The organism is Pseudomonas sp. AC239 (assembly GCF_979258545.1).
Window position 1 is genome coordinate 5272057 of the sequence record NZ_OZ409864.1, and the last position, 114856, is coordinate 5386912.

Annotated in this window: 97 protein-coding genes and 1 riboswitch (2 of these 98 running past the window's edge); of the genes, 51 read left to right on the top strand and 46 right to left on the bottom strand. The window is 60.7% G+C overall.

Annotation, left to right across the window (positions count from 1 at the left end):
* Window positions 1–626, bottom strand: partial view of a LysR family transcriptional regulator gene (locus ACZ0AZ_RS23895; protein ID WP_463538305.1) — the 5' portion only. The gene continues 304 nt to the left of window position 1, outside the view; only the first 626 of its 930 coding nucleotides appear in the window; the start codon lies at window positions 624–626; its stop codon lies beyond the left edge, outside the window.
* A 113-nt stretch (window positions 627–739) separates the two neighbouring features.
* Between ACZ0AZ_RS23895 and ACZ0AZ_RS23900 the strand changes: the two genes are divergently transcribed.
* The 9 genes from ACZ0AZ_RS23900 to ACZ0AZ_RS23940 all read left to right on the top strand — a co-directional run bounded on the left by ACZ0AZ_RS23900 (window position 740) and on the right by ACZ0AZ_RS23940 (window position 7422).
* The gene (locus ACZ0AZ_RS23900) at window positions 740–1138 is read left to right on the top strand and encodes a RidA family protein (RefSeq protein ID WP_110645435.1); all 399 of its coding nucleotides are present in this window, start codon (window positions 740–742) and stop codon (window positions 1136–1138) included.
* A gap of 157 nt (window positions 1139–1295) precedes the next feature.
* On the top strand, window positions 1296–2159 hold the full coding sequence (locus tag ACZ0AZ_RS23905) for a putative selenate ABC transporter substrate-binding protein (RefSeq protein ID WP_463538306.1): 864 nt from the start codon (window positions 1296–1298) through the stop codon (window positions 2157–2159).
* Window positions 2156–2953 carry a phosphonate ABC transporter ATP-binding protein gene (locus tag ACZ0AZ_RS23910; RefSeq protein ID WP_133336349.1) on the top strand — a complete coding sequence of 266 codons (798 nt, stop codon included), beginning with the start codon at window positions 2156–2158 and terminating at the stop codon, window positions 2951–2953. The genes ACZ0AZ_RS23905 and ACZ0AZ_RS23910 overlap by 4 nt, the downstream gene beginning before the upstream one ends.
* On the top strand, window positions 2947–3774 hold the full coding sequence (locus ACZ0AZ_RS23915) for a PhnE/PtxC family ABC transporter permease (protein WP_463538307.1): 828 nt from the start codon (window positions 2947–2949) through the stop codon (window positions 3772–3774). Before ACZ0AZ_RS23910 ends, ACZ0AZ_RS23915 begins: the two co-directional genes overlap by 7 nt.
* Window positions 3771–4538: a phosphonate ABC transporter, permease protein PhnE gene (phnE, locus tag ACZ0AZ_RS23920; RefSeq protein WP_463538308.1), complete on the top strand. Its 768-nt coding sequence runs from the start codon at window positions 3771–3773 to the stop codon at window positions 4536–4538. The genes ACZ0AZ_RS23915 and phnE overlap by 4 nt, the downstream gene beginning before the upstream one ends.
* Window positions 4539–4716: 178 nt before the next feature.
* Window positions 4717–6396, top strand: coding sequence for an MFS transporter (locus tag ACZ0AZ_RS23925; RefSeq protein ID WP_039763542.1), 1680 nt, complete (start codon window positions 4717–4719; stop codon window positions 6394–6396).
* A gap of 107 nt (window positions 6397–6503) precedes the next feature.
* A complete protein-coding gene (locus tag ACZ0AZ_RS23930; RefSeq protein ID WP_129999464.1) occupies window positions 6504–6722 on the top strand; it encodes a hypothetical protein in 219 nt (72 codons plus the stop codon).
* Window positions 6723–6953: 231 nt separating this feature from the next.
* Window positions 6954–7148 carry a type II toxin-antitoxin system RelB family antitoxin gene (relB, locus tag ACZ0AZ_RS23935; RefSeq protein WP_039763548.1) on the top strand — a complete coding sequence of 65 codons (195 nt, stop codon included), beginning with the start codon at window positions 6954–6956 and terminating at the stop codon, window positions 7146–7148.
* 46 nt (window positions 7149–7194) lie between these two features.
* Window positions 7195–7422, top strand: a complete 228-nt coding sequence (locus ACZ0AZ_RS23940) for a type II toxin-antitoxin system RelE/ParE family toxin (RefSeq protein WP_240997437.1) — start codon at window positions 7195–7197, stop codon at window positions 7420–7422.
* Window positions 7423–7468: 46 nt separating this feature from the next.
* On the opposite strand, the gene ACZ0AZ_RS23945 is transcribed toward ACZ0AZ_RS23940, so the two are convergent.
* The 9 genes from ACZ0AZ_RS23945 to gspG all read right to left on the bottom strand — a co-directional run bounded on the left by ACZ0AZ_RS23945 (window position 7469) and on the right by gspG (window position 31318).
* The gene (locus ACZ0AZ_RS23945; protein ID WP_463538309.1) at window positions 7469–19954 is read right to left on the bottom strand and encodes a filamentous haemagglutinin family protein; all 12486 of its coding nucleotides are present in this window, start codon (window positions 19952–19954) and stop codon (window positions 7469–7471) included.
* Window positions 19955–20128: 174 nt separating this feature from the next.
* Window positions 20129–21232, bottom strand: coding sequence for a substrate-binding domain-containing protein (locus tag ACZ0AZ_RS23950; RefSeq protein WP_463538310.1), 1104 nt, complete (start codon window positions 21230–21232; stop codon window positions 20129–20131).
* Window positions 21233–21669: 437 nt separating this feature from the next.
* Entirely contained in the window at window positions 21670–22881 is a 1212-nt protein-coding gene (gene gspF / locus ACZ0AZ_RS23955; protein WP_041480124.1) for a type II secretion system inner membrane protein GspF, read from the bottom strand.
* The gene (gene gspE / locus ACZ0AZ_RS23960; RefSeq protein WP_463538311.1) at window positions 22881–24287 is read right to left on the bottom strand and encodes a type II secretion system ATPase GspE; all 1407 of its coding nucleotides are present in this window, start codon (window positions 24285–24287) and stop codon (window positions 22881–22883) included. Before gspE ends, gspF begins: the two co-directional genes overlap by 1 nt.
* A gap of 1567 nt (window positions 24288–25854) precedes the next feature.
* Window positions 25855–28236: a type II secretion system secretin GspD gene (gspD, locus tag ACZ0AZ_RS23965; RefSeq protein ID WP_463538312.1), complete on the bottom strand. Its 2382-nt coding sequence runs from the start codon at window positions 28234–28236 to the stop codon at window positions 25855–25857.
* Window positions 28233–28781 (bottom strand): type II secretion system protein GspM, encoded by a 549-nt coding sequence (gspM, locus tag ACZ0AZ_RS23970; RefSeq protein WP_129999470.1) that lies wholly within the window; start codon window positions 28779–28781, stop codon window positions 28233–28235. Before gspM ends, gspD begins: the two co-directional genes overlap by 4 nt.
* Window positions 28774–29895 carry a type II secretion system protein GspL gene (gspL, locus tag ACZ0AZ_RS23975; protein WP_463538313.1) on the bottom strand — a complete coding sequence of 374 codons (1122 nt, stop codon included), beginning with the start codon at window positions 29893–29895 and terminating at the stop codon, window positions 28774–28776. Before gspL ends, gspM begins: the two co-directional genes overlap by 8 nt.
* Window positions 29892–30812 carry a type II secretion system minor pseudopilin GspK gene (gene gspK, locus ACZ0AZ_RS23980; RefSeq protein ID WP_258710070.1) on the bottom strand — a complete coding sequence of 307 codons (921 nt, stop codon included), beginning with the start codon at window positions 30810–30812 and terminating at the stop codon, window positions 29892–29894. The genes gspL and gspK overlap by 4 nt, the downstream gene beginning before the upstream one ends.
* 47 nt (window positions 30813–30859) lie before the next feature.
* Window positions 30860–31318: a type II secretion system major pseudopilin GspG gene (gene gspG / locus ACZ0AZ_RS23985; protein WP_056789534.1), complete on the bottom strand. Its 459-nt coding sequence runs from the start codon at window positions 31316–31318 to the stop codon at window positions 30860–30862.
* A gap of 147 nt (window positions 31319–31465) precedes the next feature.
* On the opposite strand from gspG, the gene gspI reads away from it, so the two are divergent.
* Window positions 31466–31840 carry a type II secretion system minor pseudopilin GspI gene (gene gspI, locus ACZ0AZ_RS23990; RefSeq protein WP_463538314.1) on the top strand — a complete coding sequence of 125 codons (375 nt, stop codon included), beginning with the start codon at window positions 31466–31468 and terminating at the stop codon, window positions 31838–31840.
* Window positions 31841–31979: 139 nt separating this feature from the next.
* On the opposite strand, the gene ACZ0AZ_RS23995 is transcribed toward gspI, so the two are convergent.
* On the bottom strand, window positions 31980–32339 hold the full coding sequence (locus ACZ0AZ_RS23995; RefSeq protein WP_016774969.1) for a DUF6124 family protein: 360 nt from the start codon (window positions 32337–32339) through the stop codon (window positions 31980–31982).
* A 674-nt stretch (window positions 32340–33013) separates the two neighbouring features.
* Here ACZ0AZ_RS23995 and ACZ0AZ_RS24000 point away from each other — a divergent pair.
* From ACZ0AZ_RS24000 to ACZ0AZ_RS24010, 3 genes are read left to right on the top strand one after another with little or no spacing between them, the layout of a single operon-like run.
* Window positions 33014–33511 (top strand): PAAR domain-containing protein, encoded by a 498-nt coding sequence (locus ACZ0AZ_RS24000; RefSeq protein WP_463538315.1) that lies wholly within the window; start codon window positions 33014–33016, stop codon window positions 33509–33511.
* A gap of 3 nt (window positions 33512–33514) precedes the next feature.
* A complete protein-coding gene (locus ACZ0AZ_RS24005; protein ID WP_463538316.1) occupies window positions 33515–34120 on the top strand; it encodes a lysozyme family protein in 606 nt (201 codons plus the stop codon).
* Window positions 34117–34506: a hypothetical protein gene (locus ACZ0AZ_RS24010; protein WP_463538317.1), complete on the top strand. Its 390-nt coding sequence runs from the start codon at window positions 34117–34119 to the stop codon at window positions 34504–34506. Before ACZ0AZ_RS24005 ends, ACZ0AZ_RS24010 begins: the two co-directional genes overlap by 4 nt.
* 157 nt (window positions 34507–34663) lie before the next feature.
* On the opposite strand, the gene ACZ0AZ_RS24015 is transcribed toward ACZ0AZ_RS24010, so the two are convergent.
* From ACZ0AZ_RS24015 to ACZ0AZ_RS24035, 5 genes are all read right to left on the bottom strand, one after another.
* On the bottom strand, window positions 34664–35023 hold the full coding sequence (locus ACZ0AZ_RS24015) for a DUF6124 family protein (protein ID WP_463538318.1): 360 nt from the start codon (window positions 35021–35023) through the stop codon (window positions 34664–34666).
* 635 nt (window positions 35024–35658) lie between these two features.
* Window positions 35659–36849: a DNA cytosine methyltransferase gene (locus tag ACZ0AZ_RS24020; protein ID WP_463538319.1), complete on the bottom strand. Its 1191-nt coding sequence runs from the start codon at window positions 36847–36849 to the stop codon at window positions 35659–35661.
* A gap of 57 nt (window positions 36850–36906) precedes the next feature.
* Window positions 36907–37863 carry an O-methyltransferase gene (locus ACZ0AZ_RS24025; RefSeq protein WP_463538320.1) on the bottom strand — a complete coding sequence of 319 codons (957 nt, stop codon included), beginning with the start codon at window positions 37861–37863 and terminating at the stop codon, window positions 36907–36909.
* On the bottom strand, window positions 37863–39197 hold the full coding sequence (locus tag ACZ0AZ_RS24030; RefSeq protein ID WP_463538321.1) for an ATP-binding protein: 1335 nt from the start codon (window positions 39195–39197) through the stop codon (window positions 37863–37865). The genes ACZ0AZ_RS24025 and ACZ0AZ_RS24030 overlap by 1 nt, the downstream gene beginning before the upstream one ends.
* A 343-nt stretch (window positions 39198–39540) precedes the next feature.
* Entirely contained in the window at window positions 39541–39978 is a 438-nt protein-coding gene (locus ACZ0AZ_RS24035; RefSeq protein ID WP_463538322.1) for a type II secretion system protein N, read from the bottom strand.
* 120 nt (window positions 39979–40098) lie between these two features.
* Between ACZ0AZ_RS24035 and gspH the strand changes: the two genes are divergently transcribed.
* Window positions 40099–40545, top strand: a complete 447-nt coding sequence (gene gspH / locus ACZ0AZ_RS24040) for a type II secretion system minor pseudopilin GspH (protein WP_463538323.1) — start codon at window positions 40099–40101, stop codon at window positions 40543–40545.
* Window positions 40542–41150: a prepilin-type N-terminal cleavage/methylation domain-containing protein gene (locus ACZ0AZ_RS24045; protein ID WP_463538324.1), complete on the top strand. Its 609-nt coding sequence runs from the start codon at window positions 40542–40544 to the stop codon at window positions 41148–41150. The genes gspH and ACZ0AZ_RS24045 overlap by 4 nt, the downstream gene beginning before the upstream one ends.
* A 978-nt stretch (window positions 41151–42128) precedes the next feature.
* On the opposite strand, the gene ACZ0AZ_RS24050 is transcribed toward ACZ0AZ_RS24045, so the two are convergent.
* The 3 genes from ACZ0AZ_RS24050 to ACZ0AZ_RS24060 are packed head-to-tail and all read right to left on the bottom strand — an operon-like array spanning window position 42129 to window position 44370.
* On the bottom strand, window positions 42129–43067 hold the full coding sequence (locus tag ACZ0AZ_RS24050; RefSeq protein WP_463538325.1) for a FecR family protein: 939 nt from the start codon (window positions 43065–43067) through the stop codon (window positions 42129–42131).
* Between the two features lie 32 nt (window positions 43068–43099).
* Window positions 43100–43651 carry an RNA polymerase sigma factor gene (locus tag ACZ0AZ_RS24055; RefSeq protein ID WP_463538326.1) on the bottom strand — a complete coding sequence of 184 codons (552 nt, stop codon included), beginning with the start codon at window positions 43649–43651 and terminating at the stop codon, window positions 43100–43102.
* Window positions 43648–44370, bottom strand: coding sequence for a secretin and TonB N-terminal domain-containing protein (locus ACZ0AZ_RS24060; protein ID WP_323164840.1), 723 nt, complete (start codon window positions 44368–44370; stop codon window positions 43648–43650). The genes ACZ0AZ_RS24055 and ACZ0AZ_RS24060 overlap by 4 nt, the downstream gene beginning before the upstream one ends.
* Window positions 44371–44519: 149 nt before the next feature.
* On the opposite strand from ACZ0AZ_RS24060, the gene ACZ0AZ_RS24065 reads away from it, so the two are divergent.
* Window positions 44520–44822 (top strand): hypothetical protein, encoded by a 303-nt coding sequence (locus tag ACZ0AZ_RS24065; RefSeq protein ID WP_041480100.1) that lies wholly within the window; start codon window positions 44520–44522, stop codon window positions 44820–44822.
* 181 nt (window positions 44823–45003) lie between these two features.
* Here ACZ0AZ_RS24065 and ACZ0AZ_RS24070 read toward each other — a convergent pair whose 3' ends face one another.
* On the bottom strand, window positions 45004–45444 hold the full coding sequence (locus tag ACZ0AZ_RS24070; protein ID WP_129999484.1) for a carboxymuconolactone decarboxylase family protein: 441 nt from the start codon (window positions 45442–45444) through the stop codon (window positions 45004–45006).
* Between the two features lie 443 nt (window positions 45445–45887).
* Between ACZ0AZ_RS24070 and pdxR the strand changes: the two genes are divergently transcribed.
* The 4 genes from pdxR to ACZ0AZ_RS24090 all read left to right on the top strand — a co-directional run bounded on the left by pdxR (window position 45888) and on the right by ACZ0AZ_RS24090 (window position 49299).
* Window positions 45888–47321 carry a MocR-like pyridoxine biosynthesis transcription factor PdxR gene (pdxR, locus tag ACZ0AZ_RS24075; RefSeq protein ID WP_463538327.1) on the top strand — a complete coding sequence of 478 codons (1434 nt, stop codon included), beginning with the start codon at window positions 45888–45890 and terminating at the stop codon, window positions 47319–47321.
* A gap of 123 nt (window positions 47322–47444) precedes the next feature.
* Window positions 47445–47738: a putative quinol monooxygenase gene (locus tag ACZ0AZ_RS24080; RefSeq protein WP_039763960.1), complete on the top strand. Its 294-nt coding sequence runs from the start codon at window positions 47445–47447 to the stop codon at window positions 47736–47738.
* Window positions 47739–47967: 229 nt separating this feature from the next.
* Window positions 47968–48369 (top strand): cupin domain-containing protein, encoded by a 402-nt coding sequence (locus tag ACZ0AZ_RS24085; protein WP_039763958.1) that lies wholly within the window; start codon window positions 47968–47970, stop codon window positions 48367–48369.
* A 216-nt stretch (window positions 48370–48585) separates the two neighbouring features.
* Window positions 48586–49299, top strand: a complete 714-nt coding sequence (locus ACZ0AZ_RS24090) for an ATPase (RefSeq protein ID WP_129999488.1) — start codon at window positions 48586–48588, stop codon at window positions 49297–49299.
* Between the two features lie 165 nt (window positions 49300–49464).
* Here ACZ0AZ_RS24090 and ACZ0AZ_RS24095 read toward each other — a convergent pair whose 3' ends face one another.
* On the bottom strand, window positions 49465–54360 hold the full coding sequence (locus tag ACZ0AZ_RS24095) for an NAD-glutamate dehydrogenase (RefSeq protein ID WP_463538328.1): 4896 nt from the start codon (window positions 54358–54360) through the stop codon (window positions 49465–49467).
* A gap of 479 nt (window positions 54361–54839) precedes the next feature.
* Window positions 54840–56234 carry a hypothetical protein gene (locus ACZ0AZ_RS24100; protein WP_463538329.1) on the bottom strand — a complete coding sequence of 465 codons (1395 nt, stop codon included), beginning with the start codon at window positions 56232–56234 and terminating at the stop codon, window positions 54840–54842.
* Window positions 56235–56524: 290 nt separating this feature from the next.
* Here ACZ0AZ_RS24100 and ACZ0AZ_RS24105 point away from each other — a divergent pair, with 290 nt between their 5' ends.
* The 7 genes from ACZ0AZ_RS24105 to ACZ0AZ_RS24135 all read left to right on the top strand — a co-directional run bounded on the left by ACZ0AZ_RS24105 (window position 56525) and on the right by ACZ0AZ_RS24135 (window position 63991).
* On the top strand, window positions 56525–56878 hold the full coding sequence (locus ACZ0AZ_RS24105; RefSeq protein ID WP_463538330.1) for a hypothetical protein: 354 nt from the start codon (window positions 56525–56527) through the stop codon (window positions 56876–56878).
* A gap of 276 nt (window positions 56879–57154) precedes the next feature.
* Window positions 57155–58114 carry an AAA family ATPase gene (locus tag ACZ0AZ_RS24110; protein ID WP_007913915.1) on the top strand — a complete coding sequence of 320 codons (960 nt, stop codon included), beginning with the start codon at window positions 57155–57157 and terminating at the stop codon, window positions 58112–58114.
* Window positions 58115–58119: 5 nt separating this feature from the next.
* Complete coding sequence (locus ACZ0AZ_RS24115) at window positions 58120–59064, top strand: DUF58 domain-containing protein (protein WP_016774988.1); 945 nt, start codon at window positions 58120–58122, stop codon at window positions 59062–59064.
* The gene (locus ACZ0AZ_RS24120) at window positions 59061–59558 is read left to right on the top strand and encodes a DUF4381 domain-containing protein (protein ID WP_056789462.1); all 498 of its coding nucleotides are present in this window, start codon (window positions 59061–59063) and stop codon (window positions 59556–59558) included. Before ACZ0AZ_RS24115 ends, ACZ0AZ_RS24120 begins: the two co-directional genes overlap by 4 nt.
* The gene (locus ACZ0AZ_RS24125) at window positions 59551–60630 is read left to right on the top strand and encodes a vWA domain-containing protein (RefSeq protein ID WP_122610882.1); all 1080 of its coding nucleotides are present in this window, start codon (window positions 59551–59553) and stop codon (window positions 60628–60630) included. The genes ACZ0AZ_RS24120 and ACZ0AZ_RS24125 overlap by 8 nt, the downstream gene beginning before the upstream one ends.
* Window positions 60627–62363 carry a tetratricopeptide repeat protein gene (locus tag ACZ0AZ_RS24130; protein ID WP_463538331.1) on the top strand — a complete coding sequence of 579 codons (1737 nt, stop codon included), beginning with the start codon at window positions 60627–60629 and terminating at the stop codon, window positions 62361–62363. Before ACZ0AZ_RS24125 ends, ACZ0AZ_RS24130 begins: the two co-directional genes overlap by 4 nt.
* Window positions 62360–63991 carry a BatD family protein gene (locus ACZ0AZ_RS24135; RefSeq protein ID WP_463538332.1) on the top strand — a complete coding sequence of 544 codons (1632 nt, stop codon included), beginning with the start codon at window positions 62360–62362 and terminating at the stop codon, window positions 63989–63991. Before ACZ0AZ_RS24130 ends, ACZ0AZ_RS24135 begins: the two co-directional genes overlap by 4 nt.
* Window positions 63992–64078: 87 nt before the next feature.
* Here the strand turns inward: ACZ0AZ_RS24135 and ACZ0AZ_RS24140 are convergent, their stop codons facing one another.
* The 8 genes from ACZ0AZ_RS24140 to ACZ0AZ_RS24175 form a co-directional block, all read right to left on the bottom strand.
* Window positions 64079–64381 carry a hypothetical protein gene (locus ACZ0AZ_RS24140; protein ID WP_039763945.1) on the bottom strand — a complete coding sequence of 101 codons (303 nt, stop codon included), beginning with the start codon at window positions 64379–64381 and terminating at the stop codon, window positions 64079–64081.
* Between the two features lie 81 nt (window positions 64382–64462).
* Entirely contained in the window at window positions 64463–64882 is a 420-nt protein-coding gene (locus ACZ0AZ_RS24145; protein WP_165368424.1) for a hypothetical protein, read from the bottom strand.
* A gap of 118 nt (window positions 64883–65000) precedes the next feature.
* Entirely contained in the window at window positions 65001–65342 is a 342-nt protein-coding gene (locus ACZ0AZ_RS24150; protein WP_129999494.1) for a hypothetical protein, read from the bottom strand.
* 64 nt (window positions 65343–65406) lie between these two features.
* Window positions 65407–65769 carry a ribonuclease toxin immunity protein CdiI gene (gene cdiI / locus ACZ0AZ_RS24155; RefSeq protein ID WP_129999495.1) on the bottom strand — a complete coding sequence of 121 codons (363 nt, stop codon included), beginning with the start codon at window positions 65767–65769 and terminating at the stop codon, window positions 65407–65409.
* Window positions 65770–65792: 23 nt separating this feature from the next.
* Window positions 65793–66029, bottom strand: a complete 237-nt coding sequence (locus tag ACZ0AZ_RS24160) for a hypothetical protein (protein WP_463538333.1) — start codon at window positions 66027–66029, stop codon at window positions 65793–65795.
* The gene (locus tag ACZ0AZ_RS24165; RefSeq protein ID WP_129999496.1) at window positions 66026–66469 is read right to left on the bottom strand and encodes a hypothetical protein; all 444 of its coding nucleotides are present in this window, start codon (window positions 66467–66469) and stop codon (window positions 66026–66028) included. Before ACZ0AZ_RS24165 ends, ACZ0AZ_RS24160 begins: the two co-directional genes overlap by 4 nt.
* A 67-nt stretch (window positions 66470–66536) precedes the next feature.
* A complete protein-coding gene (locus ACZ0AZ_RS24170; protein ID WP_081932607.1) occupies window positions 66537–66719 on the bottom strand; it encodes a hypothetical protein in 183 nt (60 codons plus the stop codon).
* 176 nt (window positions 66720–66895) lie between these two features.
* A complete protein-coding gene (locus ACZ0AZ_RS24175) occupies window positions 66896–67372 on the bottom strand; it encodes a hypothetical protein (RefSeq protein WP_463538334.1) in 477 nt (158 codons plus the stop codon).
* A gap of 267 nt (window positions 67373–67639) precedes the next feature.
* Between ACZ0AZ_RS24175 and ACZ0AZ_RS24180 the strand changes: the two genes are divergently transcribed.
* The 3 genes from ACZ0AZ_RS24180 to ACZ0AZ_RS24190 are packed head-to-tail and all read left to right on the top strand — an operon-like array spanning window position 67640 to window position 73115.
* A complete protein-coding gene (locus tag ACZ0AZ_RS24180) occupies window positions 67640–68884 on the top strand; it encodes an exonuclease SbcCD subunit D C-terminal domain-containing protein (protein ID WP_056789434.1) in 1245 nt (414 codons plus the stop codon).
* On the top strand, window positions 68881–72522 hold the full coding sequence (locus tag ACZ0AZ_RS24185; RefSeq protein ID WP_463538335.1) for an AAA family ATPase: 3642 nt from the start codon (window positions 68881–68883) through the stop codon (window positions 72520–72522). The genes ACZ0AZ_RS24180 and ACZ0AZ_RS24185 overlap by 4 nt, the downstream gene beginning before the upstream one ends.
* Window positions 72519–73115 (top strand): glutathione S-transferase, encoded by a 597-nt coding sequence (locus tag ACZ0AZ_RS24190; protein ID WP_463538336.1) that lies wholly within the window; start codon window positions 72519–72521, stop codon window positions 73113–73115. The genes ACZ0AZ_RS24185 and ACZ0AZ_RS24190 overlap by 4 nt, the downstream gene beginning before the upstream one ends.
* Window positions 73116–73237: 122 nt before the next feature.
* Here ACZ0AZ_RS24190 and ACZ0AZ_RS24195 read toward each other — a convergent pair whose 3' ends face one another.
* From ACZ0AZ_RS24195 to ACZ0AZ_RS24230, 8 genes are all read right to left on the bottom strand, one after another.
* Complete coding sequence (locus ACZ0AZ_RS24195; protein ID WP_039763921.1) at window positions 73238–73495, bottom strand: hypothetical protein; 258 nt, start codon at window positions 73493–73495, stop codon at window positions 73238–73240.
* Window positions 73492–73704 (bottom strand): hypothetical protein, encoded by a 213-nt coding sequence (locus tag ACZ0AZ_RS24200; protein ID WP_129999502.1) that lies wholly within the window; start codon window positions 73702–73704, stop codon window positions 73492–73494. The genes ACZ0AZ_RS24195 and ACZ0AZ_RS24200 overlap by 4 nt, the downstream gene beginning before the upstream one ends.
* 425 nt (window positions 73705–74129) lie before the next feature.
* Window positions 74130–74309, bottom strand: a complete 180-nt coding sequence (locus tag ACZ0AZ_RS24205) for a hypothetical protein (protein WP_016775003.1) — start codon at window positions 74307–74309, stop codon at window positions 74130–74132.
* Between the two features lie 156 nt (window positions 74310–74465).
* On the bottom strand, window positions 74466–75641 hold the full coding sequence (locus ACZ0AZ_RS24210; RefSeq protein ID WP_129999503.1) for a lactonase family protein: 1176 nt from the start codon (window positions 75639–75641) through the stop codon (window positions 74466–74468).
* Entirely contained in the window at window positions 75628–75939 is a 312-nt protein-coding gene (locus ACZ0AZ_RS24215) for a DUF5629 family protein (RefSeq protein ID WP_129999504.1), read from the bottom strand. Before ACZ0AZ_RS24215 ends, ACZ0AZ_RS24210 begins: the two co-directional genes overlap by 14 nt.
* A 179-nt stretch (window positions 75940–76118) precedes the next feature.
* On the bottom strand, window positions 76119–77699 hold the full coding sequence (locus ACZ0AZ_RS24220; protein ID WP_039763913.1) for an aldehyde dehydrogenase (NADP(+)): 1581 nt from the start codon (window positions 77697–77699) through the stop codon (window positions 76119–76121).
* 9 nt (window positions 77700–77708) lie between these two features.
* Window positions 77709–78701: an AraD1 family protein gene (gene araD1, locus ACZ0AZ_RS24225; protein WP_463538337.1), complete on the bottom strand. Its 993-nt coding sequence runs from the start codon at window positions 78699–78701 to the stop codon at window positions 77709–77711.
* A gap of 145 nt (window positions 78702–78846) precedes the next feature.
* Complete coding sequence (locus ACZ0AZ_RS24230; protein ID WP_024013183.1) at window positions 78847–80169, bottom strand: MFS transporter; 1323 nt, start codon at window positions 80167–80169, stop codon at window positions 78847–78849.
* Between the two features lie 192 nt (window positions 80170–80361).
* On the opposite strand from ACZ0AZ_RS24230, the gene ACZ0AZ_RS24235 reads away from it, so the two are divergent.
* Complete coding sequence (locus ACZ0AZ_RS24235; RefSeq protein WP_024013184.1) at window positions 80362–82098, top strand: IlvD/Edd family dehydratase; 1737 nt, start codon at window positions 80362–80364, stop codon at window positions 82096–82098.
* A gap of 187 nt (window positions 82099–82285) precedes the next feature.
* Window positions 82286–83005, top strand: a complete 720-nt coding sequence (locus ACZ0AZ_RS24240; RefSeq protein ID WP_016775009.1) for a FadR/GntR family transcriptional regulator — start codon at window positions 82286–82288, stop codon at window positions 83003–83005.
* A gap of 182 nt (window positions 83006–83187) precedes the next feature.
* Here the strand turns inward: ACZ0AZ_RS24240 and ACZ0AZ_RS24245 are convergent, their stop codons facing one another.
* On the bottom strand, window positions 83188–85572 hold the full coding sequence (locus ACZ0AZ_RS24245; RefSeq protein ID WP_024013186.1) for an efflux RND transporter permease subunit: 2385 nt from the start codon (window positions 85570–85572) through the stop codon (window positions 83188–83190).
* A complete protein-coding gene (locus ACZ0AZ_RS24250) occupies window positions 85569–86612 on the bottom strand; it encodes a WD40/YVTN/BNR-like repeat-containing protein (RefSeq protein WP_039763908.1) in 1044 nt (347 codons plus the stop codon). The genes ACZ0AZ_RS24245 and ACZ0AZ_RS24250 overlap by 4 nt, the downstream gene beginning before the upstream one ends.
* A 452-nt stretch (window positions 86613–87064) precedes the next feature.
* Here ACZ0AZ_RS24250 and ACZ0AZ_RS24255 point away from each other — a divergent pair, with 452 nt between their 5' ends.
* From ACZ0AZ_RS24255 to ACZ0AZ_RS24285, 7 genes are all read left to right on the top strand, one after another.
* On the top strand, window positions 87065–87655 hold the full coding sequence (locus ACZ0AZ_RS24255) for an amino acid synthesis family protein (protein ID WP_007968626.1): 591 nt from the start codon (window positions 87065–87067) through the stop codon (window positions 87653–87655).
* A 31-nt stretch (window positions 87656–87686) separates the two neighbouring features.
* On the top strand, window positions 87687–88520 hold the full coding sequence (locus ACZ0AZ_RS24260) for an alpha/beta fold hydrolase (protein ID WP_039763905.1): 834 nt from the start codon (window positions 87687–87689) through the stop codon (window positions 88518–88520).
* Window positions 88517–89998 carry an aldehyde dehydrogenase gene (locus ACZ0AZ_RS24265; RefSeq protein ID WP_042606772.1) on the top strand — a complete coding sequence of 494 codons (1482 nt, stop codon included), beginning with the start codon at window positions 88517–88519 and terminating at the stop codon, window positions 89996–89998. The genes ACZ0AZ_RS24260 and ACZ0AZ_RS24265 overlap by 4 nt, the downstream gene beginning before the upstream one ends.
* 12 nt (window positions 89999–90010) lie before the next feature.
* Window positions 90011–90496, top strand: coding sequence for a flavin reductase family protein (locus tag ACZ0AZ_RS24270; RefSeq protein ID WP_016775013.1), 486 nt, complete (start codon window positions 90011–90013; stop codon window positions 90494–90496).
* Window positions 90497–90706: 210 nt separating this feature from the next.
* Window positions 90707–91096 (top strand): carboxymuconolactone decarboxylase family protein, encoded by a 390-nt coding sequence (locus tag ACZ0AZ_RS24275; RefSeq protein ID WP_039763896.1) that lies wholly within the window; start codon window positions 90707–90709, stop codon window positions 91094–91096.
* Between the two features lie 57 nt (window positions 91097–91153).
* Entirely contained in the window at window positions 91154–91918 is a 765-nt protein-coding gene (locus ACZ0AZ_RS24280; RefSeq protein ID WP_016775014.1) for a GntR family transcriptional regulator, read from the top strand.
* 1 nt (window position 91919) lies between these two features.
* Entirely contained in the window at window positions 91920–92483 is a 564-nt protein-coding gene (locus tag ACZ0AZ_RS24285; RefSeq protein ID WP_024013191.1) for an NUDIX hydrolase, read from the top strand.
* A 134-nt stretch (window positions 92484–92617) separates the two neighbouring features.
* Here ACZ0AZ_RS24285 and ACZ0AZ_RS24290 read toward each other — a convergent pair whose 3' ends face one another.
* Window positions 92618–92914: a DUF1330 domain-containing protein gene (locus ACZ0AZ_RS24290; RefSeq protein ID WP_129999511.1), complete on the bottom strand. Its 297-nt coding sequence runs from the start codon at window positions 92912–92914 to the stop codon at window positions 92618–92620.
* Between the two features lie 68 nt (window positions 92915–92982).
* Between ACZ0AZ_RS24290 and ribBA the strand changes: the two genes are divergently transcribed.
* The 5 genes from ribBA (at window position 92983) to ACZ0AZ_RS24315 (ending at window position 98331) form a co-directional block, all read left to right on the top strand.
* Window positions 92983–94092: a bifunctional 3,4-dihydroxy-2-butanone-4-phosphate synthase/GTP cyclohydrolase II gene (gene ribBA, locus ACZ0AZ_RS24295; RefSeq protein ID WP_463538338.1), complete on the top strand. Its 1110-nt coding sequence runs from the start codon at window positions 92983–92985 to the stop codon at window positions 94090–94092.
* 320 nt (window positions 94093–94412) lie between these two features.
* A complete protein-coding gene (locus tag ACZ0AZ_RS24300; protein WP_463538339.1) occupies window positions 94413–95438 on the top strand; it encodes an ABC transporter substrate-binding protein in 1026 nt (341 codons plus the stop codon).
* Window positions 95435–96343 (top strand): ABC transporter permease, encoded by a 909-nt coding sequence (locus ACZ0AZ_RS24305; RefSeq protein WP_129999524.1) that lies wholly within the window; start codon window positions 95435–95437, stop codon window positions 96341–96343. The genes ACZ0AZ_RS24300 and ACZ0AZ_RS24305 overlap by 4 nt, the downstream gene beginning before the upstream one ends.
* Before the next feature lie 6 nt (window positions 96344–96349).
* Window positions 96350–97159 (top strand): ABC transporter permease, encoded by an 810-nt coding sequence (locus tag ACZ0AZ_RS24310; RefSeq protein ID WP_007918021.1) that lies wholly within the window; start codon window positions 96350–96352, stop codon window positions 97157–97159.
* Between the two features lie 17 nt (window positions 97160–97176).
* The gene (locus tag ACZ0AZ_RS24315) at window positions 97177–98331 is read left to right on the top strand and encodes an ABC transporter ATP-binding protein (RefSeq protein ID WP_071172706.1); all 1155 of its coding nucleotides are present in this window, start codon (window positions 97177–97179) and stop codon (window positions 98329–98331) included.
* 127 nt (window positions 98332–98458) lie between these two features.
* On the opposite strand, the gene map is transcribed toward ACZ0AZ_RS24315, so the two are convergent.
* Together map and ACZ0AZ_RS24325 are read right to left on the bottom strand one after the other, a co-directional pair.
* Window positions 98459–99250, bottom strand: a complete 792-nt coding sequence (gene map / locus ACZ0AZ_RS24320) for a type I methionyl aminopeptidase (protein WP_463538340.1) — start codon at window positions 99248–99250, stop codon at window positions 98459–98461.
* Window positions 99247–99474: a ParD-like family protein gene (locus tag ACZ0AZ_RS24325; protein ID WP_463538341.1), complete on the bottom strand. Its 228-nt coding sequence runs from the start codon at window positions 99472–99474 to the stop codon at window positions 99247–99249. Before ACZ0AZ_RS24325 ends, map begins: the two co-directional genes overlap by 4 nt.
* A 120-nt stretch (window positions 99475–99594) precedes the next feature.
* A riboswitch (cobalamin riboswitch) is annotated at window positions 99595–99788 on the top strand.
* Between the two features lie 137 nt (window positions 99789–99925).
* Here ACZ0AZ_RS24325 and ACZ0AZ_RS24330 point away from each other — a divergent pair.
* From ACZ0AZ_RS24330 to ACZ0AZ_RS24340, 3 genes are read left to right on the top strand one after another with little or no spacing between them, the layout of a single operon-like run.
* Window positions 99926–100939 carry an ABC transporter substrate-binding protein gene (locus tag ACZ0AZ_RS24330; RefSeq protein WP_463538342.1) on the top strand — a complete coding sequence of 338 codons (1014 nt, stop codon included), beginning with the start codon at window positions 99926–99928 and terminating at the stop codon, window positions 100937–100939.
* A complete protein-coding gene (locus ACZ0AZ_RS24335; RefSeq protein ID WP_129999515.1) occupies window positions 100936–101952 on the top strand; it encodes a FecCD family ABC transporter permease in 1017 nt (338 codons plus the stop codon). The genes ACZ0AZ_RS24330 and ACZ0AZ_RS24335 overlap by 4 nt, the downstream gene beginning before the upstream one ends.
* Entirely contained in the window at window positions 101949–102713 is a 765-nt protein-coding gene (locus ACZ0AZ_RS24340; protein ID WP_039763879.1) for an ABC transporter ATP-binding protein, read from the top strand. Before ACZ0AZ_RS24335 ends, ACZ0AZ_RS24340 begins: the two co-directional genes overlap by 4 nt.
* Window positions 102714–105812: 3099 nt before the next feature.
* Here the strand turns inward: ACZ0AZ_RS24340 and metE are convergent.
* Complete coding sequence (gene metE, locus ACZ0AZ_RS24345; RefSeq protein ID WP_463538343.1) at window positions 105813–108101, bottom strand: 5-methyltetrahydropteroyltriglutamate--homocysteine S-methyltransferase; 2289 nt, start codon at window positions 108099–108101, stop codon at window positions 105813–105815.
* Window positions 108102–108545: 444 nt separating this feature from the next.
* On the opposite strand from metE, the gene ACZ0AZ_RS24350 reads away from it, so the two are divergent.
* From ACZ0AZ_RS24350 to ACZ0AZ_RS24360, 3 genes are all read left to right on the top strand, one after another.
* A complete protein-coding gene (locus ACZ0AZ_RS24350; protein WP_463538344.1) occupies window positions 108546–109922 on the top strand; it encodes a pyridoxal-phosphate dependent enzyme in 1377 nt (458 codons plus the stop codon).
* Entirely contained in the window at window positions 109919–111091 is a 1173-nt protein-coding gene (locus ACZ0AZ_RS24355; protein WP_463538345.1) for a cystathionine gamma-synthase, read from the top strand. Before ACZ0AZ_RS24350 ends, ACZ0AZ_RS24355 begins: the two co-directional genes overlap by 4 nt.
* 248 nt (window positions 111092–111339) lie before the next feature.
* A complete protein-coding gene (locus ACZ0AZ_RS24360) occupies window positions 111340–112065 on the top strand; it encodes a hypothetical protein (protein WP_463538346.1) in 726 nt (241 codons plus the stop codon).
* A 51-nt stretch (window positions 112066–112116) separates the two neighbouring features.
* Here the strand turns inward: ACZ0AZ_RS24360 and ACZ0AZ_RS24365 are convergent, their stop codons facing one another.
* Window positions 112117–113745, bottom strand: a complete 1629-nt coding sequence (locus ACZ0AZ_RS24365; RefSeq protein WP_463538347.1) for an ATP-binding response regulator — start codon at window positions 113743–113745, stop codon at window positions 112117–112119.
* Between the two features lie 113 nt (window positions 113746–113858).
* Between ACZ0AZ_RS24365 and ACZ0AZ_RS24370 the strand changes: the two genes are divergently transcribed.
* Window positions 113859–114461: a LuxR C-terminal-related transcriptional regulator gene (locus ACZ0AZ_RS24370; RefSeq protein WP_463538348.1), complete on the top strand. Its 603-nt coding sequence runs from the start codon at window positions 113859–113861 to the stop codon at window positions 114459–114461.
* A gap of 7 nt (window positions 114462–114468) precedes the next feature.
* Here ACZ0AZ_RS24370 and ACZ0AZ_RS24375 read toward each other — a convergent pair whose 3' ends face one another.
* Window positions 114469–114856, bottom strand: partial view of a bile acid:sodium symporter family protein gene (locus tag ACZ0AZ_RS24375; RefSeq protein ID WP_039763080.1) — the end only. Its footprint extends 611 nt past the window's final position; 388 of the gene's 999 nt are visible here — the last part of the coding sequence; the start codon falls outside the window, past its right edge; the stop codon is at window positions 114469–114471.

Here is a 114856-nt window from a genome sequence, read left to right on the forward strand (position 1 = left end):
TTGTGCAAAGCGTACGGCACTGGTTTGCCGGTGCGGGCCCAGAGGAAAGCGACGACGCGGTGATGGGAGTCTTCCAGTTCGCGCGGATGGTCGGGCGTACCTTCGCGAGCCAGATAAGCCGGTGCGGCAAATACGCCCAGTGGCAGATCGGCAAGCTTGCGCGCCATCAGCGATTGATCGAGCAGCTCGCCGCCGCGCACCACGCAATCGACGTTCTCATCGATGATGTCGACGATGCGGTCGCTCACGCCCATGTCGATCTGAATGTCCGGGTAGCGCGCATGAAATTCCGGTAAGGCTGGCACCAGGATCAGCCGCGCGAACGGGCTCGGCACGTCGATGCGCAAGCGCCCGCGTGGCCGTGCAGCGGCGCCGGGCAGGCTGGTTTCGGCGTCGTCCATGTCGGCGAGTAGCTTGACCACGCGTTCGTAATACGCGGCGCCATCAGCGGTGACGTTGACCTTGCGCGTGGTGCGGTTGAGCAGCTTGACTCGCAGCCGCGCCTCCAGTTGCTGCACCAGTTGCGTCACCGTGGTCTTGCTCATGTGCAAGGTTTCGGCCGCCTTGGTGAAACTGCCCGCCTCGACCACCCGGGCAAAGGCCTGCATCGCATCGAATCGGTCCATCCGCGCCCCTCGATTGTTTGGGATTTGCAAACAGTGAACGCCAAGCTTGCGCGTTTATCCGGCAGCTGCAAATACCTAAAGTCGCTCCATCAACCACTGATGGAGTCAGCACCATGTCTAAGCGCGATGTCGTTTTCCCACCTGCCCGCCATGCCCTGTACGAGCGTCACCGTTACTCGCCGGCAATTCGCTCCAACGGTTTTCTGTTTGTCTCCGGACAAGTCGGCAGCCGCGAGGACGGTTCACCCGAGGCCGATTTGCCCGGTCAGGTGCGCACGGCGTTCAACAACCTCAACGCGATCCTCGCTGCGGCCGGTTGCAGCTTCGACGACGCGGTGGATGTCACTGTGTTCATGGTCGATCCGCACTCGACGTTCGAAACAATCTGGAGTGTGGTCCCAGAGTTCTGGGGCGAAGCGCCGTTCCCGACTGTCACCGCTGTCGGCGTGACCTGGCTGGCGGGTTTCGATTTCGAGATCAAGGTGATTGCGAAACTGCCCGAAGCGGCCTGACCGGCGCCGCACACAAACAGACACAACGCGCCGGCACGGAGGCTGGCCAATCTCCTCGCGAATGCGTATAACCTCGCCGTTTCGTCTACCCTGACGTGGCGCGCCGCTCTGTAGCGGCAGCCCTTCGAATGTTGACGCTTATGAAACGGAGAATTCTATGTTCAAGCGTACCCTCGCCCTCACCGCCGGTCTGGCGCTGTCCTTTTCTGCCCTGATGACGCAGGCCGCTGATGTCCTGCGCGTCAGCGCGATTCCCGACGAAGCTCCGACCGAGCTGCTGCGCAAGTTCGAACCGCTGGGTGCCTATCTTGGGCAGCAGTTGGGCATGAAGGTGCAGTTTGTGCCTGTCGCCGACTACCCGGCGGTGGTTGAAGCGCTGGCCACCGATCGCCTCGATATGGCCTGGCTCGGCGGTTTCACTTTTGTGCAGGCACGTTTGAAGACCGACGCCACCACGCCAGTGATCCCGCTGGTGCAGCGCGAGCAGGATGCGCAGTTCACCAGCAAATTCATCACCGCCGACCCGAACGTGAAAAGCCTCGCCGACCTCAAGGGCAAAACCTTCGCCTTCGGTTCGGTGTCGTCCACCTCCGGCAGCCTGATGCCGCGTTACTTCATGCTGAAAAACGACGGCATCAAGCCTGAAGGCTATTTCAGCCGCGTTGCCTATTCCGGCGCACATGACGCCACCGTTGCCTGGGTGCAGGCCGGCAAGGTCGATGCCGGTGTGTTGAACGCCAGTGTCTGGCAGAAACTGGTCGACGCTGGCAAGGTCGACACCGATAAGGTCAAGGTCTTCGCCACCACCCCGACCTACTTCGATTACAACTGGACCGTGCGCGGCACCCTTGATCCGAAGCTGGCCGCGAAAATCAAGAAAGCTTTCCTCGACCTCGACCCGGCCAACCCTGAGCAGAAGAAGATCCTCGATCTGCAGGCCGCCAGTCGCTTCATCGACACCAAGCCCGAGAACTACAAGGGCATCGAGGAAGCCGCCCGCGCCGCCGAACTGCTGAAATGACCCTACGCCTCACCCAGGGCAGCCTGCGCCATGCCAATGGCGTCGATGCCCTTCGCACTATCGACGTACAGATTGGCACTGGCGAACAGGTCGCGATCATCGGCCCGTCCGGCGCGGGCAAATCAAGCCTGCTCAATCTGCTGGCGACCGCGCTCAAGCCCAGCAGCGGCGAGATCGAAGTGCTCGGCGAACGTGCCTGGCACCTGTCGGCGCGCCAGCGGCAGCGCCTGCGTGCGCGCATCGGTCTGGTGCATCAGGCGCCACCGATTCCGCCGCGTCAGCGGGTGATTACGGCCGTGCTGGCCGGCAAGCTTGGCCAGTGGAGTCTGGGCAAAAGTCTGCTGAACCTGCTGCATCCACTGGATGTGGCGGGCGCTCGCGCGGCGTTGGCGCGACTGGATCTGGGCGACAAACTGTTCGCCCATTGCCAGCAATTGTCCGGCGGGCAATTGCAGCGCGTCGGCATTGCGCGGGTGCTGTATCAGGCGCCGGAAATATTGCTCGCCGACGAGCCGGTGTCAGCGATGGACCCGGTGCTCGCCGGCCACACATTGTCGATCCTGTCGCGCCATGCTCGCGAGCACAACGTCACGCTGGTGGCGAGCCTGCACGCGGTAGATCTGGCGCTGGCACACTTTCCACGGATCATCGGTTTGCGCGACGGGCAGATTCTTTTCGACTGCCGTTCTGACGAAGTCAGTCGCGACAAGCTCGATGCGTTGTACGCCAATGAACAACTGCAATCGCCTGCACCAGCGGCCGCGCCTTTGATTGTGCAGATTCCGCGATGCTGAAGGCCGATTCACGGGACCCGGCGGCGTGGCCGCGACTGTTGCTGACGCTGCTGGCGCTGGCTTTGCTATGGCCGGGCATTCAGCTCAGTGAGCTGGACCTGGGCGTGTTGTTTCAGGCCGATAGCCAGAACGAAATGGGCCGTTTCGTTTCGGCATTCTGGCCGCCGGCGCACGATCAAGGGTTCCTGCAACTGCTGCTCAAAGCCACCCTGCAAACCCTGGCGATTGCCACGGCGGGCATGGCCCTGGCGCTACTGCTGGCAGTGCCGGCGAGCCTGATCGCCAGCCGCGCGCTATCGCTCTCGGCGGCGTCCCGGGGCGGCGTGCCGAGCCTGCTTGGGCGGTTGCTGCGCTGGCCGGTTCGCGGCTTGCTGATCTTTTTGCGCAGCGTGCCGGAAATCGTTTGGGCGCTGTTGTTCGTCCGCGCGGTCGGCCTCGGCCCGGCGGCGGGTGTGTTAGCCATCGCTATCACCTACAGCGGCATGCTCGGCAAGGTCTACGCAGAAATTTTCGAATCCACCGACCAGCGTCCGGCGCACGCGTTGTTGCAGGCCGGCAGCGGTCGACTGGCGGCGTTTGCTTACGGCACGTTGCCGAACGTCGCCGCCGAATTGCTCTCCTACACCGTCTACCGCTGGGAGTGCGCGATCCGTGCCTCGGTGGTGATGGGCTTTGTTGGTGCCGGTGGCCTGGGGCAACAGATTGACTTGTCGATCCGCATGTTCGCCGGCGGTGAAGTCGCCAGCATGTTGCTGACGTTCCTGCTGCTGGTGCTGTGCGCCGATCAACTCAGCCGTTTGCTGCGCTGGAGGCTGACATGAGGCGCCTGATCAATCTGCTGTTGCTCGCCGCCATTGCGCTCTCGGTAGTCGCGTCTTTCGCTTATCTGGAACTGGATCTGGCCGAACTGGGCAGCGCCAACAGCCTCAAGCAGATGGGCAGTTATGTGCAGCGCTTTCTCAGCCCTGACTTGAGCGCCAGTTACCTGAAAGCCATCGCCCACGGTTCGCTGGAAACCCTGGCCATGTCGGCCCTCGGCACCCTGCTCGCGGCGTTGTTCGGCATCGTCCTGGCGCTGCCCGCCGCCGGGCGTTTCGGCTGGCCGCTGCAAAGTGCGGCGCGTCTGCTGCTCAACGGCTTGCGGGCGATTCCGGAACTGGTCTGGGCGGCGCTGATGGTGCTCGCCGCCGGCCTCGGCCCGAACGCCGGCACCCTCGCCCTCGCCCTGCACACCACTGGCGTACTCGGCCGACTGTTCGCCGAAGCGCTGGAAAACACCCCGCCGCAACCGGCCGAGGCGATCCGCTTGCAGGGCGGCAATCCGATCGTCGCGTTCTGCTACGGCACCCTGCCCAACCTCGCCCCGCAACTGCTCGCCTACTGCCTGTATCGCTGGGAAAACAACATCCGCATGGCCAGCGTGCTGGGTTTTGTCGGCGCTGGCGGGCTGGGGCAGATGCTGTATGTCAGTCTCAGTCTGTTCCAGGAAGCCCAGGCCAGCACGGTGATTCTGGCGATGCTGTTGCTGGTGTTTCTGGTTGACTGGCTGAGCGCCTGGAGCCGGCAGCGTTGGGTCAAAGCGTAGGCCGAGTGGATATCTGGCAAAAGCTGATTATGCTTCAGGAAACCTTGCAGCCCTGCGAGGCGGTCAGACTGTGCAAGCTTCACGCGAGAGCAACGGCGGCAGATGCCAACGGGCCAGAGTGCGACAGGCAGTAACGGGGGACTCCGGCCTACAACAATAAGCACGACGGAGAACACCCATGGCCACAATCGACACAGCATCCACCGGCACACCGCCCCGCAGCGGCGGCATCACCAGGGAGGAGCGCAAGGTCATCTTCGCTTCCTCGCTGGGCACGGTTTTCGAGTGGTACGACTTTTACCTCTACGGCTCACTGGCGGCGATCATCGCCAAGCACTTCTTTGCCGGCGTCAACGAAACCACCGCGTTCATCTTTGCCCTGCTGGCCTTCGCTGCCGGGTTCGCCGTGCGGCCGTTCGGCGCCATCGTCTTCGGGCGCCTGGGAGACATGATCGGGCGCAAACACACGTTTCTGATCACCATCGTGATCATGGGCGTGTCGACGGCAATCGTCGGTCTGCTGCCCGGCTACGCAACCATAGGCGTCGCAGCCCCGGTGATCCTCATTACCCTGCGCCTGCTCCAGGGTCTGGCGCTGGGCGGAGAATACGGCGGCGCCGCGACCTACGTGGCCGAACACGCGCCACGTAATCGCCGTGGCTTTTTCACCTCGTGGATTCAAACCACCGCCACTCTCGGTCTGTTCATGTCGCTGCTGGTGATCCTCGCCTGCCGCACGGCGCTGGGCACCGAAGCGTTCGAGGCGTGGGGCTGGCGGATTCCGTTTCTGCTGTCGATCATTCTGCTGGCCGTGTCGGTGTACATCCGCCTGCAACTGAGCGAGTCGCCGGTGTTCCAGAAAATGAAGGACGAAGGCAAGGCCTCGAAGGCGCCGCTGACCGAGTCCTTCGCGCGCTGGGACAACCTCAAAGTGGTGATCATGTCGCTGCTCGGCGGCACCGCCGGGCAAGCGGTGGTCTGGTACACCGGGCAGTTCTATGCGCTGTTCTTCCTGTTGCAAACATTGAAGATCGATCCGCAGACCGCCAACCTGCTGATCGCCGGCTCGCTGCTGATCGGCACGCCGTTCTTCGTGATTTTCGGCAGCCTGTCCGATCGCATCGGGCGCAAGCCGATCATCATGGCCGGGTGCATCTTGGCTGCGCTGACGTACTTTCCGATCTTTCATGCGCTGACCCAGTACGGCAACCCGGACGTGTTCGTCGCCCAGGAAAAAAATCCGGTCAAGGTGATCGCCAGTCCCGAGCAGTGCTCGTTCCAGTTCGATCCGGTGGGCAAGGCCAAATTCACCAGCTCCTGCGACCTGGCCAAGACGCTGCTGGCGAAACGCGCGATCCCGTACGAGAACGTCGCCGCCGAACCGAACACGGTGGCGCAGGTGCGCATCGGTGATCGCGTCGTCGAGAGCTTCGAAGGCAGCGCCCTCCCCGCCGCCGACTTCAAGACCCGCAACGACGCCTTCACCGCCAACCTCGGCGCGGCGCTGAAAGAAGCCGGTTACCCGGAAAAAGCCGACCCGGCGAAAATCAATTATCCGATGATGCTGCTCCTGCTGACCGTGCTGGTGATCTACGTGACCATGGTGTATGGCCCGATCGCCGCGTGGCTGGTCGAGCTGTTCCCGACGCGCATCCGCTACACCTCGATGTCGCTGCCCTACCACATCGGCAACGGCTGGTTCGGCGGCTTCCTGCCCACCGTGGCCTTCGCCATGGTCGCCGCCACCGGCGATATCTACTACGGGCTGTGGTACCCGATCGTCATCGCAGTGGCGACGGCGATACTCGGCACCTTCTTCCTGCCGGAAACCAAGGACCGCGACATTCTCAAGGACTGAAATCGCTGTTGCGCCCTCTCCTGCGGGAGAGGGCCTCGCCGCTGAAAAATTTCGAACGTCTGCCGCCGCGCTGTCTCCAATGTGTACACCCACAGGAGGCCAGCGCCATGAACCCCAACGACGACAAAACCCCCAACGCCCCGCCCACCGATGCCAGCGGTAAACCGGTGAACGTGGTCGAACGCGATCTGCAGGACCGTGACGACAAAACCGAAGGCGTGGACAAGGTCATCACGCCGTCTTCCACTCGGGTCAAAGAGCAGGAAGCGGAAGAACTGCAGCGCAAGGTCGATGAGATCGAGCGCAAAGTGGCGGACGGTAACTGACTGCGGCGTGGCTGTGGCTGCGGCTTTGAGCGGCGGCTGTCAGCCCGATGACCCAAAGCTGATTTCCTACAGAATCGAACTACACCCCTCATCGACTTCACGTGCATCACAAGCGAAGCGTCTGACAGATTTGAATCGTCCGTTTGGGGATGATGTCTCCCTCGTCCCGCCAGTGACGACAACGAGCCCACATCCCCCTTAGACTGCTTCACATTGATCACGGAGGTCATTATGAGCGCTGAACTTTCACTTATCGTTTCAGACTTCGAAACCGAAGAAGAGGCTGCGGAATACGACCTTTGGTTTCGTGCGCAGGTCCAGGAAGCACTTGATGATCCGCATCCGGGCGTTCCTCACGATGAAGCTATGATACTGCTCGCCCAAATGCTCGAAGAGAGGCGCAGGAGCCGCCGCGCTGCTGGTTAGATGGAGCAACAAGGCTCTTGCTCAACTGGCTGACATCTGCGAATACATCGACCAATTCAACTCCACCGCTTCGATTTCTATGGAACGCAAGGCTGTAGCAGCGGCGGAAAAGCTTTCATCCATACCCTATGGTTTCCGATCTGGTCGAGTGCAAGGCACACGTGAGATGGTGATTCATCCTAACTATCTGCTGGTATATCAGGTGAATGGGGTCATCAAAATACTGACGGTACTTCACGCTCGACAAAAATATCCGCGATCCCCTCCACACTAAAAAAAGGCGGCCAACCGGCCGCCCAAACGTACTGCACGAGAGTCTTTTACAACGTCAGCTGCCCTCGCTCCTCCTCGGTCAGCTGCTGCTTCGCCTGTTCATCCAATGCCCCGGCGCCTAGCACCTGCACCGGGCTGTCCGGGTTGTAACCGGTCGCCGGCGCGCGACTGGCACCATCACGCGACGGCGCCAGTTGCTCGTTGCCGAAGCTGAGCACCTGCACAGTGAACACCGAGGCCTGGTTCTGCCGCGCCGCTGCCTGTTGCTGCCGGGCGACGTCTTCCGCCGCTTGCGTAGCGGAGGATGCCGCCGAACTGGCCGAGGTGATTGCGCCGGTATTCACCGCCGACACCACCGGCACGCCGGTTGCCTTGCCCTGTACCGAAATGTTCGCGGCATTGACCACCGTCAGCGCGGCGATGTTGACGTTGCCAGACACGCGAATCCCCGCTTCGCCGGCGTCGATGGTGCCCAGTGGCGCGATCAGGTCGATGTTGCCTGGCGCCACTTCGGCGATCGGGTTGAGCGTGGCGATACCGGCGCCGGTGCTCGGCACCGATGGCGACAGCGTGACGTTGCCCCAGCTGTCGTACACACGTTTTGGCGGCGTGTAGACCACGGTGGTTTTCGAGCCGCGACCGGCGTTGATGTCGCCCTCGGCGGACCAGCCGAGAATCGAGCCGCCGAACGTGGTCATGATCCGGCTCTGGCCGAGCAGAATGCTGCCTTGCGAGTACAGCTGAATGTCGCCCGAACCCTGAGTGATGATCCCCGCCGTCGACGGCGGCGCCGCGCCTTCGATGCCGAACACTTGACCACCACCTGGCGTAAGCATCTGGATGTCTCCGCCAAACAGCGTCTTGACCCCTGCTCCGCCGTACATCGTGATATCGCCGTCATAGCGAATCGAATTGCCGGCCACGTCGGCGGTCGGGAACAGCGCCGCAATGGCGTTGCGACCGCGCAGGTAACTGCCGGTGCGCGGGCCGTCGGCATCGGTGTATTCCAGGCCACCGGCTCGCAATTCGGCGAAGTACACCTGGCGGGCGAAGATCGCCTGCTCGGTACTCGGCAGTGCGGCGAAGAACGCTTGCGCCTGTTCGTCGCTACCCTTGAAGCCATAACCCAGGCTCAGCCAGCTCTGCAGTTCTTCGACGTAGGTCTTGACCACTTTGCCCGGTTGCGCGCTAAGGGCCACAGCCAAATCCGCGACGTTTTGCGGGTTCAGATAACGCGCAATAAACCGTAAGTAATCCGGCCCCTGCGCGCCCGCGCCCGCTTGCATCACGATGCTCGCACCGGGGCGCTGATCACCAGCCACGACAGGGCCGAGGCTGGTGATGCTGGCGCGATCTTCCATCAGGATATTGCGCCCGGCATTGACGTCCAGAACACCCGGGCCGGCAATGTCGAAGCTGCTGTAGAGAATGTCTCGCCCGGCCGAAACCCGCGAAATGTCGCGCGCATCGTTGTGCACGAACAGATTGCCGGTAGACGCGATCTGTTCGTTATTGCGACTCATGCCCCCAACGGGCGCAAACGTGGGTTGCCCCAAATGGGTACCGGACGCCACGATGTCACGCCCCGCCACCATCCACACCGGGCCTGCCGATTCATACCAGGTGCGCTTCGTGGTCGCGAACGCCAGCGTTTCGCCCGTGCGAATTCCTACCAGGTCACCGGTCAGTGCATAGAAGCGCGCCGGCCCCTGAACACTGCTCAACCCCGAGTAGCTATCGGGACCAAAGGCAAACAGTGGATAGCGCGAATTGGTTTGCGCCAGCACACCATCACTGCCGGCATTGGTCATGATCGGCCGTGCGGACTGGTTGTTGCCGTAGCCATTGAACGCGGGTGCAAACGGTGTGGCGAGCGCCGCCGGGCTGGCCCCTGACTGGTTGATGGCGTAGCCGCCGGCATAGATCGAATCTCCAGCGATCAGTTCAAGCTGCCCCGCGCTGGAAGGTGCCAACAGCAATGACCAGGCCAGAGCCGGCGCCGGGTTGCCTATGCCGTAGGCCGCTGATGGTCCCGCATAAATCGAGCCCAGGCCGGCCACGGCACGCAATATCGAAGGAAAGACGAAGCGGTCATCGGTCGGTGACCCGTTAAGCCCGGCGACGGGGTCCTGCCCGGTGGTTTCCATCAACTGGGTGCTGGGCGCCAGGTTGCCGCCGGCCGAGAACAAATCGATGGACGTGTGATCGGTCCACAGCGAGAAACCACTCAAACCGCCACCGGCATGGTAAACGCCATCCGCCGTGGTAAACGGTGTGGAGTTCTGCAACCGCACGCGGCCCGGATCGGCGGCGGCGCCCAACACCAGATCGCCGCGGGTGTTGAGGCGCATGCCGGAGTCACCGGGAATCAGCACCAGCCCACCACTGGCATTACTGGCCGTCGAGTTGAACGGATCGAAGGCGCGCGTTTCCCGTGGGTCATGAAACAGCGCCGAGGCGCCGTACTGCAGATTGATACCGCCCAACGCGGCGCCCGTCAGTTTCGCCGCACCGCGCAGGTTGATGAGCGCGCCCTGCAAGTCGTGCGTCGGCGTGCCGGTACCCGCCAGGCCGGCACGTGCCTGCAGAGACGGATTAAGGACACCGCCCAGACGAATATCCAGGTCTCCGCCACCGGTCAGTTGCACGTTCCCGTCACTGTCCACGCGGCCCGTACTGCCGACAGCCACGATCAACCCCTGACTGCGAGGGTACGACGCATACCTGTCGTCGCCCATGGCCTTGAGCATGCCAGCATCCCCGCCGGCGCTCAGACTGATGTTGCCGCCGCCCAGCGTACCGAACCCGGTAAAGCCCACCAGATAAGGTCTGGTTTCCTCGCCCAGCGCTGGCAATGGCTGCGCAGCGTAGCTGCCGAAATTGATCCACCAGGCAGTCGGTACATCGTTGTTGCCGGTGCCCTGGCGCCAGAGCCAATTGCCCACCGCCACACTCGGCACCTGCTCCCGCGTACCGTCGCCCGTGGCGACCGAGCGACGGCCAAGCACGTCACCGGACACAGACCCGCCGGCATTGATCGTCAGGTTACCGCCCATCTGCGGATACCAGGCCTGATAGAGGCTGGCACTGCCGCCATCGACCCATTTTTCGTTATCGCTGCCAGCGCTGCCCAATACCGAGCCATCAGCCGACAGCCTTCCGCGGGGCTGGTTATAACGCGCATCGACGTCTGCCGATTGGGTGCCGGCGGTGTAGACGCCGAAAGGTGAAGCCATGCTCAGGTTACCGGCCGCCATCAAATCCAGGTCGCCGGTGCCAGTACGCAAAACGCTGAACATCTGCGTGTGGGCCTGGGCGCTCTTGCTCGGATTGTTTTCAATGCACAGTGCCGGGTCGATGGAGCACCAGAACAATTCGTCATCGTTCATCGGTGTGTAATCCGGCATGCCCATCCAGTTGCCAGGCGCCCACACACTGCGCGCCATGGGCGCGCAAGAACCGGGAGCGATATCACAGAGCACAAGGTATTCCTCGGGAACCGGTTCGTACGGTGTAAAGCCATACTCGTTATCCACCGCCCAGACCAGTTTGCCGGCCACCTCGATCATGCTCACACCATAGTGAGTGTCGGCCATCTGCAAGTTGCCGACGCTGGCCTGAGGTTTCACGCTACGGCTGTCGGCCGCGGTCAGATCGGCCCCTGCCACCATGCGCATCGACCACGACGCACTGCCCGCCGGCAGCATGCTGGCGATCGCCCAGTTACGACCTTGCTGGTTGCCATTGGCAGGACGCAGGTCGAGGAATAGCGTGCCATCGGCGAGCTTCACGTTAGTCATGGAGGGGATCAGCGAACCCCGCAACAGCGCCAACGTTCCGTTCAACACAACACCCACCTTTTTATTGTCGGCATCAACCGCACCCGGTAGCGGCACGCCTTTGGGCCAGAGCAGGGCCTGCAGTGCGGTGGCGTTGTTCAAGCGGATACCTGCACCCAAACGACTGCCGGCCGGCAGGGTCACAGCGTTGTCGAGCAACGTACCGGCGGCATACATCAGGTTACCCGCCGCGTCATGCACATCGCCGGCCAGCACCGTTCCACCCTGTAACACGTAAGGTGCGGCCAAAGTGCTCTGAACCGGCAACACCGTGCCCGCAGCCAGTGTGGCGGCTTGAATCGGCAGGTCGTAATTCAAGGTGGCGCCAACCGGAAAGAGCGTCCCTTCGGCAAGGCTGACACCACTGCCCGGTACGATCAGGTCACCGCCGAAAGGCTGTATCCCCGGCAACAGTTTCCAGCCAGCGTCGTCCACGGTTTCCGGCGGCGGTGCGAAACCGTCGTTGATGCTGCCGTAGATATCGAGGTTGCCACCGGCACGGATCAACAGGCTGCCCGCTTCCCCGGTGCCATACACCGAGGTCCGGCGAGTGTGCGGGTTGAGGCTGGCGTAACGGTAGCCGGACAAGTCGAGATCGCCCTGCACCACCAGATCGCCGTCGGCGGTTTTGCTGACGATTTCCACCCCCGGGCGCAGATGAAACGCATCGGCATAGGTCGCATTGTTGAGGCCGGCCAGTTTGCGTTGTAGCAGATCACTGTTACCCAGCGCCGCATCGATAAAGCCGCTGCTGTCTGAGTGAATGCGGTCCAGGTAGGCTTGATCGATCACTTGATACGGGCGACCGCTGGCCGCCGGATCGGTGCCATCGGCAGCATCACTGTAACTTCGCACGGCATTCAGCCCGATGGAGCGGGCACCTTGAATATTCAACGTACCGCTGGCATCCACCGCGATGTCACCGCTGCCCAGGCGCGGTGCATTCAGCTCCAGCGTCCCACGCAACACGTCATCGCGTTGTCCCGCCTGGTTTCCAGGCACTGCATCGGTGCCGTGACGCAGATCAATCCGTGCACCAGCGGCCAGCGTCAGCACGCCGTCACCTGAATTGAGTTCAACCATGGCGCGGTTCGGTGCGTCGATGATTTTGCCGTAGCTGTCGACGCGCAGTACGCGGCCATGGGCATCGAGCAGCGCGTTGCCCGTCAGGCTCAAACCGTTTTTGCCGGCAAGGCGAATGCTGCCGACCCGTTCACCACTGGCATCGATCACCCCGTCCACGGTCAGGTTGCCGTTGTCCACCGAGACATTGACTTCGCCCGCTTTGAGTTCGTTACCGATACGCAGATCGCCCTGCTTGAACTGGAAGCTTCGACTGCCCACTACCCCGCCGGCATTCAAGCGCAGGTTAAGGCTGGCAAAGGCCTCGCTCAAATCACCCGCCAGGCGCTGGGCGCGAATGTCCACGCCACCGGCCTTGTACGGCACCCACGTACCGCCCGCGTCGTAATAGCCACTGCTGCTGCCGACAATCTGCCCTTGCAGATCAACCTGTCCAGCGTCAGTGGCCAGCGCCACAACGCTCAATTGGCCGGCCTGATTGTTGACGGCGGACAGATCGATTCGCGAGCCCGCCGACTGCCGAATATTGCCGTTGTTGCTCTGCAACGACACGTCCCCGCCCCAGCTGTATTTCTGCACATCATTGAACGGCAGAACCCGGCCCGCCATGTCCACCTGCGCGCCGCTGCCAAGCAGCAGATCATCCTCGGCATTGACCAGCAGCTTGCCGCTGGCGAGGACGATGCGACTGTCGAGCACGACACTGCGTGCCGTCAGGCTCAGTTGCGCACCGAGGGCATCCGCGGCAGCCGTTGTGGCGCTACCACTCAGATTCAGGTTGTTGCCCGCCTTGAGTTCACTGACCGAGGCGGCCTCGCCGGTCAGCAATGGCGTGCGCAGATTGAGATTGCCGCCGCTGTAGCTGAACCCCTTGACCGCGTCATAAGCCCCTTGGGATTCGTACACCGCCAGACTGCCCTTGTGGTTGGCGGTGATGCGCTCGCTGGCGTTGAGGTTGACGTTGGCAAACCCCAGGGCCAGTCGGTTATTGCGATCCAGGCCATTGGGCTGCGGGTTCGGGCCATAACCCAATTCGATCCGCTGCGCCTGAATATCCAGCGTACCGTGCCCGTTGCCGGCGCCGTCCTTGACCACCGTACCCGGGGCCTGAGTCGCCCCGTTCCAGATCAGATTGCGGGTGCGGATCGTCGCGACATCGGTGGCAGCGCCCGAGCCGTAGATGGCCGGGCTACCCAACACCAGATTCTGCAAACGGCTCTGGCCGGTCTGCGGATCAATGGTGTCGAGGGTCACGCTGCCGAAAAAGTTGAACGCATCGCGGGCCACCAGACTCAGGGTTTCCAGGGCGGGGGCGCCAGATTGCGTGTCGCCCTGCAACAGGCGATCCAGCACGTTCTGGTTAAGCGTCAGGCCCGCGGGTGTGCGGGAGCTGGCTGCGGCCAGTGCTTGCGCACTGCCGGCATTGACCACACCGACCGAAAGCCCGAGTTGGCGAGTGCCAAAGCGCACGCTTTCGCCCAGTTTGAAGTCTTTGTCAGTCGCGGCGATGATGCTGCCGTTGGAGTACAGCAACGCCGCAGCGGTGCAATCGGCCGTCGGACAGTTGCCGATACGAATGCTCCCGCCCCCGCCATCGGTGGGCGCAAGCACCGGCGTCCAGCTGTTGGACACCACCAGCAGGCTGGAGCGCCCCGGTTCGTAGACGAAACCGGCTGCGGCATCATACGGAACGTTACCTCGCCCCAAGGTATTGACGCCCGCTCCCGCATCGATGGTGATGCCGCCATTGGCGCTGTTACTGCTCAGCACAACCTCTGGCGCCGAGAGGATCGCGCCCTCGCGCAGACGAATCGCCGAGGTATTGCCGATCACCTTGATCGAGCCGCCCTCCGAACCGTAATACACGGTTGGGGTGCCACCGATGGTCAAACGTCCGGCATTCAAGCGGTTGAGGGTGTCGGCGTACAGCGATACACCGTCGAACCCTGGCGTTCGCGTATGCCCGGCACCGAGAATTTCAAACTCTGCGCCGGTATAACCGCCCTGCACGACCGCCGTACCAATGGCCCCGCCGCTGGCAGGTTTGAACAGCACCTGCCCGTTGAAATCCAGAGCTGAGTCGTGCTCGCCGCCACTGACCATGCGCAGGTGCAGCGTGTTGCCGTCCAGCGGTGTGCGGGCGCGCGGCAGACCGCGGCGGGCAGCATCGTTGAGCACAAATTGGCTGAACCCGGTTTCGTTGTACTGTGAATAGCGCCGCAGCACATCGGCAGACGTCACGATGACCTGGCTGGGCAAACTGTCGCGAATACCGGTGTTGGCAATCGACAGCTGTCCGGCCGTGGTCCACGAGCCATTGCGCAACTTCAACGCACTGTCCATCGGCCCCGCAATCGCTTGACCATTGATTTCGACCCGGAAGGCGCCCGGTAACAAGGCAAAGGTCGATGGCAACAAGGTGTAGGTGCCGGGTGCCAGTCCGGCAACGCCGGTCCCGAGGGTGATCTGCTGGCCGATACGCGGGTCGACCGCGCCGGCCTCGGCCAGCATCGGCGCATAGCTGCTCTGGTCACCGGCCACGATTGCATACACGGGGTTGCTGGCCAGCCCCGGCAAACTGAAGGTGCCATCGGTGGCATTGCGTACCAGCGGATTGAAACGCGCATCGGTGGAGCCACCTCGTCCGGAGACAAAACCGGCACCGCGCAAATCGCCGCCGCCCGAAAGGTCGATCACCGCCCCGGTCTGCACATTGGTGTACTGCGCATCAAGGATGACCCCGGAGGTCGCTCCGGCAATGCCATTCAACACTACCGACTTGCCGTTGTACCGATAGTCGATACCGTCGGTGGTTCCTCCATAGGGCATGACCAGTCCGGCGGCGCTGACTGAAGTCACGCTGCCCGGCAGAAGGTGAAGTTCACGGGTTTTGACGATGATGTCATCACCCAGGGATATCAGCCCCAAAGGCGCACGAATGACGCCGCCCTGCTCGATCTGTCCCGCACTGAGTGTCAGGCTGCCGAACACGGAGTAAGGCAAAGCGGTCGGCGCCGCCCCGTGATTGCCGATACGCAACGTATGCTCCGGCACCGATCCGGCCATACTTTGATAGCCCACTCGCACCTCAGCCGAGACGCCACTGGCCGGGTAGATCTGCGCAGCCCGCATGTGCATGTCACCCGCAGTCCACAGACGGCTGCGCTGCTGTTCATCGGTTGGCGCGAGAAAGCGCAGGTCGCCCTGGCTGTCGAGCGTGACCAGACCAAAGCCACGGCGGCTGACCGCCAGCGCCGGTGCGGCCGATTGCACGAGAGTCCCTTCGGTGCCGAATGAAAGCGAGTTGCCCAGGTCCAGCAGGTTCGCGCTGGCGGTGAATTGCGCGCCGGACAACTGCGCTGTCGGATTGCTCATCACCCGCGGACGCACTTTGACTTCCGAGCTCAAATAGGTGCCCAGCCCTGACAGGCGCAGGTAAGGTGCGCTGAGGTTGACCCGGGCGCTGTCACTCGCCGACTCGGCCAATGAAAGAGAACCGGCGAACAGGCTCAGGCCCTGTCCCATGTGCAGGTCGACATCGCCGTCGAACGTCATCAGACCGTTGCTCAGCAGACTCACGCTGTCGAAGCCACCGCTCATCAGCTGATCGGCACTCACGCGTGTACGCCCGTAGCGTAAAAGTGGCGAAGCCTCACCCGCTCGCAGCGGCTGCGGCAGTGCCGGCGCGGGCCCTTGGGCAATGATCATTTCACGTGGCACGCGCACCGCATTGCTCAAGTTCGCGGGACCGTACGCCGGTGTATCCAGAGCGATCTCCAGACGCCCGCCCGCCGCACCTGCACCGCCAGCATTGGCCTGCAGACTGCCCTCGATGAACAGACCATTGTAGGAACTCAGGGTGATCCGTCCGCCATCGGTGGCCACACGAGCGGGGCCTTGCCCACCGCTATCGAGCACGGCTTGCGCACCGGACGCTTCCAGTCGCGCACCGTGGCGGATGATGACGAAAGCATCAGCAGCGGTCGCCGTGATTTTCTTCACATCAATCTCGCCACCGACAATGATCGAGCCACCCTTGCCAACCTGGCCGTAGACGCGGCCCAGCGCATCGACAGCGGTCGCTGCCCGACCGGCGACATCGATCAAGGCATGTTCACCGATCCAGATCGAACGGTTGTGCGGGGTCGGATCGGCCTCTTGCAAGGACGTCGCCACATCAATCGCGCCGAACTGCTGTTGACGGATATCGACAGTACCGCCCCAGGCGTTGAGTTCACCCTCAAGCGTGATCTGGCCTGCCCCGCGCAAACCGATGCGCTGGCCGGGATCGACACTGATCCGTGAGCCTTCGCCAATCGACAACGGACTGCTGGCGGGATCAATCAAGCCAGCAAGCGTCGCGCCGGCCTGCAATGCGACAGAAGCGCCGGCTCTTTGCGTCAAGACGCCCTTGAGCGGGTCTTCCTGGAATAGCGCGGGCGTCCATAGCTCCAGCGCAGCGCGCGGCGACATACCGGACACAATGGTCGAGGCGGATTCGCCAAATCGATAGACCGGCATCTGCACATCGATCGCGCTTTGCGCGGCGACCTCCAGCCCCTTCAGACCGATGATTTTGTAAGCGCTGAACCCTGTGCTGAACAGCTCCGGCGTCAGGCGCAAGGTCTGTTCTTCGGACACTTCGCCGGCAGCGCCGATCCGCACCTTGCTGGCCTGCACGCTCAAGGTGCCGCCGCCGTTCACGCCATAGCCCTGCACCTCGCCATCGAGCACCATGCGCGACAGGCCTGGCGCACTGTTGGCGCTGGATTCAAGCGTCACGTCGCCACCCTTGCCGCCACGCGTCTTGCCGTTGGCCAATACCGCACCGCCCGACGAAACATCGACCAGGCTGCCACTGGCCAGCAGAATGTCGCCGGTACTGCGGATCGACACCGTCCCGCCATTGAGGTACGCCAGGCCGCCCGCGTCGTCCGGGTTACTCGACAGGTTGCTCCACAGACCGCGTGTCTGCAATTGCACACCCTGCGCAACCGTCACTCGCGCTTGCTTGCCTGCTGAAACCTGCAGACTGGTGTCATCACGCCGATCGGTGGCGAGCTGGTTCAAAACGTTGCCCAATTGCAGGCTGCCGCCTTGCGCAATCAGATCGGCATTGACCTGCACGTCAGGGCTGAACAGGGTGATGTTGCCACCGTGATCCACCGTCACGCCTTCATTGACTTCAATCGTGTTTTTCGCCGAGATCTTCAGCGCGCCCAGCGCGAAACCATTGAGCAGCCCGGCATCGAGGAACAGTTTGCCTGCGCGTTCTGCCGCGACCGCGTCGGTCAGCCCTGCGTTCGCTACGCTGGCATGCGCGCCCCCCACTTGCACCTGATCGAGCAACGGGTCGAGTTGATAGAGCAGGCCGGCACTGGCAGCGACATAAGCAGCATCGTAACTGCCAACCACCAACTGCCCTCGCCGCGCCCGGGCGGTCTGGGTCTGGGCATAGCCGTCCAGACCTGCCCGCGGTGCCTGGATTTGCCGTTCGCCTTGAAACACCTCGCCCAACAGCTGGCCTTCCAGCACGGCGTTGCCCGTGGCGACCACCAACTGGCCGGCATCCCGGCCAACGGTGTAACCCGCTTCCTGACGACGCGTCGGCGCTATCAGCGGGCTATAGAAATAATCCGTCTGGCCCCAGCGCTCGCTGTGACTTTCGTAACCGTTGTAAAGACCGTTGTAGAGAATATCGCCCGGCGCACGCGACACTTCGTATAACCGCCCGTCCGCACCGCGCAGCCAGCTCTGGCGAATCTCGCCGCCCTGCACATCAAGCGTGCCGCCGGACACATTGATCAGCGAACCTTTTTCGCTGATCACGTCCTTTCCGGAAAACCGCACCTCACCGCCCTGCGCCATCCATTCACCAACGCCATGGCCCTGAGTGCCGAGGTATCCGCCGACCTCCAACAACCCACCGGCGGTGTACCAGCGGTCGGTGGCGTAACCGTTGGTGCCTGCCGGCACGAATACCAGCTCACGGACATCGACCCAGAGGTCGTTACTGTTGAGCGCGCCGCTCTCGCGATTGACCGGCGCATCACGCTGCTCGTTGCCCTGAACGTTGATCTTGATGTTGTTGTTTGCCATCGCCACTTTGACACCGAGGGCGCCGGACACGTCGATCACCGCCCCCTCGCGCAATAGACTGCGCTGTCCGGCGGCAACTGCCACCTGCCCACCGGTGGCAAGGGTGATCGAGCCGCTTTTGAATTCGACGGTGCCGCCGCTGCCGATGTCGATGCGTGACTGATCGCTGCGGATCCGGTTGTTGGCATTGACGCCGGTCAGCGCGGCCTCGCGCTGGCTGTCCAGGGCCGTGAGATCACTGCTGTCGAGCACAATCGCACTGACGCCATTTTCGCCCAGGGTCACACGGCCTTGGGCATCGCTGGCCGGATTGAGCAAATGCACGGTGCCGCGCGTCGCCACCGAAGTGCTCGCCAGCAGCACACCGTTTTGCATAACGTCGCGGCCGGTCAGGGTGATGTCGCCGGTGGATGCCTGGATCAGGCCGGTGTTGCTGACCTTGCCCGAGCTGTCAGCCTTGAAACCGGGAATGACCTCACTGCCGAAAGTGGTTGAATAACCATTGCCGTCGGTGCCCGAGCCCTTGCGGATATAGAAGCTATCCCCGGCCCCCAGCACCGTCTGACCTTTGGCCGTACTGATCGAGCCATCGTTCTGCACGTCCTGGCCAAGCAGCAAGGTATAGCCGCCGGCGTCGGTGGAGAGCGCAGGTTGATGCGTTTGTATGGCTGCGCCACGCTCCACCAGGACTTTGCCAGCAGCGTCGGTAAAGGTTGGCTGACTGCCGGTGCTGTCGAAATACAGACCCCGATCGCGAAATTGTGCATCGGTCATGTTCGCGGCTGCCGCTACCAGATTTCGCACATTGACCTGGCTGCCACCGCTGAAGACGATGCCGTTGCGGTTGATCAGCATCACCGTGCCGTCCGCTTTGATCTGCCCCTGAATCTGGCTGGCCCGTGCGCTCGGATCGTTGACGCGATTGAGCACCGCCCAGTTGGCCTGCTGGGCAAATTCCACTGTGGTATTGCGGCCGACGTTGAACGTTTCCCAATTGAGAATCGCCTTGTCGGCGGTCTGCTCGATCTTCACCGTGGTCTTGCCGTCGGCCTGGGTCTGTTGCGGGCCTTTGGCGTTCATCCAGCCCTGGCTCAGGCTGTTATCGATCTTCAGGCCGCCCTCGCCCAATCCGTCCGGAACCACTTGCACACTGCCCAATGCGGCGGCACGTCCAGCGGCTTGTGCGGCCTGCTGAGCGGCAATCGCTGCCACGGTGTTATTGAGTGTCTGCAACGAGCGCTGCAACTGCTGGCTGGCCCGTTGCTGCTGTGCCAGCGGTGGGGTCATCCCCGGCAGACCGCCCCCACCCGGACGCGACGCCGACGCCTGCTGCGCTGCGCCCTTCGCGGCAAACCAGGTGGAACTGAACGCTGTCGCCGCCTCGGCACTGCCCGCCACCAGACACAAGGCGACGGCTTGCGCCAATGGCTTGAGCAGCCACTGTGCGGGATCGCCCGCGCCACGTTTGATCGGCCGGATACGGTTACTGTGACGGGAGGTGCGAGCAAGCATCACTACAGGTCCTTTTGGGTGGCAGGTCGGATCAGCCCTGCTGTTACGACATAGGCAGTTGGCGAGCCTCACGACCGAACGGATGTCACACAAACTTCATGATCGAGGAGTAAATCGGCAAAAAAAAACAGCAGCCCGAAGGCTGCTGCCGTTTCATTGCAGTTGAGACAAGGCTTACAAAGGACGACCAATGCCGTTGCAGGCGTTGGCGTTGTTGATGTCCAGGTTGTTGCCCGAGGTGTTGGTGATGAAGTTGGCGGTCACAGCGGTTTTCCAGTTGTTGGGAACCGGCGTGAAGCTGTGGGCGACGGTGGCGACGTTGTTGCCCGGGTTGCTGTAGTGGGTGGTCAGGAAGTTGCGCACGGCGGTGGCCACGGCTGCATCTTTGTAGCACTGGCCGAAGATGAAGTTGGTGTAAGCCACAATCGGGTAACCGCTTGCCGGGTTAGGCACGACCGGGGCCCAGCCAGCCGGGTTGGCAGGTGCGCTTGGCACCGGTGCAGTGCTCAGCGCCAGCGTCACGTTAGCGTTGGTTGGCTGGACGCCATTGACGCGGGCAACCACAGCGTTGCTGGTGGCGTTCACGCCGTCCGGACCCACATAGCCGATCGAACCGTCCACGGCGTTCACCGCAGTGGCTACATCAGCGGTGTTGGCTACGCCGACCCAAGTCGATGGCAGCGCGGAACCGGCCGGCAGACGAGCGTTGGTGAAGGTGGAGTTGACGGCGAATTTGCCTGGGCAAACGGCGTTCAGGTGGCGACTGAGGATTTCAGTGGTGCCACTGGACACGCTGCGGTAAACCACACGGATCGGCGTGCTGTCGGCGGTCCCCAGCAGAGTGCCCCAAGTGGTGGCGGTGCCCGACAGCGCATCGCACAATTGAGCGCTGGTCAGGTTAAGCGCGGTCTGACCGGTTTTTTTGTACGGAATGGCAACCGAAGTGGCCACCGATGGCAGCTGGATCAACGGGCCGTACGAAGCACCGAAGTTGGTGGTGTAGGTGCTCAGTTCCGCAGCGCTGAGGATCGAGTCGCTAGCGGCGAAGTGCACAGTACCGGTGGTGCTGAACTGGGCAGCGTTGTTGGTCAGGAAAGCACTTTTGCCGACGCCGCTACCGGTCACGGCGTAGCTGAAGTTGGCAGGCAGGATGCTGTTGGCAGAACCTTTGTACAGCGCGGCAGGCAGCGAGGCGCCACCACCGGTTACGGCCATGGCCTGGGCGGAAGCCAGAGCGGCGACGGTCAGTGAGGCGGCGATCAGAGTGCGCTTGAACATGAAGAATCTCCTTTTCAACTTGGTTTGGAACACAGGTTTCGGAAGGCTTGCATGACACCGGGAGGGTCCACCGCAGTGGAGCCGCAGGGAGAAATTCGCAGCTTCCGGTGACAGATAAAGGAAAAAACCTCGGGAGCTGCGCGGGGATTTTTGCGCAGATTTCTCGGGTGTTTGCGGTGGGTTGCGGCACGTCTGGATCGCGGGTTTGGCTGAATCGGGCTGGAGCCGTTGGCGGGTGGTTGCAGATGACAGAATGGAGAACCCGAGGATGATGGGATCGGGACTCGGGTGAGGGTCAGGCCGATGCAAAATATTTGAGTTTTGTGTTGTCGGGACTGGCGCTTTCGCGAGCAGGCTCGCTCCCACAGTTGAAATGCGTTCTTCTGTGGGAGCGAGCCTGCTCGCGAAGAGGCCGGCCCGGCCAACATCAAACCGGGCTACTGCACCAACTGGTTGATCTCAATAATCGGCAACAACACCGCCATCACAATCACCAGCACCACCCCGCCCATCACCACAATCATCAGCGGCTCCAGCAACGCGGTCATGCCCATCGCTCGCCGTTCAATGTCCCGCGATAGCGTCTGTGCCGCACGCTCGAGCATCGGCGGTAGCGAGCCGGTTTTCTCGCCGCTGGCGATCAAGTGAATCAGCACCGGCGGGAAGACATTCTCCACCCGCAGCGCGGCGGCGAGGTTGACGCCTTCGCGCACCTTCGCCGTGGCCTCGCTGACGCTCAGGCTCAAGCGGTCGTTGGACAGCGTCTGCCGCGCCGCTTCCAGCGCACGCAACAACGGCACCCCGGCGCCGCCGAGGATCGCCAGCGTGGACGCAAATCGCGCGGTGTTCAAACCCAAGATAAAACGCCCGAACAGCGGCAACTTCAGCACCCGGTGATGCCAGCTCAAGCGCGCCGCCGGATTGCGCAAATACAAACGCCAGCTCCAGAACGCCCCGGCCATGAGCGCCGCACACAACCAGCCCCACGCGCGAATGAAATCACTGGCGGTGAGCATCGCCAGGGTCAGCCCCGGCAAATCCTGCCGCGCTTGAGAGAACGCACTGACCACCTGCGGCACCACGTAGCTGAGCAGGAAAATCACAATGCCGATCGACACCAGCCCGACCACGCCCGGATAGATGAACGCAGTAAGAATCTTGCCGCGCAGGTTGTTGCGTTCTTCGATGTAATCGGCCAACCGTTCCATCACCTGGGCGAGATCTCCGGACTCCTCGCCAGCGGCAATCAGCGCGCGGTAAATCTCGGGAAAATCCCGTGGCCGCGACGCCAGCGATTCCGCCAGACGCATGCCGCTGCGCACATCGGCGCGCACGGCGCTGAGGGTCTGGGCGATGTGCTTTTTTTCGGCCTGCTCGACCGTCGCGCTCAGCGCTGCTTCCAATGGCAGGCTGGCACCGAGCAGGCTCGCCAGTTGCCGCGTGGCCCAGGCGAGGTCGTTGTCGGAGAGTCTGGCGCTGAACAAACCGCCGCCACCGTGTCGGGCGACGTTGCTTTCCTCGTGCACCGACAGCGCCGTCAATCCACGTCCGCGCAAGGCACTGAACGCCGCGCTCTGGCTGTCCGCCTCAAGGTGCCCGGACTCGATTTTCCCGGTGGCATCCGCCGCTTCAAAGCGATAGCGATTCATCAGGCGTCCCGTGTCACGCGAAGGATTTCTTCCGGCGCGGTGGCACCGCTGCGAATCCAGCGTTCGCCGTCCTCACGCAGACTGAACATTCCGGCTTTGGCCGCTGAGGCGCGCAGGGCCTGCTCCCCTGCCCCTTGGTGAATCAGCGTGCGGATGTCGTCGTCGATGCAGAACAATTCGTGGATGCCGGTGCGGCCGCTGTAACCGGTGTGATTGCACGCCGCGCAACCGAGCGGGCGCCAAGTACCGGGCGTGGCCGGGTCCTCTTGTTTGCACTGATTGCACAGGCGCCGCACCAGACGTTGCGCAAGGACGCCGAGCATCGATGACGCGAGCAAGAATGGCTCAACGCCCATATCGATCAGGCGATTGACAGCCGACACCGCGTCATTGGTGTGCAGCGTCGCCAGCACCAAGTGCCCGGTGAGCGAGGCCTGCACGGCGATTTGTGCGGTCTCGAGATCGCGGATCTCGCCGATCATGATGATGTCCGGGTCCTGCCGCAGAATCGCCCGCAGCGCGAGGGCAAAGGTCATGTCGATCTTGGCGTTGACCTGAATCTGGCTGATCCCCGGCAAATCGTATTCCACCGGATCTTCCACGGTGAGGATGTTGCTGGTGCTCGCATCCAGCCGCGCCAGCGCCGCGTAGAGGCTGGTTGTTTTGCCGCTGCCGGTCGGCCCGGTGACCAGAACGATGCCGTGGGGCTGGCGGATCAGGTGGTCGAGCTTGGCCAGCACCTGCGCATCCATGCCCAAGGTTTCCAGATGCAGGCGCCCGGCCTGTTTGTCGAGCAGGCGCATCACCACCCGTTCGCCGTGGCCGGTGGGCACCGTTGAAACACGAATATCGATCGGCCGCCCCGCTACGCGCAAAGCGATGCGACCGTCCTGGGGCAGGCGTTTTTCGGCGATGTCGAGCTGGGCCATGATCTTGATCCGCGACACCAGCGCGCCGTGCAACGCCTTGCGCGGCGAGACGACATCACGCAGGGTGCCGTCGACGCGGTAGCGCACCACCGAATGGGTTTCGAACGGTTCGATATGAATGTCGCTGGCCTCATCGCGCGCGGCCTGAGTGAGCAAGGCGTTGATCATGCGTATCACCGGCGCGCCGTCCTGGGTGTCGAGCAGGTCGGTGATTTCCGGCATGTCCTGCATCAGCCGATCGAGATCGACCTCGTTCTCAGCGGCGCCAACCACCGCTGCCGCACTGCCGGTGTCGGCGTAAGCGCTGGCGAGCAAACCGTCGAGCTCGTCATCACGCACCCGCTCCACCTGCGTCGCACCGAACTGCCGACGCACCTCGCTGATCGACCAGCCAGGTGTTGACGGGCACACCGTCAACACGCCATCGCGCAAAAGAATGCGCTGCGCCTTGGCCCAGGCGTAAGGCAATGCACTCATCGCCTACCCTCCTCACAATCCACTGTGGCAACAGCATCCCGTATGGCAATGGGATCCCCTGTGGCGAGGGGATTTATCCCCGTTGGGCTGCGAAGCAGACCCAAAACCTGAGAACCGGTTTCTACAGGCAAATCCCGTGTACCGGTTTTACGACTGCTGCGCAGCCGAGCGGGGATAAATCCCCTCGCCACAGTCATCATTCCAGTCAAAACCGGGTGCTCCCTTCAATCGGTACCGTGGCAAAGGGATGCCCTGTAGCAATGGGATCCCCTGTGGCGAGGGGATTTATCCCCGTTGGGCTGCGAAGCAGACCCAAACCTTGAGAACCGGTTTCTACAGGCAAATCGCGTGTGCCCGGTTTACGACTGCTGCGCAGCCGAGCGGGGATAAATCCCCTCACCACAGTCATCATCTCAGTCAAAACCGGGTGCTCCTTTCAATCGGTACCGTGGCAATGGGATGCCCTGTGGCAATGAGATCTCATGTGGCAATGGGATCCCCTGTAGCAATGGGAACCTCTGTGGCGAGGGGATTTATCCCCGTTGGGCTGCGAAGCAGACCCAAACCTTGAGAACCGGTTTCTACAGGCAAATCGCGTGTACCGGTTTTACGACTGCTGCGCAGCCGAGCGGGGATGAATCCCCTCGCCACAGTCATCATTCCAGTCAAAACCGGGTGCTCCCTTCAATCGGTACCGTGGCAATGGGATCCCCTGTAGCAATGGGAACCTCTGTGGCGAGGGGATTTATCCCCGTTGGGCTGCGCAGCAGACCCAAACCTTGAGAATCGATTTCTCCAGGCAAATCGCGTGTACCGGTTTTACGACTGCTGCGCAGCCGAGCGGGGATGAATCCCCTCACCACAGTCATCATCTCAGTCAAAAACAGGTGCTCCCTTCAATCGGTGCCGTGGCAATGGGATCCTCTGGGGCAGTGCGATCCCTTGTGGCAATGAGATCCCCTGTGGCGAGGGGATTTATCCCCGTTGGGCTGCGAAGCAGACCCAAAACCTGAGAACCGGTTTCTACAGGCAAATCGCGTGTACCGGTTTTACGACTGCTGCGCAGCCGAGCGGGGATGAATCCCCTCGCCACAGTCATAATCTCAGTCAAAACCGGGTGCTCCCTTCAATCGGTACCGTGGCAATGGGATGCCCTGTAGCAATGGGAACCTCTGTGGCGAGGGGATTTATCCCCGTTGGGCTGCGAAGCAGACCCAAACCTTGAGAACCGGTTTCTACAGGCAAATCCCTTGTGCCCGGTTTACGACTGCTGCGCAGCCGAGCGGGGATAAATCCCCTCACCACAGTCATCATCTCAGTCAAAACCGGGTGCTCCCTTCAATCGGTACCGTGGCAATGGGATGCCCTGTGGCACTGAGATCTCATGTGGCAATGGGATCCCCTGTAGCAATGGAAACCTCTGTGGCGAGGGGATTTATCCCCGTTGGGCTGCGCAGCAGACCCAAAACCTGAGAACCGGTTTCTACAGGCAAATCCCTTGTGCCCGGTTTACGACTGCTGCGCAGCCGAGCGGGGATGAATCCCCTCGCCACAGTCATCATTCCAGTCAAAACCGGGTGCTCCCTTCAATCGGTACGGCTTTGATCGTGGCCCGTGGGCCTGATGTCGGCCCCGGCGCTGGCACGCCTTGCGCGGCGCTTGGCAATTGCGGCGCCTGCATGTCGGGCATCGCCCAGCTGCGTTCCGGCTGCAAGCCGCCCTGGGCGCGGCGCATGAAGTCGTAGCGGTTGAGGGTGATGCTGCGCCCTGCTTCGCTGTCGCGGATGATGTACGGGCGCAGGAACACCATCAGGTTGGTCTTGGTGATCGCCCGGCGTTCGTTGCGAAACAGCGCGCCGATCCCCGGCAGGCTGCCCAGCCACGGCACCGCATCATTGCTCTGGCTGTAACCGTCCTGCAGCAAACCACCGAGGACCATGATCTGGCCGTCATCGAGCAGAATGCTGGTGTCGATCGCCCGCTTATTGGTGACGATGCCCGCCGAGGTCACGCTGTTGGACGCGCGCTCGTCGATGCTGCTGACTTCCTGATAGATATCCAGCTTCACCGTGCCGCCCTCGGAAATCTGCGGACGCACGTTGAGCTTGAGACCGACCTCTTCGCGGGTCACGGTCTGGAACGGGTTGTTGCTGGTGCCCCCGCCGCCGGTGACGTAGCTGCCGCTGACAAACGGGATGGTCTGGCCGACAAAAATGCTCGCCGCTTCGTTGTCCAGGGTCAGCAGGTTTGGCGTCGACAGCACATTGGTGCCGCCCTTGCTCTTCAGCGCCCGGGCCAGCACTTTCAGGTCGAGGATCTTGCCGATGCCGGGGATGTCGACCGTGCCGTTGACGTAGCCGAGGTTCAAACCCTGCGGCAGTACGTCGATGCTGTTCCTGGCCCCCGTGTTGAGACCCGCTCCGCCCAGATTGGCGCCACCGATCACGCCTTTGCCGCCGAGATTACCGGTCTGCCATTGCACACCGAACTCGCTGGCATCGTCCTCGCCGACCTCGACGATCAGGCTTTCGATCACTACTTGCGCACGGCGCTGATCGAGCAGATCGATGACCTCACGCAAGTTGCGATACAGCGGCTCCGGTGCGGAAATCAGCAGCGTGTTGGTGGTGGCATCAGCCTGAATCGTCACCCCGCCAGCGCTGAAAGCAACGTTCTGTTCACTGCTCTGCGTACCGCCATTGCTGGCCCCGCCGCCACTGCCCTGAGCATAACTGCCGCCGGTTGCGCCGCTGCCAGTCGTCGTTGAAGTGCCGGTGCCCGGTGTGCTGCTCTGACCGTTCTGCCCGGCATTGCCGCCGGTGCTGCTACCCATTGCGCTGAGCACCGACCGCGCCGCGTCGCTGCTGCCGCTGTCACTCTCGCCGGTGAGCAAACCGCGCAACGCCTGCGCGAGTTTCGCCGCTTGGGCGTTGCGCAGATAAACCACGTGCAGATTGCTTGGATTGCTCTGCGCGTTGTCGAGTTTGTAGATCAGGTTGCGCGCCAACTCGGTACGCTCGGGGCTGCCGGCGCGGATGATGATGGTGTTGGAGCGCGGGTCTCCGATCACCGCGATTTTCTGCGTCGGATCATTGCCCGGCGCGTCGAGCAAGTCGGCCACCATCGGCGCGATATCGGCAGCGATGCCGTTCTGGATCTGCACCACATCGGTGTCGATCGCGCTCGGCGTGTCGATGCTCTCGATCAACTGCGCGACGCGGGTGAGGTTCTCGGCGTAATCGGTGATCACCACGGTGTTGTTGCCCGGATAAGCATTGATCGGATTGTTCGGCGAAACGATCGGGCGCAGCACCGGGATCAGGTTGACAGCGTTCTCGTATTGCAGACGAAACGTGCGGGTGAGCATGCCGTTGCCGGCCGGTTTGTCAGCGCTGTAGATCGGCCCGCCGAGCAGTTTCGCGTCGGCCTCGGGAACCACCTGCGCCACACCGCCGACATCGACCACGCTGAAGCCTTGCATGCGCAACGCCGCGAGCAGCATGTCGTAAGCCTGCCGGGCCGGCACCTGGCCTTCCGAGACCAAGGTCAGATTGCCCTTGACCCGAGGATCAACGAGAAACTGCTGCCCGGTAGCACGCGACAGCGCACGCACCACCGCCTGAATATCCGCCTCGACGAAGTTCAGCGTCACCGGTTGCTCGCCCAACGGATTGCGCGCGACCGAGTTGCTCGTCGCCGCAGCACCACCGCGCCCGCGCTGACTGATGTTGTGCAACTGCTTGGGCACCGGCCGCGCCTGAGCCTGCGCCCGTTCGCGATCGGCCACCGCATCGCCGCTGCGCTGGGTGTTGGCCAGCGGCCGGCCGAGTTCGCTGTCGACCAACAGCGGCGGCTGATTCTGCGGCGTCGTGGTGCTGTTGCACGCGCTCAATGCCATCAGCAACAACGGCAGCGCCAGACGTGCCGATTTGCAGCGTGACTCCTTCATGAAGCTTCCTTAGCGCCCTGCGCCTGATCCATGCGAACGGTGCCTGACAATGTGCCGGCGGTGACATCGGTCGAGGTTTCGCTTGCGCGCTGCAACTGCGCCTCGACCACCTGCAGAGAAAGTTGTGACGGCTGGCTGAGCAGCCAGTCGAGCAGCGCATCGGCCGGCGCGGCGTCGACATTCAACTGCCACGCGCCGCCGTCTGCCGCTTGTAATTGGTAATGCCCGGCCAGCCCCGCCGCTTGCAGACTTTGCTCCAGCGACTGGCCAACGCTTTGCCCCTGCGGCCGCACATTGACGCTGCGCAACAGCACTTCCAGCGCCTCGGTTTGCGCGCGCAACTTGGGCGTTTCGTTCTGCCAAAAAGTGATTTTGGCCAGCGGCGGCTTGACCAGCGTCAGCCAGATCAGCAGACCGACAAGCACCACGGCCATGCCGGCGACCATGCGTTTCTCACGCAGCGCCAACGGCTGCCAGCGCGCGTGCAACTGACTGCTGAAGCGCTGCCAACGCGCACGATAGATCGCCAGCGTCGCCCTACTCATCGTCTGCTCCGCTGTCGTCGTCTTCGTTGGTGTTGGCGCTGGATTCATCGCTCGGGCGCAGCGTCCAGCCTGCGTCATCGGCAGTGACGCTGATGCCGGCCTGGGCCAAGGTGCTTTGCCAGTCCTTGTCGTTGCCGCCACGGTTTGCATCGCTGAGCAAGGCCAGTTGCAACGCACCGTCGCGGTAAGTCAGGCGCTCGACACTGCCAGCCATGAACGGCATGCCCGTGCCGGCCTGCAACACCAGCCGATTGAAGTTCTGCGCCGGGTCATCGACCGCGCCTTTTTGCCGTTGCTCCAGTTGCTGACGCGCCTGTTGCAGCGGGTTGAGAATCACCGGCAGTTCAGGAAACGCCTGCTTCACCCGCTGACTCATCTGCGCCTTGAGCTGCTGGCCCTGCCGCGCTTCGCGAGCGGCGTACAGATTCAGGCCGACCACCCAAACGGCCACGGCCAAAGCCACACACCCGAAAGCACGACCCCAACCGCGCTGCTCGCCGCCGGTTTGCTGCAGACCACCGTGCAAACCCCAACCGGGCAATGGTCCGATCCAGCGTTGTGTCGCGTCAGCTGCGAACGATGCCTCATCAACTTCGTCACCGAGCAACGGCTCAACCTGCGCACTGTTCAAACTCTCGCGCCGGAGCAAATGCCCGTCCGCCACACAAGCGACAACACCGGGCGCCACTGGCAGGCTATACGGCGCCGGATACAAGCCGCGCAGACTCAACCCTGCCTGCTTGAGCACCGCAGCCAGACGCTGCAAATGCTGCCGCGCCACCCAGGCGATTTGCACCTCCCCGCTCGCATCGCGAGGGCTGTGGCCGATATGCATCTGGCTGCTGTCGCCGAGCATCAACGCCTGCGCCGCACACTGCACAGCGGCCGCCGTTTTGTTCGCGGGCAGTGGCGGTAGATCAATGCTGGCGAGCAGGCTGTCGGCCGGATGCAGAAAACACAGCAGCGGTAGTTGCTTCGGCCGTTGCCCCAACTGACTCAAAGTGAGCCGTTCCTCACGACTGACCTGCCCCTGACGATCCAGCCAAACGCAGTTCACTTCGCTGTGCAACTCCAGCTCCGCCAGCGGCGGCAACGCGACGCGCAACTGGCTCATGCGCCCACCCGCGACCAGATCACCTGCGGCAGCCGATCCTCGCTGCGGTGCAGCAAAGCGTCGAGGCTGACCCGGCGCTGATCACGCCGCGCTTCACCGCGCAAACGAAACCAGTCACTGGTGATGCCGACCTTGACGCTGCTCACTTCCAACTGCGGCATGCGCAAGCGGTTCACAAAATCGCCACGATTGATAAACCAGCGTCCGGCGTCACGCTCGGCAATCAACGCCGTCGCCCGCTCCAGCGAAAGCCCCGGCACATACGCCGCCAGCACCTGCGCCGTCGCGGTGTTGCCGTTAATCCACGTCGTCGCCGGAATCACCGTCACGTACGGCGCCAGTTGGCCGATCAGCGCATCGGTCACGCCTTCGACGCTGCGCAAGTCATCGAGTGTGCGCAGCATCGGCACCTTCGGCGGTGGCGGTTTGTGATCGGCATCCGGCGAAGTCGCGCGGCCGCTGTCGAAACCTGCTTTGCCCGTCGCGCCAATCTGCGCATTCAGGAGATGCGGATACCCGGCAATCACCCGCTGACGAATGCGCTGCCCGACAACGGCGCTTACACCAATCAGCTCGCACAAACGCTCGAACGCCTGCACCTGCGCCTCATCAATGCGCTCATTGGCGACCAGATTGCGCAGGTTGAACTTGCCCTGCTCGTCCTCCAGCCGCCCGGCAAAACCCGCCGCCAGCAACGGCTGCGCCCAAGGCTGATCACGCCGGGTCAACGGATCACGCAGGCGCGCATCCCACAGCAACTGCCGGCTGATCTCCAGACCACCCTGCGCGACCCACCGTCCCTGCACCCGCTGCTGATCGGCCTCCAGCGCCCGGGTCGCCACGCTCTGACGCGTCAACATCCCCGCCGCAATCACCGCCACCACCGCGGCAATCAACAACGCGCTGATAATCGCCATGCCCCGTTGCTTCGCCCCGTTGAGCGAACCTGTGTTCACGGCCGGCCTTACAACTGCCAGGAACCGATATCGGCATTCACGCCATCGCCGTCAGGCTGGCCATCGGCGCCGAGGGAAAAGATATCGACCTCGCCATTCGCGCCCGGGTTGAGGTACTGATAAGGCCGGCCCCACGGGTCATTCGGCAACCGCTCCAGGTACGAACGCCAGTTGCTGTTCTTCGCATCCGCCGGCCGCTCGACCAACACCTTCAGCCCCTGATTCATGCTCGGATACGTGCCGTGATCGAGGCGATACAACTTCAACGCCTGCATCAACCCACCAATATCCTGCTTCGCCGCCGTCGCCCGCGCCTGATCCGGCCGGTCGAGCACCTTGGGCACCACCATCGCCGCCAGAATCCCCAGAATCACCACCACCACCATGATCTCGATCAAGGTAAAACCCTGCTGCCCACGTGGCATGCGCGGCGACTGACTGAGCGTTTTCAAAGGTGCGATATCCATCTCGACATTCCTGGCTTGATCCGAATTCGACGCGCAGTGTTGCAAGAAGATATGTCAGGGATGTTGAAAATCCTCGGGTGTTTCCGTCGTCAAGCCGTCAAGGACGGGGGTTAGCGTCGAGGGCTGGGTTTTGATTTTGGGCCATGTATGCGCGCGCGAACGCGAGAGGAAGGATTCACCCTGATTGAAGTGCTGGTGTCACTGGCGATTATTGCCGTCGCCATGTCAGCCGCCGTACGCGTCGCGGGATTGATGACGCAGAGTAATGGGCTGTTGCGGGATCGATCGATCGCGCTGATTGCCGCGCAGAGCCGGATGGCTGAGCTACGGCTGGAAGGCCGGTTGCCGAATGGGGTGAAGGTTGTTGAATGTGATCAAGGGCGGCTTATGTTGCGCTGCGAACAGGTGATCGCCGGCGCAGAGAATGGCCGGCTGCTCAAGGTTGGAATCCAAGTATTTGACCGCAACCAGGATGCGCCGCCACTCGCAAAACTGGAAACCCTACTGACCCGCCCACCGTAGGAGCTGCCGAAGGCACGGGCCGCGATCGGACGATCTTTTGATCTTCCTCCCGTAACAAACACAAATCCCCCTGTGGGAGCGAGCCTGCTCGCGAAGGCGCCAGCCCAAACAACAAATCAACCCGCTGGCGCCCCGCACATCACCCCGCCACCTCCAAATTATCCATCACCCGATTCACCGCCAGCTCCCCCAGCATGATCAGTTGAGCAACCCCCAGCAACGCCCGCCGCTGCGGCGCCGGCAACAAACTGGAAATGTCTTGAGCAATCGTCTTCGCCGAAGCAAGCGTTTCACTCGCATCAGCCAGCAGTTCTTCATTCTTGGTATCCGCCGTCACCGCATACATCCCACGCGCCTTGCGCGGCGGCGGCAGGAGATTGTTTGGAGACAGGTAATGATCGAGCGCGCGGTCGGCGGCTTCGTGGAGCTTGTTGGAATCTAGGGATTCGTAGGGAGACGTGGGATCGGTTTCGGGTGGGTTGGGTGTGGGTTTGATCATGGTGAAGCTCCTTGATGACTGGAGCCGCCACCGTTCGCGGTCAAACAAACAGGGTGGCAGCTGTACGCGGGTTGACCGACCGGACATCAAGGAATCCGGCACACCCGAAGGTGTCCCACGCACAGCCACCGCAACAGAATTTCAGACAATGCCTGAACAGGTGCAGAACGCTGGCGCGCCTTGATATTGGGCGGACGGTCAAATCCGATCGCTGATTCGTCAGCGACCGCACCACAATAGAACCCGCCCCCTAGGCGCACAAGCCGGCGGATTCTGGCGTAGCTGTAGGCAAAGGCGCAAGGATATGTAGCCTGGGAGCGTGACTGGAGATGTCTTTTTAAACGTTGGTGTTCAACACGTCCTATCGCGCTCCGATTTCTAAAAACGATCCGTCACCCGTTGCCAGGGATTACCTTAGCTCGCCCGGCCTTTATGACGCCAAACAGTCAACTAATAATTTGTAAGTAGATATTGAGCGCATCGCCTGCCTCGGGCATGCTGCGCGCAGCACATTTACATGGACAGTAAAACTTTATGCACCCCTCTAAGGATATGCCCATTCTTCTCGAGTACACGCTGGACACCATCGCACTATTTCGGCAGCCGATATCCATCGCCCCCTTATCGACTCCATTCAGGCCAAGGAAAACTGAAACTTTGAAAAGGAATTATTAATGAGTGGCAAACCCGCTGCGCGAGTCACAGACCCAACCAGTTGCCCGCTGCCTGGGCATGGCACAAACCCTATTGTCAGCGGTTCGCCCAATGTGAATTTCGATGGCCTTGCTGCCGCTCGAATGACAGATAAATCCGCGTGCGGTAGCCCAATCACGGGCGCCGTCAGCGCTACGGTATTCATCAATGGGCTGAACGCTGCGACTAAAGACAGTACCGGCGGCCACGGCAACGTGGTTATCGGCGGATCCGGCACCGTCATTATTGGCGACACCGTCGTATCAGCGCCCTTCAGCGGTCTGCTGCCAATGCCGGTGCACTTTAGTGACAAGTTCAGACTGGTTGACCAAGAGTCTGGAAAACCGTTAGCCAATTTTGAATACGCCATTCAACGCGCTGACGGCAGCATGGAACACGGCGTAAGTGATCCGATGGGATACACACACATAGTGAATTCGCACCTGCCTGAAACCATCAAGCTGTTTCTTGAGGATTAAGGCATGGCTGAAGTGATTAGCAAAGGTGGCAGAAAGATGTCTCCCGTCGCCACGCGAGAAGTGACGGCCGTCAAAGACACCACCCCAAAAACTGTAGCGCTGGACGCTAAAAAACAGATAAGACGGGCGGAGAATGAAGAGTATTTGAAGGATAAGAACGTGAAGGCCTTTTTGGCTGCCATTGCCAAAGCCGAAGGCGGTGACTACCACGCGAAATATGGATACGGCTGGGCAAAGGGCTTTCAGACCGGGAAATGGACGTTCACTGATGAATCAACCCATCCGGGCGCCGGCTTCGGCGGATCCACAACGGCATCTGGCTTGTATCAAATAACCATTGCCACTTGGCGCGAGTATGGCGGAAAGATGGGGTTGACCGATTTTACGCCTCATACGCAAGACCTTATCGCGGTCGACATGCTGCGCACTCTGGGTGTGATCGACAAGATCAAGGCCGGCGACATTCCTGGCGCGATGCCGAAAGCAGCAACAAGGTGGGCGGCACTTCCCGAAGGTCCCGGCAAAAAGAATCACTACCCCCCGCAACATTACGTCGAGTATCCGGAGTTTTTGTCCAGCTACAAAGCCGCTGGAGGAACAACCAAATGAAGGCTTCAACCCTCGTATTGGTGGCACTTTATTGCATGGGTATCAGCGCAACGTTTGCCGATGACTCACAGGCGTCAAACGACAAGCCCGGGCCAGCAAGCATAGTCGTGGGAGAGCGTTTAGCTGCGGCTAAGTCCAAACTGGTCAAACAAGGATGGAAACCAACGCGAATGCACACCACCGACGGTTATGAATACAGTGGCGTGGAGAAGGAGCTGGCTACACGCAATTACTTCGAACTGGACACCTGCTCGTTTGATAGCTCGCGCTGCATCTTGTACTACTCGAAGAAAGGCGCTTGCCTGCGGGTCGATACCATCGGTGAGCAGTTCAACGCCATGACGGTGACGCGATGGACCGGTGAATGTCCTGAAGCGACTCAATAATCACGTAAAACTAAACCGACCCGCTCCCACAGGTTTCAGCGACGAACACAACGTCCCTGATCAACACAAAACCCTGTGGGAGCCAGCCTGCTGGCGATAGCGGATTATCAGGCAGCACAAACAGCGCATCTGCCATCGCTGCCATCCCTACTCCACATCAACCCGGCAACTCCAAATTATCTAGCGCCCGATTCACCGCCAGCTCCCCCAGCATGATCAACTGCGCAACCCCCAACAACGCCCGACGCTGCGGCGCCGGCAACAAACTGGAAATGTCCTGAGCAATCGTCTTCGCCGAAGCAAGCGTTTCACTCGCATCAGCCAGCAGTTCTTCATTCTTGGTATCCGCCGTCACCGCATACATCCCACGCGCCTTGCGCGGCGGAGGTAGGAGATTGTTTGGCGACAGGTAATGATCGAGCGCGCGGTCAGCGGCTTCGTGGAGCTTGTTGGAGTCGAGGGATTCGTAGGGAGACGTGGGATCGGTAACGGGTGGATTGGGTGTTGGTTTGATCATGGTGAAGCTCCTTGATGACTGGAGCCGCCACCGTTCGCGGTCAAACAAAGAGGGTGGCAGCTGTACGCGGGTTGACCGACCGGACATCAAGGAATCCGGCACACCCGAAGGTGTCCCACGCACAGCCACCGCAACAGAGATTCAGACAATGCCTGAACAGGTGCAGAACGCTGGCGCGCCTTGATATTGGGCGGACGGTCAAATCCGATCGCTGATTCGTCAGCGACCGCACCACAATAGAACCCGCCTCCAAGGCGCACAAGCCGGCGGATTCTGGCGTAGCTGTAGGCAAAGGCGCAAGGATGTGTAGCCTGAGAGCGTGACTGGAGATGTCTTTTTAAACATTTGTGTTTATGAGGCGCAATTGCGCCACGTTGGGCGGGCAGATTCGGCCCACATCGGCCTGTTGAGCCTACCTTACGCGTGAAAACGGCTGCTTTCGGCCAAAGGCGGGCGTTCGCAATCCACCGCATATCCAAAAGCGTTTACTCAGCATGACAAGGGGACTGGCGATTATTTATGACATAAATTTTCATCAGGAGGGCAAAACGCCACGCACTAGGTGCGAGCGGCAATCTATCGATGCTTCCTAGAATCCTGATCGGTAGTAGTTCAAAGCCAGTTGCGAAACCGTTTTATACAAGACTTGAAATACCAACGCCCGCAGTTTTAACAACCACCGATTTTTTTGATATTGCCGTAACCTGCAAATCAAACACTTCCTTTACAAGCCTTAGCACGTATTCTGACATGATAGGCGATACGCTATTACCGATCATTCTAAATGAATGCCATATAGTCGGATGAAATACAAACCAGTCAGGAAACCCCTGCAATCTAGCAGCCTCTCTGACTGTTATGACTCGAGGCTCTTGAGGGTGAATAGGTCTCATCGCCTGGAAGCTTCCCTTGTCGCTACCAGTGCCCGCTCTTAATGTTGGACAATGCCCTTCCCAGGACAATCTAGGGTAACGGCTGACCTTCTCAACAGATCCCGGAGGGGTATTAGCAAAGCGTGAAAGCACTAAATCGGTATGCTTAGTTCTCATTATCCCCGTGACCAATCCCGCCTTCAACATTTTCGTAGCGAACTTTGCACCAACACTTGTGTGAATACTCTTCAGTTCTTTTGCATAATTGCTGATCGGCATTCCACTAGAGTAAAGCCACCAATCATAATCATTACTTTTTGCTGATGCAGAAATCGATGGAGATGGTAAATCACCTATAGCCTCAGCGACAGTTACAGCACGCACCGATGGACTAAATAGTCGCTCTTGAATTGATAGAAGAGACATTTCATTGCGGCAACCAATGACGATGACTCTTTTTCTTGATGTAGCTGCGCCGCAGTCTAGAGCGTTGATTTTGAATGGACCAAGGATATTGTAAGCGCCATCGACTAACCTCAACGCCTCATCGAGAACAGGTTTATTTTGAGAATCAAGTATACCCTCGACATTTTCCATTACGAATAGTTTAGGTTGGAGAAGTAGAACTTGACGAAAAAAGTGCGTTATTAAATTGTTTCTCGGGTCTTCCGGCCTTCGCAAACCGATGCGACTGAAGCCTTGGCATGGAGGGCCGCCGATCACCAAATCTGGACGAGTATCGCCTATTGTGGAGAGCCAAAACTTTGAGTCCAAGCTAGAAATATCGGCTAAATGAACTTTAGCATTGGGGAAATTTAGCTTGTATGAATACTGCAAGTCAGAATCAATATCTACTGAGGCAATATTCCTGAACCCTGCTAGCTCAGCTCCTAGGCCAAATCCTCCGCACCCACTAAATAAATCAACGAAGGTTGGCCTGCTCAAGTTACTCACCCGCATATGTTAAAGCGGCGAATTATATAGCATTATTCAAAAAAAATGAAGAGGCATTCACAATACAACTTCCCCATACGAAGGATATAGCTTGTAAAATTTCGCATAGTCATCCAGCTGCCCCTGATCCAGCTTAAAACCTAGCCTATTCAAGACCTCACTCTCATTCAACTTTTCGGTGGAAGGCAACAATGCATCTAAAGATATTCTTTCACGATGAGTTAACGGCGGAACCTGAATAGGATAGAGTGCGGGCCCAATGTATTCGGAGTTTAAAAAGCACCTGTTTTCTTTAAGCTTCGCATCTGACTCGTCATCGACAAACATACCTCCTACAGTGATCATCGGCGCATTATCTTTATAGTAATAGTTCAAGAATGAGACAAAGTTTCCGCCGCGCCCCGAGCGCCGATGAGCACGCTCAATTTGCCGCGTTAGACAAGTTGCTAGCACATTATGATAGTTCTTTATGTTAATGTGCTTAAACTCTTCTGCGCTTGGTGCGGCATCTCCTAACAGAAGCTCAAGCCCTTCATGCCTATTTAAGTCATTCCCATCGGCGTCCTTATTGGGGATTCTTCCCATATGGGCATTTGCGGTGACCATCAGTATAGACCCTGGAGAAATTTTCGATGCTACTGTGGCACTGTCGTCAAAGACCGCCGAGTTCTCGGGACCGCAGTCATAATCTAGCCATACAATCGACGGTTTAGTCCAGTCGATTACTTCTATACCTTCCGCAACGGGGCCTGGAAAGACGGTGATATTTTTATATGGCCGATTAAATATTGCTCTTGGCGAATATTCTGCCAACTCAAAAGAAACTAACTCATCAATTCCTAAATTCTTGTGCGCCAAGACGAAATCAACAAACCACATCGATCCCATGCCTAGATATTGATAGGTTGAAAAATCAAAACTACTTGAGAGTCCAGCCAGCGTCTCAAATATTATCTTTCTCTCTACACACTTGTTCGGCCGGAGTGAGTAGTTTATCGATTCGAATGAGGCCATTACTCACTAACCTCGTTCTCGACATAGTACTCAAATGTCTTCTGGCCAATTTGCTTGAAACTCATTTGACTGTTCCCAAAAGACTGGGCTACTTTGCTTAAAACGGTTAGTGGCTGCTGATAGGACACGGTCCCCATTTTGATCTTTGGCGCAGTATCGAATACAGGCAACTTCATGGGCGCTGGGGCAGCAGAACTTATTCTTATTTCGGCAATCGGCTTTATCGCAGCACTTGTCTCTAATGACTTGGCTTGATCCAAATTCGCTTTTCGAGTATTTGTGTAATCTAAATATTTTCGAGTTGCATCGCGCATGAATGATGTTGCGCGCCGAAACACCGGTAGTGTTTCGTCGATCTGCCTTTTCGTAGTTGTCCAAGGAAGCTCGCCAGGCTTGTCAGAACTGAAAAATACTAAACCCACAAAACCATTGTATTGCGGGTGCCACGCCGGAAAATCATCACCCCAAATAGTTTTTTCAGTTTTATCGCCAGCCAACACTACCCTGTCGTTACAAATCACATACCACCCCCAACTTTCTGTGTCCTTGCTGAGAGTAGTGGGATCACCAGAGTCTTCAGGCGGTGTACCAGCAACTCCTGACACAATACGAACTTTTACGCCAGCCTCAGCGTCAACGTATTCATGTACGTAGGGGGAAATTTCATCTCCATCACGCACTCCATACACGTGTTGCTTAACTGGTACGCCATTAACTTTTATTTCAAAGCCATACTGCAAGAAAAATGAATAGTATTTTCCAATATCCTTTCGAAGTCTATTGACAAAGATTTGATCCGAGAAATCCGATGACGTGGCTTTCCGTAACTCAGTTACAAATATTTCAGTCCCGACAAATCCTTGGGGATCAATCTGGTCTAATTGGAATTCCCATTCGCTTTTTGCTGCCCATGCCGCCACATCGATATTAACCTCGAATGCTTCGTGAGGTGCATCAGCAGTAGCACTTTTAATTTTTATTTGTTTGCCGATTTTAAATATTGCACGCTTCATTCCGATGCCATAAAGGCCAATAGAGTTTTCAGCATCTTTTGGAGCATCCGCTTTTCGTCCGAAATGGAATGCATATTCTCGGGCATCTGCTAAAGACATCCCACCGCAATTGTCCTTAATCTCAAAAGTAGACTCACTTAAAAGAATATCAACAAAATATCCAGCTAAGTTATCGCGATTGTGCTGCTGTGCATGGCGAGACGCGCCATCTATGCCGTTATCCAGGAGATCAAATATACATTCATCGAGCCCAATATCCCGAGTAATCATATCTATGAAGAAATCTTTAGTAGGATCCGCCTTAGCCGTCCACTGTGCCATTAAGTAACTCCCTCTGCATGACTTTGTGTATTTTTTAGAACGTGTATGCGTACACATTCATTTACTGTGCATCCATGATTGCATAATGCCAGAGTGAAATGTGTCCTTTCCATCCTTTCAGCGGCCTAAAGATGGATGGCGGTGGGATTCAGATTGGTGGATTCGCAACAGAATTGGGTTCCATCGAAGCGAATCCTGCTCTGCGGTCTGGATGATGAGTTCACTTTTGGCCCGAGCAGTCGTTCTTGGATGTCCGCTTTTGGCCGATAACGGACAACCACAATTGTTGGCTTTTGGGCAAAAGTACACGCCAAGACCTCGGGGTTGTCCCTATTTCTCCATTCTACAATTCCGGCCGGATCAGCCTCGGCATCTCCACCCCTTCCCTCAACCTCTCAACCCCCAACCGCACCCTCTCCCCACCCCGCTCAATCACCACCCCATCCCCCTCAACCCCCACCAACTTCACCCCAACCCCAACCTTCTCCCCCACCAAAAAACTCCTCGGCGCGCCATCATTCAAACTCAATATCGCCACCGTCCCACTCCCGCCCGCGATCACCCCGCTCACCTTGATATCCACCGGCGCGGTCTCATTGGAGAACCACTGCAACGCCGGGCTATCGCTCCTCGCCGCGAGTACTTGCGGGGTGGCTGCGGGGGTGTGCGATTCCGCCGATGTCAGCAGCAGCGACGACCATGTCGCGACGCCCACCAGCGCGGCGAGCAGGGCCAGGGCCTGGACGGTTTGTGCCGGGGTAATCCGTGTGGTGAATTTCATGGGTTGTCGCTCCTTGTTGTCCCTGTTGCCAGCCTACGCGGCAATTCTCTCCGTTTTATTTCACATGCCTTACATGTTCGCCGGGCACGATGGGGTGGGACGCCAAGGAGCGCGTGGGTGATGAGCAGGCAGCAGGGTTTTACGTTGATCGAGTTGATGGTGGTGCTGGTGATCATCGGGATTGCCAGCGCGGCGATCAGTTTGAGTATCAAGCCCGATCCGTTGCAGTTGTTGCGCAAGGATGCCGAGCGGGTTGCGCAGTTGCTGCAGGTGGCGCAGGCCGAGGCTCGCGCGGATGGGCGGCCGATTGTGTGGGCGGCGGATGCCAAGGGGTTTCGGTTTGGGCGGCGTGGGGATGATGGCGTGGGGTTTGAGTCGTTCAAGGAGGACGCGCAGTTGCGCCCGCGCGCGTGGCAGAGTCCGAAGGTGGAGGTGCGTGTGGAGCCGCGGCAGACGGTGGTGCTGAATGCCGAGTGGATCAATCCGCCGTTGCGGCTGATTTTGTCGGATGGGGCCAATCGGCTGAGTGTGCTGCGCGATGGCAGTGGGCGGATCAGTATTCAATGAAGACTCAGCAAGGGTTCACTCTGATCGAGGTGATGGTCGCGATTTTGCTGATGGCGGTGGTGAGTCTGATTGCCTGGCGCGGGCTGGACAGTGTGACGCGGGCGGACAGTCATTTGCAGGCGAGCAGTGAGCAGAGCGATGGGTTGTTGCGGGTGTTGAATCAGTTGCAGCGCGATGTGGACATGCGCGCCGGGGTGGAGTTGAGCGAGCCGCGCAAGGTCGGGGCTGAGGATGAGGCGCCGACCGCGCCGCCGTCGGTGACGGTGCGCAGTAGCGACAGCAAGGGGTTTCGGCTGGACATTATTCGTAGCGCGGCGGATCAGCCGGGGGCGTTGCAGCGGGTTCGGTGGTGGGTCAAGGGCGACACGTTGTATCGGGCGGTGGCTGAGGCGCGGAGTCGCTATCCGTTGCCGGCGCCTGGGAATGGGGTGGCGGTGTTGAGTGAGGTGAGTGATGTGCAGGTGCGGGTTTGGGAAATCGATAAAGGCTGGCGGCAGTTGAGTGGCAATCGGCGGGAGGATCCGTTGGGGTTGGAGATTCGTTTGAGTCGGCAGACGGCGCAGGGGGTTGAGCGGTATCGGCAGGTGATTGGGTTGTTGCAGTAGCCGGGACCACCGCAGGGCTTTTGTAGGAGTGAGCCTGCGCGCGATTGCGGTGGGTCAGTCAATATTGTTGTTACTGGTAGACCGCTTTCGCGAGCAGGCTCGCTCCCACAATTGGGTTGGGGGCGGTCAGTTGCAGGTTGGCTGGCTGTTAGGCCGTCATCGCTGGCAAGCCAGCTCCCACAGGGTTCGAGTGCGACCGGAAGATATTGGTCAGATGGTAGACCGCTTTCGCGAGCAAGCTCGCTCCCACAATTGGGTTGGGGGCGGTCAGTTGCAGGTTGGGTGGCTGTTAGGCCGTCATCGCTGGCAAGCCAGCTCCCACAGGGTTCGAGTGCGACCGGACGATATTGGTCAGTTGGGCAACCGCTTTCGCGAGCAGGCTCGCTCCCACAATTGGGTTGGGGGCGGTCAGCTTTAGGTTGGTGGGCTGTTAGGCCGTTATCGCTGGCAAGCCAGCTCCCACAGGGTTCGAGTGCGACCGGAAAATATTGGTCAGTTGGGCAACCGCTTCGCGAGCAAGCTCGCTCCCACAGTTGGGTTGGGGGCGGTCAGTTGCAGGTTGGTTGGCTGTTAGGCCGTCATCGCTGGCAAGCCAGCTCCCACAGGGATCGAGTGCGACCGGAAGATATTGGTCAGATGGTAGACCGCTTTCGCGAGCAAGCTCGCTCCCACAGTTGGGTTGGGGGCGGTCAGCTGCAGGTTGGTTGGCTGTTAGGCCGTCATCGCTGGCAAGCCAGCTCCCACAGGGTTCGAGTGCGACCGGACGATATTGGTCAGTTGGGCAACCGCTTTCGCGAGCAGGCTCGCTCCCACAATTGGGTTGGGGGCGGTCAGCTTTAGGTTGGTGGGCTGTTAGGCCGTTATCGCTGGCAAGCCAGCTCCCACAGGGTTCGAGTGCGACCGGAAGATATTGGTGGGCTGGGAAACCGCTTTCGCGAGCAGGCTCGCTCCCACAGGGGATCTGTGTGTGGCAGGCAGTTAGCTGAGCACGACGACGCCGCCCGGCAGTTCGGTGCATTTGACGCCGTAGGCATCGCGGATCAGCAGGGCGACGCCGGCGAGTTGGTCGAGGTTGAAGCGGGCCTGGACGCGGCGTTGGCCGAGTTCGCGGTTGAGCAGCAGGAGCATGCCGGGGCGGTAGCGGTTGATTTCGTCGATCATCTGGCTGAGGGTCGCGCCGTTGAACACCAGCACTTGTTGGCGCCAGTTCATCACGGCGGCGGTGTCGACGGTTTGCACGTTGCCGATTTGCCGTGCGTCGTAGGTGACTTGCTGGCCGGCTTCGAGGCGCAGGTTGCGGCCGTCGATGGCGACGTCGACCGCGCCGTCGAGGCAGGTCACGCAGACTTGCTGGTCGGTGTTGCGCAGGTTGAAGCGCGCCTGGCTGGCGCGCAACCACCCTGCTCCGGCCTGCATCGCCAGTGGCAGGCGTGCGGTTTGCACTTCGACTTCGCCGCTCACCAGTTCAAAGCCCTGCACGCCGTTTTCGACGCTGCGCTGGTTGATGCGGGTCTGCGTGTTCAGCTCGAGGCTCACACCTTGCGCCGGTTCGACGCGGCGCTGCTGGCCGACTTCGGTGATGTAGTCGGCGCCCAGTCCTTCGAAGCCGCCGGGAATGGTGCCGCGCACCAGCAGGAACGCGGCGGATGCGGCAATCGCGCCGCCGAGAAATGCCCGTCGACCGAAGCTGCGTCGACCCTGCAGCGCTTCGGCGGCCGGTTGCAGGCGATGCCATAGCCGCTTGGCTTCTTCGAAGGCCCGGGCATGTTCGCCGCTTTGCGCGCACCATTCGCGCACAGCGCGGGCGTCGGCGACGGTGGCGCGGCCCGAGGTCAGCAGGATCAGCCAGTCGTGGGCTTCGCTGTGCAGCAACTCGGTGGCCGAAGGCTCGGCGGGTTTCAGTCGAAAGATGTTCAAACGCGCAAATTCTCAACGGATTAATCGGGTCACTATTCGCTAGACGGTTTTCCGGCCCCGCGACCGAACCGCTGAAACACTTTTCTTTCCAGTTTCGCTGCGCAGAAGCCCAACGCGGCTTTGATTTCCTTTTCGACCATGCGCGTGGAGATGCCGAAACGCTGGGAGATTTCCAGGTGCGGCGCCTCTTCCAGCCGCGCGGCGATGAAGATCCGCCGACGCCGTGCCGGCAGTTCGTACAAGGCGCTGAGCAGGGCCTGCATCTCCTTTTGCCCGCCGACCACCCGCGCCGGGTCGAGGGCTTCGTCGCTCAGTTGCAGCAGTTCCTCGACTTCGGTGCCGGTGAGCAGGCGCGCATCGGCCTGACGGCGGTCGGCGGCGATGTTCAGGGCCATGCGATACAGGTAGGCGTTGGGCTTGAGCAGGTTCGGCGGGGTCTCCATGCGATCGACCCGCAGCCAGGTTTCGTGCAGCACGTCGTTGGCCAGGTCCTCGGAGCCGAGGCGGCGGCGCAGGCGCGCGCGAAAATCCTCGTAAGAGCTGAGGAACAGCTGGCCCATCACGCTTTGTCCGGCGTCTTTCATCCCCCGGAAACTCCTTCCCATCTCGTGCATTCCATGCGTTTCCCTGACGACTCCGGTAACAACAGCAACGTGACCGGCTGGCGCAAGGCGCTGGGCGTCGGCCGATCGATTGTGAGGTTGCGAAAACTTTCCACCAGCGCGTTATCGCGCCGTACATCGCCGGTCGAAGTGACCAACCGGTTGTGCTGCACCACGCCGTCGCGCCCGACCCACACCTGCAACACCGCGCGATAACTGCCCGGCCGGGTCAGCGGCGAACGGCACAGCTTGCGCTCGATCGCCGCTTGCACCGCCGTCGCGTAACTGCGGTTGACCGCGACAGCGGCCGGCGTGGGTTTGTCCGTCGGCACTGGCAGGTCTTCCACCTGCGCCGCTTGCAGGGTGAACGCGTCGGCGCGGGCATAACGCGCCATCAACCCGGTGCCGCCGAGCAGATGGCGCAAAGCGTCGGCGGCGGTGAATTCGCCATCCACGGCGAGGGAGCGACGGCCCCGGCTCAACTGGCTGTCGACCAACACCGCGACGCCCGTGGCGCGGCTGTATTGATCCAGCGCCCGGGCCAGCTCCTGCGCCGGGATGTGCAAGGTCATGCGCATGTCCGCCGCTGCCGGATCTGCGTTGGCCGCGTTGGCCAGCAGACCGAGCAGCCACCCCAGACCCGCGCGGCGCACAAGCGTCGCCGAGCGCTGAAGACTGATCCGCGAACTGCCTCGCTGCACGACTGGCGCACCCCTGAAAATCGCTATCCTGCGGGGCATTTATGACTCTGGTATGACGGGCGGTGCAAAAAAACCATCACGGGTTTTGCCCCGCGCTTGCACTAGACTCAAACCCAGAGCGGCCCATTCCGGCGGGCCAGGAGGCGGACATGAAAACGCGGTGGATGTGGGTCTTGCTGATGACGGTGGGCGCGGCGCAGGCGGAGGAGCCGCTGGGCTGTGTCGAGGTCACGGTCGGCGGTTACAAGGCACCGAATTACGATTGCCTGAGCCAACAGATGGGCAACAATCCCGACGGCGCGGCGGCGGCGCAGAAAAACATGGAAGCGTTGAATGTGCCGGTGCACAAGCGCGCGCCGAATCAGGTCGGGCTGGCTACACCGGCGGCGACCAGTACGCGGATGGGCAATACGTTTGGCACATCAGTGAAACCGCAGCGGCCGGCGAATTGAATCGCACTGTGGGTGCTGAGGGGATTTAGCGCCTGTGGTGAGGGGATTTATCCCCGTTGGGTTGCGCAGCGGCCCCGAAGTCGCCTGACTCTGATCTGTCAGATAAACCGTTTTCACCGTTTTGGCGTCTGCTGCGCAGCCGAACGGGGATAAATCCCCTCGCCACAGGGATGGGCGCTTTTCAGTCACTCGGGGTCTGGCGGAAACTCACGGCCAAGCGATTCCAGCTGTTGATCGTGCTGACCGCAACCGTCAAATCCACCAGTTCACCTTCATCAAATTGCTCGCGCGCCTGCTGGTAGACGTCATCGGGCACGTGGCTTTCGGCCAACAGCGTCACCGCCTCGGCCCAGGCCAGCGCCGCGCGTTCGCGGGGGTTGAAAAAATTGCTGTCGCGCCACACCGCGATCGCGTAAAGACGCCGATCACTCTCCCCGGCTCGCCGCGCGTCCACCGAGTGCATGTCAGTGCAGAATGCGCAGCCGTTGAGTTGCGAAGCGCGGATCCTGATCAGTTGCAGCAGCGGCGCTTCGATGCTCAGGTTGGCGGTCAGCGCCTCCATGGCAAGCATCGCTTTCATCGCCTTGGGCGACGCGTTGTAGTAATCCAGACGCAGGGGCATGGCGCGGCTCTCGGCAGGCGGAATGATGAGTTCACGGTAAGGGCTGTGCAGGCTGTGTTACAGCCCCAATTCCACGAATTTCGGCTACACCACCGAACCTCGGCCAAACGCAATACCTGTGGGAGCGAGCTTGCTCGCGAAAGCGGTTTCCCAGACAAATATTCATCCACTGCACCACCGCCATCGCTGGCAAGCCAGCTCCCACAAGGTTTAACGTCGTTCACAAGATTTGTGCACGCCGCAAAAACTGTGGGAGCTGGCTTGCCAGCGATAGCGGAGTGTCAGACAACGAATCTGTTCAATGACCCACCGCTTTCGCGAGCAGGCTCGCTCCCACAGGGATTTACGCCAATTTGCGGTTTTTACTCCACGCAACTACTGCCAAAAGCCCAACAACGCTAATCTGACCGACACTTCACTCAACACCCGGGAGCCTCGTCGGTATGGAACTTCATGTCGTGATCAACGGCCGCAAGGATCTTGCCGGTCAGTTGTATCAGCAGTTGCGCGCGGCGATTGAATCCGGGCGGTTGGCGGCGGGTACGCAGTTGCCGCCGAGCCGCTTGCTGGCCGAGCAATTGGGCATTTCGCGCAAGACCATTTCCGACACCTATGCGCAGCTGACCTACGAAAATTTCCTCACCGGGGTGATTGGCAAAGGCACCTATGTCAACGCCCGCCCGGCGCAGGTGCAGCGCAAGCAGAGCCACACCGAGCTGGCCAGTGCCGAGGTGATCGAGAGCTGGCGCAATCTGCCGGTGTTCCTCCGTCACCCGACGCTGGAAGGTTCACTGCGCTACGACTTCATCGGTGGCGCCACTAGCAAGGGCCAGTTTCCGCAGGACGACTGGCGCCGCTGCGTCGCCCACGCGATGCGGCAGATGGCCCAGTCCAAAGGCTTCTACAGCGTTGCTGAAGGCCTACCGGCGCTGCGCAATGCTATCGCTCGGCACATCGCGTTTTCTCGCGGTATCAATTGTCAGGACGAAGACATCGTCGTATGCAACGGCGCACAGCAGGCGCTGGACCTGATTGCCCGCGTGCTGATCCGCCCCGGCAGTCTGGTGGCGATGGAAGATCCCGGCTACCCGCCCGCGCGCTTGTTGTTCGGCACGCACGGTGCCGAAGTAGTCGGGGTGCCGGTGGATGCCGAGGGTATTCAGGTCGAACAGATTCCCGATGGCACGCGGCTGATTTATGTGACGCCCTCGCACCAGTTTCCGCTGGGCATGGCGATGAGTCAGGCGCGCCGCGAGGCCCTGCTCGCCCGCGCCCATGAGCTCGGGGCGATCATCATCGAAGACGATTACGACAGTGAATTCCGCTACGAGGGCCGGCCCACCGATTCGCTGTACAACCTCGATCAGCGCGGCATCGTCGCCTACGTCGGCACGTTCTCGAAAACCCTGCTGCCGGAGTTACGCCTGGGCTACGCGATCCTGCCGCCGTCGATCATCGAGGCGGTGATTCGCGCCAAACAGCTGACCGATCTGCACGCCTCGACCCTGCCGCAATGGGCGCTGGCCAAGTTCATCGCCGAAGGTTGCCTGCTCAAGCACATCCGCCGCTGCCACACGATCTACGCGCAACGTCGCGAACGCATTCTCGAGCGCATGGCCACCGACCTTGCGCCATGGCTGCAAGCCGTGCCGGCCAGTGCCGGGTTTCACATGGCGGTGTTCTGCAAGGTGCCGATCGATTTGCCGCTGGTCATCGAGCTGGCAAAAAAGGTCGAGGTCGGCCTGTATGCGATCAGTGGTTTCTACTACCAGCAGCCGGCGAAAGAAGGCCTGTATTTCGGCTTCGGCGCCATCGAGACCCTGGACATCGACATTGCTCTGGATCGCCTGCGTGACATCCTCGAACAGCTGTCATGAGCCGTTGGTATAAGGCTTTTACCGCCGATTGGTTATTGGTGATTCATGGCGGCAGGCCTATTCTGCACAGGCGTTATCCCTCAGTGAGCAGGATTCGTCCGGCCTGATTCAGGAGTGTGAGCAATGTCCAGCGAAGTGATCAATACGGTTGAGGTGAAGGCTGCTGCGGGCCGCTCGGAAGAGCTCGGCAAGCAATTGCAGAAGATCGTCGACACCCTGCGCGAAACTCCGGGCTGCGATTCCTACCTGGTCGACCGCTGCCCCGAAGACAGCCACCGCTGGACGGTCAGCGCGCGCTGGCAGTCGGAAGCGGCGATGCAGGCGCATTTCAACCGGCCCGAGGCGCAGGGGTTTATCGACCTGATCGACAGCCGGTTGGCCAATAGCGTCGACTTCAACAGCTTTCCCATCGTCTGAGCTGGCCTCTTCGCGAGCAAGCTCGCTCCCACAGGGTTATTTGTTGTTCACAAGATGGGTGAGCAACCGCAGAACCTGTGGGAGCGAGCCTGCTCGCGAAGGCGATTTGCGCCACGCCGAAATCCTTCCGAGGCCAATTGGTCACCTGATCTTCGCGAATATTGGCCGTTTGAACCGGCCACATTGCGGCCTACTGTGAGCACACCCCAACCATCACAGGTAACCCGCCATGAAAGCCCTGCCCTTCTTTGCCGCCGCCCTCGCCTTCAGCCTGTCCGCTTCGGCAATGGCTCACGATCCGTCCGAGAAAATCACCGTCCTGCAGGAACAACTGCTGAAAAACGCCCCCGGCAAGAAAGCCATGATGATCGAAGTCGACTACAAGCCCGGGCAATCCTCGATCGCCCACAAACACGAAGGTACGGCGATGGCTTACGTGCTCGATGGCGAAGTGATTTCCCAGGTCAAGGGCGAAAAAGCGATTACTTACAAGAAGGGCCAGTTCTGGTACGAGCCGGCTGGCTCGGAGCATCTGGTGTCGAAAAACGCCAGTTCGACCAAGCCGGCCAAGTTGCTGGTGTTCATGGTGTTGGCCCCGGATGAGCAGGTGCTGATTCCGCTGGAAAACTGATGGCTGCCTGATCAGCCATAAACGAAAGGCGCAAATCGAGTATTTGCGCCTTTTTTATTGCCTTGCGGCATTAACTGGGAGCGCTTAAAGCCAATAAAACTAGCGCCCCACAGGTTATTCAACCAATGGTCATGCCGCCAGGTTTACCCTGAATATCCGCCGAACCATCGGCCCGTGCACACTCATCGACAGACCTTGTTTCACGGGAGAAACACCATGAAACCTGCGCTTCCCGCCCTGCTGGCCATCTCCGTTTTGCTGCTCTCTGCCTGTTCTGTTCCCACTGCCCCGCAAGCCGTGTCATCCCTCGACACGCTGCTGCCGCACCCGACCGGTCGCAGCAGCGCTACTTTGGTCAACAGCGGTCCCGGCGTATCGCTGGGGGTGATTTACAGCCCCGGCACCCAAGCCAATCGCCAATACCTGCGCGAGTATCAGGCCAAGGCCGGCACCGGTTTTGGTCAGAGCCTGCTGGTGCAGCCGATTCACGACGCCTACGTCGCCAGCTCCAGCCCGGATCGCGCGGTGGAGTGGGTCAACGCTTCGCTGCAACGTCAGTTCGGTTCGGTGACGGTGTACCCGGACATGCAAAGCTTGCGCGCGGCGAGGCCTGATGTGGTGGCGATCGTCGATACCCACAGCCAATTGATCACCTCGCGCAGCTCGGATATCCGCGCAGATGTCAGTGCCGATTTCTACGATGGGCAGTTGAACTACATCGGCACCGCGAAGGGTTCGGAGGCTAGGGAGCTGACGCCAGTGTGGGCGGACTTCAAGCGCTCGGAAGAGATCGTGGCCGATATCAATCAGCAGGAAGAATTGCAGGTTGAGGCGTTAAGGGAGTTTGATCGGTCACTCAGTAATCTGGTTGTGCGGCCGGTGGAGAAAGTGTCGATGCTCGAGAGTAAACCAGCTCAAAAATTGTATTGAATGTAAGTACCTCTTCGCGAGCAGGCTCGCTCCCACATTTTGGAATGCGATCAACTGTGGGAGCGAGCCTGCTCGCGAAAGCGCCAGCCCAGACGCCACAAAAAACACAGGCATAAAAAAGCCCCGGCATCTCGCGATACCGGGGCTTTTTCATTCAGCCACTACTTACGCCAGTTCAAGCTCGGCATTCGCAGCAACCGCAGGCACGATTGCTTGCCCGCTCAACGCCAGATCCAGCAGTTCACGGTTGGCCACCGCGTACATGGCGTAGTCCGTGCCGCTCGCAGCACGGATTTCCACCAGCATGGCGCGCCAGCGCTCGATCATGCTTTCGTGCTGGGCCATCCACAGCGCCAGGCGCGCTTCCACGTCCTGGGAGCCGTCGCCCTGTTGCAGCACGGAGATGGTGATCGCCCGCTGCTGCCAGTCGACGTCATCACGGAACGCTTCACGGGCCAGGGCCTGCCAGTTGTTTTCCACCGGCAAGGCGCTGATCTGTTGCAGGTACCAGGTGATGTCCAGCGCAGAGCCGACGGCGAAGTAGGCCTTGGCCACTTCGGCCGGGTCCTGCCCGGTGACGTCGGCGGCTTCGATGATCGGCAGCAGCGTGTACAGGTGCGAAGTGCCCGCAACCATACGCGCCAGCAATTCCGGCACACCGGCTTCGACGTATGCCTGATAGCGCGACTGCCAGTTTTCGCGGATTTCGCCGCTGAGCAGTTCGTCGAGTTTCAGACCCAGTTCTTTCAGGTGCGGACCGAAATGCGCGACGTCACGGGCAGCGTTCTGCTCGTTGCGGCGGGCACGCAGGAACCAGCGCGTGGCACGACGGCCCAGACGCATTAGCTCGTCCATCAGCTCTAGCTGTACGTCAGCGGAAACCTGATAGTCCAGCGCTTCGATCTGACGGAACCAGTGCGGGAGGTGGAAAATGTCGCGCACGATCACGTAAGCGCCCGCCACGTTCGCCGGGCTCATGCCGGTCGACTCTTTGAGTCGCTGCACGAAGGTGATGCCCATGTGGTTGACCAGATCGTTGGCGATCTGGGTGCTGACGATTTCGCGCTTCAGACGGTGGCGACGCATGGCTTCGGAGAACTTGCTGACCAGGGTCGGCGGGAACGCCGTTTCCATGTCGCGGGTCAGGTAATCGTCGTCCGGCACCAGCGAGCCCAGCAGCTGCTCTTTGAGGTCGATCTTGCTGTAGGAGATCAGCACCGACAGCTCAGGACGGGTCAGGCCGTGGCCCTCAGCGACGCGCTCGGTCAGTTGCTCTTCGGTCGGCAGGAACTCGATGGCACGGTCCAGCTTGCCACGGCCTTCCAGATCGCTCATCAGACGCTTGTACTCAGCGATGCGCGCGTAGACACGGCGCGCCGCCAGGGACAGGGCCTGAGTCTGCTTGTAGTTGTTGCCCAGCACCAGATTGCCGACTTCGTCGGTCATGCTCGCGAGCAACTGGTTGCGTTGCTTGTCGGTCATGTCACCGGCCTGAACCACTTCGTTCAGCAGGATCTTGATGTTCACTTCGTGGTCGGAGCAGTCCACACCACCGGCGTTGTCGATGAAGTCGGTGTTGGAACCGCCACCATTCAAGCCGAATTCCACACGACCCAGTTGGGTCATGCCGAGGTTACCGCCCTCGCCCACGACCTTGCAGCGCAGCTCGTTGCCGTTGACGCGCAGCGCATCGTTGGCCTTGTCGCCGACATCGGCGTGGCTTTCGGTGCTGGCCTTGACGTAGGTGCCGATACCGCCGTTCCACAACAGATCCACCGGCGCCTTGAGCAAGGCATTGAGCAGTTCGGTCGGGGTCAGCTTGTCGGCATTGATGTCGAAGCGTTCTTTCATCTGCGGCGAGATCGCGATGCTTTTCGCGCTGCGCGAGAAGATACCGCCACCTTCGGACATGATGCTGGTGTCGTAGTCGGTCCAGGCCGAACGCGGCAGGTCGAACAGACGCTGACGCTCGACGAAACTGGTCGCCGGGTTCGGGTTCGGGTCGATGAAGATGTGCATGTGGTTGAACGCAGCGACCAGTTGCAGCTTGTCGGACATCAACAGGCCGTTACCGAACACGTCGCCGGCCATGTCGCCGACGCCCACCACGGTGATGCTGTCTTCCTGAACATTGATGCCGCGCTCGCGGAAGTGGCGCTGTACGCCGACCCACGCGCCTTTGGCGGTGATGCCCATTTTCTTGTGGTCGTAACCGGCCGAACCACCGGACGCAAACGCGTCACCCAGCCAGAAGCCGTAGTCGATGGCGATGCCGTTGGCGATGTCGGAGAAGGTTGCAGTGCCCTTGTCCGCCGCGACCACCAGGTACGGGTCATCGTCGTCATGACGCACGACGTTGACCGGCGGCACCAGGGCGCCGTCCTTCAGGTTGTCGGTGATGTCCAACAGACCGGAAATGAAGATGCGGTAGCAGGCGATGCCCTCGGCCGCGATCTCGTCACGGCTGCCGCCCAGTGGCAGGCGACGCGGCAGGAAGCCGCCCTTCGCGCCCACTGGCACGATGACCGAGTTCTTCACTTGCTGGGCTTTTACCAGGCCGAGGACTTCGGTGCGGAAGTCTTCTTCACGGTCGGACCAGCGCAGACCACCACGGGCAACGTTGCCGAAGCGCAGGTGCACGCCTTCGACGCGTGGCGAGTAGACGAAAATTTCAAACTTCGGCACTGGCTTCGGCAGCTCAGGGATCGCATGCGGGTTGAACTTGAAGCTGAAGTACGACTTGTTCTGGCCGTTGGCGTCAGTCTGATAGAAGTTGGTACGCAGGGTGGCTTTGATCAGGTCGAGGTAACGACGCAGGATGCGGTCTTCGTTGAGCACCTGAACATCGTCCAGTGCGGTCAGAATCGCTTGTTCCAGACGCAGTTGCTTGTCTTCCAGATCATCGCTGCCGAGCTTGCGTGCCAGGTAGAAACGGGTCTTGAACAACCGGGTCAGCTCGCGAGCAATGTCGGTGTGGTTGTTCAGAGTGCTGGCGATGTAACCCAGGTCGAAGCCCAGACGAATCTGCTTCAGGTAACGGGCGTAGGCACGCAGCAGTGCCACGTCGCGCCATGGCAGACCGGCGGTCAGCACCAGACGGTTGAACGCATCGTTCTCGGCATCGCCACGGACGATGTGCACGAACGCGTCCTGCAGGGTGTCGTTGAGTTGCTGGATGTCGAGGTCCAGACCTTCAGCGGCGGTGAAAGCGAAATCGTGAATCCAGAACTCGCGGCCGTTGGTGTGGCGCAGGCGATACGGGAATTCGCCCAGCACGCGCAGGCCGAGGTTTTCCAGAATCGGCAGGACGTCGGACAGCGCCAGCGGCGTGTCGGCGTGATACAGCTTGCAATGCAGCTCGCGCTGGCCGGAAACCTGACCGAGCGGCTGATAGAAGCTCATCACCAGCGGATTTTTTTCGTTGAGGCTCAGCAGGTGCTGCATGTCGACCACGGCCGAATGCGCGGCAAAACGCTCGCGGTAACCGGCCGGGAAGCCTTTCGGGAAATCCGCCAGCACGTTGGTGCCGTGGGCTTCGCCGAAGCTTTCGACGGTCAGTGCGGCGTAGTCGTCCTGCCAGCTGCGGCAGGCCTGGACCACTTCTTTTTCCAGCAGCAGCGGGTCGATGTCGAGACGGTTCTTCGGATCGACGCGCAGAATCAGCTGCACGCGGGCCAGCACGGATTCCGAGAAGAAGGTCCAGAACTCGCAGTCGGAAGCCTTCAGGCGCTCCATCAGCACTTGCTGGATCTTCTGGCGGACTTCGGTGGAATAGATGTCGCGCGGCACGTAGGCCAGGCAGTAGCAGAAGCGACCGTACGGGTCTTTGCGCAGGAACACGCGGATCTTGTTGCGTTCCTGGATCTGCACGATCGACATCACGGTGGTGAACAGTTCGTCGACCGGGGTCTGGAACAGGTCGTCACGCGGCAGCACTTCGAGGACCTGCGCCAGTTCCTTGCCCAGGTGAGCCTTGGACTGGAAGCCGGAGCGGCGCTCGATTTCTTCGACCTTGCGGCGGATGAACGGGATGACCCGCACGCTCTCGCCATACACCGAGGAGGTGTACAGGCCCATGAAGCGGTGTTCCTTGATGACTTTGCCGTCGGCGTCGATTTCGCGGATCGACACGTAGTCCGGGTAGGCCGGACGGTGCACACGGCTCGGATGCGCGGCCTTGGCGAACGACAGCAGGGTCGGTTCGCGCAGGTAGGCAACGGCGTAGTCTTCGATGCGCAGGTCTTCGTAGGTCAGGCCGGTGCGCAGCAGTTTGGTCAGGCCGAGGAAGGAGCTCTGGTCGTACTCGATGTGGCCACCATCGGCCTGATCGGTAACCACGAACTCTTCGTAGCCGAGGAAGGTGAAGTGGTTGCCCACCAGCCATTCCAGGAAGCTTTTGATTTCGTTCTTTTCGTCGGCATCGACCGGATAAGCGCTGTTGTCCAGCTGGGTGAGGATGTCCTGCACCTTGGCTTTCATCGGCTCGAAGTCAGCGACGGCGACGCGCACTTCGCCGAGCACCTGCTCAAGCTCTTTGCTCAGCACATTCAGCTCGGCCGCGTTGGCGCAGCGGTCGATTTCCAGGTACATCAACGATTCGTGCAGCACGCCTTCGCCGGTGCTGCCTTTTGGCAGGACTTCAAGCAATTCGCCCTTGCTGCCACGACGCACGCTGAGCACGGTGGTCTGCAGGGTGTGAATGCTGTAGCCGCGACGGTTCAGCTCGGTGCGCACCGAGTCGACCAGAAATGGCAGGTCGTGGTGCAGCACTTCGACCGCGGTGTGGGTCGACTGCCAGCCGTGGCGTTCGTAATCGGGGTTGTAGACACGCACTTGCGGTTGCGCGTGATCGAAGCGCTCAAGCAGGCGCCACGCAGAGAGAGTACAGCCAGCGAGGTCGGAGAGGCGACGTTGAGTCAGCTCGTCCAGGGAAATGATGCCGAAGAATTGTTCAGCGAACAGCGCCACTTGTGGCAGTGCCTGTTCACTGATGTGCTGCGCCAGTGCCGCTTGCAGTTGGTGCTGGAAGTCGGCTTTGCTGGCTGCGGTGAAGAACGCCATCTGTGGTACTCCGCTTAAGCTTGTTATTGATGGAAAGCGTCGCGTGCAACAGCCCTTTCGGGCCTCGTGTCGCCCTGTTCCTGATTCTCGGGCAGAGGAAACAGGGAGACAGGTGGGTGAAGCTGGACGGGACACTCAGGTCACATTCACCTTCCATGAATGAGCATCTGCAAAAGCGACTGCCAGCGCTGCCGGCAATGCCTTTACGGGTGCTCATCCGTTGCGCAGCTTAATGGGTGCGACAATGTGTCTGCTTGCGGTGCTGCGACATATTCGGTCATTGGCACGTAAATGCAGGGTTTGGCCTGCATCAACACTAGCAGGCGTGGGCCGAAATGCAGGTTCAAAACCCCGGTTTCACGGGACTTTCGTGCCAGGTCGGTCGCTGAGGACGTTACATATCCGGAAACGAAAACGCCCAAGGCCCTTTAATCGACCCTGAGCGTGGCATCCGGTTCAGCGCTGGCGGTTGACGCGGATCAGTCCGGCAATTCTTCGAAGGCTCGAAATTTGCTCACCGTGGCGCAGTCGTAGCACATCGTCTGCAGGATCTGCTTGTCCATGCTGGCGTCGATGTTGCTCGAATCGCACTCGCGGCAGAACAGGCGCAGGTGGCTGAGCAAGTCGCTGTCGAAGGCCACGGCGGAAAAGAATTGCGGGACCAGTTCGTCACGCCAGTACATGCCCGGCGATTTGGAAAATCCGGCGCCGCTGTCCTTCAGCACCACGTCGTAAAGCAAGCGTTGCAAGGCCGTTTGCGGCACCCGCGCGTCGCGATGGGCGTTCTTGCGCCAGTTGCGCGCGAGCGCGTCCTGCGCCGTGCCCAACATGTTGCGCGGGATGGTGTTGGAGGCATGGCTGCGTCCCTTGGAATTGCCGGTGGCGTAGAAGTGCGCGGCGTTCCTCACCGCGAGGCGGGCGAAGTAATACAGCTGACTCACCGAGAAATCCTGCAGCAACTGCCCGACCACCTCCTCGGCACGGGCTTCGGCCGTGAAGGCAAAATCCACTTCAGCGGCCAGCACACGAATGTATTGAATGGACGCTTCGCGGGCGAGACTGAAGACCAGCGAATAGATTTCGCTCTTCCAGGCGGCTTTGACGCTGCCCGATAACTCCTCATACAGCACACGGTACAAACTCTCGCGGGTACTGCGCGCCACGCCGTCGAGCGTGACGCTGGGCAGCCAGCGCACCGCGCTGTACTCGCGGATATTGCAGCCCTCACTGCGATCGAAGGCGTTGATGTCGGAATCGGTGGAAACTGCCAGCACCCCGGCTTCGTGCAGGCCCTTGAGCAACTCTTCACGGGCCTCGAACGTCAGGGCGAGCAGCTCTTCTCTGGATGGCGCATTCAACGGCGCAATCCACTCAACGCTTGCGCCGTAACCATCATCCAGCAAGGCGAGCAACGTCAGCTTCTGCACGAACCCCAGATTGGCGTAAGGCACTGCGGGGCATCGCGCGCCATATCGAGCTTCCAATTCCAGGCGGTCACGCGCGGCCCGGGCGGCAAGCTGCTGCTGGCGCACCTTGAAACATTCTGTGCAGCTGCACGTCGTCTGGCGGCTATGGATACCGGGAAGGCTTTGCTGGTGCTCACAGCGTACGCATTTGAATGTACTGCGCAGCGAAAGCGGAGTACCTCTGGCGTGTCGGCGTATCCACATCGGCAACTTGCAGTAAGGACAGCTGAGGTCGGCACTGACGACCGGTGGCAGAACCTTGAGCAGACTGCGCACCGTTGCAGGGATCTGAAATTCCGCCATCAGCGCGGCAGTTTTCTCGCCTTCGAGATAGCGCTTGTAGATTTCCTCGATCTGTTCATCGGACAGGTGGCGGATTTCTTCGGCGCGTTCGAAATATGGGCTCATCGAAAGAGGTCCTTTTTTTCATTGGGGTGGGCGCAGTCCTTTGCTGGGAGGGCAAAACTAACGGCAAAATGGTGGCTATCTCAAACGAAATATCGCAACTTCGTCTAGAAAAATCGTCATCTGTAATCGCCCTACAGGGGCGTCGGATTTCCCCTTCTCGCTACTCGGAAGTGGGCGACGGAAATGTCTGCTTTGCCACTTTTTACCGATGCAGGCAGCGCAAACCGGTTGAGACTGGCAAAATCGCGCCTTCGAACAGATTCACCGCCGCCACTGCCCAGGAATTCCCCATGCAAATGACCACCGCCCTACTGATCGTCAACCCGTGCGACGACGAAGAAGACAACATGGCCATGCTGTGCTGCCACAGCGACAAGGGTGAGATGTTCCTGATGAGCCGTTATCCGGACGAGGATGAGCTGGAGATCACTCTCGATGGCGAGCCATCGACGCTCGACGGGGTGAAGGTCACGCTGACTGCGAAGCTGCTGAAGATCGAGATTGCTGCCGCGGATGCCGATGCGTTGAATGGCGATGATGTACTGGAGATCGCGTTCAACCCCGACATGGTGGATATGGATGAGGTTGTTGAGACTTTGAAGAATATTCTAGATGGGACCGGGACCTTTATCAGCGAGGTTTGATGGGGCCTGGAAGGGCCCTATCGCTGGCAAGCCAGCGATAGGGCCGGCACTGGCGCCGCTACAATTTCCTGCTTTGCGAAAGATCAAAAGATCGCAGCCTTCGGCAGCTCCTACAGGGGATCGCATTCCAACCGGGAAGCTGCCGAAACCCGCGATCTTTTGCTCTTTTGCACAAAATGCCGTTAGTCGCCGCCCCCCACGATGGATTAAAGTAACGCCCCCAGCCCCGGCGTTATCCGAACGCCCCGGCCACCCCCTTTCCAGGAACAGTCATCGATGGAACATCGTGAAGCGCTGCTGGCGCTGCGAACCTTTCTTTCAACGCAGATTCTCGGCCAGGAAAAACTCATCGAGCGTTTGCTCATCGCCCTGCTCGCCGACGGCCATATGCTGGTCGAGGGCGCTCCCGGTCTGGCCAAGACCAAAGCGATCAAAGAACTCGCCGAGGGCATCGAAGCCCAGTTCCATCGCATTCAGTTCACCCCCGATCTGCTGCCGGCCGACATCACCGGCACCGAAATCTACCGTCCGGAAACCGGCAGTTTCGTCTTCCAGCAAGGGCCGATCTTTCACAATCTGGTGCTGGCTGACGAAATCAACCGCGCGCCGGCCAAGGTGCAATCGGCCTTGCTCGAAGCGATGGCCGAGCGTCAGGTCAGCGTCGGGCGCAGCACCTATGAGCTGTCGCCGCTGTTTCTGGTGATGGCCACGCAGAACCCGATCGAACAGGAAGGCACCTATCCGCTGCCGGAAGCCCAGCTCGACCGCTTTTTGATGCACGTGAAAATCGGCTTCCCTGACGCCGCTGTCGAACGGCGCATCCTCCAGCAGGCCCGTGGCGAGGCGTTGAACGGCGAGACCAAGCCCGAGCGCCGGGTCAGCCAGCAGGCGATCTTCGCCGCGCGCAAGGAAATCCTCGGTTTGTACATGGCCGATGCCGTGGAGGAATACCTGGTGCAACTGGTCATGGCCACGCGCAACCCGGCCAAGTTCGACCCGGAAATGGCCGAGTGGATCGCCTACGGCGCCAGTCCGCGCGGCTCGATCGCCCTTGATCGCTGCGCCCGCGCCCACGCCTGGCTGGCCGGTCGCGATTTCGTCAGCCCGGAAGACATTCAGGCCGTGCTGTTCGACGTATTGCGCCACCGCATCATTCTGTCGTTTGAAGCCGAAGCCGCTGGCATCGATCAGGACCGCGTGGTGCAGCGGATTCTCGACGTCGTCGCCGTCGCTTGACCCCCATGAACGCCGCCCTGCCCTCCGAACCCGGTATCCGCATCAGCCTCGCCGAGCTGATCGAGATGCGTCACCGCGTGCGCGAGGTGCAGCTGTTTTCCACGCCGAGCCAGCGCAGCCCGCTGATCGGTCTGCATCACTCGAAATTCCGTGGCCGTGGCGTCGACTTCGATCAGGTGCGGGTGTATCAGGCCGGAGACGATGTGCGCACCATCGACTGGCGCGTCACCGCGCGCACGCAAGAGCCGCACACCAAGCTGTTCCATGAAGAACGCGAGCGGCCGATTTTCATCATGGTCGAGCAAAGCACGCGGTTGTTTTTCGGCTCGGGGCTGATGTTCAAATCGGTGCTGGCGGCGCAAGTCGCGGCGTTGATCGGCTGGGCCGCGCTGGGGCACAACGACCGCGTCGGCGGGCTGGTGTTTGGCGATAACGAGCACTACGAAATCAAGCCTCGGCGCAGCAAGCAGAGCCTGCTGCAATTGCTCAACCGTCTGGTCAAGGTCAATCAATCGCTGCACAGCGAGCGCGAGCCGGATCGCGATGCCTTCGGCGTGGCCCTGCGCCGCGCGCGGGAAGTGCTGCGCCCGGGCAGTCTGGCCATCGTCATTTGCGACGAACGCGCGTTGTCCGACAGCGCCGAGCAGCAGTTGAGTTTGCTGGCGCGGCATTGTGATCTGCTGATGTTGCCGCTGTCCGACCCACTCGATCACGCCCTGCCCGCCGCCGGTCTGCTGCGCTTCGCCGAGCGCGGCGCGCAACTGGAAATCGACACGCTGAATTTCGACCTGCGCCAGACCTACCGCGCCCAGGCCGAAGCGCGCATTGCCCGCTGGGAATTGCTCGCACAAAAGCTGCGGGTGTTGCTGATGCCGTTGAGCACGCAGAGCGAAATGGTCGAGCAGATGCGCGAGTTCCTGAACCCGCAGCGTCCGGGGAAAGGTCGATGAACGGCCTCGACCAACTGCAACCGCTGATCTCGCCGCCGCCGATCGCCTTCTGGCCGCCGGCGCCGGGCTGGTGGCTGCTGCTTCTGCTGTTGCCGCTGCTGGGTTTTGCCGTGTGGAAGCTGCGACGTTTCATTCCGATCAAGAAACGCCCGGTGGTGCGCGCCGAGCAGCCGCTGGACCCGGTACGCATCGCCGCGCTCGCCGAACTGGCGCAAATGCCCAAGCCTTACGACGGCGCACCGGCCGGCGCCTGGCTGCAACAACTCAACGGCCTGCTCAAACGCCTGTGCCGCAACCACTATCCGTACAGCCAGAGCCACACCCTCAACGGGCGCAAATGGCTGGCCTTCCTCGATAACCGCTGCCCGGCCGCCGGTCTGACGCGCTGGATGGTGCTGGTCGAAGGCGCGTACAAACCGGAATGCAAACTCGACGACAAAGCCATCGCCGGCCTGACCCAAGCGGTCGACACGTGGATTCGCAAACATGTTTGAGTTCGCCTGGCCGTGGATCTTCGTGCTGTTGCCGCTGCCGTGGCTGATGCGTCTTGTCCTGCCGGTGGCCGACAGCGGCGAGCCGGCGTTGAAAGTCAGTTTCCTCGCCGACCTCGAAGGCCTCGCCCGCCGCCGCGCCCGCGCCAACTTGCCGGCCTGGCGGCAGCAGGCGCCGTTTATCCTGTTGTGGCTGATCCTGCTGATCGCCGCCGCCCGCCCGCAATGGCTCGGCGAACCGCTGCCGATTGCCGCCAGTGGCCGCGATCTACTGGTGGCGGTGGACGTGTCCGGCTCAATGGATTTCCCCGACATGCAATGGCAGGACGAAGAAGTCAGTCGCCTGTCGCTGGTGCAGCATTTGCTCGGGGATTTCCTTGAAAGCCGTGACGGCGACCGCGTCGGTCTGATCCTGTTTGGCAGCCAGGCCTATCTGCAAGCACCGCTGACCTTTGACCGGCGCACCGTGCGCGTCTGGCTTGACGAGGCGCGGATCGGCATCGCCGGCAAGAACACCGCGATCGGCGATGCCATCGGTCTGGCTCTGAAACGCTTGCGTCTGCGCCCGGCGCAAAGTCGCGTTCTGATCCTGGTCACCGACGGCGCCAACAACGGCGGCGAAATCAATCCGCTGACCGCCGCAAAACTGGCCGCCAGTGAAGGCGTCAGAATCTATCCGATCGGCATCGGCGCCAATCCCGAGGACAGCGGCTCGACTGGCCTGCTCGGCGTGAACCCGAGCCTTGATCTGGATGAACCGGCACTCAAAGCCATCGCCGAAATCACCGGCGGCCAGTACTTCCGCGCCCATGACGGCCTGGAGCTGCAAGCGATCAAGGACACCCTCGATCAGCTCGAACCGGTGACCCAGCAACCGACTCAGGCACGCCCGGCGCAAGCCTTGTATCACTGGCCGCTAGCGTTGGCGCTATGGTTGAGCCTGTTGCTGGTCGTCCGCGAGCTGTGGCCGGACAACCCGCTGCAACGCCTGTTTACCAAACAACTGTATTTGCAAAGTCCACTGCCGGACTGGCGTCAGCGCTTGCAGCGTTTGCGTCTGCGGAGGCGCCGATGATCGCGCTCTGGCCGCACTGGTTCCGCCCTTGGTGGCTGCTGCTGTTGCCGCTGCTCGGCTGGCTGCTCTGGCAACTCTGGCACCGACAGAAACGCGCCGGTCGCTGGCAGATGATTCTGCCGCCGGCATTTCACGCTGCGCTGCTCAGTGGCGGCAGCGGTCGCCAGAGCAAACTGCCGTGGATCGCCCTTGGTGTGGCGTGGTTGCTGACCATTCTGGCCTTGCTCGGGCCGAGCTGGGAGCGCGTCGAACAGACCAGCCAGAAACCCGCTGACCCGCTGGTGGTGGTGCTCGAACTGACCCCGGAAATGCTCGCCACCGACTCGCCGCCGACGCGTCTGGAACAGGCGCGGCGCAAGCTGTTCGACCTGTTGCAGGCGCGCAGCGATGCGCAGACAGCCATCGTCGTTTATGCCGGCAGCGCGCACACGCTGGTGCCGCTGTCGGATGATCTGGCCACCAGTCGCAATCTGCTCGACGCGCTGAAGCCGTCGCTGATGCCGGAAGCCGGCCACCGCGCCGATCTGGCCGTGGGCAAAGCATTGGCCTTGCTCAAGCAAGGTGCGCTGGGACAGGGGCGGATTCTGCTGATCGGTTCGTCGCTCAATGAAGACGAACGGCGCGGCATCCGTCGCGCGCTCAATGGTGAGTCGACGCAACTGCTGATGCTCGGCATCGGCACCGCTGAAGGTGCGCCGATTGCCCAGGAGGACGGCAGTTTCCTCAAGGACGAGCAAGGCGCGATCCGCTTGCCGCAACTCGACAGTCCGGGCCTGGCGGCTTTCCTCAACAGCGTGGGCGGTGAGTATCACCCGGCGCGACTCGACGAGGCCGATCTCGGCGCCCTTGGCCTGCTCAACGGCCCGCGCAGCCTGCGCGACGACGGCCAGACCGTGCGCCTAGATACGTGGGCCGATCAGGGTTACTGGCTGCTGTTGCCGCTGTTGTTGCTCGCCGCCTGTGCCGGCCGCCGTGGCTGGCTGTTCTGCCTGCCGCTGCTGTGGTGCCTGCCGCAACCGAGCTACGCTTTCGACTTCGAAGACTTGTGGCTGCGCCCCGATCAACAGGGTTTGCACTTGCTCAAGCAGAAACGCCCGGCCGAAGCCGCGCAGCATTTCGATGATCATCAATGGCAAGGGGTGGCGTTGTACGAGGCCGGCGACTACAGTGGCGCCGCTCAGCGTTTTGCCGAGGGCAGCGATGCCCGCGCCCACTACAATCGTGGCAACGCTTTGGCCAAAAGTGGCGAGCTGGAAGCGGCGATTGATGCCTACGAACAGGCGCTGGAACTGCAACCGGATCTGCGTCCGGCGCAGACCAACAAGGCGCTGGTGGAAAACCTGCTGAAGCAGAAAAACGGCCCGCCGCCGCCCGAACCGGACAACCAGCCAAACCAACAAAGTCTGCCCGGCGATGAGCCCTCGCCCACCACCGCGCCCCCTCCGGCGGTCAGCAGCGAAACTCAGAGCGAGGCGCAACCGGCCGAGTCGGCCAGCGAACCGCCGCCGACTGCCCCGCCGCTGCCCGGCCCTCACGAAATACCCGGCAGTGCCGAGGAAGAGGAAACCGACACGGTGCCGACCCTGCGCCCGAGCGAGAACAACCTCGAAGGCGAGCAGCGTCAGGCACTCGAGCAATGGCTGGGCAAGATCCCGGACGATCCGGGCGAACTGCTCAGGCGCAAATTCTGGTACGAACAGCAACAACATCAGGATCAGGAAAACACTCGATGACCCGCTTCACCGCTCTCTTGCTGCCTCTGCTGATCTGCACGGCCACCGCTCAGGCGGCCGAGCTGACCGCCAGCGTGGATCGCAGTCGCCTGAACTCCGGCGAGACGGTCGAGCTCACCCTCGAAACTGACGACGTCACCCAGTTCGGCAAGCCTGACCTGTCGGCGCTGGAAGCGCTGTTCGAAGTGCGCGGCACGCGCCAGGTCAACCAGCTCAACACCCTCAACGGCGACAACCGCGCGACCACACGCTGGATCATCACCCTGCTGCCGAAAGAGAACGGCAGCGTAGTTATTCCGCCGCTGCAACTGGGCGACGCGCAGAGCCAGCCGATCACCGTGCAGGTGATCGCCAGCGACAACCGTGAAGACAACAACAGCCTTGATCCGGTGTTCATCGAAGCCAGCCTCGACCAGACCAGCGTTTACGTGCAGGCCCAGGCCATCCTGACCCTGCGCATCTATCATTCAGTCTCGCTGTACGACGACAGCAGCCTGAGCCCGCTGCAAATCGCCGATGCGCGCATCGAACAGCTCGGCGACACGCGCACCTACGAGAAAGACATCAACGGTCTGCGCCACGGCGTGATCGAAATGCGCTACGCGATCTACCCGCAACACAGCGGCCTGCTGACGATCGCCCCGCAGACCTTCAGCGCCACGCTGGTCGATACCGCGCCATCGGCAGACGCCTCGGGGCCCAAGCCCGGCAAACTGATGCGCGTCAGCTCGGCGTCGATTCCGCTGACGGTCAAACCGAAACCGCTGACCTACCCGGTCGATGCGCCATGGTTGCCGGCGCGCAGCCTCAGCCTCAGCGAAAGCTGGAGCCCGGAACCGGACCACACCCAAGTCGGCGATTCCCTGACCCGCAGCCTGACGCTCAAAGTCGAAGGCCTCGCCAGCTCGCAACTGCCAGCCCTGCCCGCCACCGACGTCAACGGCCTGCGCCGCTACCCCGACCAACCGGTGCTGAGCAACCAGAGCAGCGACCGCGGCATCATCGGCAGCCGCGAAGAACGCGAAGCACTGGTGCCAAGCCGCAGCGGCGCGATCGACCTGCCAACCGTCGACGTAGTCTGGTGGAACACCTTCGAAGACCACCTCGAACACAGCAGCCTGCCCGCGCGCACCCTGCAAGTGGCGAACAACCCCAGCCTGCAAATCGACACCCCGGCCGGCACCCTGCAACCGAGCACGCCCGACAGTGACACCCTGTGGTGGTGGAAACTCAGCACCCTGATCCTCGCCTGCACCACCCTGCTCGGCTTCGGCCTCTGGTGGCGCGCCCGCTGGCAACCGGCAATCCACCGCGCCGCCCAGACCGGCCCTAGCCCGCGCACCCTGCTCGACGACATCAAACGCGCCAGCCAGGCCAACGACCCCCACGCCACCCGCCAGGCACTGGACGCCTGGGCGCGGCAACAACCGGAGACGCTAGCGGACATGGCCGCGCGGTTTGTACCGTTGTCGGATGCGCTGGATGGGCTGAACGGCGCGCTGTACAGCGAGACCGGGCAGCATTGGCAGGGTGAGGATTTGTGGCGGGCGATTCGAACGATTCCCGCCGCCGAGCGTGTGCAGGACCCGGTGAGCGAGAGTGGATTGCCGCCGCTTTATCCGAAGTAAAAGCAAAAGATCGCAGCGTTCGGCAGGCCCTACGGATTGTGTAGGGGGCTGCCGAAGGCTGCGATCTTTTGATCTGAAAGTCCGGAATCAATATGCGAATTTCGTTTTGACTTGTTCGCCTTCTCGATAGGAGAGGACGAATGACTTCCATGGCTCGCCACGCTTGACTGCGTTTTCCTGAAGCTGGTCGACCAAACGAAGGATAATCGCCCCGTTAATATCAGTTTCAGCGTTCCAGTCCTCGACGCCGTCTTTCTCAACGCATAGCTCCGTCTCGATGTAGCCCTCCCCCAACTCCACGCCATAACGGAACGCGTCATAGCCATGGACGATGCCGGCTTCGACCACCTGAAAGATCTCTTGGACGATCTTTATGTCTTCGGTAATCACTGTAAAACCTCCAGATTGCGACTGAAGCTGAGTTCCTCTGAGATGTCCAATCCATAAGCTATTTGTTTCCCGCGCCTCTCCTCATGCGCCACCAACTTCTACATAGACAGCCTCAACGATGGCGTCGTTTCCCCCGAAATCAGGCACATAAAACCTTAAACCCACGCCAGTGACACTGAAGCCTGAATTATTGAAAACCAGAACCTCTCCTCGCTTGGCCAAAAACTGTCGAACCACAAGCGCATTCTCACCGACCAGTTTCTGGTTGTCCCAAACAAGCTCACTCCATTTCAAAAACTCAACGCCAAAGACCCGGTAGCGCTCATCAAAGTAAACGTGCACGCCTAAATCATCGTAAGCGTCGGTCGGTACTGTCGAATCTTCGGCTTTGTAAAACGCCTCAAACCGACCACCAAGCGTCTTCCTTGATTCTTCTCGGGACATGCCAGCGTGAATCAACCCGAGATCACCGCGACTTAAAAAACTAAATACCATTGTCATTTTTTCCGGGATCTCCTGAACCAAGAAAGATGCGCGAGTCCTTCCAAGATGGTCAGGCTTGACGCCCGCGCCCCTTACTAAAGACCCGATGTCGTCGCATTCTGCACCTATGGATAACTCACTGGTGGTAGCCCTGATAATCAAATCCTTCTGGAATATCCGGCCAGACTGGCTTGCGCAGCAGTGCATCCAAATCGTCGAAAATATCCCTGAAAAAATTGGCGAGATCCATGAAGTCCACACGTGAATTCATCAGCGCAACTTTCAACATGACATCGTCTGCATGTTCCTTGGCGGATGCCGCTCTGGACATATTGTAGAAAGCGTTTGCTAGCCTTTCCGCTAACTCGTCTTCCCAGTTCAGCTTGTAATCAGCTTCCCAACTGTCACCATCAAAATCACCGGCTTTATCTTTAACCAACTGGATGATCAGTTTCTTTACTGACTCGAAATCATTCATCTTTCAACTTTCTCTTGATCGGATAACTTTTAGCTGCGCTAGACAAATGGAACACTTCTACTTATCAGATATAGCTCCCACTTAAGAGAACATCTACTTCAGCGTTACTTTCAGGATGGCGCTGTAGGTATTTATCACAAGCTAGCCGAAGGTATTCCATGCAAACCTCTTCACTGACAACAATTGTGTCTGCATCGCTAGAGGGATACCCATAAGAAAACTCCACTCCTTCGAAATGACCCTCTTCAAATGAGCTATTTACATCAGGGAAGTTACAGTATGCTCCATCAACACTGAACCCCCAACGCCTAACAATATAGCCGGCTGCCTCGATGAAACGGCCATCATCATAAATCCTGTCAAAATACCCTTTGACAATCCAATAAGGGTCTGACTGGCGGTATGGCTGACCGAACAACTCCTTCATAACAACCTCACTTCATTGCCGGATCAGACACTGTCATTACTTGAGTCTTCTGAATCGGAAACAATGTCCAACTCGTCCCACAGCATCGACAAGCCTATGCTTTCCATATAAGTCCCAAAATCCAGAAAATGCGCAACGCCGATCGCCTCAACTGAAAACCATGTAGCGTCGCACTCTGGGCACATGAATAACTCTTTCCCAGTGGCCTTGACATGGGCACAGACAATGTAATCCTGCTGACATCTTGGGCAGATGATCATCTCTGGCTCCTGTTAGAGCACGACGCCGTTAAATGAATTTCGCGGCGCAGATTGATATATAAAGTGGTGATCAAGTCGTCGTCATCGTCAACGTAAAACCCCATACCCAACTCACCGACTTCAAATCCGTCATCGTCAATGACGGGATCAATACCGTGGCGACGAAACAAAGCCAACACGTCCGTGGATGTTTCGCCTACCAGCTTGTGGCCGTTCCAGGACACCGTGCTTCTTTCGAAAAACTCTACCCCTTTAACCATATCTCGCGCGTCGTAGTAGACATGAAGGTCGAGCTGAATATAAGCATCGGTAGCATTCAAGGAGTCAGTTGTTTTCCAGAACACTTCGAAACCGGGCCCAAGAATGTCGCGCACTTGACCTCTGGACAACTTTCCATTCAAAGGGCCGACCGCTCCGTACTCCGCAATTGAAAAGTCCATTTGAAGCCTCTTGCTGGTGAACAATCCAGCTCCCACTCTTTCCCCGAAAGCATGTGGGCGCGCTCTATCATACTTCCTTGATATAGGAAGAAAAGTTTCCGCCACCTTGATCAATATGTAGTCGTTCGCATTTATTGCAGCGATAAACAGCAGTAGCACTCGCACCTATCTGCTGATAGAACTCTTCCTCAGACAACCAACGATCTGCCAAGGCAGCACCCAGCTCATCTATCTTTCGCTCGGCAACCATTGAAAACTCTAACTCGGACGTACCATGAGACAAATTGATTATCTGACCGCACACACAAGAAAATTTAGGCATTGTATTGGTGGCTCAACTCAAGAAATGTAAAAAGCTCGCCCACGGTCTTGAGGTGGGTACATTAAGAAAAAATCTTTTATCAGCGAGCGTTGGGAAGGGGTCAATCATTGTTTCACCTGATAAAACGTAACCACCGGGCCGTAATTCTCATCCGAGTTCGACACCTCGACAGTGAATAACGTGTCCGGGAATTTTTCCTTCAACACCATTCGCCAGGCAAACCCGATCATCTCGCACAGCTGAAGAAATATTCTGGGCGATACACCATTTCCGTATTGGCCAAAAACTTCATAAATCTTCACATAATTCATAAGCCGCTCAACCTCCGCCATGTCGCCAACGGCCAGATTCACGCAGCGCGCGTACGCTTCTTGTGAAAAATTTCGCTCGAGGAAGACGCCTCCCTCAGACACGATGAACGTCGGGAACAGCAACGTGGTAAATATCAATATCTGTTCCGGGTGGCATTGGTCGTTGATATACGAATGAATATCCAGGCCTTCCTGATTCGACCACTGCTGCTTCCATGTGTCGAAGGGTTCTGTGTCGATAACCAAGGGTATAGAGTTGATCACTTGCATTGCATTGGCTCCGCACCCGATCTTCCGCCGTCAGCCTTATCGAATAACGCTGAAGACTGGACGTAACGCTTGCGACTGAGATGACATCAATACGATGGCTCGATATTAGGTAGCCGCTGTATGGGCGTCAACGAGCGAATCGTCGAAATGCCCTGCGGCGTTCCGCTGGGACAAGCCCCACCGGCGCAATAATCTGTAAACTCTCCCCTCTTTCGCCGCCCTCATTTCATCTGCGGCCATCACCTTTTTTCTGTAGCGGAGTCCACCTTGCGTCTGTTCCACACCTCCGACTGGCACCTTGGGCAAAACCTGCACGGCCAGGAGCGCGATTTCGAGCACGCGTGTTTTCTCGAATGGCTGCTGCGCCAGTTGCACTTGGCGCAGCCGGATGTGCTGCTGATCGCCGGGGACATCTTCGATACGGTCAATCCGCCGGTCAAAGCTCAGGAACGCCTTTACGACTTCATCGTCAGCGCTCACGAACAGCAGCCGTTGCTGACCATTGTGATGATCGCCGGCAACCATGATTCCGGCTCGCGGATCGAACTGCCGGCGCCGTTGATGCGGCGTTTGCGTACTCACGCGTTGGGTCGGGTGCTGTGGCTGGATGACGGGCAGCTCGACGCCGAACGTTTGTTGCTGCCGCTGCCGAATGCGCAGGGAGAAATCGCCGCGTGGTGTCTGGCGCTGCCGTTCTTGCGCCCGGCGGAGGTCACTGGCGCGCATCTGGGTGACAACTATCTGCGCGGCATCGGTCAGGTGCATGAATGGCTGATCGCGGCGGCGAATGCCAAGCGCCAGCCCGGTCAGGCGTTGATCGCTATCAGCCACGCGCACATGGCCGGGGGTTCGGTGTCGGAGGATTCCGAGCGCAGCCTGATCATCGGCAATGCCGAAGCGCTGCCCGCCAGCCTGTTCGGCGAAAGCATCAGTTACGTCGCCCTCGGCCATTTGCACAAGCCGCAGAAGGTCAACGGCGAGGAGCGCATCCGCTACAGCGGCTCGCCGATTCCGCTGTCGTTCTCCGAAATCGGTTATCAGCATCAGATTCTCGATGTGGTCCTGGACGGTGAAACTCTGGTCAGCGTGGAGCCGAAATTGATCCCGCGCTCGGTCAATCTGCAACGCATTGGCCCCGCGCCGCTGGCCGAGATCCTGCTGCAACTGGCCGACTTGCCGAACATCGATCTGCTGGCCGAAACCCAGCGCCAGCCATGGCTGGAAGTGCGGGTGCGCCTGGATGAGCCGCAACCGGATCTGCGCCATCAAGTGGAAACCGCACTGCAAGGCAAAGCCGTGCGACTGGTGCGCATCGCCGCTGAATACGCCGGCAATCGTGGCGCCGATGGCAGCGATGACGGCAGCACGTTGATCGAACTCGACCAGCTCACCCCGCAGGAATTGTTCAGCCGCGCCTGGCTCGACAATTACGGCAGCGAGGTCGACGAGCAGACGCTCAAGGACTTTGCCGAACTGCTGCAGGACGTGCAACTGGAGGGCGAGCAGCCATGAAGATTCTCGCCATTCGTTTGAAGAACCTGGCCTCGCTGGCCGGGCCTTTTGAGATCGATTTCACCGCCGAACCGCTGGCCAGCGCCGGCCTGTTCGCAATCACCGGCCCGACCGGCGCCGGCAAAAGCACGTTGCTCGACGCCTTGTGCCTGGCGCTGTTTGGCGCTGTGCCGCGCCTGAACAACACCGGCCGAGATGCGAAAGTCCCGGATGCTGACGGTGAAATCGCCACTGGCGACCCGCGCACTTTGCTGCGGCGTGGCACGGGCGAAGGCTATGCCGAAGTGGATTTTGTCGGCGTCGATGGCCGCCGCTATCGCGCGCGCTGGGAAGCCAATCGCGCTCGCGAGAAGGCTGGCGGCAAGCTCCAGGCCAGTCGGCAGAGCCTGCGCGATATCGATCAGGATCAACTGCTCGCCAGCCAGAAAGGCGAATACAAAACCCAGCTGGAAGCCGCGCTGGGCCTGAACTTTGAACAGTTCACTCGCGCTGTGCTGCTGGCGCAGAGTGAGTTCAGTGCGTTCCTCAAGGCTGACGACAACGACCGCAGTGAACTGCTGGAAAAACTCACCGACACCGCGCTGTACACCCGCCTCGGCCGCCGCGCCTTCGACAAGACCAAAGAGGCCCGCGAAGCCCACAAGCTGTTGCAGGATCAGGCCACCGGTGTGACGCCTTTGGCGCCGGAAGCCCGCGCCGAACTCGACGAGCGCTTCAACACCGCGCAGCAACAGATGAAGGCGCAACAGGCGCAGCTCAAACAGCTTGAGCAACAGCATGCCTGGCTGAAGGATTTGCGTCTGTTGCAGGACGCGCAAAAAGCCGCCAGCGAACAACTGCAAAACGCGCAACAGCAATGGCAGGCACTGGCCGGCGAGCGGGTGAAACTGACGCGTCTGGAACAGCTTGGCCCGCAGCGCCATCAGTTCGCGCGCAAGGCCGAGCTCGATGCGCTGCTGACGCCACTGGCGGCGCAGATTGGTGCACACACCCAACAACACGCGGCGCTGGGTGAACGCCAGACGCAACTGGAACAGAACCTCGACGCAGCCAAAGTCGCTCTGAGCGAAGCACAACAGCGCCAGAGCGAAAACGCGCCGTTGCTGCGTCAGGCATTCGAAGAGCAAAGCACCCTCGCCCGCCTGATCAAGGACACCGCCAGCAGCGCCGAAGCCCGGCAAGCGGCCGAGCAAGCGTTCAAGGATGGCCAGAGCGCGATTCAGGCTTTGCAGGAAAAGCAGACTGAAGTCGCCGAGCGTTTGCAACGCATCGCCGCTGAGCTTGAGCAGAGTGCGCATCTGGCGCCATTGAGCGATGCCTGGAGCGCCTATCGCGATCGTCTGCAACAGCTGATGCTGATCGGCAACCGCTTGAACAAGGGCCAGAGCGAACTGGCCTCCCTCGAACAGAACGCCGCGCGCAGTGCTGAGCAACTGGCCTCGCACAAACAGCAACTGGAAGTGCTGTTCAAAGAGGCTGGCGCAGAGCCCGATGCGGTGGCCGAACAGATCGGCCTGCTCGGCACCTTGCTCCAGGACAACCGCAAACAGCTGCGCGCAATCGAAGACCTGTCGCGCTTGTGGGCGTCTCAGCAGGATCTCGACAAGCGCAGCGCCGAGTTGCAACAACGCCAGCTCGACGCGCAGCAACAACGCGAACGCCTGACCCAGGACGGCGTGAAAACCAAGGCCGAACTGACCGTCGCCGAGCAGACCCTCAGCGTCACTCGCGAACTGCTTGAACGTCAGCGGCTGGCGCGCAGTGCCAGTGTCGAAGAGTTGCGCGCGCAGTTGCAGGACGATCAGCCCTGCCCGGTCTGCGGCAGCAATGAGCATCCCTATCACCAGCCCGAAGCGCTGTTGCAAAGCCTCGGCCGCCACGATGAAAGCGAACAGGCCAACGCCCAGCAAGTGGTCGATCAGCTCAAGGAAAAACTGATTGAGCTGCGCGGCGAAGTCGGTGGCGTGATCGCACAACAGAAAGAGCTGCTGCAGCAACAGGAACAACTGGCGGCGCAGCAACAAGCCTTGGCGCCGAGCCTCGACGCGCATCCGCTGGCCGCGCAACTGTTCAATCAGGACGCCGACAAACGCGACGCCTGGCTCAGCCGCCAGACCGAGCAGTTGAACCAGAGCATCACTCAGGACGAACAACGGCAAAGCGCCCTGCTCACCTTGCAACAGGACGCCGCGCGTCTGTCGCAACAATTGCGTCAGGCCGAAGTGGCGCATCAGCAAGCGACGCAACAGCTGAGCCATCAGCAGCATGAACTCAACAGCGACCGTCAGCGCCTTGAAGAAGAACTCGCCGCGTTCGGCCCGCTGTTGCCCGCCGACACGCTCGAGGCCTTGCGCCTTGAGCCGGCGGCAACGTTCATGCAGTTGGACCGGCAGATCGCCGAGCGTTTGGCCCAGCTCGAGCAGCAAAAGGAAGAACTGAGCGAACAGCAGCAACGCCAACAAACGCTGGAGAAAGAGCAGGATCGCCAGCAGCTGCGCACTCAGCAACTGCACAGCGCCGAGCAGCAATTCACGGCGTTGACCGAGCAACAGCAAAACTGTCAGGAAAAACTCGCGCAGTTACTGGGCGAGCACAGCAGCGCCGAGCATTGGCAGCAGCAACTGGAACACACGGTGGAACAGGCGCGCAGTGCCGAAACCAGCACCGCTGAGGAGCTGCAAAGCGTGCGCACACAGCTGGTGCAAATCGCTGCAGAACTCAAATCGCAGCAGGAACGCTTGCAGGCGATGGAAGCTGAAGACCAGGCGCTCGCCAACAAGATCGCCGAGTGGCGCGCCAGCCATCCGGAACTGGATGACGGCGGCCTGGAAGACTTGTTGAGCGTTGACGACGCCCAAGTCGCTGAGCTACGCCAGACCCTTCAGCACAACGAAAAAGCCATCGAACAGGCCCAGGTCTTGTTGCAGGAGCGCGATCAGCGACTGCTCGATCATCAGGCCCGGCAGGACGGCACTCTTGACGCCGAACAGCTCGACAGCGCCCTCGCCGAGCTGCAAAACCAGTTCGCCGTCAGCGAGCAGCACTGCGCCGAATTGCGCGCCGAACAGGTTGAAGACCAGCGCCGGCAGAACGCCAATCAGGCGCTGGCCCAGCAGATCGCCGAGGCCTACGCCGAGTACCAGCGCTGGGCGCGGCTCAGTGCCTTGATCGGCTCGGCGACCGGCGACACCTTCCGCAAGATCGCTCAGGCCTACAACCTCGACTTGCTGGTGCATCACGCCAACGCGCACCTGCGCCAACTGGTCAAACGCTATCGCCTCAAACGCGGCGGCAGCATGCTCGGCTTGCTGGTGATGGACACGGAAATGGGCGACGAACTGCGCTCAGTGCATTCGCTTTCCGGCGGCGAGACGTTCCTCGTATCGCTGGCATTGGCGCTGGGTCTGGCGTCAATGGCGTCGAGCACGCTGAAAATCGAATCGCTGTTTATCGACGAAGGCTTCGGCAGTCTCGATCCGGAATCGCTGCAACTGGCCATGGACGCGCTCGACGGCTTGCAGGCGCAGGGGCGCAAGGTGGCGGTGATTTCCCACGTGCAGGAAATGCACGAACGCATCCCGGTGCAGATTCAGGTGCGACGCCAGGGCAATGGTTTGAGCACGCTGGAGGTGAAATGAACACGCTGTATTCCTTCCGCCGCTGCCCTTACGCGATGCGTGCGCGAATGGCCCTGCGCTATGCGGGCGTGCCGGTGGAGATCGTTGAGGTCAGCCTCAAGAACAAGCCGGCGGAAATGCTCGCGCTCTCGCCCAAAGGCACGGTGCCGGTGCTGAATGCCGATGGCGTGGTGATTGATGAGAGTCTGCAGATCATGCGCTGGGCGTTGGCGCAGAATGATCCGGATGATTGGTTGCTGGCCGGGGATTCGTTCGCAGCGCTGTGGATGGAAAAACTGATAGAGGGTAATGATCAGATTTTCAAATCGGCATTGAATCGCTACAAGTACGCCGAGCGCTACCCTGAGCAGCCGATGGAGGCTTATCGAGCTGAAGGTGCGTTGTTTCTGCAGAAACTGGATGAGCTACTCGAAGGCCGCGCTTATTTGTTGGCCGATCATCCGAGCCTCGCCGACATCGCCCTGCTGCCCTTCGTGCGCCAGTTCGCTCATGTTGATCGCGAGTGGTTTGCGCAGACGCCTTATGTGCGCTTACAAGCCTGGTTACAGCGCTTGCTCGAATCCGAGCTGTTCACTTCAATCATGAAGAAGTAACTCGATTGATCGTTCCCACGCTCCGCGTGGGAATGCCTCAACGGACGCTCCGCGTTCGGCTTTGGAGGGACGCAGAGCGTCCGGGGCTGCATTCCCACGCAGAGCGTGGGAGCGATCACTGTCTACGCCAGGGCGTTACACATGCCCAGTGCCATGCAATCCACTTCGAACGGTCCGAGGAAATCGACCGCCACCTTGACCGGCGGATTGCCGGCCATCAGCCCCAGCGTGTTCGCTCGTTCAATGTTGTGCGCGATGTTGTGGTTGGCCTCTATGGCCCGAGCCAGGCCGCCCACCGAGCCCTGGCCAAATCCCAACAGTGAAGCGCCGTTGGTCATCAGCGCAAGGCTGGCGATGACCCAGAGTCTGTAGCCTTTCATGCGCCGCCGACTCCTGCGAGTTCGGCCCGGTCAACCATTGCGCTTTGCGAGCGCAGTTCGAACTGGATGCCGGGGTGGGCGACGTCGATCGGAGCGTCGAAGCTGTGTTCCATCTGTGCGCTGATGCTGACGAACAGCACCACGGCCAGGTACAGACCGATGGCCAGGTAGGCGCCGCGTTTGGCGGAAGTGAGGATTGCGCTGGCCATGGTGTTCTCCGTGGGCAAAGGTTTCGATGGCCACAGAATCAATCAAAAAAGCCGGGGTAACCACTCAGGGTTTGCAATGGTGAACATCAGCTTCGTTGATTATTTACCCGCTCTATTCCCTCGCTTGAAGAAACCTATGACCGAATGCCGCGCACCACTGATCGTTCCCACGCGCAAAGTAATGCCTCTTACTGATCGTTTGATCGTACCCACGCTCTGCGTGGGAATGCAGCCGGGGACGCTCCGCGTCCCATGGAACGCGGAGCGTCCCTAGAGGTATTCCCACGCAGAGCGTGGGAACGATCAAAAACGTAGCGCGTGGGAACGATCAGTGGTGTTGAGCGCGCGCAAAAAAGGGCCGTCGAAGGCTGCGATCTTTGACGTAAATCGCAGCCTTCGACAGCCCTTTTCAGGAGACGGGAATTTCAGGCTTGGGTTTTGTGATCCAGCGCGGCGTAGAAGTTGGCGCTTTGTTGCAGGTATTTCTGGGTGTAGCTCTGGGTGTGGGATTTTTTGCTGGCGATTTCGACGTTGGCACCGGCTGGCAATACCACGGTGGCAGAAATGGCGGAAGCGGCGATGACGGAGAAGAGATTGAAGTTCATGGCGGTAACCCTCGTGTTCGTTTGCTTGGTTTACCCGGTCGGGCTGTGAAACAAACGTAACGCTCGAGGGTTGCCTCCTTGAAATCTTTTGTAGCATTAGCCGATATCAGTGCAATTAATACAACGATGCAGGCCCCGCAGACCGGGGCCTGTGGCTTATTGTCGCACCAGGAATTTCAGATCGCTTGGCGCGTCGATCGGCAGTTTTTGCACGGTTTTGCCGAGCAGACCGGTCTTGGCATCGCGTTCAACGACGACAATCTGGTTGCTCTTCTGGTTGGCGATCAAGACGAATTTACCGCTCGGATCGAGGGCAAACTCGCGCGGGTGATCACCTTCGACTGAGCGCTTTTGCAGCTCTTTCAACTGTCCGGTCGCCGGATCAACGCCGAACACTACGAGCTGATTGGCCGTGCCGCGATTGCTCACGTAGAGAAACTTGCCATCAGCCGAGGCATGCAGCGCCGCGCCGGCCTTGTCCGAGGTTGGCTGGCCCGCCGCGAGATCGACCAGTTGCGTCTGGGTCAGTACGCCGTCGTTGTAGTCGAACACGGCAACCTGCGCGCTCATCTCCATGGTCAGCCAAGCGTGCTTGCCATCAGCGCTGAACAGCAGATGACGCGGGCCACTACCGGCCGGCAAGGCTACCGAGGCGGTTTTCGCCGGGGTTAGCGGCAAGTGCGGGTTGGCCTTCGGGTCGTATTGATAGATGAAAACCTTGTCCGCGCCCAAGTCATTGGAGAACACGTAGCGACCGTCGGGTGACGACACCGTCGAGTGCACGTGATTCGAGGCTTGGCGCTCAGGGTTGACCCGACTCGCCGGGTGGCCGCTCATCTGCACCACCGGTTTCAGCTGGCCGTCGGCATCGACCGGCAATACCGCCAGGGTGCCGCCCGGATCTTCCATCACCGAGTAGTTGCTGACGAACAGGTGTTTGGCGTCAGCGCTGAGGCTGGAGTGGGTCGGCTCGTTGCCCAGGCTCTGCACCTGATTGATCAGGCTTAGCGCGTGGGTCTTCGGGTCGATGGCGAAGCTGCTGACACGACCGACCGGGTCAGTCTGGCCCGGGCCGTTTTCGTTGACCACGAACAAGCGCTTCTGGTCTTTCGAGAGGGTCAGCCACGAAGGGTTTTCGGTCTTGACCACTTGCAGCGGCTTGGCGTCGATCTGGCCGGTGGCGCTGTCGAACTGCATGCGGTAGATGCCTTGGCTGGAACCGGCGGTGTACGAGCCGACCAGCAACTGCAAGGTGTCGGCAGAGGCGCTGGAAAGCCCCATCGCGCCGACGCTGCCGGCCATCAGCAAGGGCCAGAAGTTACGCATTTTCATTATTGTCATCCTCATCGTCGCTGCCGCTGACTACGTCGCCGAGGCACACCAGACGATGCTCGCCCGTGGTCTTGGTGTCGCTGGCGTAACCGACGACCAGCCAGCTCTGCAGCGTCTCATCGAACGTCGCTTCCGCGACCTGCGCCGGGGTGAATTCCCAGTGCTTGGCTTCACGGCCATCGATGCATTCGATGTGCAGGTTATCGTCCTCGTCGAGGGCGAATTCGAAGGCGTGCAGGCCATCGATTTCGACCATACCGCAGTGTTCGAGGGCGTTGAGAAGGGTTTGGGCAGTCATGGCAAACAGTCTTTCTAGGGGGAAAGGGCCAATGATAGCCCAATGTGATCCAGAGGCCCCTGCTGGAACCTCTGTGGGAGCGAGCCTGCTCGCGAAGGCGGTGTGCCAGTTAACAAATAACTGGCTGGTAGTCCGCTTTCGCGAGCAGGCTCGCTCCCACCGGGGATTTCCGGTTGGCTTTAGATCGCCTCACGCGATGGCTTGCCATCCACCAGGCGCTGAATCCGCAGCGGGTTGGCGTTTTTCAGCGGTTCGGGCAGCAAGCTGTCCGGGTAGTTCTGGAAGCACACCGGGCGCAGGAAGCGATCGATCGCCAGCGTGCCCACCGAGGTGCCGCGCGCATCGGAGGTCGCCGGGTACGGGCCGCCGTGCACCATCGAATCGCACACTTCGACACCGGTCGGATAACCGTTGAGCAGGATGCGCCCGACCTTCTGTTCCAGCAGTGGCGTCAGTTCGGCGAATTGCTCGAAGTCAGACGGCTCACCAATGATCGTCGCGGTCAATTGACCGTGCAGGCCGTGCAGCGCTGCGCTCAGTTGTGCCTGATCGGCCACTTCGACGATTACCGTGGTCGGGCCGAACACTTCTTCCTGCAGCACTTCGTCACCGTTGATCAACAGGCTGACATCAGCCTTGAACAGCTGCGGCTGCGCTTGGTTGCCCTGCTGCGGATTACCGGCCAGATGCTCGATGCCGCTGTGCGCCAGAAGCTTTTCCAGGCCTTTGCCATAGCTGCCGAGGGTGCCGGCGTTGAGCATGGTTTGCGCCGGTTGATCACCGATCGCAGCGGCGACCTGCTCTACAAACGCGCTGAACTGCGGCGAGCGAATACCGATGACCAGACCCGGGTTGGTGCAGAACTGACCGCAACCCTGCACCACCGAAGCGGTGAGGTCACGCGCAACGGTTTCCGAACGCGTGGCCAGTGCCTGGGGCAGGACGATGACCGGGTTGATGCTCGACATCTCGGCAAACACCGGGATCGGTTGCGGACGTGCAGCGGCCATGTCGCACAAAGCGCGACCGCCCTTCAGCGAGCCAGTGAAACCAACGGCCTGAATCGCCGGATGCTTGACCAGCCATTCGCCGACGCCGCCACCGTAGATCATGTTGAACACGCCGGCAGGCATGCCGGTTTTTTCCGCTGCACGAATGATCGCGTCGGCGACCAGTTCAGCGGTGGCCATGTGGCCGCTGTGCGCCTTGAACACCACCGGGCAACCGGCGGCCAGTGCTGCTGCGGTATCGCCACCGGCGGTGGAGAAAGCCAGCGGGAAGTTGCTCGCACCAAACACCGCAACCGGGCCGAGGCCGATGCGGTATTGGCGCAGATCCGGACGTGGCAGCGGCTGGCGGTCCGGCAAGGCCAGATCGATGCGTGCGCCATAGAAATCACCGCGACGCAGGACTTTGGCGAACAGGCGCATCTGCCCGCTGGTGCGACCGCGCTCGCCCTGAATGCGAGCGGCCGGCAGCGCGGTTTCGCGGCAGACCACGGCGACGAAATCGTCGCCAAGCGCATCCAGTTCATCAGCGACCGAATCGAGGAATTGCGCGCGACGTTCGGCGCTGAGGCTGCGATACGTTGGGTAAGCCGCAGCGGCGGCCTTGGCGGCGGCGTCGACTTCTTCCGCCGTTGCCTGAATGAAATCGTGCGGCAGGGCCTCGCCAGTGCTGGCGTCGACCGAGTGCAGTTTGACGGTGCCGGCGGCGCTGCGCTGACCGCCGATGTAGTTGTGACCGAGAATCTGAGTCATGGGATCTCCTTAAAGGGTGCCGATGCTGTCCGGTTCAAAAGCCGCTTTGACCGGTGCGATACCGTTGACCAGCGGAGCGCCGAAGTCGCCCTGGCTGATTTCGAACGTGTCGCCCGGCTGGGTGCGGATGCCGTCGGCAAACGACAGGGTCGCAGTGCCGAAGAAGTGAATGTGCACGTCGCCCGGACGCAGGAACTGACTGTATTTGAAGTGGTGGTATTCGAGGTTCGCCAGGCTGTGGCACATGTTGGCCTCGCCGCTGAGGAACTCGTTCTGCCAGAGCACTTCGCCGTCACGCAGGATTCGGCTGGTGCCGGCAAGGTGTTGAGGCAATTCACCGGTGCGAAGTTCCGGACCATAACTGCAACTGCGCAATTTCGAGTGCGCCAGGTACAGGTAATTCTTGCGCTCCATGACGTGGTCGGAGAACTCGTTGCCCACCGCAAAACCGAGGCGATACGGTTTGCCGTCGTTGCCGATGACGTACAGGCCGGCCATCTCCGGCTCTTCGCCGGCATCTTCGGCGAACGGCGGCAGCGGGAACGGCTGCCCCGGACGCACGACGATGCTGCCGTCGCCCTTGTAGAACCACTCTGGTTGCACGCCGGCCTGCCCCGCCGCCGGTTTGCCACCCTCCACGCCCCATTTGAAAATGCGCATGGTGTCGGTCATCGCCGCTTCATCGCCGGCCTGCTGGTGCATCTTGTCCCGGGCCGAGGCACTGCCCAAATGGGTCAGGCCGGTACCGCTGACCAGCATGTGTGCCGGGTCCGGGTGATCGAGTGGCGGCAGGATGCGCAGGTCTTTGAGCAACTGCGCGTAGTCGTGGCTGGCGCCGAAGCCGAGGCCTTGTACTTGCTGCTCAAGCGAACCGCCGGCTTCGATCGCGGACAGAGCCAGATCGCGCACGCTGCGCGCGTCCTGCACTTCGCGGACCTGACCGTTGTCGACCACGCCGACCCGGCGCTCACCGTTGGGTAATTCGAATTGAACCAGATGCATGATTTTCTCCTGTTCCATCAAAAACGCCGCCATCCCCTGTGGGAGCGAGCCTGCTCGCGAAAGCGGTGTACCAGTCACCAGCAGTGTTGAATGTGATGGCCTCTTCGCGAGCAGGCTCGCTCCCACAGGGGCCAGTGTTGGTCAGTCAGGTGCGTGTCGCGCCACGGGCGCTGGCGGCGAACTGGTCGACGGGCAGCACATGCTTGCGTTCCAGAACGCGATAAACGATGCCGGTGAGAATCAGTCCGAACACCATCACGCCCGAGAGGAAATACAGCCCCGAAGCCAGATTGCCGGTGTATTCCTTCAACGCGCCGATCACGAACGGCCCGATGTAGCCGCCGAGGTTGCCCACCGAGTTGATCAAGGCAATCCCCGCCGCCGCACTGGCGCCAGCAAAGAAGCGCCCTGGCAAGGTCCAGAACACCGCGGTGCACGAGAACAAGGCAAATGCCACCAGACACAGCGCCGCCAGTTGCGCTACCGGCAGCGACAGCCAGGCACTGAGGAACAGGCCCAGCGCACCGAGCACATAGAGCACCGCCAAGTGGCCGTAGCGATCATTCAAGCGGTCGGAACTGCGCGGAATGATCAGCAGGCCGATGATCCCGAAAATGTACGGCACGGAAGAAACGAAACCGGTGACCAGGTCGCTGCCGCCGAACTGTTTGATCAGCGTCGGCAGCCACAGGCCGAGGCCATAAATGCTCAGGGTCACTGGCAGATAGAACAGCGCCAGCAACAACACGCGTTTGTCTTTCAGCGCATGCAGCGGGTTGCCGTGACGGGTCTGGCCGTATTCCTGCAAATCCTTTTTCAGCTCGCCGGTCAGCCAGTCTTTTTCCGCCTGATCCATCCACTTCACTTGCTGCGGGCCGTCCGGCAGCCAGCGCAGGACCGGCCAGGTCAGCAGGATCGCCGGGGTGCCGATGACGATGAACAGCCACTGCCAGCCGTGCAGACCAAGGATGCCGTCCATGCCCAGCAAACCGCCGGACACGGGACCGGTGATCATCATCGCAATGGGTTGCGAGAGGATGAACAGGCCGAGGATCTTGCCGCGATGGCGCACCGGGAACCACTGGGTGATGTAGTACAGCACGCCAGGGAAGAAGCCCGCCTCGGCCGCGCCGAGCAGAAAGCGCATCACATAGAAGCTGTGCGGCCCTTGCACGAAGGCCATGCCGATGGTGATCGCGCCCCAGGTGATCATGATCCGCGCGAACCATCGCCGCGCACCGAAGCGTTCGAGCATCAGGTTGCTGGGGATTTCGAGAAGAAAGTAACCGATGAAAAACAGCCCGGCGCCGAGGCCATAGGCGGCGTCGCCGATGCCAATGTCGGCGCCCATGTGCAGCTTGGCAAAGCCGACGGCGGAGCGATCCACATAGGCGATCAGGTACAGCAGGATCAGGAAGGGAATCAGTTTCAGTGTGATGCGCCGGACAAGCCGCAATTCCTGGCTCATGAGATCGGTCTCCGATTGTTGTTTTTATAGAACCTCGGGGGACGCCTCTCGCCAAAACAGCCAGGGCCATCCCTCCGTCAAAAACGACTATATAGTAATACTAATTACCCAACAACACTTCCAAAGCGCAGATTTTGAGCTTAGATTAAGCGTCAGCTCGCAAACAATAGTCTTACAATAAGAGAATCGATCATGTCTGATAAGAAACCCACCCTGCGCTCCGCCCAATGGTTTGGCACGGCCGACAAGAACGGCTTCATGTACCGCAGCTGGATGAAGAATCAGGGCATCGCCGACCATCAGTTCCACGGCAAGCCGATCATCGGCATCTGCAATACCTGGTCGGAACTGACCCCGTGCAACGCGCACTTCCGCCAGATCGCGGAGCACGTCAAACGCGGGGTGATCGAGGCCGGTGGTTTTCCGGTGGAATTCCCGGTGTTCTCCAACGGCGAATCGAACCTGCGCCCGACTGCCATGCTCACCCGCAACCTGGCGAGCATGGACGTTGAGGAAGCGATTCGCGGCAACCCGATCGACGGCGTCGTGCTGCTCACCGGTTGCGACAAAACCACTCCGGCGCTGTTGATGGGCGCGGCCAGTTGCGACGTGCCGGCCATCGTCGTCACCGGCGGGCCGATGCTCAACGGCAAGCACAAAGGCAAGGACATCGGCTCGGGCACCGTGGTCTGGCAGCTCAGCGAACAGGTCAAGGCCGGCACCATCACCATCGATGACTTCCTCGCAGCCGAGGGCGGCATGTCGCGTTCGGCGGGCACCTGCAACACCATGGGCACCGCGTCGACCATGGCGTGCATGGCTGAAGCGCTGGGCACTTCGCTGCCGCACAACGCGGCGATTCCGGCTGTGGATGCACGCCGTTATGTGCTGGCGCACATGTCCGGCATGCGTGCGGTGGAGATGGTTCGCGAAGATTTGAAACTGTCGAAGATCCTCACCAAGGAAGCCTTCGAGAACGCCATTCGCGTCAACGCCGCCATCGGTGGTTCGACCAACGCCGTGATTCACTTGAAAGCCATCGCTGGGCGCATCGGCGTCGAGCTGGACCTGGACGACTGGACGCGCATCGGTCGCGGCATGCCGACCATCGTCGACCTGCAACCGTCCGGGCGTTTCCTGATGGAAGAGTTCTACTACGCCGGTGGTTTGCCAGCGGTACTGCGCCGCTTGGGTGAAGCCAATCTGATCCCCAACCCGAACGCGCTGACCGTCAATGGCAAGTCCATCGGCGAGAACACCAAGGACGCGCCGATCTACGGTGAAGACCAAGTGATCCGCACCCTCGACAATCCGATTCGCGCCGACGGCGGCATTTGCGTGTTGCGCGGCAATCTGGCGCCGCTGGGTGCGGTACTCAAGCCCTCCGCCGCCACTGCTGAACTGATGCAGCATCGCGGGCGCGCGGTGGTGTTCGAGAATTTCGACATGTACAAGGCGCGGATCAACGATCCGGAGCTGGACGTCGATAAGGATTCGATTCTGGTGATGAAGAACTGCGGGCCGAAGGGTTATCCGGGCATGGCCGAAGTCGGCAACATGGGTTTGCCAGCCAAGCTGTTGGCAGAAGGCGTGACCGACATGGTGCGTATTTCCGATGCACGCATGAGCGGCACCGCGTACGGCACGGTGGTTCTGCACGTCGCCCCGGAAGCCGCAGCCGGCGGGCCTTTGGCGGCAGTTAAGGAAGGCGACTGGATCGAGCTCGATTGCGCCAGCGGCCGTTTGCATCTGGACATTCCGGATGCTGAACTGGCCGCACGCATGGCTGATCTGCAAGCGCCGCAGCAGTTGTTGGTGGGCGGTTATCGTCAGTTGTACATCGATCACGTGCTGCAGGCAGATCAGGGTTGCGACTTTGACTTCCTGGTCGGTTGCCGTGGTGCCGAGGTTCCGCGTCACTCTCACTAACAGCGCAATTCCCCTGTGGGAGCGAGCCTGCTCGCGAAGAGAGAGTGTCAGTCGACATCTATTTGACTGATATGCCGCCTTCGCGAGCAGGCTCGCTCCCACAGTTGCTTTTGCGTATCGCCTCAAATCTGTGCCGTGCCTGCTATGATGCGCGGCATCTCCATCGCTCAGGATCGCGCCACTCCCCATGGATTACCGCAAACCTTCCGACCGTAAAAGCATGCACTCGCGCATCGTCCAGGAACTGGGCATGCAGATCGTCTCCGGACGCTTTTTGCCCGACGACAAACTGCCCGCCGAAGCCCTGCTCTGCGAGGAGTACGCGGTCAGTCGGCCGGTGTTGCGCGAAGCGACTCGAGTGCTGGTGGCCAAGGGGTTGGTGTATTCCAAACCGCGCGTGGGCACGGTCGTCAAGGCGCGCCGCGAGTGGCACATGCTCGACCCGGACGTGCTGCACTGGCTGATGCAAAGCAGCCCGCAGAATGAATTCTTCAACGTGCTGACCAGTGTGCGCAGCATCATCGAACCGGCCGCCGCCGCCCTCGCCGCTCAGCATGCGACGGATGCCGACATCGCCGCGATCAACGAAGCCTACCAACGCATGGAAGCCGCGCCGACCCCGGAAGCGCTGTTGCAGCCGGACCTGGACTTCCACAGCCGCATTGCCGATGCCACGCACAACGACCTGCTGGCGAACCTGTGCAACATGTTGGCGGTAGCGATCGCCGAGGCGTTGAAGCATTCCAATCAACGGCCGAATCTGCATGAACTGGCGTTGCCCAGGCACAAGGCGATTCTGACGGCAATTGAAAATCGCGACGCGCTGGGTGCCAGGCATGCGACGCTGGTGCAGCTGGATGATGCGCGCAGTGCGTTGAGTGTGGTGCTGGGTGCTGAGCTCACTTAGAGCTGAAGATTGGCCTGTGGGAGCGAGCCTGCTCGCGAAAGCGGTCTGCCTGTGACATTTGTGCTGTCTGACACTCTGCCTTCGGGAGCAGGCTCGCTCCCACAGGGGAATCGGCGCCTGGTTCAAAAATAACAAAGCCGCAACCCCTCAAGGTTGCGGCTTTGTCGTTTCAGGCCTTCAGATCAGTGGGCAAACAACGAATTACCCTTCTGCCCCGCCAGTTTCTCCGGCTTGATCAGGAACTTCGCCAGCGCTGGCAACAGCCACAGCGCGCCGAACATGTTCCACAGCAGCATGAAGGTCAGCATCAGGCCCATGTCGGCCTGGAACTTGATCGCCGAGAAGATCCAGGTGCACACGCCGATCGCCAGGCACAGGCCGGTGAACAGCACCGCTTTACCGGTGGACTTCAGGGTCTGGTAATAGGCTTCCTGCAACGGCAGCCCGGCACGCAGGAAACTCTCGAGGCGGCTGTAGATGTAGATGCCGTAATCCACGCCGATCCCCACACCCAACGCCACCACCGGCAGCGTCGCGACTTTCACGCCGATGCCCATGAACGCCATCAGCGCGTTGCCGAGTACCGAGGTCAGCACCAGCGGCAGGACGATGCACAGGGTCGCTGCCCATGAGCGGAAGGTGATCATGCACATCACCGCCACGCAGATGTACACCAGGATCAGGATGGTCAGCTCAGCCTGTTTGATGACTTCGTTGGTGGCTGCTTCGATCCCGGCGTTACCGGCGGCGAGGATGAATTCCAGGCCGTCCTTGTTGTTTTCCTTGGCGAACTCCTGCACCGCGTTGACCGCACGATCGAGGGTCTCAGCTTTGTGATCGTTGAGGAACACCAGCACTGGCGCCAGCGAGCAGCTGTTGTTGTACAGGCCATCGGCGCGGGCGATCGAGTTGTTCAGTACGTCCGGGTTGCGCGACAGGGTTTCCCATTTCAGGTTGCCCTCGTTCATGCCCTTGATCATCTGCTTGGACACGGTCACCAGCGAGATCGCCGACTGCACGCCCTCGGTGTTCTGCATCTTCCACATCAGTTGATCGATCGGCGCCATGGCTTCGTAGCGCGAGCAGCCTTCGGCCTTGGTCTTGACCATCACCACCAGCACGTCGGAGCTGGTGGAGTAGTTGCTGATGATGAAGTTGTTGTCCTTGTTGTAGCGCGAGTCCGGACGCAGTTCCGGCGCGCCCTGGTCGAGGTCGCCGATCTTCAGGTTCTGGCTGTACCAGAGGCCGCCACCGAAGGCGATCAGCGCCAGCGCTACCGAAATCGGCGCAACTTTCGGGCTGGCGAAGTTCGACAGCAGGCGCCAGAACGGGTGCTCGCGGTTGGCGTCCTTCTTGCTCTTGGCAATCGCGCGCTTGCTGATGCCGACATAGGAAATCGCCACCGGCAGCAGGATCAGGTTGGTGAACACGATCACCGCAACGCCGATAGACGCGCCGATTGCCAGTTCACGGATCACCCCGATGTCGATGATCAGCAGGGTAATGAAGCCCACCGCATCGGCCAGAATCGCGATCATCCCCGGCAGGAACAACTGGCGGAAGGTGCGCCGTGCAGCGGTCAGGGCGTTATCGGCCTCGCTGGATTGCAGGGCGATACCGTTGATTTTCTGCACGCCGTGGGAGATGCCGATGGCGAAAATCAGGAACGGCACCAGCATCGAATACGGGTCGAGGCCGAAGCCGAAGAAGTGCATCAACCCCAGTTGCCAGACCACCGCCACCAGCGTCGTGCTCAACACCGCGATGGTGCTGCGCAGGCAGTTGGTGAACCACAGCAGCAGAATCAGGGTGATGACGAAGGCGACACCGAAGAACAGCACCACCATCACCAGACCGTCGATCAGGTCACCGACCTTCTTGGCGAAACCGACGATGTGGATCTTGATGTTGGGGTTCTGCGCTTCGAACTTGTTGCGGATCTTGTCTTCGAGTTCATGGGAGAACTGGCGATAGTCCAGCGCCAGCAACTTGCCCTGATCCTGCGGGTCCGGATAGGCCTCGAGCAGCGGGATGTCGACGATGCTCGACTTGAAGTCGTTGGCCACCAGACGTCCGACCTGGCCGGACTTGAGCACGTTGTTGCGCAGCAGATCGAGGCTGTCCTGAGAGCCGTTGTAGCTCTGCGGAATCACTTCACCGCCGGCGAAACCCTCCTCGGTCACTTCGGTCCAGCGTACGCTCGGGCTCCACAGCGATTTGAGGCCGGAACGATCGACGCCGGAAATGTAGAACACTTCGTCGTTGATCTGGCGCAGGGTCTCCATGTACTCCTTGGAGAAGATGTCGCCGTCGGTGGCTTCCACCGAAATACGCACGGTATTGCCAAGGTTCGCCAGATCGTTGCGGTGTTCCATCATCTTTTCGATGAAGGGATGCTGCAGCGGGATCATTTTTTCAAAACTGGTCGACGGCCGGATCAGCGTGGCCTGCCAGAACAGGAAAATGCTCACCACCAGGCAGATCAGAATCACGGCCGGGCGATTGTTGAAGATCAGGCGCTCGAGAACCGTCGCCTTTTCCTGCTGAGGAGTGATCAAGGAAGTCATAGCCCCGCCTTCTTGTTATTGGTCTCGGCACCGTTTGGCTGGGTGATGTGCAAACCACCCTGCCCGGTCAGAATCAGGTTGCCGTTGCCGGCGGCGGTGACCGACGACAGCGAAATGCGATCCGGGCGGTTGAACACGCTGAAGGTTTCGCCGTTGTCGCTGCTGCTGATCACCGAGCCGCCGTTGCCGACGATGACGATCGAGCCGTCTTCCAGAAGCGTGCCGCCGGACAGGCCGAACTCCAGCGCACCGCGTGCGGCTTTGAGTTCGACCTGCTCCCAGTTGCTGCCGAAATCGGTGGAGCGATAAAGATTGCCGCGCAAGCCGTACGCCAGCAGGGTCTGCGCTTGCGCCGTGCCGATCACGCCGAACAGTGAACCTTCGTACGGGCCTTCGAGTTTTTCCCAAGTCTGGCCGTCATCGGCGGAGCGGAACATGCTGCCGGACTCACCGACGATGAACAGCCCGGCGTCTTTCACAGAGGCAATGGCGTTGAGGTGGAACTGGTCTTCGTTGTCGAGGCGATCACTGACGTCTTCCCAGTGCTTGCCGCCGTCGGTGGTCTCCAGCAGCGTGCCGTAGGCGCCCACGGCAAAGCCGCTGCTGGCGTCCTTGAACCAGACGTCGAGCAGCGGCGATTCGCGTGCGAGGTCTTCGAATTGTTTGGTCCAGGTCAGACCGCCGTCTGCGCTGGCGAGAATCTGCGCGTCGTGGCCCACGGCCCAACCGTTTTTGTCGTCGACGAAATACACGGCGGTGAGCAGTTGCCGGGTCGGCACCTTGGCCTGGGTCCAGGTCTTGCCCTGGTCATCGGAATAGACGATGTGCCCGCGATCGCCGACCGCGACCAGACGCGCGCCAGCGTGGACGACATCGAGAATGAGGCTTTTGGCGGCCTTGGCCGATTCGGTGGCATAGACCACGTCAGCCGGGGCCTCGGCGGCAATCACAGGTGCCGATAACGTGGCAAAGCCCAGCAGCGAGAGTGCTGTGGCCAGCAACGCGGTGTTGCGTAACGCCGGCGGGCGGCAACGACTCATAGACCTTCCCCTATTTATTATTGTTGGGCCATCGGGCCTTCAAGGGCGCCGCAAGAGTGCTCGGCTACTGGCATTTCAGAAGCATCCTCCTGAAACCCGCAATCCAGAGCCCCTTCGGAAGCTGGCTCATCCTATCGGGCTTTGCAAATGTCTGACAATCGGCGCCACGTTATCTTTTGTTAACCGAAAGCGGCTCTCTGTAACCCATCATTTTCCCTGTGGGAGCGAGCCTGCTCGCGAAAGCGGTGGGTCAGCCAATAAACAGGGTGACTGATACACCGCATTCGCGAGCAGGCTCGCTCCCACAGCGGGTTGGTGGTGAGTGCGGGATTTGAATACATGACCATTCGCCGGGGTGATGAGGCAAATCTCATCAGAGGGACTTGCAGGATCGGTATTATGGTATACCATCAGACGCACAGACACTCTCAATCCCCCCAACGGAGCAGCTCATGAGTTTCGAAATTCGCAAGATCGTCAGCTATGTCGAAGAAACCTTCATCGAAGGCGGCAAGGCTACTGACAAGCCGGTAACCATGGTCGGCCTCGCCGTGGTGATGAAGAACCCCTGGGTGGGCAACGGTTTTGTCGAAGACCTCAAGCCGCAGATCCGCGCCAATTGCTCCGACCTCGGCGCAATGATGGTCGAGCGTCTGGTCGGCATTATCGGCGGTGCCGAGAAGATCGAGGCTTACGGCAAAGCGGCGGTAGTCGGCGCTGATGGCGAGATCGAGCACGCGTCGGCGGTGATCCATACCCTGCGCTTCGGCAACCACTACCGCGAAGCGGTGAAAGCCAAGAGCTACCTGAGCTTCACCAACAAGCGCGGCGGTCCGGGCACTTCGATTCAGATCCCGATGATGCACAAGGACGACGAAGGCCTGCGTTCGCACTACATCACTCTGGAAATGCAGATCGAAGACGCGCCGCGTGCCGACGAAATCGTCGTCGTGCTGGGTTGCGCCGACGGTGGCCGCCTGCACCCGCGCATCGGTAACCGCTACATCGATCTGGAAGAACTGGCTGCCGAAAAAGCCCAGTAATCACAATAAAAAGGCATTGCAGGAGCGCTCCATGATTCGGCTCACCGCTGAACTCACCCCGGCTGGCACCAGTTACCTGGCGACCGGCCAAGGCCAGCCCGTGGTTTTGATCCACGGCGTGGGCCTGAATAAAGAAATGTGGGGCGGGCAGATTGTCGGCCTCGCCAGCCAGTACCAGGTGATCGCCTACGACATGCTCGGCCACGGCGCCAGCCCGCGCCCGGCCAGCGGCACCGACCTGCTCGGTTACGCCGATCAATTGCTCGAGCTGCTCGATCACTTGAACGTGCCGCAGGCCGCGGTGATCGGTTTCTCCATGGGCGGCCTGGTCGCGCGGGCCTTTGCCTTGCATTACCCGGAGCGCCTGCAAAGCCTGGTGGTGTTGAACAGCGTGTTCAACCGCAGCGAAGAACAGCGTGCCGGCGTCATCGCTCGCACCGCGCAGGCCGCCGAGCATGGCCCGGACGCCAATGCCGAAGCCGCCCTGTCACGCTGGTTCAGCCGTGAATATCAGGCGGCCAACCCGGCGCAGATCGCTGCATTGCGCCAGACCTTGGCCAACAACGATCCGCAGGGCTACCTGACCACCTACGAATTGTTTGCCACCCAGGACATGTACCGCGCCGACGACCTGAGCAGTATTCAGGCGCCGACGCTGATCGCCACCGGCGAACTCGACCCCGGCTCGACCCCGGAAATGGCCGAGCAACTGGCCCGACGCATCCCCGCTGCGAAGGTTGCCGTGCTGCCCGAGCAACGGCATATGATGCCGGTAGAGTCGCCGCGTCTGGTCAACCAGATGCTGCTGGAATTTCTCCAATTCGCACACTCCCGACAAAACCATATAAAGGGGATCGTTGCATGACACTCGCACGCTTCCAGATGTGCATCGGCGGAGACTGGGTCGACGCCCTCTCCGGCAAGACCTTCGAAAGCCTCAACCCGGCCTCCGCGCAAGCCTGGGCGGAACTGCCCGACGCCGATGAAGCGGACGTCGAACGCGCCGTGCAAGCAGCGCAAACTGCTTTTGACAGTCCGGCGTGGCGCGGCCTCACCGCCACCGCGCGCGGTAAACTGCTGCGCCGTCTCGGTGATCTGATCGCAGAAAACAAGGAACACCTGGCGCAGCTGGAAAGCCGCGACAACGGCAAGCTGATCCGCGAAACCCGTGGCCAGGTCAGCTATCTGCCGGAGTTCTTCCACTACACCGCTGGCCTCGCTGACAAGCTTGAAGGCGGCACCCTGCCGCTGGACAAGCCTGACCTGTTTGCCTACACCGTGCACGAAGCCATGGGTGTGGTCGCCGCGATCATTCCGTGGAACAGCCCGCTGTACCTGACCGCGATCAAACTGGCCCCGGCCCTCGCCGCTGGCAACACGATTGTGATCAAGCCGTCCGAGCACGCCTCGGCGACCATTCTCGAGCTGGCACGCCTGGCCCTCGAAGCCGGAATTCCGCCGGGTGTGGTCAACGTCGTCACCGGTTACGGGCCGAGCACCGGCGCCGCCCTCACCCGCCATCCGCTGATCCGCAAGATCGCCTTCACCGGCGGCGCGGCCACGGCGCGGCATGTAGTGCGCAGCAGCGCCGAGAACTTCGCCAAGCTGTCGCTGGAACTGGGCGGCAAGTCGCCGAACATCATCTTCGCCGATGCCGATCTCGACAGCGCGATCAACGGCGCGATCGCGGGGATCTATGCGGCGTCCGGGCAGAGCTGCGTGTCCGGTTCGCGCTTGCTGGTGCAGGACGAAATCTACGACGAGTTCGTCAATCGTCTGGTCGAGCGCGCCCAGCGCATCCGCATCGGCAACCCGCAGGAAGACCACAGTGAAATGGGCCCGATGGCCACCGCGCAGCAACTGGCGGTGGTCGAAGGACTGGTCGCCGATGCGATCGCCGAAGGTGCGCGTTTGCGTACCGGTGGCAAGCGTCCGGCGGATCTCGGTGAAGGCTGGTTCTACGAGCCGACGCTGTTCGAGTGCGACCGCAATTCGATGAAGATCATGCAGGAAGAAGTCTTCGGCCCGGTGGCTTCGGTGATTCGTTTCAAAGACGAAGCCGAAGCGCTGGCGATCGCCAATGACTCACAGTTCGGCCTCGCCGCCGGCATCTGGACCCGCGACCTCGGTCGCGCCCATCGTCTGGCGCGCGATGTGCGCTCGGGGATTATCTGGGTCAACACTTACCGCGCGGTGTCGGCCATGGCGCCGATCGGCGGCTTCAAGAACAGTGGCTATGGACGCGAAAGCGGCATCGACTCGGTGCTGGCCTACACCGAACTGAAAACGGTGTGGATCAACCTCTCCCAGGCGCCAATGCCTGATCCGTTTGTGATGCGCTAGGAGTCCTGCGAAATGATCGAACCCGGCATTTACAAAGACGTCATGAGCTCGTTCCCGTCCGGCGTCACGGTGGTCACCACCCTCGACCCGGACGGCGGCATCGTCGGCATCACCGCCAGCGCGTTCAGCGCGCTGTCGATCGACCCGGCGCTGGTGCTGTTCTGCCCCAACTACGCGTCCGACACCTACCCGGTGCTGCGCGACAGCAAGAAATTCGCCATCCACTTGCTCTCCGCCGAGCAGACCGCCGAAGCCTACGCGTTCGCCGGCAAGGGCAAGGAAAAGGCCAAGGGTATCGAGTGGCACCTGAGCGATCTGGGCAACCCGATTCTGGCCAAGGCCACGGCGATCATCGAGTGCGAGTTGTGGCGTGAATACGACGGCGGCGATCACGCGATCATTGTCGGCGCAGTGAAGAACCTGATCCTGCCCGAGCAACCGGTGACGCCGATGATTTACCACAAGGGCAAGCTGGGTGCGTTGCCTGCCTTGACCTGACGGATCCACCCAACTCCCACTGTGGGACGACCCATTGTGGTGAGGGGATTTATCCCCGACCGGCTGCGAAGCAGTCGTAAAACCATTGCGCGCGGAATATCTGGCAAATCGCCGTTGCAGGTATTGGGGGTGCTTCGCACCCTGTCGGGGATAAATCCCCTCACCACAGGGTTCATTCCAACAAGGGGATCTGTGTTGTGAGGAGGAATGATGAGTAACGAGAAGTATGAAAAAGGCCTGCAAATCCGCACGCAGGTACTCGGCGAAGCCTACGTGCAGCGCTCGATCGACAACGCCGACGATTTCACCCGTCCGCTGCAGGAAATGGTCACTGAATACTGCTGGGGCCATGTCTGGGGGCGTGAGGGTCTGTCGCTCAAGGAGCGCAGCATGATCAACCTGGCGATGATCTCGGCGCTCAACCGCCCGCATGAACTCAAGCTGCATGTGCGTGGCGCCTTGCGTAACGGCCTGAGTCGTGAGCAAATACGCGAAATTCTGCTTCAGGTCGGCATTTATTGCGGCGTTCCGGCGGCCGTGGACAGTTTCCGGCTGGCCCGTGAAGCCTTTGCCGAAGCCGACGCCGAGGCCTCCAGTTAACCCTCGGCTGTTTTGATGCCCGTCTGGCATGGACAGCCAAGCTCAAGAGCGGACCCCATGAAACGCCAGCCACTCGACGACAGCTTCAAGGTCAATCGCAACCCCGTTACCCTGCGCGAAATCGTGCTGGACAAACTGCGTAGCGCGATCATGAATTTCCAGCTCATGCCAGGGGATCGTCTGGTCGAACGCGACCTGTGCGATCGCCTCGGTGTCAGCCGCACTTCGGTGCGCGAAGCCTTGCGTCACCTTGAATCCGAAGGCCTGGTGGAATTCGCCGACGCCAAAGGCCCGCGCGTAGCCATCATCACCCTTGACGACGCTGTCGATATCTACGAACTGCGTTGCGTGCTCGAAGGCCTGATCGTCCAGCTGTTCACCCTGCGCGCCAAAGCCAAGGACATCAAAGCCCTGGAAAAAGCCCTCGATGACAACCGCAAGGCGCTCAAGGACGGCGAGTTGCAACAGGTCATCGACTCGGTGCAGGGTTTCTACGACGTGTTGCTCGAAGGCTCGGGCAACCATGTCGCCGCCACGCAATTGCGCCAGTTGCAGGCGCGCATCAGCTATTTGCGCGCGACCTCGGTCTCCCAGGAAAACCGACGCGGCGCGAGTAATCACGAGATGGAAAAAATGGTCGAGGCGATCAAGAGCGGTGATCCGCTGGCGGCGCATCAGGCCTGCGTCGATCACGTTCGCGCGGCGGCTGCAGTGGCCCTCGACTACCTCAAGCGCAAGCAGGAAGAAACCGGCGTCGCCGTCAAAGGCACCCCGGCGATCACCTTGCCGATCGCGCTGAAAGAACCCCGCATAGGTCAATGACATGTTCAGCCCGAGCTTTTGCCCGAAATGCGGTGGCCCTGACCTCGGTCAGCAGACGCCGCCGGGTGATACGCACGAGCGCCTGATGTGCCGCGGCTGCGGCTATATCCACTACGTCAATCCGAAGATCATTGCCGGCTGCATCATCGAGCAGGACGGCAAATACCTCCTGTGCCAACGAGCGATCCCACCACGCCCGGGCACCTGGACGCTGCCCGCCGGGTTCATGGAAAGCGGTGAAACCACCGAGCAGGCGGCGCTGCGCGAAGTCTGGGAAGAAAGCGGCGTGCGCGCGGAAATCGTCTCGCCGTATTCGATTTTCAGCGTGCCGAAGATCAGCGAGGTGTACATCATCTTCCGCGCCATCGCCCTCGAGATTACCGGGCAGTACGGGCCGGAGACCATGGATTACAAGTTCTTCGCCCCGGAAGAGATTCCGTGGGAGCAGATCTACTACCCGGCGATCCGGCAGATCCTCGAGCGCTATATCGAAGAGCGCCAAGCCGGGGTCTACGGGATTTACATGGGTAATGATGACAGCGGCAAGATTCATTTCATGCGCTAAAAATCACCTGCCCCCTGATCGTTCCCACGCTCCGCGTGGGAATGCCTCTACGGACGCTCCGCGTTCGGCTCTGGATGGGACGCAGAGCGTCCAGGGCTGCATTCCCACGCGGAGCGTGGGAACGATCAATGCGGCTAAATCGGGGCGATGCCCTCAACGATGATGATCTCCGCCCTCGCCCATTCCTCGCGATAACTCTTCGCCTCCTGATACGCCGCCGAGCGGTAGCACGCCACGGCTGTTTCGTAGCTTTCAAACTCGATGATCACCGTGCGCTGTGGCGTCTCCCGTCCTTCCAGCGCCTCGCTGCGCCCGCCTCTGGCGACAAACTTGCCGCCGAATGCCGCAATCGCCTGCGGAGTGCGCTGGGTGTATTGGCTGTAGTGCTCGGCATCGGCTATATCCACATGTGCAATCCAGTACGCCTTCATAGTGACCTCTTTGTTGATTTTGTATTATGGTATACCAATATATTTCCAACGAACCCTGAGAGTCCAGCATGGCCTTCAACAGCATCGAAGAAATCATCGAAGATTATCGCCTCGGCAAAATGGTCCTGCTGGTCGATGACGAAGACCGCGAGAACGAAGGCGACCTGCTGCTGGCCGCCGACCGCTGCACGCCGGAGGCTATCAGCTTCATGGCCCGCGAGGCACGTGGGCTGATCTGCCTGACCCTGACCGATGAACATTGTCAGCGCCTGGGTCTGGAGCAAATGGTGCCTGCCAACGGCAGTGTATTCAGCACTGCATTTACCGTGTCGATCGAAGCGGCAGTTGGCGTGACCACCGGCATTTCCGCGGCAGACCGGGCCTGCACCGTTGCCGCTGCCGTCGCGCCGAATGCCCGCGCCGAAGACCTGGTGCAGCCCGGCCACATCTTCCCGCTGCGCGCCAAGGAAGGTGGCGTGCTCACCCGCGCCGGGCACACCGAGGCCGGTTGCGATCTGGCGCGCCTGGCCGGTTTCACCCCGGCCTCGGTGATTGTCGAAGTCATGAACGACGACGGCACCATGGCGCGCCGCCCGGATCTGGAGCAGTTCGCGCGCAAGCACGGGATCAAGATCGGCACGATTGCCGACCTGATCCACTATCGCCTGAGCACCGAGCACACCATCGAACGCATCGGCGAACGTGAGCTGCCGACGGTGCATGGCACGTTCCGTTTGATCACCTTCGAGGATCGCATCGAAGGCGGCGTGCACATGGCGATGGTCATGGGCGAGCTGCGCCGTGAAGAGCCGACCCTGGTGCGCGTGCATGTGATCGATCCGCTGCGCGATCTGGTCGGCGCCGAGTACAGCGGGCCGACGAACTGGACGCTGTGGGCGGCGCTGCAACGGGTCGCGGCCGAGGGTCATGGGGTTGTGGTGGTGCTGGCCAATCATGAATCGTCGCAGGCGTTGCTCGAACGCGTGCCGCAGTTGACCCAGCCGCCACGACAGTTCAGCCGTTCGCAGTCGCGGATCTATTCCGAGGTCGGCACCGGGGCGCAGATTCTGCAGAACCTTGGGGTTGGCAAGCTGCGCCACCTTGGCCCACCGCTGAAGTATGCGGGGTTGACCGGGTATGACCTTGAGGTGGTTGAAAGCATTCCCTTCAGCGAATAACCCACTTGAAACAACATTCTCTGTGGGAGGGGGCTTGCTCCCGAAGGCGTCCTGTCAGCTGACATCAGTGTTGATTGACCCGACGCATTCGCGAGCAAGCCCGCTCCCACAAGGGATCCGCGCTTCAAACCAAATTCTGTCGAACGACAAAAAGCTTATCCGCCAGATAACCGGTAAGGCAAAGTGCTTGCACAAAGCTTGGAATACCATAATATGATATTCCATAGACCGGACGAACCGAAAAACCGTCCAGCTACTGCTCCCGACAGGCGGGCAACAACGCAAGGCCCGCTCAAAATCACAACAATGAGGGCGTGAACATGGTGTTGAACAAAGCTGCAACCGCGATCTTTTTCGCGGGACTGCTCAGCGTTACCGGCCAGGCTGCAATGGCTGCCGAAAGCGTGAATTTTGTCAGCTGGGGCGGTAGCACCCAGGATGCGCAGAAACAGGCCTGGGCCGATCCGTTCAGCAAGGCCAGCGGCATCACCGTCGTTCAAGACGGGCCGACCGACTACGGCAAACTCAAGGCCATGGTCGAAAGCGGCAACGTGCAGTGGGACGTGGTCGATGTCGAAGCCGATTTTGCCCTGCGCGCCGCTGCCGAAGGCCTGCTCGAACCCCTCGACTTCAAAGTGATCCAGCGCGACAGGATCGATCCGCGCTTCGTCAACGATCACGGTGTCGGTTCGTTCTTCTTCTCCTTTGTCCTCGGCTACAACGAAGGCAAGCTCGGCGCCAACAAGCCGCAGGACTGGAGCGCGCTGTTCGACACCAAGACCTACCCGGGCAAACGCGCCCTGTACAAATGGCCAAGCCCCGGCGTGCTCGAACTCGCGCTGCTGGCCGACGGCGTTGCGGCTGACAAGCTCTACCCGCTGGATCTGGATCGCGCCTTCAAGAAACTCGACACCATCAAGAAAGACATCGTCTGGTGGGGCGGCGGCGCGCAGTCGCAGCAACTGCTGGCGTCCGGCGAAGCGAGCATGGGCCAGTTCTGGAACGGTCGCGTGCACGCCTTGCAGGAAGACGGCGCACCGGTGGGCGTGAGCTGGAAACAGAACCTGGTCATGGCCGACATTCTGGTCATCCCCAAAGGCTCGAAAAACAAAGATGCGGCGATGAAGTTCCTCGCCAATGCGAGCAGCGCCAAAGGCCAGGCCGACTTCTCCAACCTGACCGCCTACGCGCCGGTCAACCTCGACAGTGTGGAGCGTCTGGATTCGACGCTGGCGCCCAACCTGCCGACGGCTTACGCCAAGGATCAGATCACCCTTGATTTCGCTTACTGGGCCAAGAACGGTCCGGCTATCGCGACACGGTGGAACGAATGGCTGGTCAAATGAAAATCGCGGCCACTGCGCCCCGTCCCTCCACGGCCACCGGGAGCGCCCCTGGCGCTGCCGGTTCGGCCCTCAAGCAACGCTGGCGCGGCGCCGGCAACCTCGTCCCGGCGCTGCTGTTCCTCGGCCTGTTCTTTCTCGCGCCGTTGATTGGCCTGCTGTTGCGCGGTGTGCTCGAACCTGTGCCGGGTCTCGGCAACTACGAACAGTTGTTCGCCAACTCGGCCTATGCGCGAGTGCTGCTCAACACCTTTTCGGTGGCCGGGCTGGTGACGCTGTTCAGCCTGCTGCTGGGCTTTCCGCTGGCCTGGGCGATCACTTTGGTGCCGCGCGGTTGGGGGCGCTGGATCCTCAACATCGTGCTGCTGTCGATGTGGACCAGCCTGCTCGCCCGCACCTATTCGTGGCTGGTGTTGCTGCAAGCCTCGGGCGTGATCAACAAGGCGCTGATGGCGCTGGGCATCATCGATCAACCGCTGGAGATGGTGCACAACCTCACGGGCGTGGTGATCGGCATGAGCTACATCATGATCCCGTTCATCGTGCTGCCGTTGCAGGCGACCATGCAGGCCATCGACCCGATGATCCTGCAGGCCGGCTCGATCTGCGGCGCCAGTCCGTGGACCAACTTCTTCCGGGTGTTCCTGCCGCTGTGCCGGCCGGGTCTGGCGTCCGGCGGTTTGATGGTGTTCGTCATGTCGCTCGGTTACTACGTCACCCCGGCGCTGCTCGGCGGGGCGCAGAACATGATGCTGCCGGAGTTCATCATTCAGCAGGTGCAATCGTTCCTCAACTGGGGCCTGGCCAGTGCCGGCGCCGCGTTGCTGATCGCAATCACCCTGGTGCTGTTCTACTTCTACCTGAAGCTTCAACCGGAATCCCCGGTTGGCGCCAGTAACGCGAGGTAAGCCGCCATGCTCCTGACCCCCAATGCCATGAGCCGGCGCATGCGTTTCGGCCTCTACGCCACTACCGGGCTGATCGGTCTGTTTCTGCTGTTGCCGATCGTGTTCATCGTGCTGCTGTCGTTCGGCTCCTCGCAGTGGCTGGTGTTCCCGCCACCGGGCTGGACGCTGAAATGGTACGGCCAGTTCTTCTCCAACCCCGACTGGATGAACGCCGCTGCCGCCAGCCTCAAGGTCGCCGTGCTGACTACGATCTGCGCCGTGGCCCTCGGTTTGCCGACCGCGTTTGCGCTGGTGCGCGGGCGCTTTCCCGGCCGCGAGATGCTCTACGGCCTGTTCACCCTGCCGATGATCGTGCCGCTGGTGATCATCGCCGTGGCGGTGTACGCGCTGTTTCTCAAGCTCGGCTACACCGGGACCATGTTCGCTTTCGTCGTCAGCCACGTGATCGTCGCGCTGCCATTCACCATCATCTCGATCATCAACTCGCTGAAGCTGTTCGATCAGTCGATTGAAGACGCGGCGGTGATCTGCGGTGCCTCGCGCTTGCAAGCGGTGTTCAAGGTGACGTTTCCGGCGATCCGCCCGGGCATGGTCGCCGGCGCCCTCTTCGCCTTCCTCGTCTCGTGGGACGAAGTGGTGCTCAGCGTGATGATGGCAAGCCCGACTCTGCAAACCCTTCCCGTGAAAATGTGGACCACCCTGCGCCAGGACCTGACCCCGGTGATCGCCGTCGCTTCGACGCTGCTGATCGGCCTGTCGGTATTGGTCATGGTGATCGCCGCCGCCCTGCGCCGGCGCAACGAAATCAGCGCCTGAGCGCCCAGGAGTACGACATGAGTGCCGTGATCAAAGACGCATCCCAGCAGAACGACAAACCCCTGGTCAGCCTGCGCAACCTGAACAAGCACTACGGCGATTTCGCTGCCGTCGACAATATCTCGCTGGACATCAAGGACGGCGAATTCCTCACCTTCCTCGGCTCCAGCGGCTCGGGCAAAAGCACCACGCTGTCGATGCTCGCCGGGTTCGAAACACCGAGCAGCGGCGAGATCCTCGTCAATGGTCAGTCGCTGGTCAACGTGCCGCCGCACAAGCGCGACATCGGCATGGTCTTTCAGCGTTACTCGCTGTTCCCGCATCTGTCGGTGCGCGACAACATCGCCTTCCCTTTGGCGATTCGCAAACTGGCTGCCGCCGAGCGTGAAAAACGCGTCGATGCGATGTTGAAGCTGGTGCAGCTCGAACAGTTCGCCCATCGCCGCCCTTCGCAGTTGTCTGGCGGCCAGCAACAACGTGTCGCCATCGCCCGGGCGCTGGTTTACGAGCCGCGCATTCTGCTGATGGATGAACCGCTGGGCGCGCTGGACAAGAAACTGCGCGAGGACTTGCAGGATGAACTGCGCCAACTGCACCGGCGCCTGGGCATCACCATCGTTTACGTGACCCACGACCAGGAAGAAGCCATGCGGCTGTCGCAACGCATCGCGATTTTCAGCCACGGCAAGATTGTCGGCTTGGGCAGCGGGTATGACCTTTATCAGAATCCGCCGAATGCGTTTGTCGCGTCGTTTCTGGGCAATTCGAACTTCCTCAAGCTCAAGGCGCAAGGGAATGCGGCAGCGAGTTTCGAGGGGCAGTCATTGTCGATTCGGCTGACGTCCGGGTTGCACACTGATCAGGATGTGCTGCTGATGGTGCGTCCGGAAAAAGCCTTGGCGTTGAGCACGCAGCAGGCGCTCGATGAGCCGCTGGCGGCGGGTTGGAATGAGGTATCGGCGAATGTTGTGGAGGTGCTGTTTCTTGGTGAGAGCCAGACGTGCAGCGTGGTCACTGCGGGCGGGACGTCGATGACGGTGAAAGCGCTGTCGGCAGCGGGCATGCCACTCAAGGCCGGCGATCCGGTCCGGGTGCGCTGGGCGACGGCGGATGCGTGTGTCTATACCGAGTGGACTGAAAGCGACCTTAACAAAGCAGCGGGTGCTCACTAAAACTTCCAATCCAGTGAAATTCCCCGTGGGAGCGAGCTTGCTCGCGAAGAGGCCGTGTCAGTCACCATTAATGTTGAATGACGCACCGCATTCGCGAGCAAGCTCGCTCCCACAGGTTCGGTATTGTTCAATGAATCGGGGAATACCCTTCAACCTCATCCGGCCAAGCCGTCAGCACTTCAAACCCGCTCTCCGTCACCGCCACCATATGCTCCCACTGTGCCGACAACGAGCCATCCTTGGTCAGCACGGTCCAGCCATCAGGCATGTTCTTCACATGGCGTTTGCCGGCATTGAGCATCGGTTCCACGGTGAAAATCATCCCGGCCTTGAGCTTCAGCCCTTGATTGGGGAAGCCGTAATGCAGGATCTGCGGCTCATCGTGATAGACCTTGCCGATGCCGTGACCGCAGTACTCGCGCACTACACTGAAGCCCTCCGCCTCCGCCAGGCTCTGGATCGCATGACCGATATCCCCCAGCGTTGCGCCCGGTTTGACTGCGCGAATGCCCGCGCACATCGCATCGTAAGTGGTCTTGATCAAGTGCTGCGCCTCGGGGCTCGCCTCACCCACGACATACATGCGGCTGGTATCACCGAACCAGCCGTCCTTGATCACGGCGATGTCGAGGTTGACGATATCGCCATCCTTCAATGGCGTACCCGATGGAATCCCGTGGCACACCACGTCATTGACCGATGCGCAGACGGTTTTCGGAAAACCGTGATACCCGACGTTCGCCGGCACGGCTTTCTGCACATTGACGATGTAGTCGTTGCACAGCCGATCCAGTTCATCGGTGGTCACGCCGGCCTTCACATGCGGCACCAGCATCGCCAGCACTTCGGCGGCGAGTTTGCCGGCGGCGCGGGATTTTTCGATGTCGGCGGGGGTGTTGAGCTTGATCTGGTTTCTCATGCGAGGGCGACGTCCTGTGTCAGTTGTTGCAGATCCAGGCCACCATTCTGTTCGGCGCGGATCAGCAGGCGGCAAATGGCGCTGTGGTCGAGGTTGGGATGCAGCTCGGCGAGCATGCCGATGCGCATCCAGTGCTCGGCCTGCGCGTTGATGGAGCGGCTGAGGGCGTTGCTGGAGATACGCAGGTTCTCGTGCATGTCCTCTGAAATCTTTACGATGCCCATATATGAATCCGATACGATGTGTATATGGATCGTATATTAATCAGTGCATACGGGAGATTGCAATGCCGACGACAAAATCGACGCTGTGGCAGATTCGCCTCCCCCTCCACCGCGCAAATCGACTACCATGCCGCCGCCGGTTTCCACACGGAATTAATAGGGAATCCGAAATGCTTGCACAGCATCAATCGGAACTGCCCCCGCAACTGTAGGTGCCGAGCCTGCTCCTTGACTGCCACTGGGTGAAACCCGGGAAGGCCGGAGCATGGCGACGACGCACCAGTCAGGAGACCTGCCGGCACAATGACGACTAACCGGCGGGGTGTCCGGGAAGGACATCGTGCCGTGCGCGTTTTCCCCGTGCCGGCCTTGCGCAGTTTCCACGACCGCGCCCGAGGTGTGTTTCCAACCGTACCCGCCCTCCCCGTACGGTTCCCCTGGAGACTGCCCCATGCTGCTGCCCCGCGTTGCTACCCTGCTCACCGGTCTGAGCCTCTGTGCCTTGGCGCAAGCGGCGCCGACTGCGTATCCGCTGACCATCGAAAACTGCGGCAGCAGCCTGACCTTTCAGCACGCGCCCGCGCGTACGGTGACCATCGGCCAGGCCGGTACGGAAATGCTTTATGCCTTGGGCCTGGGCGACAAAGTCGTCGGCACCTCGTTGTGGTTCAACGACGTGCTGGGCACATACAACGCGCAGAACGACAGGGTCGAGCGCCTCGCCGACAACGAGCCGAGTTTCGAAGCGGTGATCGGCAAACGTCCGGAGCTGGTTGCGGTGGAGCTGGAATGGATGGTCGGCCCGCAAGGCGCGGTCGGCACCCGCGAGCAGTTTCATGAACTAAAGATTCCGACCTATCTGCTGCCCTCCGATTGCGAAGCCAAGGACAACCTCGTCGGCTCGGACGGCACGCGGCTGGCGCCGTTTCGCATCGACAGCATCTACAAAGGCGTGAGCCAACTGGCAGCGATTTTCGATGTGCAGGCGCGTGGCGAACAGCTCAATGAGCAGCTCAAAGTCAGCCTCGCACAGTCGATCGCCACGGCGAAAAAACAGCAACGCAAAGACGTCAGCGCCCTGGTCTGGTTCTCCAGCGCCGAGATGGACATCGAGCCGTTCGTGGCTGGGCACAAAGGCGTTCCCGACTTCATGCTCAGCACCCTCGGCGTGCGCAATGTGGTCGAGTCCGATGAAGAATGGCCAACCGTCGGCTGGGAAACCATCGCCAAGGCCAACCCGACGTTTCTGGTCATCGCGCGCATGGATCGTCGACGCTTCCCGGCGGACGACTATCAGAAGAAACTCGCCTTCCTGCGCAGCGATCCGGTGACGCGCAACATGGACGCGGTCAAGCACAATCGCATCATCATCCTTGACGCCATGGCCATGCAGGCCAGCCTGCGCACCTTCGATGGCCTCGCACAACTGGCCAGCGCCATCAACGGCTACGACCTGTCGCAATGAGCAGACGCCTGATCCGTTTGCTGCTGGTGCTATTGACGCTGTCGGTTGCGCTGACCGGCGGCGTGGCCATTGGTGAGACTTCGATCGAGCCGAGCGTGGTGTTGCAGGTGCTGGCCAACAAGCTGTGGGGCGCCGGCTATGTGCTCGACCCGATCGACGAAGGCATTGTCTGGAACTATCGCCTGACCCGCGCTTTGGTCGCAGCAGCTTGCGGTGCCGGTCTGGCGACCTGTGGCGTAATCCTGCAATCGCTGCTGCGCAATCCGTTGGCCGATCCGTATCTGCTGGGAATTTCCGCTGGCGCCTCGACCGGCGCGGTGATGGTCGCCCTGCTTGGGGTCGGCGCCGGGGCGATTTCATTGTCGGCGGGTGCCTTTGCCGGTGCGGTGACCGCGTTCGCGCTGGTGATCCTGTTGGCGCGGGTCAGCGGCTCGGCCAGCGGCACCGGGCAGATCATTCTCGCTGGGATCGCCGGCTCGCAATTGTTCAATGCCCTCACCGCGTTTCTGATCACCCGCTCGGCCAGTTCGGAACAGGCACGCGGCATCATGTTCTGGCTGCTCGGCAATCTTGGCGGTGTGCGCTGGCCGTCGGTGTGGCTGGCGGTGCCGGTGGCGCTGCTGGGTTTGGTGGTGTGCCTGTGGCATCGCCGGGCGCTGGATGCGTTTACCTTTGGCGCGGATTCGGCGGCGTCCCTCGGCATTCCAGTGCGACGCGTGCAGATTCTGTTGATCGGTTGCGCCGCGCTGGTGACGGCGGTAATGGTGTCGATCGTCGGCTCGATCGGTTTTGTCGGTCTGGTGATTCCCCACGCAGCGCGGTTGTTGCTCGGCACGGGGCATGCGCGTCTGCTGCCCGCCAGTGCACTGGGCGGCGCGGTGTTTCTGATTGCCGCCGATGTGCTGTCGCGCACCCTGATCAAGGGTCAGGTGATTCCGGTCGGCGTGATCACCGCGCTGGTCGGCGCGCCGGTGTTCGCGCTGATTCTGGTGGGCCGGAGATCGGCGCGATGAATACGGTTTTGAGTTGTGCGGGTGTGGGCTTCAAGGTGCGCGGTGCCGAGTTGCTCAACGGTGTCAGCCTCGACGTTCAGCGCGGCGAGACCTTGGGCATTGTCGGGCCGAACGGTTCGGGGAAATCCACGTTGCTCAAATTGCTCGCCGGGCTGCGTGAACCGAGCGTGGGCCAAGTGCAACTCCACGGTCGGGTGCTGGGCAAGATGTCACGGCGCAGCATCGCGCAGACACTCGCGGTGGTTGAGCAACAGGCCGATACCGACGATGGCATTCGCGTGTTCGACGCGGTGGCGCTGGGGCGGACGCCGTGGTTGTCGGCGCTACAACCGTGGTCCCCCGCCGATGATGCGATCGTCGAGCAAGCGCTGGTTGACGTCGACGCCGTGCACCTGCGCAACCGCCTCTGGCGCAGCCTCTCCGGCGGCGAACGCCAACGCGTGCACATCGCCCGCGCTCTGGCACAACGCCCACAGATCCTGCTGCTCGACGAACCGGCCAACCACCTCGACATCCAGCATCAGTTGAGCATTCTGCAAGTGGTGCGCGCACTGCCGGTGACTACGCTGATCGCCCTGCACGATCTCAATCAGGCACTCAAGTGCGATCGCCTGGCGGTGTTGGAGCGCGGGCGTCTGGTGGCGTTGGGCGAGCCGCTGCACGTGCTGACGCCGGAGCGGTTGCAGACGACTTTCGGGGTCAGGGCGCACTACCTGACGGACCCGTTCGATGGTGCGCCGATATTGCGTTTCCTTGCTTGATGCATGTGTAGCTGACAGACCGCCTTCGCGAGCAAGCCCGCTCCCACAGTGGACTTGTGGGTTGCCGGGGATCGCGGGTGTAGCGCGAAATCCTGTGGGAGTGGGCTTGCTCACGAAGGCGGCAGGTCGGGCGATTTATTTGTGGCTGACAGACCGCTTTCGCGAGCAGGCTCGCTCCCACAGTGAATTTGTGGCTTGCCGGGGGATGGCGGGTGTAGCGCGAAATCCTGTGGGAGTGGGCTTGCTCACGAAGGCGGCAGGTCAGGCATTTTATCGGTGGCTGACACACCGCCTTCGCGAGCAGGCTCGCTCCCACACTGGTTTTGTAGGTTGCCGGGGATCGCGGGTGTAGCGCGAAATCCTGTGGGAGTGGGCTTGCTCACGAAGGCGGAAGGTCAGGCATTTTATCGGTGGCTGACACGCCGCCTTCGCGAGCAAGCTCGCTCCCACATTGGTTTTGTGGGTTGCCGGGGATCGCGGGTGTAGCGCGAAATCTGGTGGGAGTGAGCTTGCTCACGAAGGCGGCAGGTCAGGCAATTTATTTGTGGCTGACATTCCGCTTTCGCGAGCAGGCTCGCTCCCACAGTGGATTTGTGGGTTGCCGGGGATCGCGGGTGTAGCGCGAAATCCTGTGGGATTGGGCTTGCTCACGAAGGCGGCAGATCGGGCGATTTATCTGTGGCTGACACACCGCTTTCGCGAGCAAGCTCGTTCCCACACTGGTTTTGTGGGTTGCGGGGGATCGCGGGTGTAGCGCGAAATCCTGTGGGAGTGGGCTTGCTCACGAAGGCGGCCGGTCAGGCAACTTATCTGTGGCTGACACACCGCTTTCGCGAGCAGGCTCGCTCCCACATTGGATTTGTGGGTTGCCGGGGATCGCGGGTGTAGCGCGAAATCCTGTGGGAGTGAGCTTGCTCACGAAGGCGGCAGGTCGGGCGATTTATTTGTGGCTGACAGACCGCTTTCGCGATCAAGCTCGCTCCCACATGAGATTTGTGGAGTTGTCGGGATTCTTTAGTACAACCGAAATCCTGTGGGAGTGGGCTTGCTCACGAAGGCGGCAGGTGAGGCAATTTATTTGTGGCTGACACACCGCTTTCGCGAGCAGGCTCGCTCCCACATTGGATTTGTGGGTTGTCGGGGATGGCGCGTGTAGCGCGAAATCCTGTGGGAGTGAGCTTGCTCACGAAGGCGGCAGGTCGGGCGATTTATTTGTGGCTGACAGACCGCTTTCGCGAGCAGGCTCGCTCCCACAGTGAATTTGTGGCTTGCCGGGGGATGGCGGGTGTAGCGCGAAATCCTGTGGGAGTGGGCTTGCTCACGAAGGCGGCAGGTCGGGCAATTTATTTGTGGCTGACAGACCGCTTTCGCGAGCAGGCTCGCTCCCACATTGGATTTGTGGGTTGTCGGGGATGGCGGGTGTAGCGCGAAATCCTGTGGGAGTGGGCTTGCTCACGAAGTCGGCAGGTCGGGCAATTTATTTGTGGCTGACACACCGCTTTCGCGAGCAGGCTCGCTCCCACATTGGATTTGTGGGTTGCCGGGGATCGCGGGTGTAGCGCGAAATCCTGTGGGAGTGAGCTTGCTCACGAAGGCGGCAGGTCGGGCAATTTATTTGTGGCTGACAGACCGCTTTCGCGAGCAGGCTCGCTCCCACATTGGATTTGTGGGTTGTCGGGGATGGCGGGTGTAGCGCGAAATCCTGTGGGAGTGGGCTTGCTCACGAAGGCGGCAAGTCGGGCGATTTATTTGTGGCTGCCAGACCGCTTTCGCGAGCAGGCTCGCTCCCACATTGGATTTGTGGGTTGCCGGGGATCGCGGGTGTAGCGCGAAATCCTGTGGGAGTGAGCTTGCTCACGAAGGCGGCAGGTCGGGCGATTTATTTGTGGCTGACAGACCGCTTTCGCGAGCAGGCTCGCTCCCACATGAGATTTGTGGAGTTGTCGGGATTCTTTAGTACAACCGAAATCCTGTGGGAGTGGGCTTGCTCACGAAGGCGGCAGGTGAGGCAATTTATTTGTGGCTGACACACCGCTTTCGCGAGCAGGCTCGCTCCCACATTGGATTTGTGGGTTGTCGGGGATGGCGGGTGTAGCGCGAAATCCTGTGGGAGTGAGCTTGCTCACGAAGGCGGCAGGTCGGGCGATTTATTTGTGGCTGACAGACCGCTTTCGCGAGCAAGCTCGCTCCCACATTGGTTTTGGTGGTTGCCGGGGATGGCGCGTGTAGCGCGAAATTCTGTGTGAGTGGGCTTGCTCACGAAGTCGGCAGGTCGGGCAATTTATTTGTGGCTGACACACCGCTTTCGCGAGCAGGCTCGCTCCCACATTGGATTTGTGGGTTGCCGGGGATCGCGGGTGTAGCGCGAAATCCTGTGGGAGTGGGCTTGCTCACGAAGGCGGCAGGTCAGGCAATTATCTGTGGCTGACACACCGCTTTCGCGAGCAAGCTCGCTCCCACATTGGTTTTGTGGGTTGCTGGGGATGGCAGGTGTAGCGCGAAATTCTGTGGGAGTGGGCTTGCTCACGAAGGCGGTAGGTCAGGCATTTTATCTGTGGCTGACACACCGCTTTCGCGAGCAAGCTCGCTCACACACTGGACTTGTGGGTTGCCGGGGATCGCGGGTGTAGCGCGTGATCTGGTGGGAGTGGGCTTGCTCACGAAGGCGGCAGGTCGGGCGATTTATATGTGGCTGACAGACCGCTTTCGCGAGCAGGCTCGCTCCTACAGTGGATTTGTGGGTTGGCGCGGATGGCAGGTGTAGCGCGAAATTCTGTGGGAGTGGGCTTGCTCACGAAGGCGGTAGGTCAGGCATTTTATCTGTGGCTGACACACCGCTTTCGCGAGCAAGCTCGCTCACACACTGGACTTGTGGGTTGCCGGGGATCGCGGGTGTAGCGCGTGATCTGGTGGGAGTGGGCTTGCTCACGAAGGCGGCAGGTCGGGCGATTTATATGTGGCTGACAGACCGCTTTCGCGAGCAGGCTCGCTCCTACAGTGGATTTGTGGGTTGGCGCGGATGGCAGGTGTAGCGCGAAATCCTGTGGGAGTGAGCTTGCTCGCTCCCACAGCGGTTCTGTATTCCAGGGCGGTAATGGATCAGGCCCAGTCTTTGCGCAGTTGTCGTGCGGCGTTGACCATGTGCACCAACGCCGCTTCGGTCTCTGGCCAGCCTCGGGTTTTCAACCCGCAATCCGGATTGACCCACAGCCGCTCGACCGGAATGCGCTGGGCAGCTTTGCGCAGCAAGCCAACCATTTCCGTCACATCAGGAATCCGTGGCGAGTGAATATCGTAGACGCCCGGGCCGATGTCGTTCGGGTAGGCGAACGCTTCGAAAGCCTCAAGCAGTTCCATGTCCGACCGTGAGGTTTCGATGGTGATGACATCGGCATCCATCGCCGCGATCGACTCGATCACATCGTTGAATTCGCTGTAGCACATGTGCGTGTGAATCTGCGTTTCGTCGCGCACGCCGGAGGCGCAAAGGCGGAACGCTTCGCTTGCCCATTCCAGATACGCCGGCCACTGCGCCCGGCGTAACGGCAAGCCTTCGCGGAACGCCGCTTCGTCGATCTGCACGATTTTGATTCCTGCCGCTTCCAGATCATTCACCTCGTCACGAATCGCCAGCGCCAGTTGTCGAGCCTGCACCTCGCGGCTGGCGTCTTCGCGGGCGAACGACCACATCAGCATGGTCACCGGGCCGGTCAGCATGCCTTTCATGACTTTGTTGGTCAGACCTTGGGCGTAGCGAATCCATTCGACCGTCATCGCTTGCGGGCGGCTGAGGTCGCCGAAGATTACCGCCGGTTTGACGCAGCGCGAACCGTAGCTCTGCACCCAGCCAAAACGGGTGAAGGCATAGCCGTCGAGTTGTTCGGCAAAGTATTCGACCATGTCGTTGCGCTCGGCTTCACCGTGCACCAGCACATCCAGGCCGAGGCGTTCTTGAATTTCTACAGCGTGGCGAATCTCCGTGTGCATCGCATCGGTGTAATCGGCGGCGCTGAGCTTGCCTTGCTTGTAGGCCTGACGCGCCAGTCGGATCGCCGCCGTTTGCGGAAACGAACCAATGGTGGTGGTCGGAAACAGCGGTAAATCGAGTTTGCCGCGCTGTTTGGCGATGCGCTGGGCAAACGGCGATTGGCGTTGCGCATCCCTGGCAGTGATCGCCGCAACCCGCGCTTGCACCGCCGGCTTGTGAATACGCGGCGAGGCGGCGCGGCTGGTTTGTACCGAGCGGCTTTGCGCCAGGGCGCGCAACACCTGCGGCGCTTCCGGCTCGCTGACCGCTTGAGCGAGCACGGCGACCTCTTCGCACTTCTGCACGGCAAATGCCAGCCAACTTTTCAGTTCGGCATCGAGCTGGTCTTCTCGGCCCAGATCAACCGGGCTGTGCAGCAACGAGCAGGACGGCGCCACCCACAAACGATCACCCAGACGCTCATGGGCATGGCGCAGCGTCGCCAGCGCGTTTTGCAGATCGCAGCGCCAGACGTTGCGGCCATTGACCACACCCAGCGACAGCACTTTATAGGCCGGCAGACGATCCAGAATGGTCGGGTACTGATCCGGCGCGCGCACCAGATCGATGTGCAGGCCATCGACCGGCAGGTTCGCCGCCAGGCCGAGGTTTTCTTCCAGACCACCGAAGTACGTAGCAAGCAGTTTTTTCAGCGGATCGCGCTGGATCTGGTTGTAGGCGCGCTCGAAGGCATTCTTCCAGTCCTGAGGCAGATCGAGCACCAGAATCGGCTCGTCGATCTGCACCCACTCCACGCCCAATGCTGCCAGTCGCGCGAAGATCTGGCCGTACAGCGGCAGCAGGCGATCAAGCAAATCGAGCTTGTCGAAATCGGTGCCTTTGGGTTTGCCCAGCCACAGATAGGTCAGCGGGCCGATGATCACCGGTTTGACGTTGTGCCCCAGCGCACGGGCCTCTTCAGTTTCTTCAAACAGCTGCTCCCAACCCAGCTGGAAGTGCTGGTCGACACTGAATTCCGGTACGAGGTAGTGATAGTTGGTGTCGAACCACTTGGTCATTTCCTGAGCATGGCCGTCGCCGCAGCAAGCATTGCTGACACCTCGGGCCATGCTGAACAGGGTTTGCAGCGTGGCTTTGCCGTCATGCGGGCGGAAGCGTTCGGGGATCACGCCGAACATCAGCGAGTGCGTGAGCACCTGGTCGTACCAAGCGAAATCGCCGACCGGCAGCAACTCGATGCCAGCGTTTTTCTGCAAGTTCCAATGGGCCTTGCGCAGCGCACGCCCGACGTCACGCAAGCCCGCCTCGTTCAGTTCTCCTTTCCAGAACGCCTCTTGCGCTTTCTTCAGTTCGCGGTCGCGACCGATGCGCGGAAATCCAAGGGAATGGGCCAGTGCCATGACAAAAAACTCCAAATGCTTATTCGATGGCAGCCATTGTCGGGATCCGATCCTAATGAAACAAACTCAATCTTTTCCGCTTCATCACAAGTTTTGCTCATGCACAGTGGCACGTGCAGGAGCTGCCGAAGGCTGCGATCTTCGGCCGGTAGGACGCTGAGCGTCCCCGGCTGCATTCCCACGCAGCGCGCGGGAACGATCGGAACCCGGGGACACAAATCAAGCTTTTGTCGCGACGAAGACGCCCTTTGAATACTCGATGACGCCTTGCTGTAAACCCATCGGAACTCTTCCGGCAGCTTGCCGATTTCGTTCTATCGTTAGATCCAAATGGCTGGATTTTCCAGGGTTTAAAGGTTGCGAGAGAAGATGTCTGCGCCTAAGTTGCACGCGAGTCTTTTCCCCGCGATCGGAACGCGATCAACACCATAAAGAGGTGAAGAAATGTCGAAGGAATCACGCCCTGCCGTGCTTGGGCTGATAGGCAATACTCCGCTGGTTCAGGTCACCCGCTTCGATACCGGACCCTGCACGCTGTTTCTCAAACTTGAATCGCAGAACCCCGGCGGCTCGATCAAGGACCGTATCGGTCTGGCGATGATCGACGCTGCGGAACGTGACGGCCGCCTGCAACCGGGCGGCACGATTGTCGAGGCCACTGCCGGCAATACCGGTCTGGGTCTGGCGCTGGTCGGCCGGGCCAAAGGCTATCGTGTGGTGCTGGTGGTGCCGGACAAAATGTCCACCGAGAAAGTCCTGCACTTGAAGGCCATGGGCGCCGAAGTGCACATCACCCGCTCCGATGTCGGCAAGGGCCATCCCGAGTATTACCAGGACGTCGCGGCGCGTTTGGCCAAGGACATTCCCGGGGCGTTTTTCGCTGATCAGTTCAACAACCCGGCCAATCCGCTCGCCCACGAATGCAGCACCGCGCCGGAAATCTGGGCGCAGACCGAACATGATCTGGACGCCATCGTCGTTGGCGTCGGATCGGCCGGCACGCTGACCGGGCTGAGTCGTTTCTTCAAACGTGTGCAACCGAATCTGGAAATGGTCCTCGCCGATCCGGTCGGCTCGGTGATGGCGCAATACAGCCGCGACGGCACCTTGCCGACGCCCGGTTCGTGGGCCGTCGAGGGCATCGGCGAAGACTTCATTCCGTCGATCACTGACCTTTCCAGCGTGCGTCACGCCTACTCGATCAGTGATGCAGAAAGCTTCGATCACGCCCGCCAGTTGCTCAAGGCCGAGGGCATTCTGGGTGGTTCATCGACCGGCACCCTGTTCGCTGCCGCGCTGCGTTATTGCCGCGAACAGACCGAGCCGAAACGCGTGGTCAGCTTCGTCTGCGACACCGGCACGCGCTACCTGTCGAAGGTCTACAACGATCAGTGGATGACCGACCAGGGCCTGTTGCAACGTAAGGGCTACGGCGATCTTCGCGACTTGATCGCACGGCGTTTCGAGGACGGCCGGGTGATCAGCGTCGGCCCGGACGACACCCTGCTCACGGCGTTCCAGCGCATGCGTCTGGCGGACGTCTCGCAATTGCCGGTGCTGGTCGAAGGCAAGCAACTGGTGGGCGTGATCGATGAGTCCGACATCCTCCTCGGCGTGCACGAAGACGCCGCGCGCTTCAGCCAGTCGGTGTCCAGCGTGATGACTGACAAACTGCAAACCCTCGCCCCGGCTGCAACCCTGGCCGAACTGGAAGCGGTGCTCAGCCGTGGCCTCGTCGCGATCATCGCCGACGCGTCCGGCTTCCATGGCCTGATCACCCGCACCGACATGCTCAACCAATTACGGAGATCCCTTGCATGAGTCAGCACGACGATAAATCCCAAGGCTTTGCCACCCGGGTGATCCACGCCGGGCAAGAGCCCGACCCGACCACCGGCGCGCTGATGCCGCCGATCTATGCCAACTCCACGTATCTGCAAGACAGCCCCGGCGTGCACAAGGGTTTCGACTACGGCCGCTCGCACAACCCGACGCGTTTCGCCCTGGAGCGCTGCGTCGCCGACCTCGAAGGCGGCACCCGCGCGTTCGCCTTCGCCTCGGGCCTGGCGGCGATTTCCACGGTGTTGGAACTGCTCGACGCCGGCTCGCACATCGTTTCCGGCAATGACTTGTACGGCGGCACGTTCCGCCTGTTCGACAAGGTCCGTCAGCGCAGTGCCGGGCACCGTTTCAGCTTCGTCGACCTGACCGATCTGTCGGCGTTCGAAGCCTCGCTGCAGGACGACACGCGAATGGTCATGGTCGAAACCCCGACCAACCCGCTGCTGAGCCTGTCGGATCTGGCCGCCATCGCGCGCATCTGCCGCGCACGCGGGATCATCTGCGTGGCCGACAACACCTTCGCCAGCCCCTACATCCAGCGCCCACTGGAGTTGGGTTTCGACATCGTCCTGCACTCGACCACCAAATACCTCAACGGCCATTCCGACGTGATCGGCGGCATTGCCGTGGTCGGGCAGAACGCCGAGCTGGCGGAAAAACTCGGTTTTCTGCAGAACGCCGTCGGCGCGATTTCCGGGCCGTTCGATGCGTTCTTGACTCTGCGCGGAGTGAAAACCCTGGCTCTGCGCATGGAGCGTCATTGCAGCAACGCCCTGGATCTGGCGCAGTGGCTCGAGCAACAACCGCAGGTCAAGCGCGTCCACTATCCGGGCCTCGAGTCGCACCCTCAGCATGAGCTGGCCAAGCGGCAGATGCGTGGTTTTGGCGGGATGATTTCTGTTGATCTGAACAGCGATCTGGCCGGTGCGCGGCGGTTTTTGGAGAACGTGAAGATCTTTGCGTTGGCGGAAAGTCTGGGCGGTGTGGAGAGCCTGATCGAGCACCCGGCGATCATGACCCACGCGACCATTCCGCCGGAAACCCGTGCGAAGCTGGGGATTGGCGATGGGCTGGTGCGGTTATCGGTCGGGGTTGAAGACGTTGAGGATTTGCGTGCCGATCTGGCCCAGGCATTGGCAAACATTTAACAAGCCCCACACAACGAAGCCCGCGCAATGCGGGCTTCTTTTTTCTGTCCGTCGATCTCCCCGCCGTGGCGGTTCTCGAGGCCGGTCCTATACTCAATCGGTTCGATCAGATTCATGTCGACACCCGCACGCCACTCGGTGTGCCCGTGCCTTTCGCCAACCAGGTAAACCCAGGCCAATGAGTCGTGGCGTCTATATGCATCGCGCGCGATTGATCGCTGTATGGCAGCCGGGTCGTGGAGAAAACCATGAAATACAAGTTGTTGTCAGGCGTGCTTCTTGCGGTAGCGGCCAGCGTCGTGGTGCCCAATGTCTGGGCGGCGCAACCGCAGGCAGTGGCTTCTGATGGGGCCGATAAGGTCGGTGCCGGGGCGGTGGCTTCTGACGGCGCCGATCATGTTGGCGCCGGTGCGGTAGCTTCTGACGGCGCTGATAAGGTCGGGGCTGGCGCGGTAGCTTCTGACGGCGCCGATCATGTCGGGGCCGGCGCGGTGGCCTCTGACGGCGCCGATCATGTCGGCGCCGGTGCGGTAGCTTCTGACGGCGCCGATAAGGTCGGGGCTGGCGCGGTAGCTTCTGACGGCGCCGATAAGGTCGGGGCTGGCGCGGTGGCTTCTGATGGCGCCGATAAGGTCGGCGCCGGTGCGGTAGCTTCTGACGGAGCCGATAAGGTCGGCGCCGGTGCGGTGGCTTCCGACGGCGCCGATCATGTCGGAGCAGGTGCGGTGGCTTCTGACGGCGCCGATCATGTCGGAGCAGGTGCGGTGGCTTCTGACGGCGCCGACAAGGTCGGGGCTGGCGCGGTGGCTTCCGATGGCGCCGATAACGTCGGGGCCGGGGCTTTGGCGGCAGATGGCGCCGACCGTACCGGCGTGAACCGTGTGGCCTATTCTCGAGTCGGAGTCGGTTCTGATCGCGTGGCATCAGCGCTGATGACCGGCAGCTATTCCGACCAGTTCAATAGCCCGCAATAAACGCCCCGGTGTAACGGGCCGGTTCCCTCAGCCGCCCGTTCACATCGGCCTTTACAGCATTTGTTCAACCGCTTCGCCTTGTCGATCACGCAGGGCGCGCAACGTCGCGCGTAACTCGGCCGGCCGCACAGGCTTCGACAGAATCGCAATCTGCCGGTCATGCAAGGCTGCCTGAATCTTCTCGATTTCGTGCCCGGTGATGATCATCGCAGGCACTGCCCAGCCGCGCTGCCTGCGCACTGCGTCGATGCATTCGATGCCAGTGGCGTGGGTGCCGAGGTCATAGTCGGCGACGATGATGTCGCAGCCAGTCACCAGATCTTCAGCTGACAACTCGGCCTGAACCACACAGCCCCAGCGTTCAAGCAACGCTGAGGTTGCCAGCAGTACGTTGCGATCATCCTCGACCAGACACACCTTCAGCCCGGTCAACAAACCCACCTGCCGGGCTTCACCGTGAACGACCCGTGACTGCGGCGCCGCTACGATCGGCAACCCTGCTAGGGTCACAGCTGTGCCGCGCCCCAACTGTGAACGCAGAGCGACTTGCACATCGATCAGTTCACCCAGGCGCTTGATGATCGACAGGCCCAGGCCGACACCCTCGACATCTTTATCGCGAACCTGCCGCACCCGATAAAACTCCTCGAAAACCTTGTGCAGGTGCTCTTCGGCAATACCATTGCCGCAGTCATAAACAACAATGGCCAGCCCTGCCCCGCGTTTGCGCACACCCATCAGCACCGGCCGCTGCGCGCCGTATTTGAAGCAATTGGAGAGCACATTCTGCATCATGGTCGCCAGCAGCGCCGGGTCAGTTCTGATCCAGTGGGTACACGGTCGCAGCCGCAGCTCGACGCCCGACCACCGTGCCGCTTCCTGATGTTGCTGGACAATGTCCGCGAGCCATTCGCCGAGGTTCAGCGTTTGCATTTTCGCTTCGACCCGGCCGTTATCCAGGGTGTAGAGGTCGAGAATCGAGCGGAACAGTTGCGAAACATTGAGCAGTGAGCGGTCGATGTTGTCGACCAACCGCCGCTCGTCATCTCCCAAGCGCGACTCGCGCAAACAGGCGGTAAACAAGCCAATGGAGTGAATCGGCTGACGCAAATCATGACTGGCCTGCGCCAGAAACCGCGATTTTTCCAGATTCGCCGCCAGCGCTTCTTCCGATGCCTTGCGTGTGCGCTCCAACAGCAAATGCGCATAGAACGGAATCACCGTGCTGGTAATCAGCAGCATCAGCACCATGAACGGCTGCGCCTGCCAATACGGCGTCAGGCGATAGACCACCAGCAGCGCCACCAGCGCAAGCCCGGTGGCAATTGCCAGGTAGCGCGAGCCGTAGCGCATGCCGTTGCCAAGGTTGACCCAGACCATCACCGCGTACAGCGGCAGCGCCGCTTCGCCGCCGATCACCAGCCCGAAACAGGTACCGGTGTAATCGTGGACCATGGCAAAAATCCGCCGCGCTGGATAATGCCCCGGCCAACGCGCAATGGCTTGGCGAAACACGATGGACGCCAGCAGGAACAGGCTGATGTAGGTGATGACCGGCAGGTAGGTCTCGAAGCGATGGCCCGGCAGAAAGACCAGTACGACCATGTAGACCACCGCGATGGCGGCGATGATGATGCGCAGATTGGCCTGGTCGAGTTCGGTGTTTTTCTCGAACTTCATGGGAAACGTCCTTGTGCAGCGATTGCAGTTTCGGAAGCAGCCTACAGGCAACCTTCGCGTCCAGTGCTAAGGTGCAGGCCTTGAATCACGCCTGACCCAGGGAGGGTCGCGTCATGACGTGCCGGATCATCATAGCCGACGATCACCCACTGTTTCGCGAAGCAATGCTGCGCACCGTGCAGCGCTTGCTGCCCGATGCGGATACCTGCGAGGCCGGCGACTTCGACGCTGTGCTCAAGTTACTGTCAGAGGGCAACGAGCCGGACACGCTGATGCTCGATCTGCGCTTTCCCGGGCTGACCTGCATCACTCAACTCGCCGACTTGCGAGGACGATTGCCGCGCACCACGCTGATCGTGGTGTCGATGGTCGACGACCAGGCGTTGATCAGTGAAGTCATGGCGGCGGGCATTGACGGTTTCATTGGCAAAAACATTGCGCCGGATGAAATCGGCCAGGCGATTCTGGCGATCCGTGAAGGTGAAGTGCTCGTGAAGTCGGCGCCGTCCGGCCTGTTGCCGCTGGAAACCGCGACGACGCTGACGCCGCGTCAGCAGGACGTGCTGCGTTTGATCGCGCGAGGCAAGACCAACAAGGAAATCGCCCGTGAACTGGATATTTCACCGTTCACGGTGCGCATCCATGTGTCTTCGTTGCTGCGCACGCTGGATGTTCCTACGCGGGCAGCAGCGGCGGTCAAGTACTCGGGGCTGTGAAGCGTTTTTACGGGTCAACCTGCGCCATCAGATCCGGCACCGACTCCGGCCGTTTCGCATAGCGCTGGGCCAATACCGCGCAGACCATCAGTTGAATCTGATGGAACAGCATCAGCGGCAGAATCAACACGCCGATGGTGCTGCCGGCAAAGAGTACCTGCGCCATCGGCACGCCGGTGGCCAGGCTCTTTTTCGAACCGCAGAACAGGATGGTGATGCGGTCTTCCTGATTGAAGCCAAAGGCTTTGCCCAAAAAGGTCGAGGCCAGTAGAACCAGCGCCAGCAGAATGCAGCAGACCACCACCAGGCCGAGCAATTCGAACAACGGAATCTGCTGCCAGATGCCTTCGTTTACGGCTTCGCTGAATGCGCCGTACACCACCAGCAGAATCGAA

What these genes read in the sequence shown, in the direction of transcription:
- ACZ0AZ_RS24035 (WP_463538322.1), bottom strand. Translation starts at nt 39,978, where the DNA reads ATGAAATTCACCACACGGATTACCCCGGCACAAACCGTCCAGGCCCTG.
- ACZ0AZ_RS24095 (WP_463538328.1), bottom strand. Translation starts at nt 54,360, where the DNA reads ATGGCGTTCTTCACCGCAGCCAGCAAAGCCGACTTCCAGCACCAACTG.
- gspD (WP_463538312.1), bottom strand. Translation starts at nt 28,236, where the DNA reads ATGAAGGAGTCACGCTGCAAATCGGCACGTCTGGCGCTGCCGTTGTTG.
- ACZ0AZ_RS24280 (WP_016775014.1), top strand. Translation starts at nt 91,154, where the DNA reads ATGAAACGCCAGCCACTCGACGACAGCTTCAAGGTCAATCGCAACCCC.
- ACZ0AZ_RS24305 (WP_129999524.1), top strand. Translation starts at nt 95,435, where the DNA reads ATGAAAATCGCGGCCACTGCGCCCCGTCCCTCCACGGCCACCGGGAGC.
- ACZ0AZ_RS24105 (WP_463538330.1), top strand. Translation starts at nt 56,525, where the DNA reads ATGCAAATGACCACCGCCCTACTGATCGTCAACCCGTGCGACGACGAA.
- ACZ0AZ_RS24335 (WP_129999515.1), top strand. Translation starts at nt 100,936, where the DNA reads ATGAGCAGACGCCTGATCCGTTTGCTGCTGGTGCTATTGACGCTGTCG.
- ACZ0AZ_RS24205 (WP_016775003.1), bottom strand. Translation starts at nt 74,309, where the DNA reads ATGAACTTCAATCTCTTCTCCGTCATCGCCGCTTCCGCCATTTCTGCC.
- map (WP_463538340.1), bottom strand. Translation starts at nt 99,250, where the DNA reads ATGAGAAACCAGATCAAGCTCAACACCCCCGCCGACATCGAAAAATCC.
- gspL (WP_463538313.1), bottom strand. Translation starts at nt 29,895, where the DNA reads ATGAGCCAGTTGCGCGTCGCGTTGCCGCCGCTGGCGGAGCTGGAGTTG.
- ACZ0AZ_RS24160 (WP_463538333.1), bottom strand. Translation starts at nt 66,029, where the DNA reads ATGATCATCTGCCCAAGATGTCAGCAGGATTACATTGTCTGTGCCCAT.
- ACZ0AZ_RS24005 (WP_463538316.1), top strand. Translation starts at nt 33,515, where the DNA reads ATGGCTGAAGTGATTAGCAAAGGTGGCAGAAAGATGTCTCCCGTCGCC.
- ACZ0AZ_RS24215 (WP_129999504.1), bottom strand. Translation starts at nt 75,939, where the DNA reads ATGACTGCCCAAACCCTTCTCAACGCCCTCGAACACTGCGGTATGGTC.
- ACZ0AZ_RS24065 (WP_041480100.1), top strand. Translation starts at nt 44,520, where the DNA reads ATGAAAACGCGGTGGATGTGGGTCTTGCTGATGACGGTGGGCGCGGCG.
- ACZ0AZ_RS24255 (WP_007968626.1), top strand. Translation starts at nt 87,065, where the DNA reads ATGAGTTTCGAAATTCGCAAGATCGTCAGCTATGTCGAAGAAACCTTC.
- ACZ0AZ_RS24315 (WP_071172706.1), top strand. Translation starts at nt 97,177, where the DNA reads ATGAGTGCCGTGATCAAAGACGCATCCCAGCAGAACGACAAACCCCTG.
- araD1 (WP_463538337.1), bottom strand. Translation starts at nt 78,701, where the DNA reads ATGCATCTGGTTCAATTCGAATTACCCAACGGTGAGCGCCGGGTCGGC.
- ACZ0AZ_RS23910 (WP_133336349.1), top strand. Translation starts at nt 2,156, where the DNA reads ATGACCCTACGCCTCACCCAGGGCAGCCTGCGCCATGCCAATGGCGTC.
- gspF (WP_041480124.1), bottom strand. Translation starts at nt 22,881, where the DNA reads ATGAATCGCTATCGCTTTGAAGCGGCGGATGCCACCGGGAAAATCGAG.
- cdiI (WP_129999495.1), bottom strand. Translation starts at nt 65,769, where the DNA reads ATGAAGGAGTTGTTCGGTCAGCCATACCGCCAGTCAGACCCTTATTGG.
- ACZ0AZ_RS24350 (WP_463538344.1), top strand. Translation starts at nt 108,546, where the DNA reads ATGTCGAAGGAATCACGCCCTGCCGTGCTTGGGCTGATAGGCAATACT.
- ACZ0AZ_RS24190 (WP_463538336.1), top strand. Translation starts at nt 72,519, where the DNA reads ATGAACACGCTGTATTCCTTCCGCCGCTGCCCTTACGCGATGCGTGCG.
- ACZ0AZ_RS24115 (WP_016774988.1), top strand. Translation starts at nt 58,120, where the DNA reads ATGAACGCCGCCCTGCCCTCCGAACCCGGTATCCGCATCAGCCTCGCC.
- ACZ0AZ_RS24125 (WP_122610882.1), top strand. Translation starts at nt 59,551, where the DNA reads ATGTTTGAGTTCGCCTGGCCGTGGATCTTCGTGCTGTTGCCGCTGCCG.
- ACZ0AZ_RS23900 (WP_110645435.1), top strand. Translation starts at nt 740, where the DNA reads ATGTCTAAGCGCGATGTCGTTTTCCCACCTGCCCGCCATGCCCTGTAC.
- ACZ0AZ_RS24185 (WP_463538335.1), top strand. Translation starts at nt 68,881, where the DNA reads ATGAAGATTCTCGCCATTCGTTTGAAGAACCTGGCCTCGCTGGCCGGG.
- ACZ0AZ_RS24265 (WP_042606772.1), top strand. Translation starts at nt 88,517, where the DNA reads ATGACACTCGCACGCTTCCAGATGTGCATCGGCGGAGACTGGGTCGAC.
- gspI (WP_463538314.1), top strand. Translation starts at nt 31,466, where the DNA reads ATGCGCGCGCGAACGCGAGAGGAAGGATTCACCCTGATTGAAGTGCTG.
- ACZ0AZ_RS24290 (WP_129999511.1), bottom strand. Translation starts at nt 92,914, where the DNA reads ATGAAGGCGTACTGGATTGCACATGTGGATATAGCCGATGCCGAGCAC.
- ACZ0AZ_RS24055 (WP_463538326.1), bottom strand. Translation starts at nt 43,651, where the DNA reads ATGAAAGACGCCGGACAAAGCGTGATGGGCCAGCTGTTCCTCAGCTCT.
- ACZ0AZ_RS24070 (WP_129999484.1), bottom strand. Translation starts at nt 45,444, where the DNA reads ATGCCCCTGCGTCTGGATTACTACAACGCGTCGCCCAAGGCGATGAAA.
- ACZ0AZ_RS24170 (WP_081932607.1), bottom strand. Translation starts at nt 66,719, where the DNA reads ATGGTTGCCGAGCGAAAGATAGATGAGCTGGGTGCTGCCTTGGCAGAT.
- ACZ0AZ_RS24235 (WP_024013184.1), top strand. Translation starts at nt 80,362, where the DNA reads ATGTCTGATAAGAAACCCACCCTGCGCTCCGCCCAATGGTTTGGCACG.
- ACZ0AZ_RS24135 (WP_463538332.1), top strand. Translation starts at nt 62,360, where the DNA reads ATGACCCGCTTCACCGCTCTCTTGCTGCCTCTGCTGATCTGCACGGCC.
- ACZ0AZ_RS24130 (WP_463538331.1), top strand. Translation starts at nt 60,627, where the DNA reads ATGATCGCGCTCTGGCCGCACTGGTTCCGCCCTTGGTGGCTGCTGCTG.
- ACZ0AZ_RS24370 (WP_463538348.1), top strand. Translation starts at nt 113,859, where the DNA reads ATGACGTGCCGGATCATCATAGCCGACGATCACCCACTGTTTCGCGAA.
- ACZ0AZ_RS24230 (WP_024013183.1), bottom strand. Translation starts at nt 80,169, where the DNA reads ATGAGCCAGGAATTGCGGCTTGTCCGGCGCATCACACTGAAACTGATT.
- ACZ0AZ_RS24285 (WP_024013191.1), top strand. Translation starts at nt 91,920, where the DNA reads ATGTTCAGCCCGAGCTTTTGCCCGAAATGCGGTGGCCCTGACCTCGGT.
- ACZ0AZ_RS23930 (WP_129999464.1), top strand. Translation starts at nt 6,504, where the DNA reads ATGAACCCCAACGACGACAAAACCCCCAACGCCCCGCCCACCGATGCC.
- ACZ0AZ_RS24195 (WP_039763921.1), bottom strand. Translation starts at nt 73,495, where the DNA reads ATGAAAGGCTACAGACTCTGGGTCATCGCCAGCCTTGCGCTGATGACC.
- ACZ0AZ_RS23925 (WP_039763542.1), top strand. Translation starts at nt 4,717, where the DNA reads ATGGCCACAATCGACACAGCATCCACCGGCACACCGCCCCGCAGCGGC.
- ACZ0AZ_RS24150 (WP_129999494.1), bottom strand. Translation starts at nt 65,342, where the DNA reads ATGAATGATTTCGAGTCAGTAAAGAAACTGATCATCCAGTTGGTTAAA.
- ACZ0AZ_RS24080 (WP_039763960.1), top strand. Translation starts at nt 47,445, where the DNA reads ATGTCCAGCGAAGTGATCAATACGGTTGAGGTGAAGGCTGCTGCGGGC.
- ACZ0AZ_RS24340 (WP_039763879.1), top strand. Translation starts at nt 101,949, where the DNA reads ATGAATACGGTTTTGAGTTGTGCGGGTGTGGGCTTCAAGGTGCGCGGT.
- ACZ0AZ_RS24300 (WP_463538339.1), top strand. Translation starts at nt 94,413, where the DNA reads ATGGTGTTGAACAAAGCTGCAACCGCGATCTTTTTCGCGGGACTGCTC.
- gspH (WP_463538323.1), top strand. Translation starts at nt 40,099, where the DNA reads ATGAGCAGGCAGCAGGGTTTTACGTTGATCGAGTTGATGGTGGTGCTG.
- gspK (WP_258710070.1), bottom strand. Translation starts at nt 30,812, where the DNA reads ATGGCGATTATCAGCGCGTTGTTGATTGCCGCGGTGGTGGCGGTGATT.
- ACZ0AZ_RS24330 (WP_463538342.1), top strand. Translation starts at nt 99,926, where the DNA reads ATGCTGCTGCCCCGCGTTGCTACCCTGCTCACCGGTCTGAGCCTCTGT.
- ACZ0AZ_RS24145 (WP_165368424.1), bottom strand. Translation starts at nt 64,882, where the DNA reads ATGACAATGGTATTTAGTTTTTTAAGTCGCGGTGATCTCGGGTTGATT.
- ACZ0AZ_RS24010 (WP_463538317.1), top strand. Translation starts at nt 34,117, where the DNA reads ATGAAGGCTTCAACCCTCGTATTGGTGGCACTTTATTGCATGGGTATC.
- ACZ0AZ_RS23950 (WP_463538310.1), bottom strand. Translation starts at nt 21,232, where the DNA reads ATGTTCAAGCGCACTCTGATCGCCGCCTCACTGACCGTCGCCGCTCTG.
- ACZ0AZ_RS24000 (WP_463538315.1), top strand. Translation starts at nt 33,014, where the DNA reads ATGAGTGGCAAACCCGCTGCGCGAGTCACAGACCCAACCAGTTGCCCG.
- ACZ0AZ_RS24240 (WP_016775009.1), top strand. Translation starts at nt 82,286, where the DNA reads ATGGATTACCGCAAACCTTCCGACCGTAAAAGCATGCACTCGCGCATC.
- ACZ0AZ_RS24025 (WP_463538320.1), bottom strand. Translation starts at nt 37,863, where the DNA reads ATGGCCTCATTCGAATCGATAAACTACTCACTCCGGCCGAACAAGTGT.
- relB (WP_039763548.1), top strand. Translation starts at nt 6,954, where the DNA reads ATGAGCGCTGAACTTTCACTTATCGTTTCAGACTTCGAAACCGAAGAA.
- ACZ0AZ_RS24085 (WP_039763958.1), top strand. Translation starts at nt 47,968, where the DNA reads ATGAAAGCCCTGCCCTTCTTTGCCGCCGCCCTCGCCTTCAGCCTGTCC.
- ACZ0AZ_RS23995 (WP_016774969.1), bottom strand. Translation starts at nt 32,339, where the DNA reads ATGATCAAACCCACACCCAACCCACCCGAAACCGATCCCACGTCTCCC.
- ACZ0AZ_RS24260 (WP_039763905.1), top strand. Translation starts at nt 87,687, where the DNA reads ATGATTCGGCTCACCGCTGAACTCACCCCGGCTGGCACCAGTTACCTG.
- ACZ0AZ_RS24200 (WP_129999502.1), bottom strand. Translation starts at nt 73,704, where the DNA reads ATGGCCAGCGCAATCCTCACTTCCGCCAAACGCGGCGCCTACCTGGCC.
- ACZ0AZ_RS24090 (WP_129999488.1), top strand. Translation starts at nt 48,586, where the DNA reads ATGAAACCTGCGCTTCCCGCCCTGCTGGCCATCTCCGTTTTGCTGCTC.
- ACZ0AZ_RS24165 (WP_129999496.1), bottom strand. Translation starts at nt 66,469, where the DNA reads ATGGACTTTTCAATTGCGGAGTACGGAGCGGTCGGCCCTTTGAATGGA.
- ACZ0AZ_RS24250 (WP_039763908.1), bottom strand. Translation starts at nt 86,612, where the DNA reads ATGAGTCGTTGCCGCCCGCCGGCGTTACGCAACACCGCGTTGCTGGCC.
- ACZ0AZ_RS23915 (WP_463538307.1), top strand. Translation starts at nt 2,947, where the DNA reads ATGCTGAAGGCCGATTCACGGGACCCGGCGGCGTGGCCGCGACTGTTG.
- phnE (WP_463538308.1), top strand. Translation starts at nt 3,771, where the DNA reads ATGAGGCGCCTGATCAATCTGCTGTTGCTCGCCGCCATTGCGCTCTCG.
- ACZ0AZ_RS24325 (WP_463538341.1), bottom strand. Translation starts at nt 99,474, where the DNA reads ATGGGCATCGTAAAGATTTCAGAGGACATGCACGAGAACCTGCGTATC.
- gspG (WP_056789534.1), bottom strand. Translation starts at nt 31,318, where the DNA reads ATGGATATCGCACCTTTGAAAACGCTCAGTCAGTCGCCGCGCATGCCA.
- metE (WP_463538343.1), bottom strand. Translation starts at nt 108,101, where the DNA reads ATGGCACTGGCCCATTCCCTTGGATTTCCGCGCATCGGTCGCGACCGC.
- ACZ0AZ_RS24015 (WP_463538318.1), bottom strand. Translation starts at nt 35,023, where the DNA reads ATGATCAAACCAACACCCAATCCACCCGTTACCGATCCCACGTCTCCC.
- ACZ0AZ_RS24210 (WP_129999503.1), bottom strand. Translation starts at nt 75,641, where the DNA reads ATGAAAATGCGTAACTTCTGGCCCTTGCTGATGGCCGGCAGCGTCGGC.
- ribBA (WP_463538338.1), top strand. Translation starts at nt 92,983, where the DNA reads ATGGCCTTCAACAGCATCGAAGAAATCATCGAAGATTATCGCCTCGGC.
- ACZ0AZ_RS23945 (WP_463538309.1), bottom strand. Translation starts at nt 19,954, where the DNA reads ATGCTTGCTCGCACCTCCCGTCACAGTAACCGTATCCGGCCGATCAAA.
- ACZ0AZ_RS24220 (WP_039763913.1), bottom strand. Translation starts at nt 77,699, where the DNA reads ATGACTCAGATTCTCGGTCACAACTACATCGGCGGTCAGCGCAGCGCC.
- ACZ0AZ_RS24275 (WP_039763896.1), top strand. Translation starts at nt 90,707, where the DNA reads ATGAGTAACGAGAAGTATGAAAAAGGCCTGCAAATCCGCACGCAGGTA.
- ACZ0AZ_RS24175 (WP_463538334.1), bottom strand. Translation starts at nt 67,372, where the DNA reads ATGCAAGTGATCAACTCTATACCCTTGGTTATCGACACAGAACCCTTC.
- ACZ0AZ_RS24245 (WP_024013186.1), bottom strand. Translation starts at nt 85,572, where the DNA reads ATGACTTCCTTGATCACTCCTCAGCAGGAAAAGGCGACGGTTCTCGAG.
- ACZ0AZ_RS24045 (WP_463538324.1), top strand. Translation starts at nt 40,542, where the DNA reads ATGAAGACTCAGCAAGGGTTCACTCTGATCGAGGTGATGGTCGCGATT.
- ACZ0AZ_RS24310 (WP_007918021.1), top strand. Translation starts at nt 96,350, where the DNA reads ATGCTCCTGACCCCCAATGCCATGAGCCGGCGCATGCGTTTCGGCCTC.
- ACZ0AZ_RS24120 (WP_056789462.1), top strand. Translation starts at nt 59,061, where the DNA reads ATGAACGGCCTCGACCAACTGCAACCGCTGATCTCGCCGCCGCCGATC.
- ACZ0AZ_RS24355 (WP_463538345.1), top strand. Translation starts at nt 109,919, where the DNA reads ATGAGTCAGCACGACGATAAATCCCAAGGCTTTGCCACCCGGGTGATC.
- ACZ0AZ_RS23905 (WP_463538306.1), top strand. Translation starts at nt 1,296, where the DNA reads ATGTTCAAGCGTACCCTCGCCCTCACCGCCGGTCTGGCGCTGTCCTTT.
- ACZ0AZ_RS24270 (WP_016775013.1), top strand. Translation starts at nt 90,011, where the DNA reads ATGATCGAACCCGGCATTTACAAAGACGTCATGAGCTCGTTCCCGTCC.
- ACZ0AZ_RS24030 (WP_463538321.1), bottom strand. Translation starts at nt 39,197, where the DNA reads ATGGCACAGTGGACGGCTAAGGCGGATCCTACTAAAGATTTCTTCATA.
- gspE (WP_463538311.1), bottom strand. Translation starts at nt 24,287, where the DNA reads ATGAGTGCATTGCCTTACGCCTGGGCCAAGGCGCAGCGCATTCTTTTG.
- ACZ0AZ_RS24110 (WP_007913915.1), top strand. Translation starts at nt 57,155, where the DNA reads ATGGAACATCGTGAAGCGCTGCTGGCGCTGCGAACCTTTCTTTCAACG.
- gspM (WP_129999470.1), bottom strand. Translation starts at nt 28,781, where the DNA reads ATGAGTAGGGCGACGCTGGCGATCTATCGTGCGCGTTGGCAGCGCTTC.
- ACZ0AZ_RS24365 (WP_463538347.1), bottom strand. Translation starts at nt 113,745, where the DNA reads ATGAAGTTCGAGAAAAACACCGAACTCGACCAGGCCAATCTGCGCATC.
- pdxR (WP_463538327.1), top strand. Translation starts at nt 45,888, where the DNA reads ATGGAACTTCATGTCGTGATCAACGGCCGCAAGGATCTTGCCGGTCAG.
- ACZ0AZ_RS24100 (WP_463538329.1), bottom strand. Translation starts at nt 56,234, where the DNA reads ATGAGCCCATATTTCGAACGCGCCGAAGAAATCCGCCACCTGTCCGAT.
- ACZ0AZ_RS24360 (WP_463538346.1), top strand. Translation starts at nt 111,340, where the DNA reads ATGAAATACAAGTTGTTGTCAGGCGTGCTTCTTGCGGTAGCGGCCAGC.